Origin of the sequence: Fusibacter bizertensis (assembly GCF_029914245.1) — a bacterium.
GTDB lineage: Bacteria > Bacillota > Clostridia > Peptostreptococcales > Acidaminobacteraceae > Fusibacter_C > Fusibacter_C bizertensis.
The window spans coordinates 1-115,343 of record NZ_JARYZI010000011.1; the positions used below are offsets into that span (position 1 = coordinate 1).

108 protein-coding genes, 1 pseudogene and 1 other annotated feature (1 of these 110 running past the window's edge) are annotated in these 115,343 nt (G+C 34.2%); of the genes and pseudogenes, 15 read left to right on the top strand and 94 right to left on the bottom strand.

The genetic code is table 11. From position 1 onward, the window contains the following. The 15 genes from QE109_RS14055 to QE109_RS14125 form a co-directional block, all read right to left on the bottom strand. Window positions 1–221 (bottom strand): hypothetical protein (locus QE109_RS14055; protein ID WP_281095176.1); only part of this gene is annotated, 221 nt, incomplete at its 3' end. A gap of 560 nt (window positions 222–781) precedes the next feature. Continuing rightward, the gene (locus QE109_RS14060) at window positions 782–1,297 is read right to left on the bottom strand and encodes a GNAT family N-acetyltransferase (protein ID WP_281095177.1); all 516 of its coding nucleotides are present in this window, start codon (window positions 1,295–1,297) and stop codon (window positions 782–784) included. Between the two features lie 246 nt (window positions 1,298–1,543). Continuing rightward, window positions 1,544–1,729 carry a CHAP domain-containing protein gene (locus QE109_RS14065; RefSeq protein WP_281095178.1) on the bottom strand — a complete coding sequence of 62 codons (186 nt, stop codon included), beginning with the start codon at window positions 1,727–1,729 and terminating at the stop codon, window positions 1,544–1,546. A 42-nt stretch (window positions 1,730–1,771) separates the two neighbouring features. Next, window positions 1,772–1,936: a hypothetical protein gene (locus QE109_RS14070; RefSeq protein WP_281095179.1), complete on the bottom strand. Its 165-nt coding sequence runs from the start codon at window positions 1,934–1,936 to the stop codon at window positions 1,772–1,774. 129 nt (window positions 1,937–2,065) lie between these two features. Continuing rightward, window positions 2,066–2,320 (bottom strand): hypothetical protein, encoded by a 255-nt coding sequence (locus QE109_RS14075; RefSeq protein WP_281095180.1) that lies wholly within the window; start codon window positions 2,318–2,320, stop codon window positions 2,066–2,068. Window positions 2,321–3,475: 1,155 nt separating this feature from the next. After that, window positions 3,476–4,111: a hypothetical protein gene (locus tag QE109_RS14080; protein WP_281095181.1), complete on the bottom strand. Its 636-nt coding sequence runs from the start codon at window positions 4,109–4,111 to the stop codon at window positions 3,476–3,478. A 440-nt stretch (window positions 4,112–4,551) separates the two neighbouring features. Beyond that, window positions 4,552–5,124, bottom strand: coding sequence for a hypothetical protein (locus QE109_RS14085; RefSeq protein ID WP_281095182.1), 573 nt, complete (start codon window positions 5,122–5,124; stop codon window positions 4,552–4,554). Between the two features lie 1,150 nt (window positions 5,125–6,274). Further along, window positions 6,275–7,087 (bottom strand): hypothetical protein, encoded by an 813-nt coding sequence (locus tag QE109_RS14090; protein WP_281095183.1) that lies wholly within the window; start codon window positions 7,085–7,087, stop codon window positions 6,275–6,277. Window positions 7,088–7,252: 165 nt separating this feature from the next. Next, complete coding sequence (locus QE109_RS14095; RefSeq protein WP_281095184.1) at window positions 7,253–8,314, bottom strand: DUF6414 family protein; 1,062 nt, start codon at window positions 8,312–8,314, stop codon at window positions 7,253–7,255. An 80-nt stretch (window positions 8,315–8,394) separates the two neighbouring features. Then, complete coding sequence (locus tag QE109_RS14100; protein WP_281095185.1) at window positions 8,395–9,162, bottom strand: hypothetical protein; 768 nt, start codon at window positions 9,160–9,162, stop codon at window positions 8,395–8,397. Then, entirely contained in the window at window positions 9,150–10,265 is a 1,116-nt protein-coding gene (locus tag QE109_RS14105) for an ATP-binding protein (RefSeq protein WP_281095186.1), read from the bottom strand. The genes QE109_RS14100 and QE109_RS14105 overlap by 13 nt, the downstream gene beginning before the upstream one ends. 673 nt (window positions 10,266–10,938) lie before the next feature. Further along, a complete protein-coding gene (locus QE109_RS14110) occupies window positions 10,939–11,454 on the bottom strand; it encodes a GNAT family N-acetyltransferase (RefSeq protein ID WP_281095187.1) in 516 nt (171 codons plus the stop codon). A 680-nt stretch (window positions 11,455–12,134) separates the two neighbouring features. Beyond that, on the bottom strand, window positions 12,135–12,701 hold the full coding sequence (locus tag QE109_RS14115) for a class I SAM-dependent methyltransferase (RefSeq protein ID WP_281095188.1): 567 nt from the start codon (window positions 12,699–12,701) through the stop codon (window positions 12,135–12,137). A gap of 378 nt (window positions 12,702–13,079) precedes the next feature. Then, a complete protein-coding gene (locus tag QE109_RS14120; RefSeq protein ID WP_281095189.1) occupies window positions 13,080–14,447 on the bottom strand; it encodes a M20/M25/M40 family metallo-hydrolase in 1,368 nt (455 codons plus the stop codon). Window positions 14,448–14,591: 144 nt separating this feature from the next. Further along, window positions 14,592–15,710 (bottom strand): GGDEF domain-containing protein, encoded by a 1,119-nt coding sequence (locus QE109_RS14125; protein WP_281095190.1) that lies wholly within the window; start codon window positions 15,708–15,710, stop codon window positions 14,592–14,594. Window positions 15,711–15,941: 231 nt separating this feature from the next. On the opposite strand from QE109_RS14125, the gene QE109_RS14130 reads away from it, so the two are divergent. Next, window positions 15,942–17,663, top strand: coding sequence for a PAS domain-containing sensor histidine kinase (locus QE109_RS14130; protein WP_281095191.1), 1,722 nt, complete (start codon window positions 15,942–15,944; stop codon window positions 17,661–17,663). Next, window positions 17,660–18,718, top strand: a complete 1,059-nt coding sequence (locus tag QE109_RS14135; RefSeq protein ID WP_281095192.1) for an HD-GYP domain-containing protein — start codon at window positions 17,660–17,662, stop codon at window positions 18,716–18,718. The genes QE109_RS14130 and QE109_RS14135 overlap by 4 nt, the downstream gene beginning before the upstream one ends. A gap of 105 nt (window positions 18,719–18,823) precedes the next feature. Here QE109_RS14135 and QE109_RS14140 read toward each other — a convergent pair whose 3' ends face one another. The 7 genes from QE109_RS14140 to QE109_RS14170 form a co-directional block, all read right to left on the bottom strand. After that, on the bottom strand, window positions 18,824–19,057 hold the full coding sequence (locus QE109_RS14140) for a hypothetical protein (RefSeq protein ID WP_281095193.1): 234 nt from the start codon (window positions 19,055–19,057) through the stop codon (window positions 18,824–18,826). 98 nt (window positions 19,058–19,155) lie between these two features. Further along, window positions 19,156–21,486: a bifunctional diguanylate cyclase/phosphodiesterase gene (locus tag QE109_RS14145; RefSeq protein ID WP_281095194.1), complete on the bottom strand. Its 2,331-nt coding sequence runs from the start codon at window positions 21,484–21,486 to the stop codon at window positions 19,156–19,158. A gap of 287 nt (window positions 21,487–21,773) precedes the next feature. Next, on the bottom strand, window positions 21,774–22,697 hold the full coding sequence (locus tag QE109_RS14150; RefSeq protein ID WP_281095195.1) for an ABC transporter ATP-binding protein: 924 nt from the start codon (window positions 22,695–22,697) through the stop codon (window positions 21,774–21,776). After that, the gene (locus tag QE109_RS14155; protein ID WP_281095196.1) at window positions 22,684–23,736 is read right to left on the bottom strand and encodes an ABC transporter ATP-binding protein; all 1,053 of its coding nucleotides are present in this window, start codon (window positions 23,734–23,736) and stop codon (window positions 22,684–22,686) included. Before QE109_RS14155 ends, QE109_RS14150 begins: the two co-directional genes overlap by 14 nt. 9 nt (window positions 23,737–23,745) lie before the next feature. Continuing rightward, window positions 23,746–24,741 (bottom strand): oligopeptide ABC transporter permease, encoded by a 996-nt coding sequence (gene opp3C / locus QE109_RS14160; protein ID WP_281095197.1) that lies wholly within the window; start codon window positions 24,739–24,741, stop codon window positions 23,746–23,748. After that, on the bottom strand, window positions 24,738–25,697 hold the full coding sequence (locus QE109_RS14165; protein WP_281095198.1) for an ABC transporter permease: 960 nt from the start codon (window positions 25,695–25,697) through the stop codon (window positions 24,738–24,740). Before QE109_RS14165 ends, opp3C begins: the two co-directional genes overlap by 4 nt. Window positions 25,698–25,805: 108 nt before the next feature. Continuing rightward, window positions 25,806–27,476 carry a peptide ABC transporter substrate-binding protein gene (locus tag QE109_RS14170; protein ID WP_281095199.1) on the bottom strand — a complete coding sequence of 557 codons (1,671 nt, stop codon included), beginning with the start codon at window positions 27,474–27,476 and terminating at the stop codon, window positions 25,806–25,808. Between the two features lie 382 nt (window positions 27,477–27,858). Here QE109_RS14170 and QE109_RS14175 point away from each other — a divergent pair, with 382 nt between their 5' ends. Further along, a complete protein-coding gene (locus QE109_RS14175) occupies window positions 27,859–28,095 on the top strand; it encodes a hypothetical protein (RefSeq protein WP_281095200.1) in 237 nt (78 codons plus the stop codon). A 91-nt stretch (window positions 28,096–28,186) separates the two neighbouring features. Here the strand turns inward: QE109_RS14175 and QE109_RS14180 are convergent, their stop codons facing one another. From QE109_RS14180 to QE109_RS14215, 9 genes are all read right to left on the bottom strand, one after another. After that, the gene (locus QE109_RS14180; protein ID WP_281095201.1) at window positions 28,187–28,894 is read right to left on the bottom strand and encodes a DNA alkylation repair protein; all 708 of its coding nucleotides are present in this window, start codon (window positions 28,892–28,894) and stop codon (window positions 28,187–28,189) included. Between the two features lie 25 nt (window positions 28,895–28,919). Further along, on the bottom strand, window positions 28,920–29,654 hold the full coding sequence (locus QE109_RS14185; RefSeq protein WP_281095202.1) for a YaaA family protein: 735 nt from the start codon (window positions 29,652–29,654) through the stop codon (window positions 28,920–28,922). Between the two features lie 8 nt (window positions 29,655–29,662). Further along, window positions 29,663–32,317 carry a translation factor GTPase family protein gene (locus QE109_RS14190; protein WP_281095203.1) on the bottom strand — a complete coding sequence of 885 codons (2,655 nt, stop codon included), beginning with the start codon at window positions 32,315–32,317 and terminating at the stop codon, window positions 29,663–29,665. 233 nt (window positions 32,318–32,550) lie between these two features. Next, on the bottom strand, window positions 32,551–33,750 hold the full coding sequence (locus QE109_RS14195; RefSeq protein ID WP_281095204.1) for a DUF2812 domain-containing protein: 1,200 nt from the start codon (window positions 33,748–33,750) through the stop codon (window positions 32,551–32,553). Next, window positions 33,747–34,061, bottom strand: coding sequence for a PadR family transcriptional regulator (locus QE109_RS14200; protein ID WP_281095205.1), 315 nt, complete (start codon window positions 34,059–34,061; stop codon window positions 33,747–33,749). Before QE109_RS14200 ends, QE109_RS14195 begins: the two co-directional genes overlap by 4 nt. A 196-nt stretch (window positions 34,062–34,257) precedes the next feature. Further along, window positions 34,258–34,407 (bottom strand): DUF1304 family protein, encoded by a 150-nt coding sequence (locus QE109_RS17765; protein ID WP_425365122.1) that lies wholly within the window; start codon window positions 34,405–34,407, stop codon window positions 34,258–34,260. Beyond that, window positions 34,398–35,180, bottom strand: coding sequence for a hypothetical protein (locus QE109_RS14205; protein ID WP_281095206.1), 783 nt, complete (start codon window positions 35,178–35,180; stop codon window positions 34,398–34,400). The genes QE109_RS17765 and QE109_RS14205 overlap by 10 nt, the downstream gene beginning before the upstream one ends. A gap of 9 nt (window positions 35,181–35,189) precedes the next feature. Beyond that, entirely contained in the window at window positions 35,190–35,525 is a 336-nt protein-coding gene (locus QE109_RS14210; RefSeq protein ID WP_281095207.1) for a PadR family transcriptional regulator, read from the bottom strand. A 270-nt stretch (window positions 35,526–35,795) separates the two neighbouring features. Then, a complete protein-coding gene (locus tag QE109_RS14215) occupies window positions 35,796–36,890 on the bottom strand; it encodes a GNAT family N-acetyltransferase (RefSeq protein WP_281095208.1) in 1,095 nt (364 codons plus the stop codon). A gap of 164 nt (window positions 36,891–37,054) precedes the next feature. Here QE109_RS14215 and rsmH point away from each other — a divergent pair, with 164 nt between their 5' ends. Further along, window positions 37,055–38,095: a 16S rRNA (cytosine(1402)-N(4))-methyltransferase RsmH gene (gene rsmH / locus QE109_RS14220; RefSeq protein WP_281095209.1), complete on the top strand. Its 1,041-nt coding sequence runs from the start codon at window positions 37,055–37,057 to the stop codon at window positions 38,093–38,095. Between the two features lie 30 nt (window positions 38,096–38,125). Here rsmH and QE109_RS14225 read toward each other — a convergent pair whose 3' ends face one another. The 13 genes and pseudogenes from QE109_RS14225 to QE109_RS14285 form a co-directional block, all read right to left on the bottom strand. Continuing rightward, window positions 38,126–38,653: a methylated-DNA--[protein]-cysteine S-methyltransferase gene (locus QE109_RS14225; protein WP_281095210.1), complete on the bottom strand. Its 528-nt coding sequence runs from the start codon at window positions 38,651–38,653 to the stop codon at window positions 38,126–38,128. 45 nt (window positions 38,654–38,698) lie between these two features. Further along, on the bottom strand, window positions 38,699–40,165 hold the full coding sequence (locus QE109_RS14230; protein ID WP_281095211.1) for a DNA-3-methyladenine glycosylase 2 family protein: 1,467 nt from the start codon (window positions 40,163–40,165) through the stop codon (window positions 38,699–38,701). A gap of 108 nt (window positions 40,166–40,273) precedes the next feature. After that, entirely contained in the window at window positions 40,274–42,508 is a 2,235-nt protein-coding gene (gene helD, locus QE109_RS14235; RefSeq protein WP_281095212.1) for an RNA polymerase recycling motor HelD, read from the bottom strand. Between the two features lie 233 nt (window positions 42,509–42,741). Beyond that, window positions 42,742–43,353, bottom strand: coding sequence for a V-type ATP synthase subunit D (locus tag QE109_RS14240; RefSeq protein ID WP_281095213.1), 612 nt, complete (start codon window positions 43,351–43,353; stop codon window positions 42,742–42,744). A 4-nt stretch (window positions 43,354–43,357) separates the two neighbouring features. Then, on the bottom strand, window positions 43,358–44,728 hold the full coding sequence (locus tag QE109_RS14245) for a V-type ATP synthase subunit B (RefSeq protein ID WP_281095214.1): 1,371 nt from the start codon (window positions 44,726–44,728) through the stop codon (window positions 43,358–43,360). Between the two features lie 8 nt (window positions 44,729–44,736). Further along, window positions 44,737–46,506, bottom strand: a complete 1,770-nt coding sequence (locus QE109_RS14250; RefSeq protein ID WP_281095215.1) for a V-type ATP synthase subunit A — start codon at window positions 46,504–46,506, stop codon at window positions 44,737–44,739. After that, a complete protein-coding gene (locus QE109_RS14255) occupies window positions 46,496–47,056 on the bottom strand; it encodes a V-type ATP synthase subunit E (RefSeq protein WP_281095216.1) in 561 nt (186 codons plus the stop codon). Before QE109_RS14255 ends, QE109_RS14250 begins: the two co-directional genes overlap by 11 nt. Window positions 47,057–47,108: 52 nt before the next feature. After that, window positions 47,109–47,414, bottom strand: a complete 306-nt coding sequence (locus tag QE109_RS14260) for a V-type ATP synthase subunit F (RefSeq protein ID WP_281095217.1) — start codon at window positions 47,412–47,414, stop codon at window positions 47,109–47,111. Next, on the bottom strand, window positions 47,414–47,854 hold the full coding sequence (locus QE109_RS14265) for an ATP synthase subunit C (protein ID WP_281095218.1): 441 nt from the start codon (window positions 47,852–47,854) through the stop codon (window positions 47,414–47,416). The genes QE109_RS14260 and QE109_RS14265 overlap by 1 nt, the downstream gene beginning before the upstream one ends. Window positions 47,855–47,863: 9 nt before the next feature. Next, window positions 47,864–49,825 (bottom strand): V-type ATP synthase subunit I, encoded by a 1,962-nt coding sequence (locus QE109_RS14270; protein WP_281095219.1) that lies wholly within the window; start codon window positions 49,823–49,825, stop codon window positions 47,864–47,866. Then, a complete protein-coding gene (locus QE109_RS14275) occupies window positions 49,826–50,857 on the bottom strand; it encodes a V-type ATPase subunit (RefSeq protein WP_281095220.1) in 1,032 nt (343 codons plus the stop codon). Beyond that, on the bottom strand, window positions 50,857–51,195 hold the full coding sequence (locus QE109_RS14280) for a hypothetical protein (RefSeq protein ID WP_281095221.1): 339 nt from the start codon (window positions 51,193–51,195) through the stop codon (window positions 50,857–50,859). The genes QE109_RS14275 and QE109_RS14280 overlap by 1 nt, the downstream gene beginning before the upstream one ends. A 245-nt stretch (window positions 51,196–51,440) precedes the next feature. Next, window positions 51,441–52,795 (bottom strand): annotated as a pseudogene (locus QE109_RS14285) (short-chain fatty acid transporter). A 433-nt stretch (window positions 52,796–53,228) separates the two neighbouring features. Here QE109_RS14285 and QE109_RS14290 point away from each other — a divergent pair. Further along, on the top strand, window positions 53,229–54,287 hold the full coding sequence (locus tag QE109_RS14290; RefSeq protein WP_281095222.1) for a MupG family TIM beta-alpha barrel fold protein: 1,059 nt from the start codon (window positions 53,229–53,231) through the stop codon (window positions 54,285–54,287). Between the two features lie 51 nt (window positions 54,288–54,338). Here QE109_RS14290 and QE109_RS14295 read toward each other — a convergent pair whose 3' ends face one another. The 3 genes from QE109_RS14295 to QE109_RS14305 form a co-directional block, all read right to left on the bottom strand. Next, the gene (locus QE109_RS14295; RefSeq protein WP_281095223.1) at window positions 54,339–55,157 is read right to left on the bottom strand and encodes a nitroreductase family protein; all 819 of its coding nucleotides are present in this window, start codon (window positions 55,155–55,157) and stop codon (window positions 54,339–54,341) included. Between the two features lie 112 nt (window positions 55,158–55,269). Then, window positions 55,270–55,845 carry a class I SAM-dependent methyltransferase gene (locus QE109_RS14300; RefSeq protein WP_281095224.1) on the bottom strand — a complete coding sequence of 192 codons (576 nt, stop codon included), beginning with the start codon at window positions 55,843–55,845 and terminating at the stop codon, window positions 55,270–55,272. Between the two features lie 20 nt (window positions 55,846–55,865). Continuing rightward, window positions 55,866–56,441 carry a hypothetical protein gene (locus QE109_RS14305; protein ID WP_281095225.1) on the bottom strand — a complete coding sequence of 192 codons (576 nt, stop codon included), beginning with the start codon at window positions 56,439–56,441 and terminating at the stop codon, window positions 55,866–55,868. 166 nt (window positions 56,442–56,607) lie between these two features. On the opposite strand from QE109_RS14305, the gene QE109_RS14310 reads away from it, so the two are divergent. Next, window positions 56,608–57,288 (top strand): YkgJ family cysteine cluster protein, encoded by a 681-nt coding sequence (locus QE109_RS14310; RefSeq protein ID WP_281095226.1) that lies wholly within the window; start codon window positions 56,608–56,610, stop codon window positions 57,286–57,288. Between the two features lie 102 nt (window positions 57,289–57,390). Here the strand turns inward: QE109_RS14310 and QE109_RS14315 are convergent, their stop codons facing one another. From QE109_RS14315 to QE109_RS14335, 5 genes are all read right to left on the bottom strand, one after another. Continuing rightward, window positions 57,391–58,278 carry a fructose bisphosphate aldolase gene (locus QE109_RS14315; RefSeq protein WP_281095227.1) on the bottom strand — a complete coding sequence of 296 codons (888 nt, stop codon included), beginning with the start codon at window positions 58,276–58,278 and terminating at the stop codon, window positions 57,391–57,393. Window positions 58,279–58,383: 105 nt separating this feature from the next. Then, on the bottom strand, window positions 58,384–59,535 hold the full coding sequence (locus QE109_RS14320) for a M20 family metallopeptidase (protein ID WP_281095228.1): 1,152 nt from the start codon (window positions 59,533–59,535) through the stop codon (window positions 58,384–58,386). A gap of 95 nt (window positions 59,536–59,630) precedes the next feature. Continuing rightward, window positions 59,631–60,923 (bottom strand): sensor domain-containing diguanylate cyclase, encoded by a 1,293-nt coding sequence (locus tag QE109_RS14325; protein ID WP_342637160.1) that lies wholly within the window; start codon window positions 60,921–60,923, stop codon window positions 59,631–59,633. A 123-nt stretch (window positions 60,924–61,046) separates the two neighbouring features. Next, entirely contained in the window at window positions 61,047–62,294 is a 1,248-nt protein-coding gene (locus QE109_RS14330; protein ID WP_281095229.1) for an alpha/beta hydrolase family protein, read from the bottom strand. Window positions 62,295–62,376: 82 nt separating this feature from the next. Next, window positions 62,377–62,994: a TetR/AcrR family transcriptional regulator gene (locus QE109_RS14335; protein WP_281095230.1), complete on the bottom strand. Its 618-nt coding sequence runs from the start codon at window positions 62,992–62,994 to the stop codon at window positions 62,377–62,379. A gap of 185 nt (window positions 62,995–63,179) precedes the next feature. Between QE109_RS14335 and QE109_RS14340 the strand changes: the two genes are divergently transcribed. Next, window positions 63,180–64,520 (top strand): MATE family efflux transporter, encoded by a 1,341-nt coding sequence (locus tag QE109_RS14340; RefSeq protein ID WP_281095231.1) that lies wholly within the window; start codon window positions 63,180–63,182, stop codon window positions 64,518–64,520. Window positions 64,521–64,587: 67 nt separating this feature from the next. Here the strand turns inward: QE109_RS14340 and QE109_RS14345 are convergent, their stop codons facing one another. The 14 genes from QE109_RS14345 to QE109_RS14410 all read right to left on the bottom strand — a co-directional run bounded on the left by QE109_RS14345 (window position 64,588) and on the right by QE109_RS14410 (window position 76,935). Continuing rightward, the gene (locus tag QE109_RS14345; protein WP_281095232.1) at window positions 64,588–65,550 is read right to left on the bottom strand and encodes an aromatic ring-hydroxylating dioxygenase subunit alpha; all 963 of its coding nucleotides are present in this window, start codon (window positions 65,548–65,550) and stop codon (window positions 64,588–64,590) included. A 142-nt stretch (window positions 65,551–65,692) separates the two neighbouring features. After that, window positions 65,693–67,447 (bottom strand): arginine--tRNA ligase, encoded by a 1,755-nt coding sequence (argS, locus tag QE109_RS14350; protein WP_281095233.1) that lies wholly within the window; start codon window positions 67,445–67,447, stop codon window positions 65,693–65,695. Between the two features lie 37 nt (window positions 67,448–67,484). Next, window positions 67,485–67,686, bottom strand: a binding site (T-box leader). A gap of 166 nt (window positions 67,687–67,852) precedes the next feature. Beyond that, a complete protein-coding gene (locus QE109_RS14355; RefSeq protein ID WP_281095234.1) occupies window positions 67,853–69,112 on the bottom strand; it encodes an APC family permease in 1,260 nt (419 codons plus the stop codon). Next, entirely contained in the window at window positions 69,112–69,333 is a 222-nt protein-coding gene (locus QE109_RS14360) for a hypothetical protein (RefSeq protein WP_281095235.1), read from the bottom strand. Before QE109_RS14360 ends, QE109_RS14355 begins: the two co-directional genes overlap by 1 nt. 110 nt (window positions 69,334–69,443) lie before the next feature. Further along, the gene (locus tag QE109_RS14365) at window positions 69,444–69,893 is read right to left on the bottom strand and encodes a MarR family winged helix-turn-helix transcriptional regulator (RefSeq protein WP_281095236.1); all 450 of its coding nucleotides are present in this window, start codon (window positions 69,891–69,893) and stop codon (window positions 69,444–69,446) included. A gap of 152 nt (window positions 69,894–70,045) precedes the next feature. Further along, window positions 70,046–70,990: a 4Fe-4S dicluster domain-containing protein gene (locus QE109_RS14370; RefSeq protein WP_281095237.1), complete on the bottom strand. Its 945-nt coding sequence runs from the start codon at window positions 70,988–70,990 to the stop codon at window positions 70,046–70,048. Further along, a complete protein-coding gene (locus tag QE109_RS14375) occupies window positions 70,977–71,375 on the bottom strand; it encodes a 4Fe-4S binding protein (RefSeq protein ID WP_281095238.1) in 399 nt (132 codons plus the stop codon). The genes QE109_RS14370 and QE109_RS14375 overlap by 14 nt, the downstream gene beginning before the upstream one ends. 42 nt (window positions 71,376–71,417) lie before the next feature. Further along, complete coding sequence (locus tag QE109_RS14380; protein ID WP_281095239.1) at window positions 71,418–71,561, bottom strand: hypothetical protein; 144 nt, start codon at window positions 71,559–71,561, stop codon at window positions 71,418–71,420. 8 nt (window positions 71,562–71,569) lie between these two features. Further along, a complete protein-coding gene (locus QE109_RS14385; RefSeq protein ID WP_281095240.1) occupies window positions 71,570–71,776 on the bottom strand; it encodes a hypothetical protein in 207 nt (68 codons plus the stop codon). A 153-nt stretch (window positions 71,777–71,929) separates the two neighbouring features. Further along, window positions 71,930–73,285: an ABC transporter substrate-binding protein gene (locus QE109_RS14390; protein WP_281095241.1), complete on the bottom strand. Its 1,356-nt coding sequence runs from the start codon at window positions 73,283–73,285 to the stop codon at window positions 71,930–71,932. A gap of 124 nt (window positions 73,286–73,409) precedes the next feature. Next, window positions 73,410–74,234, bottom strand: coding sequence for a carbohydrate ABC transporter permease (locus QE109_RS14395; protein ID WP_281095242.1), 825 nt, complete (start codon window positions 74,232–74,234; stop codon window positions 73,410–73,412). Between the two features lie 10 nt (window positions 74,235–74,244). Continuing rightward, window positions 74,245–75,195 (bottom strand): carbohydrate ABC transporter permease, encoded by a 951-nt coding sequence (locus QE109_RS14400; protein ID WP_281095243.1) that lies wholly within the window; start codon window positions 75,193–75,195, stop codon window positions 74,245–74,247. Further along, on the bottom strand, window positions 75,146–76,186 hold the full coding sequence (locus QE109_RS14405; protein ID WP_281095244.1) for an ABC transporter ATP-binding protein: 1,041 nt from the start codon (window positions 76,184–76,186) through the stop codon (window positions 75,146–75,148). The genes QE109_RS14400 and QE109_RS14405 overlap by 50 nt, the downstream gene beginning before the upstream one ends. Beyond that, window positions 76,183–76,935 (bottom strand): tyrosine-protein phosphatase, encoded by a 753-nt coding sequence (locus tag QE109_RS14410; RefSeq protein WP_281095245.1) that lies wholly within the window; start codon window positions 76,933–76,935, stop codon window positions 76,183–76,185. The genes QE109_RS14405 and QE109_RS14410 overlap by 4 nt, the downstream gene beginning before the upstream one ends. A gap of 179 nt (window positions 76,936–77,114) precedes the next feature. Here QE109_RS14410 and QE109_RS14415 point away from each other — a divergent pair, with 179 nt between their 5' ends. Beyond that, complete coding sequence (locus QE109_RS14415; RefSeq protein WP_281095246.1) at window positions 77,115–77,759, top strand: TetR/AcrR family transcriptional regulator; 645 nt, start codon at window positions 77,115–77,117, stop codon at window positions 77,757–77,759. Window positions 77,760–77,773: 14 nt separating this feature from the next. Then, a complete protein-coding gene (locus QE109_RS14420; RefSeq protein ID WP_281095247.1) occupies window positions 77,774–79,081 on the top strand; it encodes an alkaline phosphatase family protein in 1,308 nt (435 codons plus the stop codon). A 293-nt stretch (window positions 79,082–79,374) separates the two neighbouring features. Here QE109_RS14420 and QE109_RS14425 read toward each other — a convergent pair whose 3' ends face one another. The 7 genes from QE109_RS14425 to QE109_RS14455 all read right to left on the bottom strand — a co-directional run bounded on the left by QE109_RS14425 (window position 79,375) and on the right by QE109_RS14455 (window position 87,517). Next, the gene (locus QE109_RS14425; RefSeq protein ID WP_281095248.1) at window positions 79,375–80,481 is read right to left on the bottom strand and encodes an anti-sigma factor domain-containing protein; all 1,107 of its coding nucleotides are present in this window, start codon (window positions 80,479–80,481) and stop codon (window positions 79,375–79,377) included. Window positions 80,482–80,486: 5 nt separating this feature from the next. After that, the gene (locus tag QE109_RS14430; protein WP_281095249.1) at window positions 80,487–81,179 is read right to left on the bottom strand and encodes a sigma factor; all 693 of its coding nucleotides are present in this window, start codon (window positions 81,177–81,179) and stop codon (window positions 80,487–80,489) included. A 34-nt stretch (window positions 81,180–81,213) separates the two neighbouring features. Further along, a complete protein-coding gene (locus QE109_RS14435; protein ID WP_281095250.1) occupies window positions 81,214–82,170 on the bottom strand; it encodes a hypothetical protein in 957 nt (318 codons plus the stop codon). Window positions 82,171–82,267: 97 nt separating this feature from the next. After that, window positions 82,268–84,277, bottom strand: coding sequence for a copper-translocating P-type ATPase (locus tag QE109_RS14440; RefSeq protein WP_281095251.1), 2,010 nt, complete (start codon window positions 84,275–84,277; stop codon window positions 82,268–82,270). Between the two features lie 266 nt (window positions 84,278–84,543). Continuing rightward, a complete protein-coding gene (locus QE109_RS14445) occupies window positions 84,544–85,140 on the bottom strand; it encodes a TetR/AcrR family transcriptional regulator (RefSeq protein WP_281095252.1) in 597 nt (198 codons plus the stop codon). Then, entirely contained in the window at window positions 85,137–86,204 is a 1,068-nt protein-coding gene (locus tag QE109_RS14450) for a DUF418 domain-containing protein (RefSeq protein WP_281095253.1), read from the bottom strand. The genes QE109_RS14445 and QE109_RS14450 overlap by 4 nt, the downstream gene beginning before the upstream one ends. A gap of 128 nt (window positions 86,205–86,332) precedes the next feature. Next, entirely contained in the window at window positions 86,333–87,517 is a 1,185-nt protein-coding gene (locus QE109_RS14455; RefSeq protein WP_281095254.1) for an L-lactate MFS transporter, read from the bottom strand. 312 nt (window positions 87,518–87,829) lie between these two features. Between QE109_RS14455 and QE109_RS14460 the strand changes: the two genes are divergently transcribed. Continuing rightward, window positions 87,830–88,816, top strand: coding sequence for a helix-turn-helix domain-containing protein (locus QE109_RS14460; protein WP_281095255.1), 987 nt, complete (start codon window positions 87,830–87,832; stop codon window positions 88,814–88,816). 103 nt (window positions 88,817–88,919) lie between these two features. Here the strand turns inward: QE109_RS14460 and QE109_RS14465 are convergent, their stop codons facing one another. After that, window positions 88,920–90,698 (bottom strand): HD domain-containing phosphohydrolase, encoded by a 1,779-nt coding sequence (locus QE109_RS14465; protein WP_281095256.1) that lies wholly within the window; start codon window positions 90,696–90,698, stop codon window positions 88,920–88,922. Between the two features lie 314 nt (window positions 90,699–91,012). Here QE109_RS14465 and QE109_RS14470 point away from each other — a divergent pair, with 314 nt between their 5' ends. Continuing rightward, complete coding sequence (locus QE109_RS14470; protein ID WP_281095257.1) at window positions 91,013–91,774, top strand: PRC-barrel domain-containing protein; 762 nt, start codon at window positions 91,013–91,015, stop codon at window positions 91,772–91,774. A 107-nt stretch (window positions 91,775–91,881) separates the two neighbouring features. Next, window positions 91,882–93,357: a peptidoglycan DD-metalloendopeptidase family protein gene (locus QE109_RS14475; protein ID WP_281095258.1), complete on the top strand. Its 1,476-nt coding sequence runs from the start codon at window positions 91,882–91,884 to the stop codon at window positions 93,355–93,357. 22 nt (window positions 93,358–93,379) lie between these two features. Here QE109_RS14475 and QE109_RS14480 read toward each other — a convergent pair whose 3' ends face one another. The 3 genes from QE109_RS14480 to QE109_RS14490 all read right to left on the bottom strand — a co-directional run bounded on the left by QE109_RS14480 (window position 93,380) and on the right by QE109_RS14490 (window position 96,471). Then, window positions 93,380–93,718, bottom strand: coding sequence for a YolD-like family protein (locus QE109_RS14480; RefSeq protein WP_281095259.1), 339 nt, complete (start codon window positions 93,716–93,718; stop codon window positions 93,380–93,382). Then, a complete protein-coding gene (locus QE109_RS14485) occupies window positions 93,708–94,991 on the bottom strand; it encodes a Y-family DNA polymerase (protein WP_281095260.1) in 1,284 nt (427 codons plus the stop codon). Before QE109_RS14485 ends, QE109_RS14480 begins: the two co-directional genes overlap by 11 nt. A gap of 178 nt (window positions 94,992–95,169) precedes the next feature. Beyond that, window positions 95,170–96,471 carry a hemolysin family protein gene (locus tag QE109_RS14490; RefSeq protein ID WP_281095261.1) on the bottom strand — a complete coding sequence of 434 codons (1,302 nt, stop codon included), beginning with the start codon at window positions 96,469–96,471 and terminating at the stop codon, window positions 95,170–95,172. 159 nt (window positions 96,472–96,630) lie between these two features. On the opposite strand from QE109_RS14490, the gene QE109_RS14495 reads away from it, so the two are divergent. Next, window positions 96,631–96,924: a hypothetical protein gene (locus QE109_RS14495; protein ID WP_281095262.1), complete on the top strand. Its 294-nt coding sequence runs from the start codon at window positions 96,631–96,633 to the stop codon at window positions 96,922–96,924. A gap of 83 nt (window positions 96,925–97,007) precedes the next feature. On the opposite strand, the gene QE109_RS14500 is transcribed toward QE109_RS14495, so the two are convergent. From QE109_RS14500 to QE109_RS14510, 3 genes are all read right to left on the bottom strand, one after another. Further along, complete coding sequence (locus tag QE109_RS14500) at window positions 97,008–98,306, bottom strand: carbohydrate-binding domain-containing protein (protein WP_281095263.1); 1,299 nt, start codon at window positions 98,304–98,306, stop codon at window positions 97,008–97,010. Between the two features lie 209 nt (window positions 98,307–98,515). Beyond that, window positions 98,516–99,223, bottom strand: a complete 708-nt coding sequence (locus QE109_RS14505; protein WP_281095264.1) for a B3/B4 domain-containing protein — start codon at window positions 99,221–99,223, stop codon at window positions 98,516–98,518. 49 nt (window positions 99,224–99,272) lie between these two features. Further along, window positions 99,273–99,602 (bottom strand): Rieske (2Fe-2S) protein, encoded by a 330-nt coding sequence (locus QE109_RS14510; RefSeq protein ID WP_281095265.1) that lies wholly within the window; start codon window positions 99,600–99,602, stop codon window positions 99,273–99,275. Window positions 99,603–99,754: 152 nt separating this feature from the next. Between QE109_RS14510 and QE109_RS14515 the strand changes: the two genes are divergently transcribed. Both QE109_RS14515 and QE109_RS14520 read left to right on the top strand, forming a co-directional pair. After that, entirely contained in the window at window positions 99,755–100,135 is a 381-nt protein-coding gene (locus QE109_RS14515; RefSeq protein WP_281095266.1) for an RrF2 family transcriptional regulator, read from the top strand. Window positions 100,136–100,232: 97 nt separating this feature from the next. Then, complete coding sequence (locus tag QE109_RS14520; RefSeq protein ID WP_281095267.1) at window positions 100,233–100,832, top strand: class I SAM-dependent methyltransferase; 600 nt, start codon at window positions 100,233–100,235, stop codon at window positions 100,830–100,832. A 124-nt stretch (window positions 100,833–100,956) separates the two neighbouring features. Here the strand turns inward: QE109_RS14520 and QE109_RS14525 are convergent, their stop codons facing one another. From QE109_RS14525 to QE109_RS14590, 14 genes are all read right to left on the bottom strand, one after another. Then, window positions 100,957–101,823, bottom strand: coding sequence for a DUF2268 domain-containing putative Zn-dependent protease (locus QE109_RS14525; RefSeq protein ID WP_281095268.1), 867 nt, complete (start codon window positions 101,821–101,823; stop codon window positions 100,957–100,959). A 105-nt stretch (window positions 101,824–101,928) separates the two neighbouring features. Further along, a complete protein-coding gene (locus QE109_RS14530) occupies window positions 101,929–102,918 on the bottom strand; it encodes an NAD(P)-dependent alcohol dehydrogenase (RefSeq protein WP_281095269.1) in 990 nt (329 codons plus the stop codon). A 165-nt stretch (window positions 102,919–103,083) separates the two neighbouring features. Next, a complete protein-coding gene (locus QE109_RS14535) occupies window positions 103,084–103,833 on the bottom strand; it encodes a formylglycine-generating enzyme family protein (protein WP_281095270.1) in 750 nt (249 codons plus the stop codon). 45 nt (window positions 103,834–103,878) lie between these two features. Beyond that, the gene (locus QE109_RS14540) at window positions 103,879–104,736 is read right to left on the bottom strand and encodes a DegV family protein (RefSeq protein WP_281095271.1); all 858 of its coding nucleotides are present in this window, start codon (window positions 104,734–104,736) and stop codon (window positions 103,879–103,881) included. A 209-nt stretch (window positions 104,737–104,945) separates the two neighbouring features. Beyond that, the gene (locus tag QE109_RS14545) at window positions 104,946–105,422 is read right to left on the bottom strand and encodes a ferritin family protein (protein WP_281095272.1); all 477 of its coding nucleotides are present in this window, start codon (window positions 105,420–105,422) and stop codon (window positions 104,946–104,948) included. Window positions 105,423–105,477: 55 nt separating this feature from the next. Next, complete coding sequence (locus QE109_RS14550; protein WP_281095273.1) at window positions 105,478–106,374, bottom strand: ArsA family ATPase; 897 nt, start codon at window positions 106,372–106,374, stop codon at window positions 105,478–105,480. Between the two features lie 10 nt (window positions 106,375–106,384). Then, window positions 106,385–106,660, bottom strand: a complete 276-nt coding sequence (locus tag QE109_RS14555; protein ID WP_281095274.1) for a hypothetical protein — start codon at window positions 106,658–106,660, stop codon at window positions 106,385–106,387. After that, window positions 106,660–108,270, bottom strand: coding sequence for a carbon starvation CstA family protein (locus QE109_RS14560; RefSeq protein ID WP_281095275.1), 1,611 nt, complete (start codon window positions 108,268–108,270; stop codon window positions 106,660–106,662). The genes QE109_RS14555 and QE109_RS14560 overlap by 1 nt, the downstream gene beginning before the upstream one ends. 10 nt (window positions 108,271–108,280) lie before the next feature. Next, window positions 108,281–108,769 (bottom strand): hypothetical protein, encoded by a 489-nt coding sequence (locus tag QE109_RS14565; RefSeq protein WP_281095276.1) that lies wholly within the window; start codon window positions 108,767–108,769, stop codon window positions 108,281–108,283. Between the two features lie 99 nt (window positions 108,770–108,868). Continuing rightward, on the bottom strand, window positions 108,869–109,576 hold the full coding sequence (locus tag QE109_RS14570) for a LytR/AlgR family response regulator transcription factor (RefSeq protein ID WP_281095277.1): 708 nt from the start codon (window positions 109,574–109,576) through the stop codon (window positions 108,869–108,871). Continuing rightward, entirely contained in the window at window positions 109,573–111,249 is a 1,677-nt protein-coding gene (locus QE109_RS14575; RefSeq protein WP_281095278.1) for a LytS/YhcK type 5TM receptor domain-containing protein, read from the bottom strand. The genes QE109_RS14570 and QE109_RS14575 overlap by 4 nt, the downstream gene beginning before the upstream one ends. Before the next feature lie 56 nt (window positions 111,250–111,305). Continuing rightward, entirely contained in the window at window positions 111,306–112,469 is a 1,164-nt protein-coding gene (locus tag QE109_RS14580; protein ID WP_281095279.1) for a metal-dependent hydrolase family protein, read from the bottom strand. Between the two features lie 60 nt (window positions 112,470–112,529). Further along, window positions 112,530–114,491 (bottom strand): alpha/beta hydrolase family protein, encoded by a 1,962-nt coding sequence (locus QE109_RS14585; RefSeq protein WP_281095280.1) that lies wholly within the window; start codon window positions 114,489–114,491, stop codon window positions 112,530–112,532. Window positions 114,492–114,742: 251 nt separating this feature from the next. Then, window positions 114,743–115,343, bottom strand: partial view of a sensor domain-containing diguanylate cyclase gene (locus QE109_RS14590; protein WP_281095281.1) — the 3' portion only. 257 nt of this gene lie beyond the right edge of the window; the window shows 601 of its 858 coding nt (coding positions 258–858); its start codon lies beyond the right edge, outside the window — the gene reads right to left on this strand; it ends in the stop codon at window positions 114,743–114,745.

Below are 115,343 nucleotides of genomic sequence, written 5' to 3' on the forward strand. Positions count from 1 at the left end.
TTCATTAGTTTTCCAGTCCTTAGATTTCCAAATTGTCTTCCTACCCAAAACCAAAAAACTACAGCAACATATTTCCATAATAACAAAAGTACTTCTGAAGTAGTTATAACTAATGAAGAGTTCATATAAAATCCATAGGCTAATACACGATTTATTACATCTGCCACTAAAAAAGGAATTAATATATAAAGAATTAGCTTATAGTCTATTTGATTTTTCATGTAATTTCCTCCTGTCAGATATTTTCACTAGATTGTGAATAATCTTTCATAATATGACGCCTGACGTTCTATTCACGAACTTACTTCCTGCTTCCTTACTTAGTGTCAGGTACAAAATAAGGAAGTAACTTTTCACATAGCAGTGCATCCACTCAATATACACGATTTTGTTATGGGTTTCAGCAGTTACTTCCCTTTTGCGCCCGGCACTGTCGCTAAAGTCAGTAACCCGCCGTCTAAACTGAGCAGTATCTAGGAAGTATTCCTCAATATAACCAGGCGTTTTTCCATCTAATAATCTACATATATTCTATTTCACTAAATACTTAATCTCTCCATTCTCAAAATCACTATCTGGTCGTAGATAAGGATTTGATTGGTGAATACTCATGTATATTTCCCTTTTTTTCATAATGCAGAAGAAATTGTCTTATGTTATAATCCTTAGGTTTCGATGTTTCTAGAAGAAAATACGTCTTTCTAATTGCGCCCATTTAAGTTTATAAAGCATTATAATGTCTGGGGTTTTAATATTATATTTAAAGTTTTGAAAATATTTGTTAAGCATGTCGGTTCTCACAAGACATTAAGAACTGATCTTTTGAGATTTGATAAATACTTTGTTCTTCATTAAACATTATTTCAGTCATCTTTATTCTCAGACCTAACTTTTCTAATAAATTTCTCGATCTTTTATTCTTAGATTGTGTTATGGCGATCAGCTCGTGTTTATTTTCTGTTTTAAATGCATACTCAAGAACTTCAGAGATTGTTTCTATAGCATAACCTTGTCCCCAGCAATTGGGTAAAAACTCATATGAAATCTCATCTTGTTGAAATTGTTCTGATTTATCTATCGCAATAAATCCAATTAATTCTTCAGATTTCTTTTCTTTCACAACCCAAATCATATTCACAGAATTGGTGATAAAGTTATTTATACTTTCTTCAATGTGTTTCTCACTTGGAACGCCACCCAAGTATTTTCTAACTTTTACATCCGTCACTAAATTATAGTAAAAATCAGCATGTTCCTTTTCAAATTTTGTTATTATGCATCTTTTTGTTATTATCATAACTTCTCCATTTCTTTATCTATAACGCACCGCAAGTTCACGACTTTTTCGCCTGCCCTCAGGGCAGTTGGCGCGAAGGTTGCAATCCCCTCCGCAATCCTTCGTGACAAAGAAATATGTCTGTGAACTTGGAGTTATATGACGTTTGGTGCGGTTAAATGATTGCTGCTTTTCACTATATAAATTTAGAACTTTTACTTTTTTTCAAATCTATTTATTCATACTATCTGGAATTCTTATAAACCCTCAAACATTAGTTTTTATAGGACTCTTAACAATAGCTGATATATTGCCAATATTGCCTTCGGCTACTCGAAAGTACTCATTTTGAATTTCTACAATTATTCCAATATGATCATGTTCCTGATTTATGAAGATATTATCATAAAGAATTATGTCTCCAACACTGGGTTCAAATTCTTCTTCGCCCATTTTAAAATAGAAATTATTTTCATTTAAGCTTGCCCATGCTTCCTAAGCTGAACAGCCTGCAAAATCGCATTTTACAGCTTCATTTGTATGTTTTACAGGAATTTTGTAACCCGCTTCAATACAGCAATAGAAAACAAATGCTGCAAACCATCTATTGTCCCAGTTTTCTAGGTTCCACTTTGGAAATAAATCTATTATTGGCTGCAAGTTGCTTGTAAGTCCCATTACATTGCCGTGAAATGGAAAATTCGCATTTCTACTGCTAATTCTGCCAATTGTTTTCTATATGTTGTTTTCTTCTCACTTATTAAATATAATTATACATTCATAGTAAGGTTACATATAATACCATGGAATCACAACAAATAAACTGAACATAGTAAAAAAAATACCTACTACAAACGTGAGAATCCTTAAAGATTTGTTATTTTTAGGCATTATAAATCCATTATATAACTGTTGACAGCCCATCAACAAAAATATAACTGGAAATGCAACTCGTGCTTCAATAATTTTAACTAAAAATAGTGCTGGAACTGTTATTCCTATAGCAGAAAATATAAAACCTATAAAGACTTTTCTTTTAATCATCTACAATGTCCCTTCATATCAACCCAATACTCTAATTGCGGTAACTCTTAATCCTGTTTATGTCTTAATTAACTATCTATGTAAATGTATATTCCCATGATCTGTTCCTAAAACATGTATGCCTGTAAAGTCAGAAACTAGTTAAGCACCATAAGTCACATTAACGGCGGGCGGCTTGCCGACGATTCCACGGTGCGCTTTAGCGCGCAAGTGGGATTGTTGGCAAGGAGTTGTTAAGTGATGTGGCGCTTCGCCACATTGTTTTACAACTCCGCAGGCGCCCGCCGTTAATGTGAAATGAAGCGAAGTGACGGGGATACATTGTTAGAAGATGCCCTTTCCGAGCGTCAGCGAGATTGTCTTTTCTGAGCGTAGCTCAGTTTGCTTTCGACTCAACTTGGCGAAGCCAAATATTATTATGTTTACTTTTTTCAGCTTAAAATTCTTTATCGAAATTTACGATAACAATTACCTTTGAAAATTTCTAAAATCTTTTTTTATAACCGTTTTTTAATTTTAACTTTGAAAAGCTTTATTTAATGATTTTTTTCCTCTTTGACTGAATCAAACTTGCAATGTTTACTATTATTGAAAAAACAGCTAGAACAAGTGAAATACAAGTAAATATGAATAATATATCTAGATAATCCATGTCGAAGTCATTACTATTAATAGTATTTATAAGTATAATCAAAGCTATTAGCAATAAGCCTTGCAAAATAAGTAAAACTTTTTTCATAATACTTAGCATAATTTTCCTCTTTACTGTAATATTGTTCACTTAGTAACTTCTGGCAATTGGTTCATTTTGTTACTTTAAGCGATATAATTCAAATATTAAATATGATTCTAAACAAATAATTCTGTAATATAAATACTATTACCTATTTTCTTTTAAAGGGGGTTTCTTCTAACGTCGGGCGGCTTGCCGACGATTCTACGGTGCGCTTTAGCGCGCAAGTGGGATTGTTGGCAAGGTGTTGTTAAGTGATGTGGCGCTTCGCCACATTGCTTTACAATGCCGTAGGCGCCCGACGTTAATGTGAAATGAAGTGAAGCGGAATTTCACATTAACGTTCTTGCAGTCCTCGCAGCCTTAGTTGCGAGGACTGTGTGTTATGCGCAGTATCTTTTTAAATGCATTAAAAAGAATATTTAAATACAAACATATATCCCATCTGGATTACGTTGAAAGCTATCATATTCTCCACCTAAAACATACATTCCATCTGGGTTGCGTTGAAAACTATCGTATGCGCCACCACAGACATATGTCCCATCTGGGTTACGTTGAAAACTATCGTATGCACCACCACAGACATATGTCCCATCTGGATTGCGTTGAAAACTATCGTATGCGCCACCGCAGACATATGTTCCATCTGGGTTGCGTTGATAACTATCGTATGCGCCACCGCAGACATATGTTCCGTTTGGATTTCGCTGAAAGCTATCATATTTTTGGCCGCATACATAAGTACCATCTGGATTTCGTTGATAACTATCATATGCACCTCCTAATACATAAGTACCATCTGGATTTCGTTGGTATCCATCATATGCTCCGCCGCATACATAAGTACCATCTGGATTTCGTTGGTATCCATCATATGCTCCACCGCATACATAAGTACCATCCGGATTTCGTTGATATCCATCATATGCTCCACCGCATACATATGTTCCATTTGGATTTCTTTGGTACCCATCATACGCGCCTCCACAGATGTATGTTCCGTCTGGATTTCTCTTGAAACTATCATATCCTTTAAATTTCATTCTTTTTTTCATTTTCTCTCCTCAATTTCAATTATTTATTTTGATTGAGTTTCGATATTACGCATAACGGCGGGCGGCTTGCCGACGATTCCACGGTGCGCTTTAGCGCGCAAGTGGGATTGTTGGCAAGGTGTTGTTAAGTGATGTGGCGCTTCGCCACATTGCTTTACAACGCTGTAGGCGCCCGCCGTTAATGTGAAATGAAGCAAAGCGTAATTTCACATTAACGTTCTTATCGTTCGAGCCGCCTTAGTGGCTCGAATGATGTGTTAGGCGATGTCCATATCGAGCGCTAGCGAGTTGTCACTTAACAGCCTTTACAACTCCACTTTGCCAAATATGTGCTCAATCAGAATGCAACACTGATTTCTAGGCATCCTCACTCTGGATCTAGTCTAATGTTCTTTAAGCTCTGATAGCGCTAGTAGCATTAACCAGTTTAATAATCATTTTCAATCTACAACTGGGAAAAGTTTAAAATAATATCCTGATGGATATAATTTATAATTAAATTGGTCTCTAATTAACACCCAGTCATACAAGTTTATCACATAAAAATCCTCAGTACCGATTGGGGAATAATTCAACGGTGATATAAATCCTTTATACCTTAAGCTAACATAAGCAGAAAAGTATAAAATCGAATCATTTTCATTCGGTTTATATTCAATGTAACCATAACCATCACTCATCTGGTAAAAAGAAATATGAAGATTATTATACTCTAAAATTTGAAAGCTGAAATCTTCATTCTCATCAAATAGGCTAACTAAAAAATCCTCTACCATCTTTTCTGCAACTTTATCGTAAGTTAACTTGCCTCCCTCATTAAAAAATGAATATTCTTCTTCCAAAAATGAGAAATCTGAAATTTTACCACTAAAGTCCATGGGACTATCCAAGTCTGTGGTTGTTTCTGTTGTGGATTCCAAATAATTTGTATTTGATTCAATTATCGAATCTTCGCACTCATCATAGTTATCATTTAATGATTCTTTTGTATTTCTAATATCAAGAGTGTCCATGTTAGATGCTTTTGAATTATTACAACCACTAACGAAAATTATACAAAGTAAAACAAACATAATTAATGTATTATTTGATCGAAGAAAATTAAAAAATGTCATTCTAATCACCTCTTTTGATAAAGTTAAAACTAACCTGTTTAGCTACTGATTATTACACGGTATTAACATCATCAATTCATATTAGCTCAATTGTCTTTTTCGAGCGTAGCGAAATACCTTTTAACAGTCTTTTAAAACTCAGTCTTGCCAAATATATGCTCAATCAGAATGCAACACTGATTTCTAAACATCCACACTCTGGATATCGCCTAACGGCGGGCGGCTTACCGACGATTCCACGGTGCGCTTTAGCGCGCAAGTGGGATTGTTGGCAAGGTGTTGTTAAGTGATGTGGCGCTTCGCCACATTGCTTTACAACGCTGTAGGCGCCCGCCGTTAATGTGAAATGAAGCAAAGCGTAATTTCACATTAACGTTCCTCGTGTCCCCGTCGCGAAGTGATGGGGATACGGTGTTATGTGATGCTAGCATTATTTCTTAATGATCTTGTTAAAGCTTTTCATTTGTCTTCAACGTTTTTTGATTTTAATTGGTTTTCTTTTCTTTGAAAATGAATTTGACCTCACATTTGAATTTAAGCTACAAGTTATTCAAATTCAATTAAAAATTCACCTTAAAGACACTCTGAAAATCGTCATCAATTTGTTTTATACGTTTCAGATTGTGCAATTCCTTTTCACAATTTGTTTTTTTGTAGCGTCCTTCAAAATTTGATTTAATTTAGTCATATCTTACATTCAATGATATGCTCAAGCGGTTCTAATCAAATTGGTTTTAATCGCTTTTAATTGGTTTTTAAATTTGCTTTTAATCAATAATTACACTTGATTACTCAGAACATTTGAGAATCAAGCTACCTCAGCATACCAGTACATAATAACCATTTAAGCAATTTTTCACTTTGTCTTTTTTCTTTATAAATGTGTTTTCAAACTTGTCCATTAATGAAAATAGTCACATAGAATTTACTAGGTTCTTATCAAGATTTATGTACAAGACAAACAATTAATCTTCCCTAGTTTCACATAACGTTCTAGCAGTCCTCGCAGCGTAAGTTGTGAGGACTGTGTGTTATGAGAAGTTCAATATTATTTACTATTTTTGTTAATAAATCTATTAAGCTTCTCATATGCAGTCAAATTAGCATCTAGAATTTTAAAAGTCTCACCATAATAAAATAATTCATCTTGATGTTCTTCATTATGCATATGGGTATCAACTAAATTAAAAAGATTATATTTAATACCTTTATAGTGAGCTATATCATTCCTTGATTTCATCAATTCTTCTAGGCTGGTAATTACATCAGAATAATCTTCTTCAATGTTCAATATTTCAGAAATGTTCTCTAATTTACTTTTATACGATTTAGATTTATGCTTTTTATCTAATTGATTTTTTGAAATAAAACATAATAATGTTTCGTTAATTAATGCTTCACATGCAAAGGCCTCAAAAGAAATCGCTGCAATTCCATGCTTTAAAGAATATACAAAAGATTCATTAAGAGCTGAAACTTCGAATTTTTCATTATTTTTAACTTTATCAAATTTGCTGATATAGCTAAAAAAATCCTTTGTCATATTAACAGTCTCATTAGGGTAATTTAAAAAAGCCTCAAATTCATTCATATCTTTTTCAAGATACTCAGTATACGGTAAAAATTGTTTCCTTAACTCTATGGGATCAAGTTCTAATAACACTGATGATAAAATAGTGTTTATATGGTTCATAAATTCATCAAATATGCTATGTAAGTCTGATCTATATTTTCTATATAGATTATAATTTTCTAACGCAAAATCATGATAAATTTCTGACATTGTCATTGAAATAGTTGTATCTTCAGCAAAATATTTTGAAAAATTACTTAGTTGTGTAATCATTGGTTCTCTATTCATATATTTTTCCTTTCACAAATTTATAAGTGAATTTCTCATAACGTTCCCGCAGTTCACGATCGTTCATCCTTTTCCGCCTTAGCGGAAAAGTGGCGCAAGGCTTGCCTCGAAGCTATGTGACATCAGATGAATGTCAGTGAACTGTCGTGTTAGCCGAAGTATAAATCAGCGATATACTGCAATTAAGTTAATTGATATATTGGGATATCTTACAACAGAATTCATCCCTAATGTAGAGTTCATTTCCATAAACATGTTCGTTATTGATTCAATCATAGCATCTAACTTAACATCTCCATCAACTTTAATATCAGAAATCTTATTACTAGCTTTATGTTCTTGCTTAGGGATTTCACAAATTTGTGCAAGTATTTTCCAATCTTGATTAGGCTCATAACCATACTTAAATATCAGTTCTTCTTTAGTGTCTATCAAAAACTCATTTCTGATAGGAGCGATAAATTTTAATCCTGTTTTAGGTGATTTTAATGGTCGAGCACTTAATTGCGTAGGTACAGATGCTAATCCGCCTTTCGAAATATTTTTCATTAAGTCCATCATTGCAACAAAGTCTAAAGGTGCAATAGAACTCCCCAAAACCTTTTGGTATATTTCATATCCATATGAAGTAGCATCATTATCTGCTCTTTCAATAATTTCTTTCATTTTATCAGGATTTTCTTCAACTTCTTTTGACAACATAAACTGTTGAAGCATGGTCATTAAGGATTCTAAACTTACCGCCATTCCTTCAAGATGAGTAACATCAAATATTTTTACTCTACAGGTCATCTCTACAAAATCGCCTGGTTCAAATTTTTTAATAGCTTTTCTATTTTCCCATTCGTGTGAATTTATATCATCAATTGAAATCAATAAAGAATTTTCAATTAGAGATTCTCTAAAAAGAGTAAATCTATGATGCTCTGCTATTTTATTCTCAATTATAGCTGATTTATCAATAGAATTTTTTGTATATTCTTTCTTTAAATCAATTCCTAAACCTGCACTACCATTTAGTGCATTATCTATAATATTAGAAATAAATGGAGAGATTAAACCTTCTGTAGAAATCTTAGCATTGGCGCCAGATTGAATTATTGTTGTAAAATCTTTTCTGTTATCACTTTCATTGGATACTGATATTTTCTCGACAATTCCTTCCAGTAATTGTGATCCGTATGAAGCTATTCTCATTTCATCATAATAAATAAAGTCTCTAACCATGTAACCCCCTGATTTATATTTTGGCTAACGTTCTTGCAGTCCTCGCAGCCTTAGTTGCGAGGACTGTGTGTTAGGCGAAGTTATTTCTTTTCCATCTTTTTAGAAGCTTTAATTAAATGTTTCAATTTTTCAATGTCGATGTTATCTTTGTTTTGAGAATTCAATAGCTCTTTTTCATTAATATTGTTCTTTATATTTTCCAGTGTTTCTGAATAAATGAAATCCTTCAATTTTTCAGTCTCTTTTTGCGTTTCTAAAACAACATTTTTCTGTAATCTTTTTGTTATATCCTTTACGAAAGACATTATTGAGAACAAAAATAAAGCTAAAACAATAAAATACTGTTCTTTATTACCATTACTATTTCCATTAGTATATTGAATAGTATCACTTTTATTATCATCAACTGCCAATCCACTAAACTTTTTTCCTTCATCTCTAAGCCAAACAACTAAACTTAACGTTGCATTCTTTGATAATCTCTCCATCTCAACACATATAGTTGCACCATCAGAAGTATTTTGGATGATTGTTTCAGCACTATTGATTGAATACTGAAAAACTTCACCTTCATTATTTAACTCGATTTTCAAATTTCTGGACGGTTCATTTCCATTATTTTTGATAGTAATGAATCTAATTGAATCTGGCAATTCAACCGTTGAATCATTAATTAAATTAACAATCTTATCCGGTATTGTAAACTCTTCAAAACTTGTCTCCATTTCAATTTTAGGACCACCAAAACGACCCAAAATATTATCACCAAATAAAAAAACTAAAAGTGCTAAAATCATAGATATTGTCGCAATTATTGTAGTCTTATTGATTTTTTTTAGAGTATCCACTTATTCGCACCTCCAGAATCGAGGTTATATACAATTTCATTTTTATTAATTGCTTTATTATTTCGGCTAAAAATTATAACTTGCAAACCATTTTTTTCAGCCAGTTCACCTAACAATTCATTTAAAAGTGATATTGCGTAATTGTCCAAATTGCTAAATATGTCATCTGCAATAAGCATTGACGAAGTATTAAACTCTGAATCCAATGTCATTGTAGTAAGGCGTTTTACAATTTCTATTATTGAAATTTCACCTCCTGATTTTCTGCTATTTTCTGTCATTTCAGATGAATCCAATAAGAAGTTAAACCGTTGAAGATTATAATTTGTTTTTTCTAAAACTTCTTCCATACGGATTTTTTCATAGTGATGCAATTCATATTGAATTTTTTTGAAAGCTTCTCTTGATTCTTTTAGAATTTCATTTTGATTAATCAAAGTATTGTATGTTCTAAAAAATTCTGCATCGACCATCCCTATTAGATTTGTGACAACATTTTTATCTATGCCACTCTTTTCAATTTGAGATATTAATCTATTCTTATATGTCTTAACGGCCTTATTTGATTCTTCCTCTTGTTTTAATTTTCTCTCAAGTTCTCTGATTTCAATATCATAATCATCTAATGCTCCAACATCTACTCCAAGAATTAGTTTGTATTGATTATTCATTCTGTTTCTAATACGAGAAAGCATTTCTCCACTATAGAAGTGATATTCCAGGATCATTTTTATAGACTCTTTCTTGTGCTCAAAAATAAATTTTGGTTCAAAGCTTTTATTTAAAAATTCAAGATATTCTTTTGAATTTATTGAATATTCCATTCTATTATTTTCACTTACTATTTCCACGATTGATGAATTTAAATTTCTTGAAAATCTATAATCGTCTTCTCCAATTGAAAGGCTTATACTAATATTTTTTGCATAAATATCGCTTCTACTGCTACTATAATTTTTATTTTGTAGTCCAAGGCCTAGTTCAATATAATTATATAAAGTTGTTTTTCCCGTACCATTGCTACCAATTATATAATTTATGCCGTTCTTAAATTCTATTAATTTTTTATCAAACTCTATACATTTAATTTTGAGTTTTTTCATATCTCCTCCAAAAAAATAATTTTGCCTAACGTCCTAAGCTTTAAGACGTTCCCGTAGGATTTGACCTTAAAAAGTACTTATCTGTTCATAATATCATTAATCCAACTGAAAATGACCACGTATAAATACGGGAATGTCTTGAAGCTTGTGTTATGCGCCGTATTTTCTTTTTTTTCTTGAGGTTTGAAACCAAGAGCCAAGTCTTTTCCCCTCGAAAGCTGAAACTTACTTTTTGCTTCAGTAATTATATGTAACTCCGAAGTTCAATCATTTCTTCGCTTTCTCAGAAGCGAATTCGTTGAGAGATTAACTCAATCTTAAGTATCATAAAATCGCGTGATTAATCAACATTAAAACTTACTAATCCCCCCCGATTCCTTAAGTTAAGGAAAAATGCGTTAAAGTTTTCGAGGGGAGGACTTAGAACTTAACCTAGAATAACTAGCGATCGCTCGACCCAAAATCCTATGCGACTAAGACCTGAATTCACTTAGCATCAGATACGGTTTTCACCTCGCATCAAGAAACACTTACTTTAACAAATTTTACTCCCATCCTATCTTAGTCCCCATATGGCGCATAACGTTCTTCATGTCCCCGTCGCGAAGTGATGGGGATATGGTGTTATACGATGCCATAATACTTTCTTTAAAATCATAATGACATTTCCTCATTAGACTAGTTTGTAGCTATAAATTAATTCATCAAAATAGATCTCGGTGCCACTTTTTTTGAATCGACCTTCTTTTTCGATTCTGAAACCAAGGTTATTCAAAACTCTGTTTGAGCCTATATTATTCTTAGCAACAGACGCAGTCATTTTCTCCCCGTCCTTTACAGAACAGTATTCAATTAACGATTTTATAATTTCTGTCGCATATCCTTGTTTCCAATGTTCCTTATGTACACAATAACCTATGTCCCACACAGTAAAATCTTCGTTAGGAACTAAACTACATGTCCCTATATATTTTCCTGTTTCTTTCGATATTGCTATTAAATAGTAACAACCATCATATATCTCAACACTTTCTTTCCAAGAAATATAAATATCACCAGCCTTCTCGCGTGGAGGATCAGATAAATATTGGCCCATTTCATCATCTAGCCAAATATTAATACAAAACTCAGCTTCTTCTTTTTTTGTACTTCGAATAATTAATCTGCTTGTTTCAAGTTGTATAGGCATTAATTTTCTCCTTAAATAGTTTATTTAATTCTACTTTTAAAATAGTCCAATGACTTAATTTGACATCAATTTTAGTTTGTTCTTGGAATTAACTTGTCATTTTTTTGTTTACTAATGTTTTATTATGTCTTTGTTTATTCTTTATTATGGTTTCGTATAACGTTCCTGCCGTTTCCGTCGCCTTAGTGACGGAAATGGTGTGTTATCTGATGCCAGCATACTCTTTTTACATGTTCTTAGTTAATCTTTTAACGCTTCTATTTGGTTTCAAAATTTCTTTTGAATTGTCTTTTAAATTTCTTTTATAAAACTCTTGAACAATTATTGATAATACTCAAATTTGGTTATAACTTAATTTCGGAAGAATGTAAAAGTAGTTCTAAACAATCGCCTTTAATTGGTTTTAATTGGTTTTATTAAAACTGCACTTGATCAAGGGGAACATTTGGATATCATATTAACTTAGCAAACCAATTCAACACTAATCGTCTAAGCAATTTATCTTTACAATTTTCTCATTTCAAATTTCTTTTATTGATTATCTTTTCAATTTTCCAATTAATGAATATAGTTTCTTAGGATTATATAAGTCTTATTAGAAATTCTACTCCAAGGCTTACCATTTAATCTTCCCTGGTTTCAGATAACTAACAAATCCCCGAAGTACTTCCTAAATCCCTCTACATCTTCCCAAACACCTCCGTCACAAAATACCCACGATCGTCCTTCACACGTTCTTCATGGATCATATCAAATGTCTCAAGCAATACCTCGATATCGGATTGATGGATAAGGTCTTCAGCTTTTATGCGCTCATCACACACATGTCCTTCACCAAAGCCAGTGATAAACAAGATGCCATTTTCGCTAAGATGATCACTGAGTGTCCTTAGGTTTTGTTTAGTGACGCGGTAGTGGCAGATCAAGATGTTGTTGAACTTTCCAAGTGTTTTGAGACAATTGTCTTCACTAAGATCTGTTTGCTGTAGGGTCAAACGTTCACCATAGATTGTGCCAAATTGTCTTAGTCTATCGAGTCCGCTTTGACTAAAATCTATTCCAGTGACATCAAAACCATTTTCAAGAAGATAAAGTGTATTTCTACCATCCCCACATGCAAGATCAAGAACAGACCCTTTTTGAAATAGGTCTATATGCTTTACCAAAGCAGCTTCAGGCTGAAGCTGTTTGTCTCCTCTTTTCTCAAATAGGGAATCCCAAAACTTTTCATCGCCCATATATGCCATCGTTATACCTCCAAGCTGTTGTCAAAAAAGTTAAATAGCCCTTATCCATATAGGAATAAAGGCTGCTAGGTGCTTGCTCAAAAATTACCATGAGTTGCTTTTCATTTTTTTGATATGTATGTAGACGAAGCATTCTCCCCCCTACAACTACGTTTATGATTTCTCTTACAAGTATACCATATTTTGTTGTATTTGATACATTATGTTCCTACTAAAACGCCATACAAAAACGCAAATTACATCACCAATACCACCCCGCACAAAAAAAGACGACAATTATCACTTTGTCGTCTTTTAACTATACCGTTATAAAGTTTATATGATTCACTTACCATCGTCTATTCAGGCTATTGCCATCTAATCATATTTGCTTGATAGCTAATTAAACTGTTTCGTCAACTCTTCAACTAATAGCTTTATGCCAAGTTCGCAAGAATTACTAAGTACTGTAGGTTCTATGCCCTCTACAGTATCTTTATCAGTATGATAATCTTTAAATGGACCAGCTTCTATAAGGATTGCTGGGATACCCACATATGAAAATGAAGAATGATCGCTGTTTTCCTTTTGAGATACATCTAATGATAAACCCATCTCTTTTAAAGCATTTCTAGCAAGTCCGATCAACTTGGAAGCATTTTCACCACCTGCCATAGAGATCTCAAACGTATCGCCAACACCCACCATATCAAAGTTAAGCATGGCAATTGTTGCATTTTTCTCATCGATGTCCATATGGTTTGCATAATAGTTTGAACCAACAAGTCCAATCTCTTCAGCACCAAAAGCAATGAACTTCACATCAAATGGTAATTCAACTTTTTGCTCTTTCAGAATTCTTGCAATTTCTAAAATCACTGATGTACCCGAAGCATTATCATTTGCTGCAGGTGTATCTACACCATCATAATGCGCACCAACAATCACGATTTTTCCATCTGGATTATTAATAGATGGATATACACTGATGATATTTTTAGACGTTGCATCCTTATGAATAATATCCAATTTCAAATTAACGGTTAAACCCTTATCTGAATTGATAGAATCGATTAAACTTTGCGCTGTTTTAGGAGCGATGCTCACCGCTGGAATCTTTGAAAGGCGTGTCAAAGTAGCTGATATTGCACCTTCACTAGTTGGATCATAGAAGATTGCACCTATTGCACCTTTTTGAGCTGCACGGTCTGTTTTGATATAAAAATATTCTCCACCTCTACTGATGAGTACCATTTTTCCAGTGACGTCTAGATCTTTATAGTCTTCATCTGCGCCTAAACCCACATTTACAACTTCTGCAGTAAGACCAGCCTCATCAGTACCTAGGCTGTAACTCAGCGCTTTGGCTTCTTCTATAACGCGATTTTCCTCTGAAACCACTTGAAGAGAGAGTGATAAAGGCGCATAGGCTTTAACTGGAAAGCTCTCTTCAGTAGCCTCTAATCCTAAATTTTTAAAATGCTCTGTAATATAATCTGCCGCAGCAGATTCTCCTTCAAATCCAGTTACTCTTGCATTGTCTTTTGAAGATAAGAAAGTGATGGTTTTAATCATGTTGTCACTTGAAATATTGGCTATATATTCACTGACTAATTCACCCTCGTTTGATTCTAATGAATTTTCTGAAGTTATTCCCAGAGTTGTTTCTGTTGTATCTTCTTGAGATGATAAAGTAGAACATGACACACCAACTAGTAAAACTAAGATCAATAAAACAATACCTAAAAATTGCTTTGATTTTCGCATCTTATTTCCCCCCAATTTTCTTATGATTCCCCCATGGTTCCCTCTTTTTAAATTATACCCCTATGGTTTAAATACAAATTTTATGATTTTGTAATAACTAAATTTCAAAAAAATCCTCATACACAAAGTATGAGGATCAAAAGTTTATACTAACATTTCTTTTTTGTAAGCCGTCTTATACATATACATCTTTTTATCAGCGAAATTATAAAGGTCATCTACTGTCATATCGTTTATATAACTTTGATAACCATAACTAAAACTCAAACTCTTTAGTAAAGGGTCAATGGATTTTATCAATAAATTGTGAATCTCATCTGCATACGCGTCTACTTCTAAATCTTTGTTTTCTAAAATTATCATAAACTCGTCTCCACCCAACCTCGATACAAGAGCCTTTGAATGAAAAACTTTATCTAAAATACGAGCAAACCCTACCAGGACTTGATCACCTCTATGATGACCGTGTACATCGTTAATCTCTTTAAAATAGTTAAGGTCAATTAACAAGATTCCAAAGGGCTTATTAAGCTCTATAAGATGATGCAAATAGATCTCATAACTTTGACGGTTATAGAGTTTCGTCAGATGATCTTGTTCATTGGTGGACGTTTCTAAGAAAATATAGGTTACCAAGATTGCTAGCACAATAGCAGTCCATGAAAAATAAAGCTTTGAATCAAATAATTGCATGAACATACCAAGTATTGGGAGTCCAAAAAAAACGAGAAAGATTTTCACGACATAAGCATGTGTCTTCTTACGATGCTTAAGTACAAAGTAAATCATATAAAAGTAAAAGCCTGATATAACAAGGTAATGAAACCATTTAAAGTCTCCACTACTAAAATGATTGGTCACAGTATCCACTGAAAAATAGATGGGCTTAAAAACATTAATGACTAAGATCACTAAAGTCAGTATACTTAAATCCATATAAAATCTCTTTTTAAATAATCTGCTTGGCTCTTTAAAGATATGGTAATCTACATATGATAACATCAAACCACATAATATAGGGCCTATAAGAAATAAGATAAAATTTGAAGCATATTCAATAAAAAATGCCCCTGGAAAAATAGCGCCATCAAAAATCCAAGTAGTGGGTTCCATTACTATGGCTATTGCAGTGGCAAGCATTACTGCTTTCAGCATCCTTTTACCAAAACTATCCAACTTTGATTTTACTCTAATTATCATATTTAAAACAATCAATATTATAATTGCAAATATATTGATCTGAAACTGTACCACGTAATTCATCATCATCTTCCAATCTTTTACTAATATAATTATTTAGCAATAGGTTTATTTTGTTAGTAAATTATACCCTACAAATAGTATTTGAAGCAATTAATAATTACAACATCTTGTTAATGATTAGACGAACTGGGTATGAAATAGTTAGCTGTAATTATTACAAAAAAGTAAATTTCATCATTAAATATGTTAGAATATAGACTAATACTTAAAAGTCTTGTGGAGGAAAATCATATGATGTCAGCATCAAATACTGATCTAAGTAATTTTATTATTTTTCAAAATCTTGTCTCTAATCTCCCTATGATATTTTATGCACTTGATGAGAACTGGATTTTTACTCTTTCGGACGGTAAAGGATTAGAGAATCTAGGACTTAAACCTGGTCAAGTTGTCGGTGCAAACGCAAAAGAAATGTACATTGATCATCCTGACATCATCACAGCAATTGAGAAAGCTTATCAAGGAAATTCTGTAAGGTACGAACATCAACTGGGCGACTTATACATTGAAAATTTTGTGATGCCTGTTTTTTCTTCTCAAGGTAAAGTTGAAGGGATTATCGGCGCAACCATAGACATCACCGAAAGAAAAAAAGCTGAACTTAATCTCCTTAAAACTCAAGAGTTACAACAGGCAATTTTTGATAGCGTTCCTGGTATGCTATATCTTTATGACGCCAAAGGTGAACTAAATCTTTGGAACAAAGCACACGAAGCCATAACCGGTTATACACACGAAGAACTTGATCACTTTAATTTGGCTAATTGGTATAAAGATGATCCCGAAAGTTTGCAAGCCGTAACAGTTGGCTTATCTGTTGCTGAAAAAAACGGTTATGGAGAAGCTGAAGCAAATTTACAAAGAAAAGATGGGACTAAAATTCCTTTTTACTTTACTGCTTGTCCTGTGGAGATTGATCATGAGCATTATTTTGTCGGTATCGGTATAGATATTTCCAAACAAAAAAAAGCAGAAGAGGAGCTCATTTCATTCAACAAAACACTTGAAGATAAAGTTGTGCTACGTACTAACGAACTTCATGTAGCAAATAAAGAATTGACACATGCCAACGAAGAGTTAACTGCTGTAAACGAAGAAATGTTTGCTATGAATGAGGAGCTTACTGCAACAAATGAAGAAATGACCGCTATGAATGAAGAACTCACCGAAAGCAATAACAAAATTATGCAAATGAAGAATTATCTAGTAGAATCTGAAAAAATGGCTGCTTTAGGCGGGCTTGTAGCTGGCGTTGCACATGAAGTTAACACACCACTTGGTGTAGGCATAACCGCTTCATCACATCTTGTAGATATCTCTAAAGAGTTGATGCTTAAAATTGCAGAACCAAGTTATGATAAAGATGAAATTTTAGATTATTTAGAAGATATTCAGAAAGCATCCTCAATTATCGAGAAGAATCTCACACGTGCTGGTAAACTTACGCAAAGTTTTAAACAGCTTTCTGTTGATCAAACCAGTGAACCCAAGCGCCTGTTCAATGTTGGCGATTATTTAGAAGAGATTTTGATAACTTTAAGTCCGACACTAAAAAAAACCAATATTCATATCAAAACAGAGTGTGAAGAAAAGCTTTTTATAAGTGGTTCTCCTGGTGCTTTTGCTCAAATTATTACGAATCTAGTAATGAATTCACTACACCATGCTTACGAATCTAAGGATCAAGGTTTAATCACAATAAAGCTTCAAAATATTGATTCACAGATAAAACTTGTTTTTTCAGATGATGGTTGTGGTATGAACACACATACACGCTCCAAAATCTATGAACCGTTTTTTACAACAAGACGCGACTTAGGCGGTACTGGTCTTGGACTCTCAGTTGTTTACTCTATCGTCACACAACAATTTTCAGGTACGATAGAATGCAGCAGCGAACTAGGTGTTGGCACTACATTTACAATATTACTTTCTCAGGGAGGAGACAGATGACAAACAAAAAACAATTAAAGCCTTGGAAAGTACTCGTAGTCGATGATGAAATAGACGTACATGATATCACAGAATTAACACTTAAACGCTTGGTTTTTGAAGAACGCAATCTTAAATTTATCCATGCCTACTCAGCGAGTGAAGCAAAGATCAAACTCCTAGACCATAGTGATATAGCAGTTGCTCTACTAGATGTTGTCATGGAAGAAGATACGTCAGGTTTGGACCTCGTCAAGTTTATCCGAGAAGATTTTAAAAACGAAAGTATCCGATTAATTTTAAGAACGGGTAATCCGGGACTTGCACCTGAAGAAAGTGTTACCCTCATGTATGATATTAATGATTACAGGGGTAAAACCGAACTAACAGCACAGAGCTTAAAAACTGCTATCATTACTGCACTCCGTGCTTATAAGTCAATTGTAACGATTCAAAACTTAAACTGTGAGATTGATCAAACGCAAAGAGAATTAATCTATACTTTAGGTGAAATTGCTGAATCTAGAGGTATTGGACTTGGTAGACACGTAGAACGTGTTGGTAGAATCACAGCTCTATTAGCAGAGAAGATGAACTTTCCCATCGAACACCTAGATCACATTAGGTTAGGTGCATCTATGCACGATATTGGTAAAATGGCGATTAACGATAACATACTTAACAAACCTGGTATCCTTACTGCTGAAGAGTTTGAACAGATGAAAAAGCACTGTGATTATGGTCATGAAATTCTTAAAAATTCAGAACGTGATTTATTAAAAACTGCTGCGATTATCGCCTATGAACATCATGAAAATTATGACAGTACAGGTTACCCACGCGGACTTAAAGGTGAAGAAATCCATTTGATCAGTAGGATTGTTGCACTAGTTGATGTCTTTGATGCACTAGCAACTAAAAGGGTTTATAAAGAAATTTGGCCACAAGATGAGATTCTATCGTATATTAGAAGTCAATCGGGTCTTAAATTTGATCCACACGTTGTAGAGGTGTTTTTTGAAAATATAGATGCAATCAATGCACTTATTGTTTCTATAGAGTCTGAAGATAAGTAGACCCTTGGTATAATGATTCACCATATGATTTATTAAAAAAAGGGCTGTTCCAACATGAGTCGCTCAGTTGAAACAGCCTTTAAATAATTTTATGCCTTCAATACTTTACATCCTTAGATCAAGTTCACTGGCATAAGTATCTAGCCAATGTTCTGTATCATGTTCCTTGTTCATTGTAGTTTGAATCAGAAAGCAAGGTTTACCTTTGTCTGTAATCTCAGTGATGTCCGAATTACCATTTCTTTCAAGCCATAGTTTAACAAATGCATCTGGATCCCCGCTAGCTAGGGCAACACATTCCGCTAAGGCTTCGAAACTGACAGTGCTTAAACCGTTCATAGCTTCGCCTCCATAGATAATTTGATTGACAATGATTTGTCAACTTATCTACAGTATATAACTTTTCAAAAACAAATCAATGTAGAAAGCAAATATTATCAAGATAATTTGCCTTCAATTTCCTCAAGTGTTACTGGTTTAGAAAAATAATACCCTTGCCCTATATCGCATTGATTATCTTCAAGATATTTTAGTTCACTTTCTAATTCGATGCCCTCTGCTATAACTTGAAGCTCAAGTGCTTTACAAAGGCTAATGATTGTAGAGACAATAACCTTAGCAGATTTACTATGATTCATCTGCTCAATAAATGAACGATCAATTTTAACACTATCTATAGGGAGTTTTACTAAGTAGCTAAGGGATGAATACCCTATTCCAAAATCATCTATGGAAACCTTAATGCCTCTAAGCTTAAGCTGTTGAAGTATAGAGATATTTTCTTCCATGTTCCTTATCACTACTCTCTCAGTAATCTCAAATTCTAAAAGCCCTGGTTTTATCTCATATCTTGAAAGTAATTCATCTACTTTTTTCAAAAAGTGTTTGCTCTCAAAGGTTTTTGAAGTCACGTTGACCGAGATTGGTTTAGCCATAATAGCTTGCTTTTCCCATTTGGTGAGGATACGACAGGCTTCCTCCATCACCCAAAAATCAATTTGTAAGATCACATCATACATCTCTGCAATTTCTATGAAATCCCCTGGATACATAAGACCCTTCTGTGGATGATTCCACCGAATCAAAGCTTCCATTTTAGCAACTTTTTTATCTTTCAGTTTGTAAAGAGGTTGATACATTAAGACAAATTCATCACTTCGTACTGCACGGTATAACTCATTGATCAAATTCTTCTGCTCATCCATAGTTTGATGTAACTTATTATCAAACCTGACGATTCTTTCACCGTCTAACTGTTTAGCATAATTTGTCGCTGCAAGCACTGAAAGGATAGGATCTTCATGGCTGTTCTCTAAACTACGCGTGTATATTCCCACATTAAAAAGCAAATTTAAAGTTTTGGTGTTTACTCTATAAGATTCTTCAAGTAAATCCAAGATTTGTTTGGCTCTTTTATATGATTGAATCATATTTTCATCAGAATCATGTTCCCAGCTAAGTTTCACTACTAGCGTATCTTCATCAAAACGATATACTCTATCCCCGTCAGTCAGCGTCGTTAAGATACGACTGTTAAATTCTTTCAAAATGGTATCTTCACATTCAAATCCATGTACTTCTTTTAAAAGTTGTAATCCTTCTACTTGAAACATGATTAGTGAAAACGATTCTATTGACTCGTTGTTTATAGATGCATTCATCTCTGCCTTCAATACATTTCTATTAAGTGCATGTGTAACTGGGTCAAAATAAGTTAAGGTTTTTATGGTTTCCATAAGTTTATTAAAGCTCAACCCTAGATGTGCAATTTCATCCTTAGTTGTCGGGATGAAATGTACATTGAAGTCACCTTCTGATCCCTTCTCTACTAATTGATTTAATTCCAAAATAGGACTTGTATACTTCTTAATCATGGACCACGTCAGTGTGAGTGCCATAATAGATATAATTACACCTACAGAGGTAAGAATGATCAATACATCTCTTAATTTATTTACAATCAGTTGCTTTTTAATTGCAATATAGATTTTCCATTTTGTTCCTACAATTGATTTGTAACAAACATAGTAATGAGTTCCTTCAAGTTCAAACTCACCACTTCCACTTTCAAAGGCTTCTCTCGCCTTTATAAACGCTGAAAAATTCTCATAGTCCAGATCTTCCGTTGCCAAACTAAAAAGGTTTTTTTCATTGATTTCTTTATGATTTCCTGATGCCATTACTACAGATCCTTCATTTGATATAATGAAAGTATCATTAGTAGTATTTAGGCTTCTAGTGGATATGTATTGCTGAAGTAAAGACATGTCAAGTCTGGCTATAAGTGCACCTACTACTCTATCTGCATCAATTATTGGTACAGCTGCAACGATTACATTTTCACCTGTTTTTCGACTAATTATTACTTCTGAAATGCTTCTATTTCCCGTCAGAGCTTTCTTTATATATGGCCGATCACTTAAATCTATCTTATCACCATCTATATAGTGTGCTATCCCAAGTAGATCAATCACAGCTACATTTTCATAATTGGGATTAATTTGCTTGGAGATGACATCAAGTTGTGCCTCCATATTCATGGTTTTAACCAAAGTATGATCTGCTAACTTTTCAAGTGGTGCAAGATAACCATCTATAAAGTTTTTAAGATACCATGCTGAATCGTCTGCAGAACTGTGCATTGACTCCATGATCGTATTTTCAAGTGAGCTTCTATAAACATTAAATGCACCAAAAAACATTATGGTAATTAAGCTTATCAACAACAAACTGGAAAACAATGTAACTTTTACTCTTAAACTTCTCACGTGCACCTCTTGGATTTAGAATTAGACTTCATTTTAACTGTTATCTGCTATGTATAGTAGAGCTGGATTATAAAATTTGACTATTTTAGCCTCATAAACGTAATTATACGGTAGATTATATAATTATTTTAGTTTTATTTCAACAACTAATTTGATAAATTAATTGATATCCCATCACTTTTTTGTAACATTTTTACAATTGAATTACAGTAAACAAAAAAATCCCCTTTTCATAAGTCACTTAGATTGATGAAAAGGAGAATAAAATTAACTATGAACTTTTGCGTTTATTGTGCAGTCCAGCTTTTATACTCATCGTCAGTCGCTAGTACCATATGTTGTCCGTTAATGGTATGATAACTTCCTAGATCATAATCTACATCTTTACCATCGTAGTATGTCCGCTGGCGATATCTCTCAACATGAGGATTTGGATGTGGAACCGCTGATAATAGCGCACGTGTATAAGGATGCACGGGATTGTTATAGATGTCATCAGATAGTCCAATCTCTACAATCTTTCCCCTATGCATTACCGCTATCCTGTTACTGATATAACGTACCATAGAAAGGTCATGTGCAATAAAGATATACGTTAGTCCCCTTTCATTTTGCAACTTTTTAAGTAAGTTCACAACCTGTGCCTGTATGGATACGTCAAGCGCACTGATTGCCTCATCACAGATCACAAATGATGGTGACATAATAAGTGCTCTTGCTATACCGATACGTTGTCTCTGACCACCAGAGAACTCATGGGGATATCTATGCGCATGCTCTCTACTTAGTCCAACAGTTTCAAGCATCTGATAAACCATCTCCTCTCGTTCCCCAGCACTATTATAAAGCTTATGGATATCGAGTCCTTGAGCGATGATATTCATCACCGTTTTTCTTGGATTTAAAGAAGCCATAGGATCTTGGAAAATCATCTGTAGTTTCGTTCTTAATAACCTTTTGGTTTCATCATTCATCTTCCCGGTAAGTTCTTTACCTTCAAATTTCACACTACCAGATGTTGGCTCATATAATTTGATCAGACTTCTACCTGTTGTAGATTTACCTGAACCACTTTCACCTACTATACCAAATGTCTCACCTCTAAAAACTTTAAAGGATACATCATCAACTGCTTTTACAGTAAATTTCCTATTCATTTTAAAATACTGTTTTAAGTTGCTTACTTCTAATATCACATCATTTTGATCCATATGCCAATGCCTCCTTTGCCATCGCCTGAGCTCTCTTCTTAAGACTTTCAGGCATCTCAACTTTTGGAGCACGTTCATCTAAAAGCCACGTTGCAGCATAATGCGTATCTGTAATTTTAAATAACGGTGGCTCTTCCTCAAAATCAATTTTTAGTGCATATTCACTTCTAAGTGCAAAGGCATCGCCTTTTGGCGGATACAGTAAATTAGGTGGTGCTCCTGGAATTGAATATAGGTCTATATCTTTGTTCGCCATATCAGGTACGGAAGCAAGTAGCCCCCAAGTATATGGCTGAGCTGGCGACATAAATATCTCCTCTACAGTACCGTATTCTATGATTTTTCCTGCATACATCACCGCAACCCGATCAGCCATATTAGCTACAACACCTAAATCGTGAGTGATAAAGATAATCGATAGTCCAATTTGCTTTTGAAGTGACTTAATAAGTTCCAGTATCTGAGATTGAATTGTCACATCAAGCGCTGTAGTCGGTTCATCTGCTATCAAAATTTTGGGTTCACATGCTAAAGCAATTGCGATTACAACTCTTTGTCTCATTCCACCACTTAATTGATGTGGGTACTGACGATATCGTTCTTCTGGGTTTGTAATACCCACCAGTTCTATAAGTTCTAGTGTGCGAAGCTTAGCATCATGCCTTTTAAGTTTAGTATGTTCTAGCACCGCTTCTTTGATCTGTTTACCTATTGTCATCGTTGGGTTAAGTGACGTCATAGGATCTTGGAAAATCATAGCAATCTCTTTCCCTCTAAAGGCAACAAATTGCTTTTTAGTCAGTTTGCATAGATCTACACCTTTATATAGAGCCTCTCCAGATGCGATTTCTCCATTTTTAGCTAGAATCCCCATTAGAACTTTTGTAGTTACAGACTTACCTGAACCACTTTCGCCGACGATGGCAAGTGTCTCACCTTTATATAGATCAAAACTTGCACCTCTAATCGCTTGTACATTGCCATTATGCGTTTTAAAATTGACACATAAATCCTTAACATCTAATATTTTTTCCTTCATCTGAGCCCCCTAGTGCTGTTTCATCTTAGGATCAAAGGAATCTCTCAATCCATCTGCCAATAAATTGAACGACAACATCAAAAGCGCAAGTACTATCACTGGCGGTAAAATAATATGTGGATATACCAGTATCGATTTATAGCCATCATTGATTAAAACACCCAAACTTGCTAGTGGTGGTTGTAAACCCAATCCAATAAAAGCCAAGAATGACTCATAAAATATAGCATTTGGGACAGAAAACATACTCATGATGATGACTTGTCCAAATATATTTGGCAGTAAATCTTGCATTAAAAGCATTCCTGTAGAAGCGCCCATGGTCTTTGATGCAAGTATAAAGTCCAGTTCTTTTAGTTTTAGCACTTGGGACCTAACCACTCGACTCATACCGATCCATCCTGTGATGACCAGCGCTAAAGATATTGATAAGATTCCAGGGTTAAGTACGATTACAAATAGAGTAACGATTACGAGATTGGGAATTCCACTGAGAATCTCTATAAATCGTTGCATGACGTTATCTACATTTCCCCCTACATATCCTGATATGAGACCATATCCCATGCCTATAAACATATCGATCACAACTGCAAGCATTGCTATATAGATCGATACTCTTGTACCTACCCAAGTTCTTGTCCATAGGTCTCTTCCTAAGTTATCTGTTCCAAACCAATAGTAGACATCATCAAGTCCTTTCTCCACATAGACATTCTTTCCACTTCGTTCACCATCAAATATACCTAGTTTTTCAATCACTGGAATACGTGGTGGTAAGTTGATATGATTATCTACTTTACTCTTATATGAATGTTCATTCATCATGGGACCAAAAAAAGCCATAAATGTAATGATGGCTATAAGTATCATCCCAATCACTGCACCTCTATTTTCGATAAACCTTAGATAGACATCTTTCCAAAAGCTTACCCCTTCATATACGACATCCTTTTGAAAATCTTCTGTGCTGAGTATACGTTCGAACTTATCAACTTGACTCATGATTGACCTCCTTTACTGACGCGAATTCTAGGATCGATAATGCCATAAAGGATATCAATGAAGAGTTGCATAAGAATATAAAATATACTGTAATAGAAAGAAACCGCAATGATGATGTTAAAATCATTTACACTAATGGCTGTAACCAATAAATCACCAATCCCTGGTATACCAAAGACGCGTTCAATAACAAGTGAGCCCGTCATCAAACTAACCGTTAACGGTCCAAGAACAGTTACAACTGGGATTAACGCATTTCTCATTGCATGTCTAAAAATTATCTTTTTTGAATTGAGTCCTTTAGCTTCTGCTAACAAGACATAGTCTGAGCCAAGAACTTCTACAAGTTCTGTTCTCATAAACCTTGCTACCGTTGCAATAACGAACATCGAAAGTGCAATTGTAGGTAATATACTTGATTTGAAAGGTTTATAAAGATCAAAAGTCATCGGAAAGTAAGAGACGCCTGTGGCTTTCGTCAATTTATACCCCAGAAAATAACTGAGTCCAAGAGCAAATACATAAGAAGGGATAGATATGCCTAGCACTGAGAATGCGGTGGTCATCGTATCCCAGATTGTATTTCTATTGAGTGCAGCAATTGAAGCAAGAATTACACCGACTACTGAACCCAGTATCAATGCTTGAAGTCCAAATCGAATAGAAAGTGGCAACCTTTTATCGATGATCTTAGAAACTTCTGCATTCTTCTCAATGGCATAAGAAACACCAAAGTCGCCTTTAGTGATCACATTGATCATAAAAGTCTTATACCTTACTGGTAACGGTTGATCTAGACCATACTTTTCATATAGAATTTCCTTTTGACTATCCGAGAGTTTTTCGTCGTTAAACGGTGAACCCGGCATAAACTCTAGGAGTACGAAAAGCAAAGTCAAAATGGTTAATAGTGTAACGATGGCAATTGCCAAACGTCGTCCAATATATTTAATCATGGTCGGCTCCCATTCTGATTGTCTTTATTAGTTTAAATACAAAATCTGAGGCGACACCTAAAGTGCGCCTCAGATAGGTATAGCTTATTCCTTTACGTTTTAAACTTATTAGTCTGCGATTTTTACATTTTTATAGATAAATGGCGTACCAATCGCATGTGGTTCAATTCCTGTAACCTTAGGATTGATCAAGTAAGAGTAACCCGCTTGATAAAGTGGTGCGATACCTGCAAACTGATCAAGTAGGATATCCTCAGCTTCTTTCATCGCTTCCCATCTTCCAGCAGCATCAGCTGCTAATGTTGTCGAACTTGCTTTAACTAACTCGTCATACTTTTCATTAGTAAAATTAGGCGTATTACTTGAACCACCTATTAAGAAAAGTTCGAGGTATGTTAGTGGATCTGCATAATCTGGACCCCATCTAGTAAGACCTACTTGGAAGTCGCCTTCACGCATGATTTCTAATCTGTTTTTCTTAGGTTGTGCTTTTAAACTTACTGTTAAACCTGGCAAATTTGCTTCAAGTTCTGCTTGAATAAACTCAGCCATCTTCTTAACTGTTTCTGAATCATCAAATAAAATCTCGATGTTGGTTTCAGTGATACCGAGTTCAGTTTTAGCGGTATCCCAATATTTTTGTGCAGCAGCTACATCAAAAAGACCATAATCGTTTTTACTTGTCTCTCTAAAGTCCTTGCCATCTGGACCAGTAGCAAGACCGGTTGGTACGATAAAGTTAGCAACACTTGAACCATCGTTTAAAATATTAGCAACGATGTTTTCTTTATTAATTGCATGTTGAAATGCCTTTCTTGCGTTGAGGTTTGAAAAGATTGGATCATCGTTGTTAAGTGAAGCATACCATACATATGAAGCATCGATTTGTGTGTATGCTGAGTTGTCTTTATAATTATCCACGAGTTCAGCAGTTAATTTAACAACGTCAAGCTCATTGCTATCAAATTGAAGTGCTGAGGTTTGCGGATCTTTGATTACTCTATAATCAATTGCTCCGATTTCAACTGCTGCAGCATCATAGTAAGTTTCGTTCTTTACCAATTTAAAGCCATATCCCTTATTCCATTCAGCCATCTTATAAGGTCCGTTTGCAATTAAACCTTCTGGTGATTGGGCATAGTCCGTTCCTTTTTCAGTTACAAAGGCTTCGTTTAAAGGAAAGAATGGTGCAAAAGCTGTTAGTGATAAGAAATATGGTACAGTTCTATCAAGCGTAACTACTAATGTTTTATCATCTTTAGCAACTACGCCTAGATCAGTTAGTGGTTTTTCTCCAGCAGTTACTGCTGCGGCATTTACGATGCCTGCTACTTCAGCAATAAAGCTATACTCACTTGCTGTTGTCGGATCAACTAAACGTCTCCAGCTATAAACAAAATCATTAGCAGTTACTGGTGTACCGTTAGTCCACTGTGCATCTCTTAAGTTAAAGGTATACGTTAAGCCATCATCGCTTACTGTATAATCTTTTGCAATAGCAGGAATTAAACTTCCAGCTTCATCCATAGAGTAAAGACCTTCAATCATTGCAGCAATTACTTCAAATGACAAACCATCTGTTGCAATGTTTTGATCCACTGAAGGTAAATCGACATCTACAGCGATACGAAGTGTTTTATCTGCTGTTGGAGTAGTTGCTTCTGTAGCCCCATTTGCATTTGTTGTCTCCATGGTTGTATCATCTTCTTTTTTAGCACAGCCAGAAAACATACCAACCGCTAGAACAAGGATGAGTAATAAAGAAATTAATTTTTTCATAATTTTCCCCCTCTTTTTTATCTTTATTTTGTGGATTATACCATCACTGAATATACTCGTCAATCAAAATCGTGTCTTTTTTGCAATAAAGTTGTTGCGAAAGCTTCAATTGTCTGGCAATTTTCGCGCGTTTACACTATTTTTGTACTCTATTATGCAATTTCAAACATAGTTATCTTGCAATTTTACAGTTTGAAATTTATTGACAAATATATAAATATTTTTTTATATATAATAGAAATAATTTTTTATAGCAACAATTGTTTTTAACTTTTTTATCATGTTCATAGTTTGTTTACGATTACTTTAACTTCTATCTATTCTCATATGTTATTTTTTAATAAGCGAAAACTTTAAGCATCTAATTTGGAGGATAAATATTATGTTTTTTGATGAAGTAAATGATGCAAAATATAAAGAAGTCTTTGAAAGCGTATACGCCCTACTTTCAAGTAGCATTGAAGAAAATCCTGAAAAATCAAAACTAAATCTTGAAAGACAGCTTGAAGATTTATATTTTCAAGAAGGAAATGATTGGCTTGGTCGTTCAGAACATCAGGCAATCACAATTTCTGCTACCATAGCTGCATGTGAAATTTTGTTACTTGAACTTAAATGAGAATATCAAAAAATCAAAAAGGTGTTTTGCTCCTCTAAAATTAGATTTGCAACAACACCTTTATATTTTTTATATGTTTTTTTATTTGATTTTAGCATCTTACATTTTTACGTTTAAATCCTATTCTACCTTTACTTGCAGCTTTCATAATAGCTTCATATGCATTTGAGAGTTGTTCTGAATTTTTCCCTGTACCAACAGTCACTTCTCCTATTGCTTTAGCTGTTTCCAAGGCTTCTTTATGAAGCGGTTTATATGAGACTCCTACTGCAGCTAAAAAACGATACATAGCATATTGCGTTCGAACTGGACTATCAACAATCTCTTCTTTTAATTTCATCAAGAGTGCATTGATTTTTTCACGGTCAAACGCTTCGTCTTTTCTTGAACCTATGAGCCAATCATAAGTACTCCATCCAGCCGACATCTTCAGATCATCTCCGCTTGCTATAAAGTCATCAGCTACTTCTTGAGCAAAATCTGTCTCTGCAAGAGTAACTGCAACGATAAAATCAGAAATCATATAAAAATAAGCGCCTTCCATCCATCTATGAAAATCAGCTGGCGTCATCTCTTTCACATTAGCAATCATACCTGCGAGATACATCGCATCATAATTGCAAGTTGCATAAAGCTTTTCAGCTATTTCCTGATCATTTTTAAGTTTTTTTGCAAGCGGTTTCATTGCACCTGTAGCAGCGCCAAAAAGTGGTTCTCTAGCCCCTTGACTCATATAGTATTTTTTCATTCGATCACTACCTAGTGACTCCAGTGCATACATTATTTCTTTAAATTCCATTAGTGCCTCCATTTGTAACAATCCATCATCTTATATATACAAAATTTTCATCAGTCGAATGGTGCGATGAAAACATATAATCCATTGCCACGATATTTTTTAAAGCTTCACGATCAACAGGCTTTACTTTTGCAACTGCTCTCATATACTTTCCTCTCGCCATTTTAGCATAAGTCGCTACTGTTACTAGTTTATCATCTCTTTGCTCTAAAAACTCAATATTGATAAAACATTTCTTTTTTCTAAGACGACTTATATCTATGAGTTTAGTGTATTCTTCTGATGCTAAATTGATCACACATTTTGCTTCATTATGAATTAGATAATCTGTAACTCTTTTACGCCATACCTCTGTTAAATTTTCAATCGCTCCTTCAAGTGAATTGTTCAGATCGAGGCGATAAGGTGTGATCAACTGTGCAGGCGAAACAACACCATACAATGCTGATAATATAAGCAAATGATCATCTATAAATGCTCTTTCCTTATCTAATAATGTTGCATACTCAATATTTTTAAACACAAGGCCTTCAAATAATGCCATGCTACTAGCAACACGTTTGTCGCGGTTAAGGCTTTGTGCTAATTCAACAACCTTATCACTTGTTTTATATAGGTTTTTAAGGGTCTCTTGATCAAGCTTTTGAAGCGCGTTTCTCAGCGATGACACAGTTCTCGCTGAGGTTAGCACCCTGCTAGGTTTTGTATGATCAAGTGCTTTTATATTCATCGTTTTACTTGGACTGATTAAAAAAATCATTGGTTCTCCTACTTATTTATCAATTTGTTCAAATTGTTTTTTTCTTCTGTAGTTAAGACATCTTCTAAAGAATTTGGCTTTTTAGCGCTAAGTTCTTTTGTCGTTTCTCTTAGTTTTTCTTCTGCTACCTCAACTGCTTCTTTCAATTCCCTTGCAGATAGAAGCCCCGCACCTGCACCTCTGATAATCATCTGTTGAAGACCATCAGAGGTTGCAACAATCACGCGATATTTCGACTGATTTTGATGTGCAAATTTTTCGATATATAAATCTGCAGTTTGAGATTCACTTGTAAAAACCACACTTATATTTTGATATTTAATCACTTCTTCACGTCTACCTTCTACGCGATATGCATCGAAAACAACGATGATTTCACATCTTCTAATGCTTTGATAATTACTGAGTATATCTAACAGTTTCGCTCTAGCGCTGTCTAAGCCTACATCTGAAAGTGCTTTTAACTCTGGCCATGCGAAGATGATATTATAACCATCCACTAAAAGATATTCTTCTTTAGTTTCCATCTGTTTTCCAACAAATCTCGTAGGCTCACTATAACTTTCTCTACTTGTTTTATTTCTCTTCCACATGGACTTTCTGCCTTGATTTGCAAAAGCCGTGTTGTTAATGATGGCATCTATTTCTTCAAGACTCATCCACTGCTTTTGATCATCTGTTAACTGATGATCGTCTGAAAAATCAGTATGCTCTTCTTTCATATTTTCATGAGTATCTTTAAGAAAATTTTCTACATGCATATAGTTTGAAACTTCATCCCAAGGTACAATAAATCCAGTACCATGAGCACAAAATACCGAGCTGGTTGGATTATCAAAATCACGCTCAAGGTCATAAGCAATCTGTGCTATAACTTCCTCACTATTATGACACGATCCATAGCCATCAAGCGTTGCAAATAATCGTCCTTCGCCTTTGGTATATGCAATAACTTCCTTTTGATAGTTCTTCATGGTTGCCACAGGTGCACGTCCCTTTACTAAAGACATCTCGCCATCGGTATGCACAATTTCACAAGTCCCCATCATTTTTTCCACATCAGTCATAACTCTTCCAACCATTTTTTCAGGAAGTTCAATATGAAAACTATAATAGGGCTCTAGTAATACGGATTCTGCCTGCATAAGTCCTTGTCTTACAGCTCGATAAGTTGCTTCTCTAAAGTCTCCGCCTTCAGTATGTTTGTTATGTGCCCGTCCATTTACAAGTGTCACTTTGATATCTGTAATATTCGATCCAGCAAGCACACCTCTATGAGGTTTTTCATGTAAATGAGTCAGCACGAGTCTTTGCCAATTACGGCTTAGCTCATCTTCACTACAATTGAGTTCAAATGTAAGGCCACTTCCACGTTCACCGGGTTCAAGTAGCAGATGGACTTCAGCATAATGTCTTAAAGGTTCAAAATGTCCTACACCTTCAACACTGTTTACAATGGTTTCTTTATATACAATATGTCCTGCATCAAAGTTTATATCTACACCGAATCTTGACTTAACTAAACTTTGTAAAATTTCCAGCTGAACCTCACCCATGATTTGTGTTTGAATCTCTTTGAGCTCTTCATGCCAATTAAACTTGAACTCTGGTGATTCCTCCTCAAGTTGACGTAGCTTTGGCAGAAGTAACCTTGGATCGTATCCCTCAGGTAATACGATCCGATATGATAAAACAGGTTCAAGTATCGGTGTTATCTGATCGTGATTTTCTCCTATCACTTCACCGGCAATTGTTTGAGTAGGTCCAACTACAGCACATACGGTTCCAGCTTCCACCTCATTTATAGCTTCATACTTCTCGCCTGAATAAATCCGTATCTGATTGATTTTTTCATCCCCTGCTTTCGAAGTTATGCTATCCTTAACTTTTAGATATCCCCCTGTAATTTTCATATGCGTCAAGCGATTGCCTTGATCATCACGTGAAATTTTATAGACCTTTGCACTAAAGTCTTCTGGATATGGTTCTCTAACAGTATGTTTAGATAAGGCTTTCATAAATGCTTCAATGCCTTGAAGCTTCAAAGCAGATCCAAAAAAGCACGGGAATACTTTACGTTTATTTATCGCAATTTTAAGCTCTAGATCATCAATCTTGCCATACTCTAAATATTGCTCCATTAAGCCCTCATCACAAAGTGCAATTTGCTCTTGGAATTCTATATGATCATCATCTGCAAAACTAACACAACTTTCACCTAACTGTTTCTTTAGTGCTCTCATTAACCCTTTTTGATCTGTTCCATTTTGATCCATCTTATTGATAAATATAAAAACTGGAATTTTATAACTTTCAAGTAGTCGCCATAGCGTTTTCGTATGTCCTTGCACGCCATCTGCCCCACTGATCACTAAAATTGCATAATCAAGAACCTGTAATGTTCGCTCCATCTCCGCAGAAAAATCCACATGACCTGGTGTATCTAAGATTGTGACTTCAGTATCGTCTATTTCAAGTAGGGCTTGTTTTGAAAATATAGTGATCCCTCTCGCTTTTTCTAGTTCATAGGTATCTAGATAGGCATCCTTGTTGTCGACGCGTCCTAGCTTTCTAATCTTACCACTAAGAAAAAGCATACTTTCTGATAATGTTGTCTTTCCAGCATCTACATGTGCCAGTATACCAATTACTAGTTTCTTCATAAAATATATAAATCCTCTTCTATTTAAAAGTCTTAGCTCAATTTATTTTACCATTTATTGATCCATACTTATATTATATCGCAATATAGAGATTTTACTTAGTTTTTTACGATAAAATACGTATAACGACTGCATAAGTTTAAAGCAGTAGTCAAAAAACGCCAAATAGAAATAAGTTCTAAGTGACGTTTTCTTTAACAAATCATTTGAAGTTATACCCAACATTTATAGCGTCAAAACTGCTGAATTGAATCGAAAATATCCGCCTGAAATAGGCTTAAGTCTTTATACCCATAATACCTAACATAGATTACCTTCCCACCAATTCTACCGAAAAACATCTGAGATTCTTCTGATTTAATAATTACAGCTTGGTCAAAATCCGTCTCTAAAATCTCATGGTACTCATAAGGTCTATAGCGATAAAATTCTAATTCATCATCAATTAAATCTTCCATTAGTCTACTTGATAAAAATTTGAATTTAATTTCATAAAACTCTGTTGATATGGATGGTGAATATATGCCAGAATCATCATTCCACTTCTTATCTTTTACACTACCTCGCTCTGACACCTCATAGATCTCAGTGCCAATACCAGACCAACTGTATGAAATAAAACCCCCAAAATCTTTTCCACTTCGCTCGGCGATACTGTGTTCGATTTCAAATTTATCACTGGTTTCTATACTTGTTAAACGAATGGCAGGTACTTGTCCAGAATAATCCATGAGATTTTGATCCCAATCCGCAGCCATCCCATAAATAGAGGAAAAAATTGTAACAAGTGAAAATAGCATAATTAAACCATTAAAGGCATAGGGGATATAATTTGTGTGATAATGCCTTTTATGCCTTAGTGAAACGCCTGATTGAAGTTGTTTTGTCAGTTTATTTATCTTATTTCTACTACTAATAATTTGACTGAGTGAATAAAACATAGCCAAGCATATCATGACCATAAACGAAGTCTGTCCATACTTTACTGCATATAATACAGGATTAGGCGTTAAAACGATAGAAAACAGTATCATTCCTATGATCCATATAGCTGCAATTATCGAAGCCAAGTAAGCAAATTTTAATTTTTTATTTAAAAGTTCAAAGGTATAACTTTGAGTTATGGGATCGGTATGAAGTTCTTTGGGATTTTCTATAATGCTTCTAAATACGCGAAATGCGTGAGATATCGTGCATACATAAATCCAACCTTCCTCTTCATAATACGCAATCATTTCATCACTTGGTGCACGCTGCGTTTTAGTGACTGGTTCAAGCCTATAAACAGTTTTTTGTGGACTGTCTTTTTGAAAATGTGCAAAAAAGCCAACTTTCTTAATAAAAAGTCCCTTCTCAGCCATCATGCTAAAATAACTTTCAACTTCAGCAATATCATAGATATTTACAGGCAATAGCTTTTTGATATATTTCATCTTGTAGCCTCACTTTCTCCATCTACAACACATGCTTTTAATCTGTCCAGCTCAGCATGGTACAGATCGATACCTTTGCTAGTAATTCTATAAGTTCTCTTTCTTCCTTCAACAGCAGTTTCTTCGATAAGACCTTCCTCTTCATACCTTGACAAAATTGTATATAGAGTCCCTGGCCCCAACTTTACTCTACCGCCTGTTATGCTTTCAACAAATGAATTAACATCTATGCCACACATCTCTTTTTTTAAGAAAGCCATCAATATGTAAAACATACTTTCTGTTAGACCATCAAAAGCTTTTTTGGCCATCTCTATCCCTCCACACAACTCAATATCGTTTATTGATATCATCTATAGATATCATAATATTATTTATCGATATTGTCAAATAAAATTGAGCCATTTACCCCTTACATTATGTCATAACCGAGTTTTGAATTTTCAAAAAAAAAGTCAGTTTATGTTACAACTGACTTTTACTCTAAATTTAATTACTCTAGATCCTTTATTTTAAAATTACGGTTACTACTAGTACAATAAGCGCAGGTAATGCCTGTTTAATTAAGATTGATTTTGATGTTGTTAATCCACCATATACGCCTGCTGTAACGACACATCCCAAGAAAAATACACTTATGTTACGAACTAATTTGATCTACTTGTCAGCATAATTGTGTCATATGAGAAATCAATAACCGACTTTAACCAGTTGGGTAAATTAGGATATAACTCAGCAACTTGTGCCTTAAAAAGTTCCAAAGATGTTGAAAAATATTCAATCCCTATATCACCTTTATAATCTTTCTTGAAGAGAGCAAGTTTACCATGTGCAATATCTCCCATAGCGATGTCAGTTGCACTAGCATAGCCTCCAATAGCTAGAGTATGTGCAAATGCTGCGCCTCCAACTGCTACGCTATATGCAACTGCTATACCACCAAAAGAGAAGAGACCTGAGACTGCAAGTCCACCCAATGAGCAGATCAAACTTATTGCAGCGCCTCCCAAAGCAACTACTCCTAGACCAAGTGCACCAATTGATATCAGACCCGCTGAGACTGCTCCAATTGCAACTAAACCAACTGCAAAATCGCCAATAGCGATTACACCTTTTGCCAACTTAAAACTTCCAAGTTGGATATCAATAATTGGCAACCCCATAAAAGTCTTGTCACTTTTATAGCTGTAATGTATGCTAGACCTTCTTCTCGTTGATTGCATAGGCTTAAGTTCTGAAGGATCAATATTTTCAATAAACTCTTTTGCTACATTTTCTGGCTCACCCAAAATTGAAATGGGATCTTCTACACCATGAAATTCTTCAAGTCTATTGATGATATCTTCTTTAATTCTGTTCTTGTACTTTTGATTAACTGGAATTAAAGAAACTACTTTTGAAGCGTATTTTATATTGGCTTTGTTATTCATCCTTTTCACCTATCCTTTCAACATCTGATTTGTAATCTTACTAAATTGTAGCCACTCTTCTTTCATCTCACTTAAGTGAAGTACACCTTCTTTTGTAATCCGATAGTATTTTCTAGGAACAGCACGTTCTGTCCCCTCTGTTTTTCGGTAACTTTCGATAAACCTTTTATCTTCTAACCTGTAAAGTACCGGGTATAGAGAGCCTTCTTTTAACAAATAGTAGCCACTTGAAAGTGCGTCTAACTGACTGATAATTTCATAACCATAGGCATCGTTTTGAGAGAGAAGGTTTAAAACGATTATATCTAGGATTCCTTTTTTAAATTGCTTTTGAAGATTGTCCAATTCACGCCTCCTTTCATATATGCTTTCTTCTATGGATTATACTGACGTGTGATCTTAAAAAAATATCAAGATCTATTAAGTAATAGCATATACTATGTACTGAATTGTATTTAGTACTACTAAGTACATAGTAATACTTGAAATTTATATTGTCAATGTATAATAGCCAAAAAATAATAAAAAATCTTAAATAGTAAGTGACAATTTCAGTCGCTTCTTTTTAAGATTTTAGTTGAATCACATAAATTATAATCGGTTAAAGTCTTAAATTTATTGTTTTAAGATTGCTATGCATCCGATTTGTTTAGCTAATTTTTCATCATATGGCAGTACGACTGATGCACTTTTCTCCGGAAAGTGAATAGCGATAGCTTTTACCACTTCAAGATAATCCATATTCTCCTTTGAATGAATCTCAGTAATATAGGCTTCTTTTGTTTCATCTAGAGTCAAATTGATCTGGGCTTTTCTACCTTTTTCGTCAATTACTATTTTAAAATCATCTCCTGTTTTGTTGACTTTAGGTACTTCAATGTCTGTTGTTAACCGATCTACTTCTCTAAGGTGTGCTGTAGTTGTAAAGATATAGGAACGGCCCTCAAGTGGCTCCCACGTTTCAAAAAAAGATGGCACGCCTTTGATAATTCCAAACCAAGGTGTAAATACATCCTTTTCAAACCCAGATTTTCTCGCTAATCCCTGTGATTTAAAATTAGCCTGATTGATCTCTACAAATGAAACTGCCGCACGTTTTCTCATCTGATCGAGTAGATCTAAAGTTACCCAGTATCCCAATCCCATGTGTCTATATTTCTCCAACGTGTACATAAAACCTATTGAGTTGTCTTCATGAACAAGTACATAGCTGGCAAGTTCACCCTCTATATAAATTGCCGATGAAGGTCTATGAGAAATTGCATCACATATACGTTCAAATGATCCTTCATCTTTATACTCGTATCGGTCATTTATCCCTTTGGCCTCTGTAAGCGGCACTGGCACAATCTCATATGGTGCACCTAAACGCCAATCACTATCTAGGATTTTATCAGTAACATGTACAAAACGATCGGTTGGTTCATACCAGTGTAAAAGATGCTTAGTATATACAGACTTAGCGAGGTGATCTTCTACCGCTGCAAATCCATAAAAACCATCTTCTAATGACTCAACATGTGAAGCAATCACTTCTGTACTTCCAGAAATATAGTTAAAATATTCATGCTCACACCATACTGAAATAGTTGCCTCATCATAGTAAACGTTACTTTCCATGTTCTCCATAATCCCAATTACGTTAAAAGGAACGAACTTTTGCTTTTTTAGGTTTTCAATTATCATTTTTCTGTCAATTGCTAGTTTCATCTGTCCCCTCTATGTACCTATGTACATATATCAAATTACTTGTGTTTATCTTCCTTATCACTTATTCTACATATAATGAAAATTTCCTTTAATAAATTTGCTTTAGATGCATGGTTTTGATATCATATCTTATAATTTAAAACTATCTAAACTAGGAGCCTATCATGGAACATGAGCATAAACGTCGCGTTCGTTATAAAGGAACACATCCAAAATCGTATAAAGAAAAGTACAAAGAGCTTCAGCCAGAAAAATATGCTGAAGATGTCAATAAAATTATCCAAAAAGGTAGTACACCAGCTGGGATGCACATCTCTATCTGTGTCAATGAAATTTTGGAAATTCTAAAGATTAAACCAGGTGAAATAGGGCTTGATGCAACGCTTGGTTACGGTGGACATTCACTTGAGATGCTAAAACGGCTTGATCATAAAGGCAAACTTTATGCAACGGATGTTGATCCTATCGAATTGCCTAAAACTAAAGAACGTCTTGAAAACTTAGGTTTTGGAAGCGATGATCTCATCACAAAACAATTTAACTTCTCAAATATCGATAAGGTTGTGGAAGAATCAGGACCTCTAGATTTTGTACTTGCGGATTTAGGCGTATCTTCTATGCAGATTGATAATCCTGATCGTGGTTTCTCTTTTAAGATTGAAGGTCCTCTTGATCTTAGGTTAAATCCAAGTGTAGGTATCTCAGCAGCAGAACGCTTAAAGTCGATTACTAAAGATGAATTAATAGGCATGCTCATCGAAAATGCAGATGAACCCCATGCAGATATAATCGCTAGGGCAATTGTTGCTCATATAAAAAGAGGCAAACCACTTACGACAACAACGCATCTGAGACATATCATAGAAGAAGCACTAAACTTCTTACCTGCTAAGACAAAAGATTTTGATATCAAAAAATCATGCCAAAGAAGTTTTCAAGCACTTAGAATCGATGTAAATGAAGAGTTTGAAGTATTATATGAATTTTTAGAAAAACTTCCAGACGCTTTAGCCAGTGGCGGACGTGTTGCAATCCTTACGTTTCATTCTGGAGAGGACCGCTTGGTTAAAAAATCATTTAAAAGGCTTTTACGCGAAGGCGCATACAGCAGTATCTCTGAAGAACCCATTAGACCTTCTGCTGAAGAATGTAGCCGCAACGGCCGTGCTAAATCAGCAAAATTAAGATGGGCAATAAAAGCATAGTGCAAACAAAAGACCCCAAAGGGTCTTTTTTTATAAATCCTTGATATTCTTACGCTCAAGGTCTAAAAGTGCTGTCTTTCGCTCAAGACCTCCAGCATACCCTGTTAAACTGCCATCTTTGCCAAGTACTCTATGGCATGGAATAATGATGCTAATCGGATTGCGACCTATTGCCTGTCCAACTGCTTGTGATGACATAGATTTGAGGTTACGTCTTTCAGCAAGCTTTTGACTGATTTCACCATAAGTTATCGTTGTACCATAGGGAATTTGCATTAAAATATGCCATACTTCCTTTTGAAATGGTGTCCCATCTGGCTCTAGAGCAATTGTAAACTGATCTGTAGTTCCATTTTCATATGCTTTTAATTCGGCTTCAAGTTTCCGAACTGAGTTAAAACATTTCACATCTGCGATCCATTCAATCTCCCTCGGAATAAATGTTGGAAAATGCTTTTGCCCCGTAAACCAAAGCCCTTTTAATGCACCACTTTCATTTATCTGAGCTAACATTTCACCCCATCTTGAATTATATCTAAAGTAACGCGAATCATTCATTTTACTCACCTCATTCTATTAGCAATATCTATACTAAAGCTATATTTATTTAAGTCCATTAATCTTGTCAAAATGATCCTGCCAAATGGAAAATGTCAAATAACTTCGCCACGGCTCATACGCCTTAGCATACTCGGTAGCCGCCCTTGCATATTTTAAATTAGGGTCTAGATGTGGCGTAAGTTTTTGCTTAATGATCAAGTCAGATTCCAAAAAAACATCTGGCCAACTTAAGCTTCTCATTGCAACATATTGTGCTGTCCATATCCCTATTCCTTTGATTTTCATCAAACTTTCAATCAATTCATCAGGTCCTTTTGACTTTTCGAAGGAAATCTCTTGGTTTAACATACAGTCGACGACACTTGCAATTGCACGACCTCTTAATGAAATGATACCAAGGCTACCAAGTGTATCAACTATATTTAGGCCGCTCTCACGAAATTCTTTTGGGCTAGGGAAAAATCGAGAGAGTTCATCCCAGGGTGTTTGAGTTTTCTCTCCAAGATACGCGACCATTCTCCCTGATAATGTCGTGGCAGCTTTTACTGTAATCTGTTGTCCTATAATTGCTCTAAGCACAACCTCAAACCCATCAAAGCAACCAGGGAGCCTTATCCCTTTGTTTATGCCTTCTGGTAAAGCTTCTGGAATAGCATCTAAATCAAACGCCTTTTTAACGCTTTTAATCACTTGTAGAAGGACTTTTTCAAGACCTCGGCTCACTTTTACACTGATATGGTTTTGCTCAGGAACTGGTTTTACTTCTATATAGCCTTGATACAACTCTTCATTTAAGGCAACTCGCAGTGTTCTTCTATACACGTCAAATGCATCGACCCATTCTACTTGAGGAATCGCTCTTAGCTTAAAATAGTCCATCATTTGGCCCCATCTATAAGGCGGTCTATAAGCTATTTTGATAGTAATCCATTCTGTATTTTGTCTCTTTTTTTCTTTTCCCCGAATTTCACTTGGCGACATCTTGTATTTAGATTTCAATGCTTGATAAAACCTATTTGGACTTCCAAAACCTACAATACCGCTAATTTCAGTTGCACTTAAGTTTGTGTCTTGTAAAAGCCGCTTTCCATTTAATAATCTCTTTGTCATGATATATTGCTGAGGACTTATGCCAAGTGCATTATGAAATAGTCGATTCACATGCCTTGCGGTGATTCCAAAATAGTCTGCACTCTTTTGTACCAAGCCTGCACAATAGTTTTCCTCATCAAAGAAAGTCAATAGTTGCTTGATCATATAGTCACTTTGTTCAAATTCCGAGTATTCAGGCGCCATCTCTGGACGACATCGAAGACACGGTCTATAACCAGCCTGTTCTGCTTGATAAGCAGTTTCATAAAAATCACAATTTTCCTGTTTTGGTGGTGGTACTTTGCAGATCGGTCTACAGTATATTCCCGTCGTCTTAACAACTGTAAAAAAGACGCCGTCAAATCTTGAATCTTTCGATTTAATAATCTCATAACAACTTTGTTGAGATAGTTTCATACGATTCACCACTTTTATAATAAAAAAAGAGTATTATAACCAACTTTACTAATAGTTAGATTATAACACTCTATGAAATGCAAGAATACTCACTTTCGGACATGATCTTTAGAAAAGATAAGTCTTCTCACCTTGATAATATAAATTCAGTACATGAAGTGCTCTTGTACAAGCTGTGTATAGCTGTAAACGATCTTCTTCACCACAGTAATTATCTGTGTTTACATCATAAATTATTACAACGTCAAATTCTAAACCTTTTGCAAGATAAATCGGGATAATCACAGTGTCACATATATACTCGTCATCCTCATGTATAATCGCATTTACATGTACTCTATCTTTTAACTGTGCGTAGACGTATTCAGTTTGCTTCACTGATTTTGTGATAATACCCACTGATTTATAGCCATTTTCTTTATAATGTTTTACATCTTTTATAATGCGTTCAAAAATTTCCTCTGAATCGTTAAAGCTAACAACTTGTGGTAACTCACCACTTCTTTCTACACATTCGTCTTCTATAGATTTTTTAAGAATATCTCTAGAAAATTTTATGATCTCAATGGTTGAACGATAACTTTTGTTCAGTGTAATTCTAAGTGTTTCCTGTCTTGGAAAGATCTTTTCAATCAGTGCATAATCGCCAACATTCATATAGGGGTTGATGGATTGGTTAAGATCGCCCAGAATCGTGATGTTAGCATGACTAAAAAAGTGATATAAAATATCATATTGTATAGCGGTGTAATCCTGAGCTTCATCAATAATTACAAATTTTATGTCAGTCGTCTTTGGTAACTCTCCAAGCATCACTTTTAATAGTAACAGTGGCGCTTGATCTTCATAGTAAAGGATGCCTGCGTTTAAATTCTCTATTGTATACTTCTTTATCTGCTTAATTTGTTCTACCGAAAAACTTTCAAAAGAAGATTTATTTAAGTATTCTTTTGACCTGTATAAGTTTCTATAAAGTTCAACAAAATTACAATTAGTCATTCTTTCAATTTCATCCAATATTGATTTAAGCTCTGCATTTACAAGTGCTTTACTTTTAATCGTAAGTTCTGTTTTATCGATTATAGATGATGATTTTACAAGGCGCTTAGCTTCATCTTTGATTCTTCTCTTCTTATAAGGTTCAATTAAAAAGAGCATACGTTCTTTGATCTTTTGGAGGCGTCTTTTTAATGGTAAGTTCGCATATTCTTCAAAGAACAAAACTTTAATTTCCTCAGATGAAATAATGACTTGATTGTTAAAAACGATATCTTTAAAATTCCTATCTTTACTGGAAATTGCTTCAACATATTGTTTTAAGATTTCATAGAATTCTGGTGATGACTTGAGTTTGATACTACCGACTCTGATTTGATAGTAATCATTCTTATCTGCACCAAATATATATTCCATCATATCACTGTATTTTTCTTTTCTAAATGCTGGGCCTAGTGCTGCGTGCATGTAGTCAGAAAAAGTTGTCTGTGACATGTTATCTTCACCAAGTTGTGGTAGTACATTTGAGATATAGTCATTAAAAATGCCGTTTGGTGAAAAAATCAGGATGTTTTTTGCAGTGATTGTTTCGCGGTGCTTATATAATAAATATGCGATACGATGTAGTGCTACGGAAGTCTTACCGCTTCCTGCTGCCCCTTGAACGATCAGGTGGTTATAAGCTTCATTACGAATCACCTGATTTTGTTCTCTTTGTATGGTTGTGACGATGGCTTTCATCTTCTGATCAGTATTTTTACTCAGCATATTTTGAAGAATCTCATCGTCGATTTTAAGGTTGCTGTCAAACATGTATTCCATATTGCCATCACTGATCTTATATTGTCTTTTGAGTATAATTTCGCCTTTTATGATGCCATCTGGACAATCATACTGCGCCTCACCAATCTCATAGTCATAAAACATGCTAGAGATTGGTGCTCTCCAGTCATAGATCATAAATTCACAATTTTCTCTAATGAGGTTTGAGATTCCAATATAACATTTTTCAGTTACTTTTGTATTTTTCTCATCAAAATCAAAGCGACCAAAATAAGGCGATAAAAGGATGCGCTCAAATTTTTCTTCAAGTTTAATGGCAAATTCATTGCTTCTTTTTTGGTTTTTCATGGTGTTAATGTAACTCATAAAATCTGCAATTTGTTCTAATCCGTTGGAGATAGAGACTGAGCCCAAATCTTGCCACATCTCCTTTTGTGTCTCTCTTGTATCTGTTTCTAATCTATCTTTCATAGAATTATTTTCATCTAATTGTTTTCTTGTTTCTCCGAGGACCTCCTCAAGCCATTCAATTTCACTAATCCATTCCTGATCGTTGAAATTCATGTAATTCCCCTTTCATCTTATAATTCGTGGCGCTTAAATAAAAAAACTGTTGACATTGCATTTTGTAAAGTGTATAATAATATTGGATATTAATATTTTGAGGTTTGTTCTTTACGAACCAAATTTATTTTATCCTTTTTTATTTGCTCTGTCAAGTATAAAAAGCCACCTCAGCATGATCTTCATCATTTGCCAAGGTGGCTTTATTAATTACAACGCCGTTATTTACTTTACTAAAATTTCTTTCCTTTAAGCCGCTTTAGTCTAAAAAAGTCTTCTCGTTCTTTCTCCTCTAACGACTCTTCAATCCATTTTGTCATTTCGACATACTTTGGTATCTGAATTTTATCAAGTGCATTGGCACGTTTACTTGTCTGTCTAATCTCGATTGCCAACCTAAAAACAGCATTTTCAACTTCAGCAAGTTTATACATCAGTTCATGTACTTCACGCATCTTTACAACAGTGATATCTATTGCTGAACTTGTTCTATAGAAACCATAATATGGTTTAAGGGGCTGTTCTTCAGCTTTTATCGTAGGAATTTCGACATTCATGATACTTTTATTGAGTATCTTTATATTTTCATCTTTTGGAATTGATAAAGCCGCTTCTGTAACTGCACTTGCTCCCATGGTTATATTGGCAATATTAAGCGCAGCATAAACATCAACGAAAATTTCGTCAATCTTGATCTGCAGCTCTTTTACCTCTTCAATCATGGTCATCATCTCTCGAACCAGCACACTTCGCTTTTTATCTAGAAGCTGATACCCTTGCTTTGAAAACGCAAGTAAAGACTTTGATTTCATTAAGTTGGCTTTGGTTGGTGTTAATTTCTCCATCCAATCATCTCCTATGATACTTACTTATCGTCTCGTCATCTAATCGATCTAAAGCCTCTAGTGGTAAAATCGATAATGTTTTCCATCCCAGATCCAAGCTCTGAACAATAGTTCTTCGATCAGAGAAACCTTGATTCAAGAAAGTATTCTCAAACATCTTTCCATATTCAATATAAAGTTTATCTAGATCTGAAAGATCAGATTCACCTATGATCTGAGCAAGAGACCGCACATCCAGCACTTTAGAAAATGATGAAAAAAGCTGATTGGCAAGATCAGGGTGATCTTCTCTTGTATACCCTTCACCAATACCATCTTTCATAAGTCTTGATAAAGATGGCATTACATTTATTGGAGGATTGATATCTTTGTTTGCTAAATCTCTTGAAAGTACGATTTGTCCTTCTGTGATATAACCTGTTAAATCTGGAATTGGATGCGTGATATCATCATTTGGCATGGTGAGTATCGGGATAAATGTAATTGAGCCTTTTTTATCCTTAAGCATACCAGCTCTTTCATAGATAAATGCCAAATCAGAATATAGATATCCAGGATAACCTTTTCTACTTGGAACTTCTTCTTTTGCAGATGCAATCTCACGAAGGGCTTCACAATAATTGGTCATATCGGTCATAACAACTAATATATGCATATCCTCCTCGAAAGCTAAATATTCAGCTGCTGTTAAAGCACATTTTGGAATACTAAGTCTTTCAGTTACAGGGTCATCCGCATAATTCATAAACATCACAACATTATCTAGAGTTCCACTTTCTTCAAATCGCTCAACAAAGTAAGCACCTTCATCTCTAGTCACTCCTATTGCCACAAAGCATACTGCAAATTTTTCTTCAAGTGCTGAGGCAATCTTAGCTTGGCTAACGATTTGAGCAGCCAGTTCCTTATGAGGCAATCCATTTCCAGAGAAAATCGGGAGTTTTTGTCCTCTAATTAGAGTACTAAGTACATCAATAGACGATATACCCGTCTCAATATAGTCTCTTGGATATTTTCTAGAGACTGGATTAATTGGCCTTGAATTAATGTTGTACGATTTACTTGAGTAAATCGGTCCACCACCATCAATTGGGTTTCCGAGTCCATTGAACATTCTACCCAATATATTCTTTGACAGATTAAGGGTCATGGACTCCCCAGTGAATCTAACACTTGCATTCACTGTACTCAGTCCTGAGGTGCCTTCAAATACTTGAGCAACTACCATGTTTTCATCTATGGTAATCACTTTACCTACCCTTTGCTCATTTTCAAGTTTTATCTCAATAATTTCACCATACTTAGCTTCTTTAATGCCTTTCAAGAAAATGAGTGGTCCTTCTATTTTGTCTATTTTTAAATATTCTTTAAACATCACATCACCTAATTGTATTGCGCTAATAAAGCGTCGTAGTAAGCATCAGTCTCTGCTATCAAGTCTTTAAGTCCTTCCAAATTATCGTTTGGAATGTTATATTTCATCTTTACAATTTTCTCAAATAATTCTACATCCCTAAGTCGCGACATAGGAATGTCTTTTTCAGCACATTCATTTGCTCTCACGTAGAGATGCCATACCACTTTAAGCATTTTGTATTGCTTTTCAAGTGGCACAAAAGAATCATCTTTATGAAATGCATTTTGTTGTAAGATTCCTGTTTTAACGATACGAGCAATTTCAAGAATTAATCGTTGCGAATCTGGTAAAACATCTTCTCCAACTAACTGAACTATATCAAGGAGCTTACTTTCTTCTTGGAGCAATCCCATAATCTTGTTGCGATGTTCAATCGCATCATCAGCAACATTATCCGAATACCATTCGCTTAACATCTTGATATAGCCACTATAACTCGTAAGCCAATTGATTGCGGGATAATGTCGTGCATATGCTAACTTACGATCTAATGCTAGAAAAGCATTGACGTAGCGTTTGGTATTTTCAGTAACAGGTTCTGAGAAATCACCACCCGCTGGTGAAACTGCACCAATAATAGTGATAGAACCTTCAGATCCGTTTAATGTCGTCACATAACCTGCACGTTCATAGAATTCCGCCAATCTATAAGATAAATACGCAGGGTAACCTTCTTCAGCAGGCATCTCTTCTAGACGACCGCTAATCTCACGTAGTGCTTCTGCCCATCTAGAGGTAGAATCCGCCATAATAGCGACGTGATATCCCATGTCCCTATAGTATTCAGCCATAGTGATGCCAGTGTAGATACTTGCTTCACGTGCTGCTACGGGCATATTTGACGTATTGGCAATCAGTACCGTTCTCTCCATAATCGCTTTGCCTGATTTTGGATCAATTAGTTTCGGAAATTCTTCCAGAACATCTGTCATTTCATTGCCACGTTCTCCACAACCTATATAGATGATGATATCTGCATCAGACCATTTGGCAAGCTGATGTTGTGTCATCGTTTTACCTGTACCAAATCCACCAGGAATCGCAGCAGTACCACCTTTAGCTATTGGGAAAAAAGTATCTATTACTCTTTGACCCGTAATCAAAGGTTTGGAAATCCTCATTCTTTCCCCAATAGGTCTAGCTTTTCTAACCGGCCATTCTTGATACATTTTAACATCGGTAATTATTTCATTTTTATCTTGAATTTTTAGTAATATATCTTTAAGTGTATAGTCACCTGTTGATTCAGCAAAAGTAACAACACCCTCAACGCCTGGTGGAATCATGACTTTATGCGTCACTAAACCAGTCTCTATAACTTCTGCAAAAATTTGACCACTAATTACAATATCGCCTACAGAAACTTTCATCACAACATGCCATTTTTTCTCAAAATCAAGTGATAATAAACCTATTCCAAGCGGCATAAAATCACCACTCATCTCTGCAATCTTATTGAGAGGACGACCAATACCATCAAAGATGTTACCAATAAGTCCAGGACCAAGATTAAGCGATAGCGGCGTCTCAAGTCCATAGATGGTTTCACCTAGACTTACGCCTTCTGTTTCTTCGTAAACCTGTATGGTACCTACATCACCGTTTAATCCAATCACTTCAGCAATCAATTTATCTTCACCGACTAGAACCATTTCTCTCATCTTAAAATGGCCCATGTTAGTGCCTTTGACAACAGGTCCGTTGATGTATATGATACTGCCTTCGTTATGCTTCATCACAAACCTCCTCAGATGAGTCAAATAGTGAATTTATTAAACATCCAAGGTAATCATCAATTTGATCAACTTCACTATTAAGTGTATAATCATATTTTTCACGGGCACCTTTTATCACGTAAAAACCACCTAAAAGTTGATCATCTATAATTGTATCATACTGTTTTGGTACAAGCTCAAGGTCTGAAGTATTAACACCAATTACCAGTGCATCATTTTCATCAAATTTAGAGAGTGCTTCTGTAAATTTGTGATTAAAATAGGTTTTATATTCTTCAGTTTCAGACTCTTTTTGCAATTTTTCCATGACTTCAGATTTAAACTGTTTCAAAATATCATGTTTTTTTACGAGTACTTGATTTTGAACTTCTGATTGCGTCTTTGAAATCATTCTTCGTTTTTTTTCTTTCGCTTTTTCCTCAATATTAGCCAAATATACATTACGTTTTTTTTGACATTTGGTTTCCATATCATCGAGTATTTGAGCGTGTTTACGATTGAGTTCGTCCAAAAACTTTCGATCATCAGATAGATTTTTTTCAGTTACCATTTTAGAAAATAATTCTATTTTCTTTTCAACTGTTATGATAGTATCACCTTCTTTACAACTTTATTCCAATAGAATTTTTAATGTACTTCATGATATATTCTTTATCTTGTAAACCTTCTGGTTCAGGCACTTGTATGATCAAAGTGTCTTTTCTAAGCAATTTTAGATCCATTATCATATCCTTGAGTCTGTTATGAATGTTTTCAGAAATCATGATCAGGCCAATTGATGGATCTTCTAAAAGCGCTTCGATCACATCTTTGGCTTCTTCATCAGATCCAATCAGTTTACTTTCAATACCGCCAAGTCTCATGGCAGTTTGAGTTTCTACTTTTTCACACAAACAATATGATTTCATTATAATTTACCTAATATCAGTATAGAAATAATCAATCCATAGATTGCAATACCTTCAGCTAGTCCAACAAATATCATCGTTTTACCTAATATTTTGGGATTTTCTGAAACTGCTCCAAGTGCTGATGAACCAACACTACCAACAGCATATCCAGTGCCGATTGTTGCAAGTCCAGTAGAAAGTGCTGCTGCAATATAGCCAAGACCTGCTGAACTATTAGTCGCTGTAGTTGTTGCAGCTGCTGCAGTTGCACCAAATGTTGCACCTGAGAAAACCGAGATAGTGCCACCCAACAATACCACTACAAAGCTGATTACATTTGCACTTAAAACAACTTTGATTTTTCTATTTGCTTCTTCCACTGATGGCTGAAAATAATAATAAACGCCAAGTCCAATGGTAGCTGCAATAATTATCACTAGCATAAACACAAAAATCATAACACCCTCCTATAATTTATCTGGGGTAAACAAAACCCCATCACCAGTATAATATTTACTAAATAACTCATAGTAAAACAATCTCAAACCTTGAATAAATACAACTAAGCCTTCAAGGCCTATAATGATAATATTACCAAGAAAGAACATCGCTATATTGCCTCCTGTACTGCCAATCATTGTTGCCAAAGTATGAAAGGCAATAAAAAGACCAACATGATTAAGTGCAAAAGCGCCTACTCTTATAAAAGAGATTGTATTGCTTATTATACTTAGAAATGTCTCAAATAAGTTGAAACCACTTTCTATATAGTATGAACTTGCATTTTCTTCATATAACCGTTCTTCTTTTTTGATCTTGTTACTGATTGGTTGTTTAAAAACCAATAATATAACGCTGATTAATATCAAAACATAAAGTAGTTGACTTGGAATAACACTTATGTTTGTCATTTGTTTTAGTACTAGTAGTAAGATGGAGGATAACAGCACCACTCCATTAATACCATTTCTACCAAAGACGCCTTCTTCAAGATCTCCAAGTCTAAGTTTGTTGACAATGCTATAACCATAGCTAATAAAGACTAAAATCACACCTAGTACGATGGAGGATATGAGCATTGTGTTAATGTTCTCCATTGGTCTAAGGTAAATAGGTAATGGTAAAATGCTAGAAATTACATTTTCGTATCCAAAAAACGAATCATAAATAATTCCAAAAAACATTGAACCAATCCCGATTCTAGTTAAAATACCACTAAAGTCCGCACTGACTTTTTTCCTTATGAGAAGTCCTGCCAAGACGATAACCATCCCTTGTCCCAAATCTCCGAACATCGCACCAAACAAAAGGATATATGCGAGTCCAAAAAAAAGTGTGGGATCTACTTCGTTGTATGAAGGTACGCCGTACATATTGACGAGCATCTCAAAAGGCTTAAAAAAGGCGTTGTTCTTTAAAAATGTTGGCACCGGAATGTTAGAGGAAACCTCATTCGATTTCTTGTAAGTCACCAATGTTTCCGGTGGTTTCTGTAGGGTTTGATCTATCTTATCCGTGAACCCTTCTGGTACCCATGAAGATAGATACGCAAAATTTTCAGTGACTGCTACTTTCGTCCTAACTTGATCAATTCGATTTTCCATGATCAGTTTTGAATAAAGTATGTCCATAAAATTACTTTTTTCTTTAATGTCTTTTTTTGTGAGTTCTTGAATTTCATCAAGTCTTTGATAATGTTTAGTCAACTCATTTTTGTTGTGCTCTATCATCCTTTTGGGAGTGCTTAGAAAAGCATCCTTTAAATCAATCTCCACAAAATTAGTTGATCTTAAAATCCTCCCCATTTCTACATCAAGACTCTTAGGTGATAAAATCAGGTTTACCTCTTTTTCTTCATAAGTCCCAACGTGTAAAACAATTGCTTTAATGTTATCGTAATTCTGTGAAATACGTTTTGCTTTCTCACGCGTTAGAAATCCAAATTTTAATGTGAAATATTTTAGTTCAATCAATTCCCGAAGATCAATATCAATATTTTTCATACACTCTATGACTTCGAGGTTTCTTAATGACTCAATTTCACTATTAATTTGAAGAACCTCATTGGTTTGGTTTTCAAAATTTGTACACAACTTTTCAACGTCATCTTTGATTTTCTCAAAGTCATGTTCACCATACATATGTTTTTTATGAACCGTAGGTTTATAGTTTAAACTCATCATCGTTGTTTCAAGCTTTTGAATAACTTGTTTTATTTCCTTATTTTCTTTCAGAGGAACAATATCCTCCATATCTAGAATTTCATCAGCGTTTTCTTCGGATATGCCAATGCTAAAATCACCTTCATTAATCTCTAGAAAGGTGTCTATAAATTCACATTTTTCTAGCAAAATCATATCTCTTATTGTTTCATCTAGTCTATCCCGAGGACAGACAATATTTGCCATCGCTAGTTTTTTTATAGCCAATTATCGCTCCCTCCTCAAGTCTCTAATCAAAAGTTCGCTAATATTATTTGCATGATACTTAATGCCTTCTAAAATTGTAAATAAATCTCTAATTTCATATTCAAATTTAAAAAGCAACACTACAGGCAATACTATAGACAAGCCAGGTTTCTTAGTAAAATTATCTAGCTCATAAAATAATTGCCTTTCCATAGCACGCTCCATCATGTAATCTTCATCAGCGAAAATATCCCTATAATCACCACTGGAAACCACTTTCTTAAAATCATCTAATGCCATGTAACAGAATTTTTTTAGTGCCTTATAATCATATCTTTTCCCACCATTAAGTGTAAAGTTAAATAACTCTTCAGATGAGATGTCAAAGTAATTACGCCCTCTAAAAATCCATTGAACATTTAGGATGTCAATATTAATCCCAAGTAATTCTAACATTAATTTTCTATCATTGCGGCTCAAATGAATGATTGAATCGTATAATATGTTAAAATAGCCTCGATCCAATACCATCTCCATATGGAAAACCATGCTAGTTGGTTCATCATCAATAAAAGCATCCAAGGTTGAATAATAAGGTGTATCTTTGATTGCTTCTAGAAACTCATGAGTATTTGTTGATTGGTTTAACACATCATAATCCAGATTAGAATATAAGTCAGATGTGATTAAATGACTCTGAATACTATCGAGTTTTTCATTTCTCGATAGTGCTCTAAGGTAGAGTTTTAAGTTCTCCACTTCGTACCTCATGAACAATGCTTTAAAAAAATCTCGATATTCATCAATATAAAAGTGATACAGCTTTTCATATGCACGAAAGAAATGTCGTTTCATCGTCACTTCGTTGGCTTCGGTATCGTCATTTAGTTCATTAAAAATCAAACTGTAATGCGTATGAAGTCTTAGATAATCCATCACTTCATTCACTGTTTCTAGTTTTAGAAGTTCATGATAATCTTTATCTTTTAAAAGCTTTCCGAGCATGGCATTCGCTTTGGCATTTGCTGCCGCATGCGTTCCTACCTTGTCCATTATGACCCCCACTTATCCACAGATAATTTACTTAAAGCTTTCTTAATCATTTCCGCTTTGTTCTCTTCAAAGCGCTTTTCCATTGAAGTTAAGTTAACCGAACTATCATTTTGAATTTTTTCAGTTTCTAACACTGCTTCATTTAAAATTCGTTCGTACATTTTTTTACCATGTTCAACTTGTCTAGTGTTAGAATTTTCTTCGATTTCAGAGATGATGTTCTTCAGTTGACTTTTACGCTCTTCTATTTCGCCGCGTAATTTTTGAACTTCTGCATCTGTTTTTTTGTCAATATCAATGATTTCATGCAGCACCATTTCTATTGATTTCGCATCCATTTAAACACCCTCTTTGTTTTCAAATTTGAACGTCTTAAAACTTAGTACATATTGTATGTACCCAATTTTAATTGTATCTAAATAGTTATTTCAAATAATTATTTTATGAAATAACATATTCTCTTCTTATATTATAAACCTACTTTTTAAAAAAAACTCCTATTTTTAATGAACAAGTAATTATTTATCACTAATTCATCAAAAATAGGAGTCTAAGATTGATACTACTTAAATTATTTTATCTACTAGAAAATCAAGAGACCAAGTGCGATGATCACACCAGCATAAAGCAAATCAATTAAACAGAATCCCATAATATCACGCGCCCCTAAGTTTGCTATTCCAAGAGCTGGTAATGCCCAAAATGGTTGAATCATGTTTGTCCATGCATCACCCCAAGCTATAGCCATAGCAGTTTTGGCTGAACTAACGCCTAACTCAAGTCCAGCTGGCATCATGATCGGACCTTGTACTGCCCATTGTCCGCCACCTGATGGTACAAAGAAGTTAACGATCCCTGCACTTAAAAATGAGAATAATGGGAATGTCGTTTCATTTGAAATGGAAACAAAAGCTTGAGATATCACACCCGCAAGTGAGTTGCCTGTTGCAACACTAACACCAGTCATCATTCCCATAATACCAGCATAAAATGGAAACTGAAGGATAATACCAGAAGTACCTTTTGCTGCAGCAGAGACTGCATCTAAGAACTTTCTTGGTGTTTTGTGTAGTAATATTCCTAGGAATAAAAATATAAAGTTTACAATGTTTAAATTTAATTCGAAACCAGCTGTAGCAAAATAGTAGATGATATATGCAAGTCCCATAGCACCAATTAACATTGATAGAATCATACTATTTTCCATCTTATCAGCAAAAGTATCACCATGTTTAATCGCTTCTCCAACGATAACTTCGTCCTCTAACAACTTAGGATCAATAGTTACAACATCTTTGGGACTTGGATGCATCGCCCTATTAACAAACGGTAATGTGAACAAGATTACAGCGACGATGATTAAGTTCCAATAAGAAAAAATAGTTTGAGATGTGCTAATTGGATCGACAAGTGCACCTTTAGTTGCTTTAACAAGTGCATCTCCACCCGTAGCAAGTTGTAGTGGAATTGAACCCGATATACCAGCATGCCAAACTAAAAATCCTGAATATGCTGATGCTATTAATAGTCGATAATCTACACCTTTTACAACCTTAGCAAGTTGTTTTGCATAGAGTGCACCAACTACTAAACCGAATCCCCAGTTAATCCAGCATGCAATTGTTGAGATAAAAGTTACAGCTACAATCGCTTGTAACGGGGTCTTACATGGTTTTGCTAAAGCTTCTAGTGCTTTTTTTACGATTGGTGTACTAGCTAGTGTATGTCCCGTTACTAAAACTAAAGCCATTTGCATTGAGAATGCCAATAAACTCCAGAAACCACCTGCCCAGTTTTTCACCATCTCTAGTGGACCTGCTGCAGTTGTGATCATTCCTGCTAAAAAAACAATTAGCGTTAAATAACTGCAAATAAAAATGGGTCTGGTAGGTAATTTTGGACGAGTTTGACACATCCACGTGTTAATTTCTTAAACATTTAATTCCTCCCCTAAAATATAATAATTGCTACATTTTTACTTAAGCAAGTATCATGCCTCGTATTTTATCGACTAAAATTGCCTATAAATGCTGTATAAACAGGTATTTATTAATATATTCATCCCGTTCAATAAAAAAAAATTTTGTTCATACAAGATTCATAACAATTTTAAGTAAATATTTGTTTAAACAATACTATAAAAAAGAACGATTTAACTGCTTTTGTATCCGTATAGCTACACTCGTTTCAACTAAAGTGTAACTTATTTTTTACATAAGAACATCTCATTTGAAATATGTACTGTTTAGTTTACTATATATATTATTCATTTTGATTATGACCCTATACGAAGTTATGTTCATGTGAAATAATGTATATGTACTAATAATGTATATGTACTAATAATTTATATGAAAGTATGGAGGTCATTATGAGTTTTAATATTGGTTACTCTATCTTCCCATCAACTTGGAAAGAAAATAAACATAATCTCGAAAAACTTTTTAGTGATGGAAGTGCAATCTTTACATCGCTGCACATTTCGGAAGAATTTAACGACACCTACGCTGAAAATGTGATGGAGATGCTTACTCATTTTAAACAAATTGGCTATCAAATCATTGCAGATATCTCACCTAGAACACTTCCGATTTTTGGCTGTAACTCAATCTCTGATTTACATCAAAAGCTACCAATAGATATCGCACGCGTTGATTATGGATTTTCACTTGAAGATGTATTAGATGCCTCTAAAAACGTCCCTATTTGTTTAAATGCGTCCACTTTAACCACTAAGTGGTTACAGAAAATTAAAGAGACTCATCGTAAATTCTATGCGATGCACAACTACTATCCAAGACCAGAGACAGGACTTGATGCTGCTCAATTCGATAAAAGGAATCAGATCCTTACTACTAATAATATAGAGATTATGGCTTTTATTCCAGGAAACTTGAAAAAAAGAGGACCTATATATGAAGGCTTACCTACACTTGAATCGCATCGTCACCTATCCCCATATGCTGCATTTGTTGAGATGGTCCTAAAACATAATATCTCATGGGTATTTGTGGGTGATGGGATGATCAGTGAAAATGAGATGAAATTAATTGAACGTATCACTAAATCAAATATTTATACAATTCCCACTGTATTTCAAAGACAATTTGCTCATGAATATTCAGCATTATTCTCTAAAGATTATTCGATTAGGCCAGATTCACCAGCAAATTTAATTCGATTTCAAGAATCTAGGGAGTATGCAACTCAAGGGACGCAGATAAAGCCATGTAACTGTGTCGCACGACAAAAAGGAACACTTACAATAGATAATGAATTATATGGGAGGTACTCAGGTGAAATACAATTAACACGTTATGATTTTAACGCTGATCAACGTGTTAATGTCATCGGTCATGTTCCTAACGACTATTTTTCAGTTTTAGAAGCTTTACCAAACGGGGCAAAATTTAGAATCACTTCTTTTTAATTTCAAATAAAAACCCCATTTTATCTCACGATGAGTAAAATGGGGTTTCATTTATTTCCAGTTAATTACAGCTGATTTTCTCGGTACTGTTCTTTGATATGATACAGCTGGATGTCCAATTACCATACAAGTAACAACTTTTTTGCCATCTTTAAGTCCTAAAAACTCAGAAATTTTTTCGTTTCCAACTGAAGCTCTTGTCATAAATCCACTAAAGAAAGTTCCAAGTCCAAGTGCATTGGTCATCAGTTCCATATTAGAAGCTGCTAGTGCACCATTTACATCTGAATTAGCAGTAATAACCACAACAAGAGGTGCATTAAAAAACAACTTATCTTTTGTTGAATCTACTTTATACTCTTCATGCATTCTAACCCACAATTTTGCGTAAGGCTTAAACATTTCAAACTGTGGATTTGGATCTGCAAGGATTTTCTCCCCTGACACTTTAAGTGATTCTAATGTCAATTCTTTTAGCTCGCTTAACCCTTCTCTAACAACAACATAAGAAACGTCTTGAAGATTACTACCTGTTTGTGTAAATCGACCAGCATCAATTATTTTCATAATTTGAGCTTCATCAACTTCTTGAGGTGTAAATTGTCTTACTGTTCTTCTGAATTTGATAAAGTTCATAAGTTGTTCTTCATCTATAGCAAAAGATTCTTCATTATATTCTTTAACTTCACTCATATCATAATCGTCCATTGAAACTGCATCTACTGGACAAATTGCGATACAATGACCACACTTTATGCAACGTTTGTTTTGCATTACTGCTTTACCCTCAACGACTTGAATATCCCTTGGAAAGCAATCTTTCACGCATTTTCCACAACCTATACATTTCGCATCATTAACATACATCATAAATTAATTTTCTCCCTTATTAAACTCAATCTCTATATAGTTTTGTATACTTAATACAAAGTGATTCATTAAGGGATTATATCATATATCTAAAGTTTCTGTCTAACCGTTTTTACTTAGTTGCTACAAGGCCATATAGTTCAGTACCAAATTCTAGGCTTTTTTCTATTCTAAATCCTAGCTCAATTAGCATTTTTTTTGTTTCTTCTACTGAAATACGATGCTTTAATGGTGGTCCCTCAGGCATCTCAATTTTTTTCCAGTCGATAATTGCCACTTTACCATGTTCTTTAAGTATTTGCTGAATATGTCTTATAAATATTGTCTTATCGTCAATTTCATGCAACACATTTACGAGCAGGACAAAGGTAGCAACACCCTTAGAAAGTTTGAAATCGTATTCATCCGTTAAAATAGTTTGTATATGATTCTTACCAGTAATCTCGATTTCACGTGCTTTTAAGTTTATAAGCATGTCACTTGACGTATCAAGTGCATAAGTAGGTACAAGTCCTTTTGTTATTTCTTGTGAAGCAATAGTAAAGTAACCTATTCCAGCACCAATATCTACTAGAATATCCTTGGCTTCAAACCCTAGTTTTTCTAGTGTTTCAACCGGTGGTAATTTATCTCTTCTTTCTGGGTTATCTAATTTATCCAAATGTTTAGGATTGAATTTATGTGCCACTTCGAACCTCTCTCTCTCTCTTATATTTGTGATTGTTCTTTAACAATTGTTGTAAGTGTTTGTACTGGACAAACTGCACACCATGATCTGGGTCTGTATAAAACACCTAGTATCATACCAACCACGGTTGATGTAAACATAATCGAAAATATCCTATAACTTATATGAGACAAGATTACAGGTATCTCTATCGGTATCAGCTGTGGTAATTCAAACGGAATTTGAAATACGATTAAAAACCTAACAAAATTCATAGGTGGAATGTTGTTTTTTGCCACCATATAAGTTGATAATACAATAAAAACGAGATTGATACAAAAAAAATTTAAAACCAATCTTTTAGTATCCTTGCTATATAGCCACTTTGGAGGCTTTAAATCAAATGAAATCTTTTTAAATAACCTAGTAAACAAGTTTGCTCTAGGACAGTATGTTGTACACCAAAGTTTTTTCCCAGTTTTAACTACCATATAAAAAGGTGTAATTACACAAATTATACCGAGAAAAGCAAATGCAATATTCACAAAACTAAGCGCAAAAAATAAAATGGTTCCGATAAATAATAAATTAGTCCAATTGATTTTACTAGTTGTCACGTAAACCTCCTATAAGATATTTGACAATTCTATCAAGAGGACTAACTAGGGTCAAGGGACTTGGTCACAGTGAAGCTTTTATTTTCACAATTGACAATATACCTATTTCTGTTAAACTTAATTCGATTCTTTGTATCATATTACTTAGAAAGTGAAAGGGAAACTCATGAATAGTAAAATTAATTTATACGAGATCACCGATGGAAATTTCTATGGTATCAATGATTTAGTAAAAGCCGATACAGGTGGCTGTGTTGATTGTAGTTCTTGCTGCTATGGTGTAGGAGAATTAGTAATTCTAACACCATATGATGTCTATGAAATGTCAAGCTATCTAGAATTATCATTCGATGAGTTGTTAATTGATAAGATTAAGTTGCAACATGAAAACAAAATCACTTTACCACATTTAAATGTAATATCAGATTCTGATAGGTGCTCTTTTTTAAGTGAAAGTGGCAGATGTCAAATCCACGCTCATAGACCTAGTATCTGTAGACTTTTTCCTCTAGGAAGAGTATATGAAGATGATGATTTCAAGTTTTTCTTACAAACAAATTCTTGTGTCAAAGAAAATCTTACATCTATAAAAGTTGAAAACTGGATTGGAATCTCAAACTATAATGAAAACAAAAAATTCTTATTGACTTGGCACAAGCTATTAAAAGCTCTGAATTTCAGAGTGAAATTTATTAGAGATGAACAAGAACTAAAAGCGATCAATACAGACTTACTCGATACATTTTTTAAAATCAGTCATGCAAGTTCCGCTCAAAAACATGATGATTTTTATTCAGAGTTTTATGCAATTTTACCAGAGGCAAAAAAAAGACTTGGTATACTATAACGACAAAGATTAATATATAACAAAATGAGGGCTATAAATACCATTAAAAAGTATTTAATAGCCCTCATCATTATATTGGCTTATTCACTATATAGTCTTTCTCTATTTAATTGATGCATCATAAATATTTTGAATAGATTTATTGAGCATTTCATTGAATGCATCATCACTTTGATTGTCATTTAGACCTTCTGATAATGCTCTTGAGAAACTAGCAATAAGTCCGTGATTTCTAGCAAGTTTTTCGTTTGCTTCTTCTCTTGAATAGCCACCTGACAATGCAACAACTCTTACAACATTTGGAAGTTTCATAATATCAGCATATAAATTATCTTCATCTGGAATAGTAAGTTTCAACATCACCTGACAATTCTCATCCAAAGCTTTCAAATGACTAATAAGTTCTTCTTTTAAAATAGCTTCAGCTTCTTTTTTATTAACTGTATGAATATCTACCTCAGGCTCGATAATAGGTACAAGACCTGCACCACAAATGATCTTACCAAACTCAAATTGTTGAGCTACTATTGCCTTAATACCTTCTTTATTGACTTCGTTGATTACTGAACGCATCTTAGTTCCAAAAATATGTCGCTCATTTGCACGCGTTAAAAGCGCTTCTAGATCAGGAATCGGCTTCATTAATTGAACGCCATTTTTTTGTGTATCTAATCCTTTATCTACTTTTAAAAATGATACAATGCCTTTCTTTTCCCAAAGATAGTCTGCACTATACAATCCTTCTACTTTTGAATCCATTGTCTTCTCAAACAAAATAGCTGCAAGGATTCTCTCTTTAGTAAAAGCTGGACTTTCCATAATTCTCGATCTCATCTGATGAACAAGTTGAAACATTTCAGTTTCATCTTTGTAAGCATCTTCTGATATACCATATGTTTCAAGGGCCTTGGGTGTACTCCCGCCACTTTGATCTAGCGCAGCAATAAAACCTTTATCATTCTTCATTCTATCAAATTGTAATTTTTTCATAAGAACCTCCATTCTTTTCGTCAATAGTCTTATACCCCAACTCTAAGTTTTTAACACTAATACTATTGTAATTATCTATACTAGGTATATTCTATGAATGAAATGTTACTTACAATCTTTAATCTGCTCTAAATTAACTTCGCTTTCAAGTATGTCATATCCCGTTTTCACCATTGTACATATCGTTCTCTCTAAATTTTCAAAAGCAAACTCTGTTTGAGTAGCAGATGCAAATTCTCTTGTATGAGATACAACTTCCGCTTCTGAAATCTTGAATATGCTATGAATTGTTGGAACAACATGACTAACGTTGCCAGCATCTAATGAACCAGCTCTTTCTCGCTCCAACTTGATATCATCAATTCCAAAACATTTTGCATTATTAAAATAAATGTTACTCAATTGCATATTTGAACGAAAATTGTCATAAGGTTTTTCATAATAGCAGATACTCATCTCAGTTCCAGCACCAAGTGATGCACCTTTAGCACAATTGATTAATCTAGTTTTTAGATATTCTACAGTTTCTTTTTCGTTGGCCCTGACATAAAATCTAGCTACGGCTCTCTCCGGCACAACGTTTGCAGCGACGCCCCCTTCAGTGATAATTCCATGCACTCTTGCATCTGAAGGCATATGCTCTCTAAAAGCATTGAGATTATTGAACGTGTTGATCACTGCATCAAGTGCGTTGATGCCTTTTTCAGGACATGCAGCTGCATGCGCTGTTTTACCAATAAAGGTGAACTCTATTGCAAGCATTGCAAGCGAGCCGACTGTAGCATAGTTTTGATCACCAGGATGTGTCATAATTGCAACGTCTATATCGTCAAAAGTACCCTTTTCAGCCATATCGACTTTTGCACCGTTGTTTTCTTCGGCAGGTGTTCCTAATAATACGACTTTACCACCCACTTTATCAATTAATTCCTTGGTAGCAAATGCCGATCCAAGACCTGCTACACATATTAGATTATGGCCACAACCATGTCCTATTGCAGGAAGAGCATCATATTCTGACATATAAGCAACTGTTCTTCCAGGTTTTCCACTATCGTATGTTGCACGAAAACAAGTGGGGATATCTAAATATTGTTCTTCAACATCAAAACCTTCTGCTATTAAACGATGTACCAATTTATCATAAATTTGATATTCTTCATCACCAAGCTCTGGGTGGTCATACATCCAATTAGAAATTTCCTTTAACTCAGGCATAAGTGTCTGTACTTTGTCTTTGATTAATTTATTGATCATGATGTCCTCCAAAATATTGATTGATTTATTATAACATATAGAAAAATACTACAAACAAAAAACAGTGCGTATCTTTCGCACTGTCTTTTTATCTTTTATAGGTAACCCATGGTTTTATCTCTACCACTTGCTTTTGCATTATATAAATTATTATCAGCAACATCTACCAGACGACTTGCCAAATTTGAAACCGTTAGACTCACGTCATCTATATAATTACCATCAAATTCAGCAATCCCTGCACTAATCGTAATCCTTGCGCCATTATTGATATGATCGACTTCCCTTATTTTACATCGTATTTTTTCAGAAATCGCATAGCAATCTTTAAGAACAGTGTTCGGTAAAATGACCATAAACTCTTCACCGCCATATCTTCCAACAGTATCTGTAACCCTTGTTAGTTCCTTTATATAACATGCAATTCCTTGTAAAGCTTCATCACCCTTCACATGTCCATATAGATCATTTATAATTTTAAAGTGGTCTACATCAAAAATAATAATTGAGAATGGCAATTTTTTTCGTAAAGAATGTCTAATTTCCTCGTCAAGTTTCTCATAGAGATATTTGTAATTGTATAATCCTGTTAGCCCATCTGTATTGACTTGACTTTGTAATTCCTTAAATATCGAATAGTTAGGCTCTTTGATCCCTTTTACAATTATTGCTTTATAGATAAAGTAGAACGAGATTATTTTGAAATAGTGACCCATCATATTTAAAAAATCATAGTTGCTTGTATAGAGTGTAAAAGAAAGTTCTGATAGAATCGTAAAAACGATTGAAGTAAAGATGAGTTTGTATATCAATTTATCAAAATGCTTACGATAATAATACGCTATTCCTAGAGATGCAAGTAATATCAAGGATATAATATATTCACTTACTATTTTAAACTGAGTAAGTCCAACACCATCAATATAGCAAATAGGAAAAACTTTCAAATAAAAAATACTACTTATGATGATCACTGTGGTTACAAGGTAAACAAAAAATATTAAATATGTATTAATTTGTTTTTTAAAATTTAAAAGCAAAAAAGAAACAAATATTGTAATACTTTCCAAAAATCTCGTAGCAATCCAGAGCTGATTTGCATAATAATCATAATCTCTAAATATATTCATGCCCTTATACGATAAGGTATGTAACAAATCTAAAAAACCAATAAATAGATAAGCAACTCCCATTATTATTAAGAAGTTATTTCTAAGAAATTGCTTTGAATTCCATGTTAGCAAATATATAGTAAATGCAATACAAATACTGAATATTTCAGCTATCGCATGAAACAATAAATAATTCTTTCCACTTGTAAAGTTTAAAAAAACAAGAACCATTATAACAAATATGAAATTTATAATTTTTTCTTTAGTCAATGTCATCTTTCACCCGCCTTAACGTTATGAATTATTTGTACCACAAATCATATTGAATTAAGCAAAATAAAATATAAAGAGTTGAATGATCTGCTACATAAAGTAACCACATCATTCAACTCTAGTTTACTAACGCAAACTGTCCAGTTCTTTTAAATCTTCAATTAAGGTCGCTTCATTACTCTCATTGATTAGAGTATTCACATCACTACTTTCCGATCCTTTTAAATAGTGATCAAAAAAGGTTTTAGTATACTGAATTGTAGTTGTAACGGATTGATTACTCCTTTGAAATAAGGGACTAATCAATGGAATGTCAGTAAAACTGTAGTGGTTATAACCCTCAAATAAAACAAAAACAAAGTTCTTAGTCGATTTATCCTGCATCGTTTTCAAGTTAGCAACAACTGAAGTCACAAAACTCCGTGTTTCTTCATTATCAATAGATGTATCGTCCATGTAATCTAAAGTTTGTGATGCACTCATATAAAGAAGTGGTTGAGAAATGCCATCTTCAACTGCCTTTCCCCATAAGCCCCCATCATAGCTTACACCGACTTTTATATAGGGTTCTCTTGCCATGGTTTCTACGATAGTTGCACCGCCATATGAGTGACCTAGCATGCCAACTTGATCAAAATCTACCTGCTTAACTATTTCTCTAGCATAAGTTAATAACTGATCACTCTTTAGATATTGAATTACAAATTGAAGGTCTTCCGTTCTTATATTAATTTCCCTTTCATAAAACTCATCCTTTGATGTTACCTCCAGCTGCCCATCACTTCTATACGCAATCGTACCATCAGTATACGCAACATCATTTGAAGTGTATGGATGATCTACACCTATAACAACATATCCTGAACTAACTAATTCTTCAATTACAGCAGTATTTTGAAATCTTGTCGAGTTGTTACCTGGTGAAAATATGATCAAAGGATACTTCGTATCTAAAGGTAAAACTTTTGCATCGATATACGTATGCGTATTAATATTTGAAAAATAACCAAACAACCAATCAGGTACATTTAAGACACTATTTAATGCCTCAGCAACTTGCTTTGGATACGTTTGCAGTTCCAGATTTAAATCTTTTTCAGCGGGATACCATACCTGAACCATTAATTTTCTATGGTCTCCGACTTCTTGCGTATAAAATTCTTCTCTGTTTGTATCTGTTACTTCAAATGACATGGTTCCAATAGCAAATGAACCGGTAGGTGTTGGTAAACTAAAATTGGGAAACAAATATAATGTGATCAAACTGACTACAAACCAAACGATGATGCCGCTTACTTTTATAGTCACAATTAGTTTAGATCTCTTCATTAATTTTGAATCTGTTTTCTTTACTACTTTAAATATTGAACTCATAAAAGATATAATAATTATGAGATAAGAAGGAATCAATATAGCCCTAAATCCCCACAACAACTAATATCACAGTATACATCAGTTACCTTAACCTTTCTAGTTCGATGCCTAGAGTTCTAATTACTATCATCTCTAAAGCTTCATCATACTTTTTCCGCTTGGTATTATCCTCTTGGTGGTCAGAAATAACAAAAAGATTAGGAATTGAAAGAATTGCACTTAACAATAATTCTGCTGTTTCATAAGGATGTTCAACTTGGAAAACCCCCTCTTCAATTCCTTCTTGAATAACACTTGCGAACGGAGAAACATATTCTTGACCGAGAATCTTTAGAAACTGATATTTCTGAATATCATTTGAACAAATCATTTGAAAATAATTCAAAATTTCACTTTTTTCTTTATATGCACTATTTCTAATGGGGATAAACTTTAATAACTTATCTATTGCGTTAAGTTGATCATCTTTAAGGATCTTCTCCGCTTCAATCAATAATTGATCAGAAAGCATGTGCATACTTTCAAGTATAACTTCTTCTTTAGATGCAAAATAATGATAAAATCGTCCTTTTGAAAGTTTTAAAGTATTTAAAATATCATCTAGACTAGTATTTTCATATCCCTTTTTCATAAAAAGCGCTTCAATCTCAGTCGTTATTTTCCTCTTTTGATTTACAAAATCTTTTTTAGTTCTAGGCATAATTTTACTCCTTTTCAAAATAAACAGACTAAAGTTTGTTTATTTATATAATATATCACTTTTATTCGTTTATGTAAACACACAATTTAAAATATGAAATGAGTAAGTCTTTTTCTGAAATCAGTTGCAATGTCATCCTATTTAAAGCAAAATAATAGATAATCCCCTCTTCGAAAGGAAGCCATATGAAACCAGCTAAATATGATTTAACCAAAGCACCCATTACAGGTTTATTGATTTCAATGACACTGCCTATGATTTTTGGTATGCTTGGTATTGTAGCCTTTAACATTGTTGATACGTACTATGTAAGTCGATTAGGACTTGTTCCAATGGCAGCTATGACACTTACTTTTCCAGTTGTCATGATTATCGGTGCTCTTGCTCAAGGAATCGGTATTGGTGCTGCTGCATTGATATCAAAGTCTGTTGGAGAGAAAAAACAGGACAAGATTGTTCGGTATACAACTGATAGTCTTATTCTCGGACTTATCTTAGTTTTTGTCTTTGTAGTTTTGGGTCTTATGACTATGAAACCGCTTTTTACAGCACTTGGTGCTGATAGTGAAACTTTACCATTCGTCATTGACTATATGAAAATATGGTATCCAGGAGTGATGTTCCTTATTATCCCTATGATTGGTAACTCTGGCATCAGAGCGATCGGCGATACAAAAACACCTGCCATAATCATGGCTGTCGCTGCACTATTTAATATGATCTTTGATCCTCTTTTGATTTTTGGGTATGGGCCATTTCCAGAAATGGGAATCCAAGGTGCCGCACTTGCTACTGTTATTTCTAGAGCAATAACAATGATTGTAGCACTTTATGTATTAATCTACCGTCAAAAAATAGTTTCTTTGAAGAATATCCATTTTAGAGCAATAGTTGCATCCTTTAAAGACTTACTATATATCGGAATTCCCAATGCACTCACAAGAATCATGACGCCACTTGCAATTGGTGTCATCACTTCACTTATCGCAACATACGGTAAAGAAGCCACAGCTGGTTTTGGAATAGCCACACGAATCGAGATGTTTGCAATGCTTGTAATCAATGCACTTACATCCATATATGTCCCATTACTTGGACAGAACTTAGGTGCAAAAAAACATGATAGAGTTCTTGAAATTATCAGAAAGTCAGAGATTTTCTCTATCTTATATGGTTTACTTACGGTCATTTTCTTCATATTTTTAGGCAGTCAACTTGGCAAACTATTTACTGACAATCTCAAAGTAATAGAAACTGTTAAAGTGTACTTATATGTAATTCCAATTGGTTATGGTATACAAGGCTTGTTTTTGATCTATACCAGTACATTAAATGTATTTAATAAACCTATGCACTCAGCAATACTCTCAATTGTAAGATTATTTGTAATCTATGTCCCACTTTCACTACTTTTATCAAACTATCTTGGTCTACTTGGTATTTGGATTTCACTAAATCTCTCTTTTTTCCTTGTAGCTATTGCTAGCAAATATTTGATAAAAAAACAGATGAAGCATCTGCTATAAATAAAGCTTCATCTCATAAGACAAAACGAGTTCCTATGATTAAGGAACTCGTTTTTTTGCTTCATATTTACTGCTTTAATTCAGCTCTTTTCTTTCTATACTCAAGGATTGGAAGATCACCCTGTATCAGTTTTTCTCCCATATCTAGTTCTGTTTTGATTGGCAGTTGTGTGAGTACAACGCTTCGATCTTGATGTAGTATAACTCTATTCATGATTTTACTTGATGCGTTTATCAGTTGTTTTAGCCCTGGTGCTTTCATAAAACTTTGATAAAAGCGTAGGTAGATATGTGTATTTTCCTCATCAATTGGAACAAAAGCTGCGAGGATTCTCACTTTGTCAGAAATTATGTTTTGCCATGTATTTGGCATTTGAAACTGTAAACTAAATAATTTCTCATAATCTAAAATCTCATTTGGTTTAAGTGGTGTTTGTCCTTTGTCCATTTCATTTTTAACATAAAAAGTCATGAGATTGTCATCCCATTTAACGACTGGACCATTGACTAGTTTACTATCCCCGCGTCCTATCGTCGTTTTATGTACAAATGGCAAATGAACTACATCTAGCTGATTTTCTATCGCTCTTGTATAATGGACATTCCACGTTTCGGAAAAACCACCATAAGAAAAGCCTTCTTTAAGATCTTCAAAGAATGGAATCTCTGGTATATCAGCATTTTCATCACTATACCATAACCATATAAAGCCATAAGCTTCCCTTACAATATAAGCATTCACTTTAAATTGTTCTGGCACTTTTGCTTGCTTGCCATTGGCTGGAATATAGTTTACTTTACCTTTTGAATCATACCTGAACCCATGAAATGGACATTCTACATGATCATCAACGAGTTTGCCTACACTCAGTGATGCGCCGCGGTGACAGCATTTATCAAATATACAGTGCACTTCTCCTTTGGCATCTCTCCAAAAAACTAATTTTTCAGATAACCTTGTAACACCAGTAAGCTTATCTTTTTTAACTTCTTTTGAATCCAGTACTGCATACCATTGATTTTTAATCACTGTCTCCAGCTCCCCTCGTGTCGTGAACCACAATTGTCAAATACGTTGTAAGTGCATGCTTGTAATTCAACTTTTAATAAAAGTATACCGCATAATTCCTTTTATCAACAGTAAAAATGCTCCTCATTTCTGAAACTTAACTCTACATTTTTTCCAACTCTTGAATACCTAAAAGCCATAAGCACTGTTTTATAACCTTCTGCGTTAATCCTAATAGTGAATAATAACTCATCTTTTTTATCATATCCTGTTCAGATATAATGTGAACCTCGTGATAAAAATGATTAAAAGTCTGGCTAAGCTCAAATACATAATCACAGATTTTCGAAGGTTGTCGTAGCGATGTCGCAAGATCTACCCATGCACTAAACATACAAAGTTTAAGCATAAGATTACGTTCAGAATCAGTAACAGGTGGCGTTATTGGAAATGTTTCGCTTTCTTCGACGTTGATTTTTTTCTTTATGGATGCAATACGTACTAACGCATATTGAATATAGGGACCTGTTTTCCCTTCAAAGCTTGTAAATTGCTCTAGATCAAATACATAATCTCTAACTGGAAGATTTGATAAATCTCCAAATTTAAGCGCACCAACTCCTATAGCTAATGCAATATCATCCTTATCCTTATCTTCAATGGTATCCACTAATCTACTTTTAGCCCCTTGAATAAGCGTGTTAATCAAATCTTTCAAAGACATGACACCACCATCTCTAGTTTTGAATGGTTTGCCATCATGACCGTTCATGGTTCCAAAACCAATAAAACTTATTTTGGTATGGCTTGGTACTATTTCAGATTTATAGGCAACTCGTGCTATTTGTTCAAAATGCAACTCTTGGCGCTTATCTACCACATAGATAATCTCATCTGGATGATGATGCTCAATTCTTTGATAAAGTGTTGCAAGGTCAGTTGCTCCATATAACACTGCCCCATTTGACTTTTGAAAGATGCAAGGTGGCATAGGTTTTTTGTCGGTTTCTTCATCAACAAATACAACTTTTGCACCTTCACTGACTACTAATAATTTTCTATCTTCAAGCCATTTAATTACAAAAGGAATAGCCGCCTGTGAGTCACTTTCTCCTAGCCAAAGATCAAAAGTCACCTGTAAGGCACCATAGTTCTTTTTAAGATCCGCTACAGACACGTTCATCATATGTTGCCATAAAGCAAGATAACCTGCATGACCTTCTTGCAAAGATGCAGTTGCCTGAGCAGCTAAGGCTCTAAATGCCTGATCTTCTTTACTTTTTATATTGGCATTTGTGTAAAGTTCTGTCAGTTTATCGATGTCAAATGGCGGTAGGTTTGGATACGCCTTTGCTTTTTCAAATTGAAAATAGGGTAAGTCTGGCTGTTCACTTTTGAGCATCTCAATGACAAGGCCCATTTGTAATCCCCAATCACCAAGGTGAATATCACCTATAACTTCATGTCCTTTGAAACGCAATAGACGAATGATACTCTCTCCTATGACTGCTGATCTTAGATGACCCACATGAAGTGCTTTTGCAACATTTGCACCTCCAAAATCAACGATGATTTTTTGTGGATTTATGGCTGGTTCACTTCCCAAATATGGGTCTTCAAGCACCGAATTCAAGTAATTTACTAACCATGCATCTGTTAAAGTGATATTGATAAATCCTGGCGTTTGAACGCTTACATCATAATGTAATTCATGCCGATCTTTCAATTTCTCAGCAACACTTTCTGCGATTTCTAGTGATGTTTTACCATACTGTCCTGTTAATTTGAGTGCAGTATTGCACTGAAAATCACATAATTCAGGCCTTCTAGATACACTCACTTCTGCTGAAACACGGTTATAAGATGCATCGTTAAAAGCATCAATTAGGTCTTTTCTAATTGCATTAAGTACACTCATTATTATCCTCCTTCAAAAAAATAAAAAACCGTCTCAAAAAAGAGACGGATTAATCCGCGGTACCACTCTCGTTGACATATATGTATGTCCACTCAAAACTTTAACGCAGTTAACGGATATCCATACTGAAACAGATACCATCTCTGAGGCCCTCTTCATCAATGACTCATTACGGACTCGCACCATCTTCCGCTCGCTTAAATGTAGGTCATGACTACTCTTCTCTTCATCGATTTTAGATATTTTTAGTATGATAACATACATATTATTGACTGTCAATTTAAACCAGACTGCTAGAAATGGAAAACATTAAATCGCATGAGATATTATATTTTCTCTTGTAGTTAACTTATCTAAAACCTCAATTCTTGAAACAAATAACCAAGTTGCTGTAAGTAATGGGTTTTAATCATCAATCCGCTTCATAAGAAAAGGTCTTCCAATCAATACTAAAATGATTATTAAAATTAAGATTATTAATGGTAATGGATTGTTCTTTAATTGTTCAAAAGCAGTAAGTAAAATTGCAATTAAGCAACCAATTGCACCGGATAAAGAAAGGAACTCATATTTGATTTTTTGTTGAAAGGCAATAAAATTCACAATACCAAAAGTAATTAGAAATATCAAACTCGCTGCATTAACGAGCATATCTAAAGAACCAATAGTCGCCAATATCGCTGCAAGTCCTGAGATACTCAAAATAGCATAAAAAGGAATATTAGCATTATTTTCTTTTAAAAACAAATGAGGTAAATCTTTCTTTTCTGCAACTGTCTCCATTAACCTACCTGTAGAGAATAAAGTCGCATTGATGGCAGAAGCAGTTGAAAACGCTGCTGCTATCGTCACTAAAACAAGACCAATCATCCCCAAAGCTTTTTTACCAGCTATAGCTAATGCAACTTCTTTTTCTTGAATTAACGTGTCAGCACCAACCAGCATTGTAGCGCCTAGTGTGACCAATATATATATTCCAATAACTGCAAGAATTGCAGTTATTGTTGCTTTTGGTAGTGTTATCTCAGGATCTTTAAGGTCGTCATAATCATATGATAAAAGTTGAAAACCTTCATATGCCATGAAAATCGTAGCGGCACCAACAATTGCTGTACTCCAGCCTTTCACTTCAATACCAGCAGTTAATTGTTCTGGATTCCAATAAAACAATCCAAATATTGATAATCCTAAAAGTATAAATAGTTTACCCCATACAGTTATAATCTCTACCTTTGAAGAATCACCAACACCTCTCAAATTAACCAAAGCAAGTACCGCTATAATTGAAAAAGCAAGCACTCTTGGAAGCCAAGTACCTATGTTCAGCACATATGCAACGTAATGTCCAAATGTAAATGCGTATACAGAAATTGTTAAGATATAACCCATAATTAAGATCCATGACAAACTACCTGCAATACCTTTGTGATTAATTTCATTAAGAAATGTAAATGCCCCACCACTCTTTTTATATTTAATGGATAGCTGGCTGTAACTATGTGCAGAAACAAGTGCAATAACACCTGCAAGAATAAAGCTTAACCAAGCCCATTGTCCAGCTATATTAATAATAACACCTAATACTGAAAATATTCCTCCGCCTACCATTCCACCTACAGCCATAGACCAAGTTGCGTTGAAACTCATTTTTTTCTTACTAGTCATTATTCCCTGCCTTTCTGTCTCATTTTCTTCATATACTCATTTTTAAGTGCATTCTCAGATTCTAGCCTCGCGATTTTCTTTTTTAAATCAGATATATAATCTGTAGCGAGCCTTACCCCCCCTCTTACAGCGACGTCCTCATGAGCACTCATGTCCTCAAGCCATTTTTTTACTGAATGATCTCTTAGCTCATTATAAGTATTATCTTCTTTACCAAACATATGATTCAACCTCAACTTCTTATTTATTTACTACTGCTATCTAAAGCAAAAAAGTATATTCATTTTAGAATATACTTTATTATACTACATATTTATATATTGATTTTTCATTATTTATCAGTTGACACTGCGTTTATCGTCAATTTCTGGGAATTATAAAATAGTTTAGATAAGTACTCAAATAAAAGTTCTTTATCATGCTGAGAAAAGTTATCAAACAAATCTTTTTCAGTATTCATCTTAATGTGAATCAATTCGTCTGCTATCATATCGCCTTTTTCTGTAATATAACACAAAATATTTCTTCTGTCATTTTCATCTGTAACACGCTTGATAAATCCGTCTTCTTCAAGTATTTTCAAAGCTTTTGTCACACTTGCTTTCCCAACATTTTTCATCTTTCCAAGTTCAAGTTGATTGATCCCCGGCGTGCTATAAATCAGTAAAAAGTATTCAAATTGACCTTGTTTAATCCCATATTTTTCTATATTAGAACTTATATAATAGTTCACATTTGAAGTGATTCCTCTAATCATTTTCCCAAAATCCTTTGCTTCCATTTTTTCATCCCTTCATATCTGTTTACATTTATTTTATCTCATTATAGCGCTTATCATAAAATTAATCATTATTTAAATATTCCAAGTACAAATATTCTGCATCTATTAACTTTCAAAATCAATTAATTAAGGGAATAAAAATATACAAAATTCTAGACATGGTTTCTTTTTTCATAAACTTCCTTGATTTTATGATAATTTCCTCCAGTAAAGACACAATGACTTATACAATTAGAGCATCCCTCTGAAAAAGGGGGTGCACATTTATGAAGATCAATGTATACATGCGTCCCATCATGAAGTTGCTTTGGCTCTTCATAAATCGCACCTGCTGGACATGACTTCACACATCTGTTACAAGTTTTACAAAACGCTTCAATCCACTTGTGTTCATTCTCCTTTGCTAAAGGCAAATTATCTACATCTATAAAAACTGCGGCAAGTCTAACACATGGTCCAAACTCTGGCGTAATCAAGATGCCATTCTTGCCTACATATCCTAGATTCGCATCTTGCGCTGTTGGTACAGTGTTGATATCACCACCTATAGCTGGACTTGGGTGACAATCATAGCCACGATCTCTTAAAAAGTCAGCAATTTTATTAACCGCAATGCCCAATGCCTCATAAGTTCTAAATATTTCCTTACTAGCTTCAAGACTAGAACTTGATGCGATAGGCTCTTTTTTCATCTCCATTGTGATAATTATTGCATTATCATACAAGATTTCAAAATCATTAAAAATATAATTAGGATTTACTTTAGTATAACCTATCCCGGAAATACCGAGTTCATGGACATAGTTTTCCATATCCTTTAAGGTTTGTGCATCTATTTCTTTTTTCCCCAAATGAGGATTATTTTTTAGACTCTTCGCACTTACTATCATTTCCTTAAGTGATGAGATAAAATATTTTCTAAGTTTAGTCATTGTTTTGGCCTTAGCACGGATGCTACCATATTGGATCAGCAATAAAGGAATAATTACGGCTTGTCTTGAATTAGGACCACTTTTTATAGGATGATCTTCTTTAGTCATCCAGTGGGAAGCACTTAAAAAAAAGGGTGGTTTTTTCATAATTTTATAAAGTTTCATATATAACTCCTCTAATATAAATCAAGTTTAATTTGAAAATATCACTAAAAATTCTAAGATTACTATGAGTAAATTTGCGATTAAACCAAGATGATATTGTAAAGCATAATTGCCCACTAATTTTTATTAGAGTTTGATATGCTTCTTTTTTTTCATAGTTCCCTAAAGAAAAAGGACATTCTTTTATGCAGATGCCACATCCATACTTTGTAAACCCTTCAGCACAACTTTCGTAATTTATCCTTGTTGGATTATGACCATCAATCATTACTGGTTCTTGTAATATGGCATTAGTCGGGCACTTCCGGATACATTTACCACACTTTTGACAAAATGATTTTACCCACTGCATATCTTCAATTGGGTTTGATATGAAATCATTCAAATTATCAATACTTGTATAGACGACTGAAACCCTGTGACAAGGTCAATTTTTAGGTGTAATAGCCATACTATGTCTACCTGTTATACCAAAACCTGCCCATTCTACTGCCATTGAATAATCAAGCTGTCCACCCATCGAATGATTAGGACTCGCTCCAAATCCTTTGCTCTGTAGAAACTCCGCCATTTTATTAGCTATAGCGCCAGTATCATAGCAAAAGGCAATTTATATATTTTTCCAATATTTTTAAGTAGATATAAAATATCAGCTTTACTAAAATCAGGTTTTTCGCCTTCTACATGAGGCCTTTTAGTTGGATAGGTGTCTTTTGCGAATATCAATACATTCATATTTAATTCTTTCGTTTGCGGCTTAACTGCATTATTTAAACTAAATCCCATATAAAACTCACTTTCTTTTTAGTATACCGGCGAACTATCTATAGTAATTGTACTACTTTTTAGTTCGCTGGTCAACTAATTAGAAAAATGGCGTATTCTTATTTAAAGAATACGCCATAACTTTACTATCACGTTTGTTTGCATCTAATGATATTAATTTTCTTCATTTAATATTATATTGATTTTTGTTTCTGCCTCTTGCAAGGTTGTGTCTAAATCAGTATTGCTGATCCATATATTTTCAATAACTGTTGAGATTGCTCTATTTTCTTCGTTTCCCGTATTTGAAGGATTTTTTGCATTTTCAAGCTGATTAATTGCAACTTGCATTTGAGGTACTTTTTCTAAAAAGGCTTTCAATGTCGCATCTGATTTCACGCTTTTTCTAGTTGGCAGATACCCTGTAGCGACTGAAGCTGCAACCGAATTGTCTGCATTTGTCATAAATTTTACAAACTGCCATGCCGCTTCTTTTTCTGCATCACTGATTTTGGTTGTGATGGCTAAGTTTCCGCCGCCAGTTATCGTTGCGTCAATATCACCTTTAGGCATAAACGCCACACCAACTTCCATACCATATTTTGCGCCCAATCCTGCTAGAGAAATTATGGCACCGGTTGACATTGGAATCATTGCAGTTTTTCCACTTGCAAATTCACTATATATGTTGTTGTATTCTGCTTGAGGAATTAAGTGTGCTACCCCACTTTGTTTTAAACTTAAAAACATTTTAGCAAAGTCTTTAGTCAAATCACTATTTATAGTGGTGGTATTATCGCTATTACGAAGGCTTGAATTATAAGAGAATAGGTAACTTTCTAAAATCCATGGCCATGAGTACGTTGTTGTACCATATACACCTAATTTTTCATGAAGTGTCGCCGCATAGGTTGCAAAATCATCCCATGTGATCATCTTTGTCGCATCGAGATTTGCTTTATCAAACATGGTTTTATTATAGATAATTACAGCGGTACTCTTTAAAAATGGCATAGAGTAGAGCTTATTGTTATAATATGACTGTTCTAAAAAGCCATCATAAAAATCTGATGGTTCTATACCATCTCTTTGAATATAAGCATCAAGTGAAAGTAAAACATCATCCTTTACAAATGGCGTTTGATCAACCCCCATAAGGACTACAGCAGGTGTACTTCCCGCTACAGCAGACGCCTGTAATTTCTGTGCAACAGTTGTATAATCTTGTTGATTGACTGCATTGACAGTTATGCCAAGGTCTTTCCCCACTGTATTATTAAATTCGTCTACTTTGTCGAGATTATATTTTTCAACGGTGTCTGTAAAGCAATACCAGTATTCAATGGCCACAGGTGAGGTTAAAATATCTTCAGTTTTAGCGACAGATGCTGTTGTAGTTTCAGTTGTTGTTTCAATTGTTGCTTCGCTTTTCTCCGTTTGTGATGTTGCTTCTTCTGCTTTACTTGTATTACAAGCGGTTAATGTACTCAACATCATTAGGATGAGTAAAAAAGATAATAATTTTTTCATAGTAATCTCCATTCTTGCTTCATATTTTCGATCTTAACAAGTTAATAATGTCTAGGTAGATATAATATTGAGGGTATCTATGCAATTTTCTCAGTTAACATCTATTTGAAAGCAGAAACACGCTTTATTTTTCGCCAGTATAAGTAAAGGCCCTGATAATCTGTTTTTGTGCGATGAGAAACACGATAATAATCGGAATAATTAGCAATACATTTCCCGCCATAACGATATGATACGTGACACCACTTTCCACCATCCTAAGACTGCTGATGCCAATAGGTAAAGTTCGTACTGCATCATTTGTCGTAATAACTAAAGGCCAGAAATAATCATTCCAGGTAGAAATCCAACTAAATAATCCCAGCATAACCAAAGTAGGCTTCGCTGCTGGTAGCATAATGCGTGTCAGCGTTTTAAATTCTGACGCTTTGTCCAGTTTCGCCGCTTCCAATATCTCTTCTGGTACCTGCATAAAACTTTGCCTCAACATAAAAATGCCAAATGCACTTGTAGCAAACGGAAGAATAAGGCTCAGATAATTATTAATAAGTCCCCACTTGCTGAACATCAGATATATAGGTAGAAATACAAGCTGACTAGGAACCATCATCGTCGATAAAACTGTGCCAAATAACAGTGACTTTCCTTTAAACTTAAGCCTTGCAAATGCATATGCTGCCGGAATCACAGTTAAAAATTGTAACAACATGACACTGATTGAAACAACAACACTGTTGATCGTAAATTTCATAAATGGTATCGCCTTTAATGCAACTAAAAAATTCTCCCATTGAGGATGACTTACCCAAAACGATGGTGGAAATTGTACCGTTTCCTCTAGTGTTTTAAAAGCAGTAAGAATCATCCAGTAAAAAGGAACAAAGAAGATGACAATGATCAGCATGTTGATTAATAGTTTTATAGTTTTCTTCATTATTGGTTTAATCATGTAATCCTCCTTAATGATAATAGACTTTTTTGCTTAACACTTTGAAGTAGATCACTGTAAGTACACCAATTAACACCATAAGAACGACGCCCACCGCTGAGGCATAGCCAATTTTATAAAAACTAAATCCATATTCATATAAATAGTACACCAACGTCTTTGTTGAATTAGCAGGACCACCTAAAGTCATTAACTGTATCGTTTCAAAAGTTTTAAGTGAAGTAATCAGATTGACAAGTACCAAGAAAAACATGGTCGGTGAAATCATCGGAATCGTAATTTTGAAAAAAGTCTTCGCTTTATTTGAACGATCAAGTTCAGCTGCTTCAAATAAATATGACGGTATTTTTTGTATAGCAGAAATAATAATGAGCGTATTATAGCCAACGCCTTTCCAAACGGATACCATAACCAGCGAAATCATAGCTGTATTGGTATTCTGTAGCCATCTAACTGACGAAATTCCAATCCGCTCTAAAAAATAGTTAAAGAGTCCATAATCAGGTTCAAACATCCATAGAAAAATAAACGAAATAGATACAAATGATATAATATATGGCGCAAAAATGACACTTTGCAGCAGATTATTTATTTTTGTGTTTTTATGCAGATAGACTGCCATCAGCATAGAGAACAGAATAACCAGACCCACTGACAAAATCATAAAAAAGAATGTATTCTTCATGACGACCCAGAATTCTGAATTTGCAAACATACTTGTATAATTGTTCAATCCAATAAACTTCATGTCTCCAATCATGTTCCATTTGAAAAAGCTCAAATAGACCATATATACAATTGGATATATAAAAAACAAAATAAAGATAATCATTGCTGGCGTGATTAATGCGTATGGTTTTAGCCGTGAACCTACTTTTCTTTTCGTTATGTTCGCCATATAAGGTCCTTTCTTAACTAAAAATCCTATTTTCATGCGTATCAAAATAATATAATTTTTCATGCGGTACCATAACGCTAATCTGGCTATAATCCGTCATTTTTGAGCTATATATTTTTGCATTAATGCTTTCATTTTCAAGCTGAATTCGGTATAGTATTTCACTGCCAAGCATCTCATGCGTGACGATTTCGCCTTTAAAAGTAATTCCCTCTCTATTTTCTGGTAAAGACTCTGCAATCACTACATTTTCAGGACGAAACCCGATGTACGCTGTTTTTTCAGGTACAATCAACGCTTCAGATGAAAAATCACTTAGCTTCAAAATATTCATCGGTGGGTTGCCAATGAATTTTGCAGTAAAAATATTTTGAGGATTATGGTAAATTTCAATTGGTGAACCCTCCTGCATAATTTTCCCTTCATTTAACAGAATAATATCAGTTGCCATAGACATCGCTTCTGTTTGATCATGGGTAACAAATACAAAAGTTGTTTTGAGCCTTTTATGAAGTTCAATCAGCTCACCCCTAATCTGGTTTCTTAACTTGGCATCCAAATTTGAAAGTGGTTCATCCATTAGGAAAACCGCTGGCTTCTTCACCATTGCCCTTGCTAAGGCGACACGCTGTCTCTGCCCACCAGATAATTTTGCGGGCTTTCTACTTAAGTACTCTGATAATCCCAGTATTTCGCTCACTTGTTTTATACGTTCAAAGCGTTCATTTTTTTCTACTTTCATATTTTTGAGACCAAATTCTATATTTTCACGAATGGTCATCGTTGGATATAGCGCATAATTTTGGAATACCATGGCAATGTTACGTTCACCTGGTTCTACATGTTTCATATCCTTTCCATCAATAAAAATAGTACCACCCGTTTCTTGTTCAAGTCCTGCAATCATCCGCAAGGTGGTTGACTTTCCGCAACCTGATGGCCCAAGCAATACAGTAAAACTTTCAGGCATGATTTTCATAGATAAGTTCTCTATCACTGGGGGGTTGCCATCATAACTTTTCTTGATCCCTTTGAGTTCAATTTTAGGTGTCATACACTGTCCTTTCTATCGAAAAGTAAAAAGTGGCTTTTCATACTTTCTAGTTCGTTTTCACTTAATGCTCTCCTCAAAAGTGAGTTTTCTATATTTTCTGTGAGAAAATATAAGATTAGCGCCTCAATACTATCAGGATCAGACCTCAAAAGGCTTCCGTATAGCTGAACCACCTCTTGGATAATGGGATTTTTCAGATTGTAAGTATAGGTGATTTGATAGTCCGCAGAAATATCAGCAAGTTCAACTTTACATAAATAAAGGATTAAAGCTGCGATAATGCCTGTTCGATCTTTTCCTGCAGTACAGTGAAATAGCACACTGCCGTTTTCCACTGCACTAGCAATCGTTTTCATGATCTGTATTATATTGTGGATATTATTCTTAAATAAGGAGATATATGTTTCACTCATGCTTTTTGAAAATCCTTCTTCGTAAGCGTATCTATGAATAGCATTTTCTATAACAGCACTGCTCTTTTTTTCATCTTGCAAGGGCATATGAAAATACTGAATACTTTGTAGTGGCACATAAGACTGACTCTTTTTTTCTTTGGTTGACCTTAAATCAATGATGGTCTTTACCTTCATCTGCTCAAGCATGAGCCACTCATCATGCGTAAGATTCGCCAGTGAATCCGCTCTGTAAAATATCCCGAATTTGGTAATTCCTCCGTCACTTGTAGGATATCCACCCAGGTCTCTAATGTTGTAGGCATTTATAAATGGATAACGTCTAAAATATTTCATTTGTTTTCCTCATTTCTAATTCATTTTCATTTTCGTGTTCATTGTAGCAAATACCGACCAAACGCTTCTATCAAGTTTACGTTAGCTTCATGTAAATTGTACGTTATGTTTAATTTTATCCATTGTGTTTAATTTTGGGCTAGTATAAAATAAATTTAAATCAACGAAAGAGGTGTTTTATGGAACAATCTAATAAATATTACAAACATGGTGAAAAACAATATAACTTGATTCTCTCTACAGCAGAAAAAATATTTGTTGAATTAGGGATTGATCAAGTGAAATTATCAGACATTGTGGAAGAATGCGGTATTATGAGAGCAACGTTTTACAGATATTTCAAGAACAAGGATGAACTGTTATGGCATATCATGAGAAAACACACTTCAGAGTTTTTTCAAAAACTAGAAGCGCGAATTGGCAGTAGCCACCGGTCAACATATGATAAATTCGAAAGTTTTATCAACTTATTGTGTGAAGGCTTTGAAACGAATCCAAATGCCTATCTGTTTATTGATTTATTTAAAGATACCTATCTCAATGCCACTAGCAATCAAAACAGTGCACTGGAAATGCCAATGTATGAAGAATACGACTATCATCCTGGTGATACGGTAAAAATCTTCCTTGATAATTTTTATGATGGTTCTGTAAAGGATACTCTTGATTCAAAAATTACGGCTGTTTCTCTTCAATATAGTGCCATTACTATTGTTTGCGCCATGGCAAAACACACTGCGACCATGCCTGCTAAATATCAGATTGAGACACGTGATTTAGTTCGATTTAGTTTAAATGCGCTTTTAGAAAGTATAAAACCTTAAAGGGAGGAACAATCATGAATAACAAGCTAGTGATCATATCTATTGACGCACTACAGACACAAGATTTAGAAGTGCTTAGAGAATTACCTACTTTTAGTAAAATTCTAGAAAAAGCTTCGATTGTGAAAAATATCAAAGAAGTTTATCCAACGCTTACGAATGTAAATCATGTTAGCATCATCACAGGTGTCACCCCTGCTGTACATGGTGTTTATCACAACCAGTATCCTTATGTCCCTGAAAAAGATAACAACTGGAATGTCATCGGTTATAACTGGATATGGGAAAACAGCGCGATTAAAGTGCCAACTTTAATTGATGCTGCCAATGAAGCAGGGCTTGTTACCGCAGTCGCTCACTGGCCAACCCTTGGTGGTACAAAACCACATTATAATTTTTCGGAAATATGGCCTTACCTATTTGGTTCTCCAAAAGAAAGCTATAGCGCGTGCAGCTCACCAGAAGTTATAGATAAGTATTTCGACAAATATGTTGCTGACTTTGATTTTGCAAAATCCTTTGATGTTGATCAGTTCGTTGTACCAATTGCATCAGATATGATCAATGACTATCATCCTGATTTGTTGCTTACACACCTGATTTTGTTAGATGGCTATCGTCACAAAACCGGCAATAACAGCGAGTATGTAAAAAAAGCGCTCACTAATATGGATCGACACCTACAAAAGCTTATAACTGCAACGATTGAAGCCGGTACCTATGAAAATACAAATTTTATCATCGTCGGCGATCACGGTCAGATCGATATAGAACAAGAATTCCAGTTGAATATCCCTTTTGTTGAAGCGGGTTTAATTTCCATAGATTCAGATACCACAGACACGATCGTAACGGATTATAAAGCTTATAGTTTTTCAGCAGGTTTTTCTAGCCATATTATCGTCAAAGACCCAACAGATGAAGTCATCTTATCAAAAGTACAAAACCTTCTAACGTCACTCCAAAAAAAATATCCAGAGTACATCGAAAAAGTATACACAGTAAAGGAAGCTGCTGCGGAAGGTCTTACAGGACCATTTGGTTTCGTGGTAGAAGGAACAAAGGGCACTTGTTTCGGTCTTAAATATACGGGTGAACTCATTATAAAAGCTAGCGCCCCTGACTATCATCAATATAAATCAAATCACGGTTATCACCCTTCCAAAGGACCAAAACCTTTAATGATTGCATTTGGACCTGATATCAAAGAAGGCGCCATCATAGAGAATGCATCCGTGCTAAATGAATGTGCTACTTTTTGTAAACTTTTAGGCATAAAGATGCCGACAGCACATCAAGAATTTTTGGATATTATCAAATAGAGAAAAGAACAATAATAAATCAAATAAAAGGTGTTGTTGCAAATCTAAGAATTAGATGAGCAATAACACCTTCTATTTTCAAATAAGTCAATATTCCTCATTTCGATAGGTAAACTCAGCAAATATTTTTGACAATTTAATTAACTGAATGTAATATATCAATACGAATTTTCGGGCATCAAGTTCTCGGATTCTTTCACAAGGTAGTTGTGACTTCAAAAAAATATGGCTCCCCAAATAGGAAGCCATGCGTTACTAGAAATACTAGTTTTTAATAAATAGAGTAAAGGAAATCAATCATCATTGGATTCATTTTCATGATCTTTTTCACTTTCAGTTTCGTGATGATCCCCATCATCGCTATGATGTGATTCTTCGACAGTTGTATTTTCTTGATGCGTTGTTATTGTAGTAGTGTCTACTTTATCTTTGTCATGCTCTGTTTCACTATAATCTTCTGAACCTTCATGATCATCAGAATCTTTACTTTGATCATCGTTTTGAACATCTTTTTTTTCAACTTCATGTTTATCTTCTTCATGTTTATCTTCTTCATTTATTTTATCTATTTCACTGCTATTATCGTCTTCATGTTCTAATTCTTTTCCATCCTCAGAATCAAGGTGTTCTTTTGTTTCTTCTTCATTTTTTTGGTGCTGATCCTTTTCAATATATTCAAAAATATCTCTAATTTTCATATTTTTCATATCATTTTCATCAATATTTGGATTTTCATTAGATAATAAATTTCTACCCAAACTAATGTCATGGTTTTTCTCATTTGTGTAGCTATTTTGATCACCAATTTTTACTTCAGCACCTAATTGTTCTGTGTAGATCACCAAATGATTCTCGATATCACTTATAAGACCTTCAATTTGTGCTTTTATTGGTGCAACCGCAATTAAGACACTATGCTGGTCAATGGTATAACCTAATAACATCGCTTGATTTAAAATTGCGTCAATCGCTTTTTCATATGAGAAGCCTTTAAGTTGTAAGTTTGATAATAGTTCAATTGCTTCAGTGTTAAAACCTTTCGCATGAATTACTTCACCTGATTTATTGAGTTCAAGTTCAATACTTGGATTGATATCTAAACTAATTACAGCATAAGTTATATTAGACATTGTAAAATTAATAAAAAATACGATTAGTAAAATAGCAGCAATTGCGCTAAGAGGTTTGATAAAATCAATAATTTTTATAGCTTTATTTTCATTTGAATCAACAGTATCTCTAATTATATCCTCATCTAAAACATATATTTTATCTCCTATATGGTGATTCGCTAGGTTTTTGATTCGCAGATGTTCCCCTTGGTCGGTTAGCACATGTAAATACTGATCATGGCATTCTAATATAATACATCTATATAAATGGTCATTTATATTATTCATATGAATCAATCTCTCAGAATCCATCTTCTAATCGCCCCTAACTCTTTCACAAAAATGATTACAACTGAAATGATAAATACTCTACTTCCTTCAAGTACTTTGACACTAAAATGTAAGTTACGATGTATCATTTGTATTGGTAATCTGAATTTTTCAAACATTAAATTTACAATTGATTGATTTTGACTTACTGACTTTGAAATCTCTATTGCTTTATATCGTGTGTCTTTATGTTTTGGCTTTTTCTCAAGTAAATCGTGGAAAGTTATATTAAATTTAATCAATTCTTTTTTCCACTGTTCAATCTCTTCTTCAAGATTACTATGTTCATGATGATCATTTACCAATTTTTCTGATTTTATCTGATCTATATCTTCTATTGTGATGGACATATCTCTATCATTATTTCTCTCAAAATAGCGCTTTAATCTACTGGCAATCACTAATTTTGCGTATGACAAAAAAGGGCCTCTCTCAGCATCATATCGGTCGATGGCTTCATTAAAAGCCATCAAACCAATACTAAGCTCATCTGAATCGCCAATTCTAACATATTTTCCAGTGATCTCCCGAATACTTTTAACGATAAATGGGATATACTTTTGAATCAAGTTATTCCTAGCTACTTCAGACTTTCTGGCATCAAATACTTCAACAATTAACTCTTCAGTTGTTGTAAGTTTTGAATCTTTTGTCATGTTGTGCCATCCTATTTATGTGTAAAACTTCTACTTAATCGTCATGTTCTTCATCATGTTCTTCTGATGACTTATGCTTTTCTGATTCATGGTCGTCATCATCTTTATCGTCATGATGATCTTCATCTTCATCATCGTCGTCATCATCGTCATCATCTGAATGTTTGTTATTATTTATTGTCATTATTGCATTTTCATCAAAGACAGTTTTATTAGCTGGTTTGTATGTGAATTCCTCACTTACGTTGCCTACAGCAGACATGATTTTTTCATTTTGAGTAATAAACTGATATTGATCGTCTGTTGAAGGTTTTATCCCTATAAAATCTTCAAGTGCAGCTTTATTTAATGCATTTAAGTAATTAACTCCCATATCCACAACTTGTTTTGTTTGTGTATCAGTTAGTCCCATTACTAATACTGGTGAAGATTTAAATGCTGAGGCAATATAGTTTTTAACCAAATCAACTTGTTTATCAGTGATTATATCTGAACCAAAACCAATAATCAATGGTGCCACTTTAACAGTTTGCGCCTGATCTGAAATTAAAGTCGACTTCAAGCTCGTAATTACTTCTGAAAAAGTCTTTCCTTTTAAATTATCAAAATTTAAACTAGGTTGATTTACTTGTTTGATATCTATTAGTATCAATTGATAATCAAAAACAAGTTTGTAATCATTTACTGCGTCTATCACAAGAGTAAATGTTGCTTTTGGATCTACTCCAACTATTGTAGGTGTAGTTACTGGTGCTGGTGCTGGTGTTGGTGTTGGTGCTGGCGCTGGTGCTGGTGCTGGCGCTGGTGTTGGTGCTGGTGCTGGCGCTGGTGTTGGTGCTGGCGCTGGAGCTGGTGCTGGTGCTGGTGTTGTTGCCGAGGTAACTGCATCAACGGTTGCTGCATAAGTAGATGTGTACCCACCTAGATTCGATACCAATAGCAGTAACACTAGTCCTAACATTGATGTTTTTTTAGCTAAACTATTTTTCATTTTATAGCCTCCTCATTTTTTGTTTTTCGTTATAGAATACACCTAAGCTTTTGACTTTAGGTAGGAAAACTAAAAAAATGAAAATATTTATTTGACACTATCGCTTTAATTTAAGGAGCTTTGCATTTATCGCTACTATAACAGTACTTAATGACATAAATACCGCACCTACAGCTGGTGAGATTACGATGCCTACATTATAGAGTACACCTGCGGCTAGTGGAATGGCAATTACATTGTAACCAGTTGCCCAGGCTAGGTTCTGAATCATCTTTTTATACGTTGCACGACCAAAATCTATGAGTACTACAACGTCCTCAGGGTCTGAATTCACGAGTATAATATCTGCAGTTTCGGCAGCAATATCTGAACCAGAGCCAATTGCAATCCCTACGTCTGCTTGAGCTAATGCAGGGGCATCATTTACACCATCACCTGTCATTGCTACAAAGTTTCCTTTAGCCTGTAATTCTTTAATCTTATCTTGTTTTTGATCGGGCAAAACTTCAGCAAAATAGCCATCTAGTTCCAGTTCTGCAGATACTTGTTTTGCAGTTTCTTCATTATCTCCTGTGAGCATCCAAGTTTTAATGCCTTCTTTTTTAAGCCTTTTTATAGCACGATAGGATTCTTCTCTAATTTTATCAGAGAGCCCTATTGCAGCGATTAACTTGTCCTCTAAGAGCAAGAAGACATCAGTTGATACACCATGTACTGGTAAATCCGTAGGCACTTCAATGTTTTTTTCTTTCAAAAATCCTGGGCTTACAACCATAACCTTTTGCTCTTTAATTATACCTTCGACGCCTTTTCCTTTAATGGCTTTAAAATCACTTGTAGTGATAGTTTCCAAGTTCATTTCTTTTAATTTTTCTATTATACCTGTTGCTATTGGATGTTCAGAATTATTTTCAAGTGAAGCTGCAAGTTGAATGACTTGTTCTTTGTTATAGTGATCATCAAACAACTCTATAAAATTTACTTTAAATTCTCCATGTGTAAGTGTTCCAGTTTTATCAAATACCACTGTATCGATTTTTCTTGCGTTCTCAAATTGCGTTCTGTTCCTAATAAGTAAACCATTTTTAGCAGCTTGTGCTGTGGAAGTAGCTACAACGAGTGGCATTGCAAGTCCTAACGCATGAGGACATGTAATCACCATAACAGTTGCCATTCTCGCAATTGCATAGGTGAAATCTCCTGTAATTAGATACCAGACAACAAGCGTAGAAAAACCTACAGCAAGTGCAATAATTGTTAGCCAAAAAGCCGCTTTATCAGCCAAATTTTGAGTTTTTGATTTTGATGACTGTGCTTTTTCAACCATCTCTATAACTTTTGATAAATAAGAATCTTTTCCTATATTTTTAACCTTTACTTCAAGTGAGCCGTCCCCATTTAGAGACCCTCCAATGAGTTTATCTCCTTTGTCCTTTTCAACAGGCTTTGATTCTCCTGTTAGCATAGACTCGTTTATATAACTAGTTCCTTTTATAATCACGCCATCTGCAGGGATTTTCTCTCCTGGTTTAATCAATATTTTATCATCAGACTTAAGTTTGCTTAGATCAACCTCTACTACATCTTCACCTTTAAACAAATGCGCAGTGTTGGGCAATAATTTAGCTAACTTATCCATAGCTTTTGATGCACTTAAAACAGATTTCATCTCTATCCAATGTCCTAAAAGCATGATATCTATAAGTGTTGCAAGTTCCCAGAAAAAATCACTTCCCTTAAAGCCAAAAGTCGTTGCTGAACTATAAATATATGCAACTGAAATAGCCATAGCAATAAGTGTCATCATACCTGGATTTTTTTTACTTAATTCATCTTTTAATCCTTTTAAAAAAGGCCATCCTCCATAAAAATATATAAAAGTAGCTAGTGCGAATAACAAATATTGACTTCCCATAAATTTAATCTCAATATTGGTCCACGATTGAATCATCGGTGACAAAATGAGTATAGGAACAGTAACAACTAGTGATATGAAAAATCTTCTCTTAAAATCTTCAATCATCATCTTGTGGTGATCATGATGATTTTGATGTTGACTTTGACCCTGTTTTTCTGAATGCATATTGTGAGCTTCATTTTTATTCATAAAAAAGACTCCTTTCTAAATTTTAAAAATAGAAAAGAGCCGATAGATGACTAATAAAATATTAATTTTCAATTGAATGTATTTAAATTCAGTTTGGAAAACTATCAAAATCCTCTCTCTATTTTTTACAATACTTTTTTTATTTTGCTAATTTAAGTTAATTTCATTTAATATTAACTTTTATGCCTTTATTTAATTATAACACATTCTGTACATTTTCTTAAATTGTCGAAGTTAAAGCTAACGAAGTAATAAGTTCTACTTTTTTAAGGAAACAATTTATTTATAAATAATGTCCATATCTGATTTAATGCGTGTGCGTCTAGTCGTTCTGCCTTATCTAAAATCCCATGATCCAGCAATAGAAGAAGTTCTATATATGCTTCAATTTCGTTTTGATTGATTATTTCTAAGTTCATTGCTTGTGACATTAAACTTGCATAATAATTATAGATACTTTCTTCAAGCCTTTTGGTTAATCTTTCTATCTTTTTATTCCTCATACCTAGTAAAAGATATTGTTTTAAAATGGAGGTAAAAGCTGGCTTTTCTTTTATATACTGAATATCTGAAAGACCTTTATCTATAATTACTTTTACTAATGCATCTTTGTTTTCAACCTGACCATGAACTACATATTCACTGACCATTTCTTCCACTATAAACCCATATAAGGTTTCGAAAAGTGCTTCCTTAGATTCAAAATGATAGTATAGAGCAGGTTTGCTAATGCCAATGTTTTTTGCAATCATTGATAATGAAGTTTGCTCATATCCCAATGTAGCAAAGCAATCATAAGCTGTTTCTAGTATTTTCTCATAAGTTGTTTTTGCACTCTTGTTTTGATTCAATTTGTCACTCATTTTGTCACCTTTCTCATTAAATACTCGACCGGTCCTCTTTTGAATTTACTTAGCCATATATGTGATGATAATAACATAAATAAAAAAACAATAAAAGAAATTGCAATTACAAAGACTTCATCATGATAAGCAAGCTGATCAACAAAGATCATAACGATTAGCACAAGAACATGAATCAAATAATGTGTTAAAGCCATTTGTCCACCATTTACAACGACTTCAAATGTCTTATCCTTACTTTTTCTATGGCTTAAAATAACGCACATCCCAATAAAAAATATTGCCCACGCAGTAGCTGAAATTATATATAGTGCTGTAGGATTCATGGGTTTTGTATCAAACAAATAAATCGCAAGCTCAGTATAGCCAAAGTTATTTTGTAACCCTATGGATATCATTTCAATAAAAATGGCGATTCCCAGAGCACCTATTGTAAGTTCTTTTACTTTTTTTTCATCTTTGAAGTCTAGTCGTGACAAAGCCAATCCAAACAGTATAAATGCAAACCACGGAAAAAATGGATGATAACCATTAAAAAACGTATTACGTATAAAACCACTTAAAGTAAATAAACCTTCATAGTTGTTAAATGCTAAATCCCATCCCTGTGAATAATCAAATGTAAGCTGCATGATGGTACCAATCACAATTGTGAGAAAGCCAAAAGTTACTATTGTTTTTGTTTTAAGATAGATAAAGAGAACTAGAACTGCTATATAAACACCGTAGAAATGTAAAATATCAGCGGTCCAGCCAAATACACTATATAAAATAATTCCTAAAACGAATAAAAATATCGCCCTTTTTAATAAAGTTATTTTCATTTTTTTTCGTTCAATCCTATCTTGACTTACATAGCTTTTTTTTGTCATTAAGCCAATTCCAACACCTGCTAATATCACGAAAACAGCTGCTGCTCTTCCCTCAAATAAACTAATAAACTGGTTTAATATATTGTATTTAACAATACTTTGATTAAACACTATTTTATAATTTACTAACATCATTCCCAAAATAGCAAATGCCCTAGCAAAATCAAATCCTATAATACGATTATTTTTCATGCGTTTCTCCTTACTTACCGGTCGTTAAGTAAATTTTAACACATTTTATTACCTTGTCAATCATTATTAATTCTTAGAAAATTCTACACATAAAAAAAACCCCATAAACAGGGGGAATATAATCAAAGTTAGTGATTGTCACAATATTTTGATGTTATCACTGAACCAAACAAACTCAGTGCTATTATCAAATAAAAAATAAAATGATAGTTACCATGAATATCGATCAATACACCTGAAGTTAAAACGCCAATTATGGCCCCAATACCATAGGCAGTAAATACAACACCATAGTTTTGACTATAATGCTCAATCCCATAATTTCTAATCGTCGTCGTTGGGGCAATTGAAAGCCAACCCCCAAGGTTTAGCCAGAAAATAGAAAAAGCTATGACAAACATAGCTGTACTTCCCTCCCCCGAAAATAGCATCAAAATAGAAGCACATATGATTAGAACATAGGAAATATACATTGCATATTTAGGCGAAGTTTTATCTGTAATCCATCCAAATAATGGCCTGCCTACACCATTAAACAACGCAAAAAAGGTCATAAGCCATGTTGTTGTTGACCGTGGTAAACCAATTAGCTCAACGCTTATATTACTGGTCATACCTACGAGCATTAATCCAATCATTGTGCCTATTGTAAAATTCAAGTATAAACCTATAAAACTTTTAGATCTAACCATATTTGCTGTGTTGAGGTTACTAAAACTAGCACTAAGCTTCTCAGCTTTATAGAAACTTACATCGTTAATACTTGGATTCTTAATTAAAAATGAAGTAATTGAAGTTACACATCCAAATATAATTCCAAGTAAAAAGAAAGTATGCATTATACCGTAGTTTTCTATCAACAGTCTTGCAAGTGGCGCTGTGATTAGTGGTGATACTCCAAAACCAACTAAAACCAAGCCTACCGCTAATCCTTTCTTTTCAGGAAACCATTTAGTCACTACTGATATTGGAGCACCATATGCAATTCCTACACCTGCTCCACCCACTATGCCATAAGTGAACGTCAACATGTAAATGTTAGTTGCAAAAGATGATGCGATCCACCCCACAGATACAACCAATCCTCCAACAAATATAAATAAACGCGGATGATAACGATCTAAAAAGCTTCCAGTAATAAACATAAAAAGTGCATAAAAAGCTAAAGCAGCCATATATGGTAATCCACTATGTGTTGTGCCAACATCATAATATTTTTCTACCGATATCCGAAATACACTCCAAGAATAAACTGTGCCAAGACAAATCATAATTATTATTCCAGAAAGTACATAAATCCACCTAAACTTCATTGACTATTTGCCCTCCTAAATGTATTATAAAATTTTATTAATTTTAACTTAATACTATAATTTTAGCAACTTTGTTTTATCGTTAAAGTGTATCTTTTAATTCGAGTAAAGAGTCAATTCTAAATTTAAATATAGAAAAACGACTTTTGATCATAAGAAACATTATTTATTAATTTTATTAATAATCGCTTTTGTAATTGGGTATATTGCTAATATGCAACTGATGGTTGACAAATTTCCATGTCTGATTGGTAGCTGTAAACTATCAAAATTGATACAATCTAGTTAACAAATTTAGAAAGGAAAACTATTATGACATTAGCTGAAAAAATAATAAAACTTCGTAAAGAAAATGGATGGTCGCAAGAAGAATTAGCTGACAGATTAGATATAACAAGACAGTCCGTTTCAAAATGGGAAAGTGCAACAAGTGTTCCTGAGTTAAATAAAATTATACTGTTAGCTGATCTATTTAACGTGACAGTGGATTCTTTGGTCAAAGAGGATACTGAAGGATATGAGAAAAATGATCTGGTTAAAAAAAATGAATTTAGAAAAATCAGTATTGATGAAGCAAAAGAATTTGAGCAGTTTAATATAAGGAAAACTCAAATTATTGCACAAAATGTTATGTTATGTATTTATGCATTTATACCACTATTTCTACTTTTAGCATTGCGTCAAGGAGATATATTCAAATTGTCTTCAGAAGTTTCAGTTGGCATCGGATTAGCTTCTAGCTTTATCATCGTTTCTATTGCTATTAGAGGATTTATTACTGCTGGGATTAATAGCACTGACTACAGATTTATGGAAAAACAGGAATTTACTTTGGAATATGGCATAAAAGAGATTTATCGTGATAAGTTAAGAAGTTATCGCTTAACATATAGCAGAAAACTTTCATTTAGCATTATACTGCTTCTCGTTAGTGTATTACCACTTATATTATCTGGAATCTTTCACTTTTCTTCAATGATTGCATTATTCATGCTTACGCTTATGTTATTACTTATCGGCGGAAGTGTTTCACAGATCATAAGAACTGTTTCCAAATACAAAACATATCAGTGTATACTTCAAGAAGGTGATTACTCTGCCAAGGTAAGACTCGAAATGATGCGTTACCAAAAGTATGCGTTCATTTACTGGCCAATTGTTTTAGCAATCTATCTCCTTTGGAGTTTCTGGACCATGAATTGGGGTGTTACGTGGCTGGTCTGGCCCGTTGCTTCTGTATTATTTGTTGCTTTATTAGGTATTGTCAATTTGTTTACTAAAAATGCCACTGAAAAATAATCTTATCACAATGAAGTTTTAATGTTCTTCATATTAAAAAAAAAGTTCTCCAGCCTTGCACTGGAGAACTTTTTTTAAATGCGCTTTTTCTCTAATAAACGCATCAATCCGATAGTTCATCAAAAACCATCATAAACTGTTGCTCTAACTCTAAAAACACATCGACAATTTCTGGATCAAAATGTTTACCTCTGTTTTCTGTAATGTATCTTTTGGCATCCTCATGTGACCAAGGTTTTTTGTAAGGTCTTTTGCTTCTTAATGCGTCATAAACATCTGTAATTGCAACAATTCTTGCTGCAATTGGAATCTCATGGCCCTTTAGTCCATACGGATAACCACTGCCATCATATTTTTCATGATGACCGATTGCGATATCAGATACTATTTTCATATCTTTGTTGTTTTTTACGATGTTAAAGCCAAAGAGAGTGTGCTGCTTCATAATCTCAAATTCTTCTTTTGTCAATTGTCTTGGTGCTAAAAGAATCGCATCTGGTATTCCCACTTTTCCCAAATCATGCATTGGCGCAAACATTTCTAAATCACTACAAAATTTTTCTGGATAATTCATCTTTTTCGCAACCAATCTCGAACAAATTCCTACTCGTCTCATATGATAACCTGTTTCATTGTCCCTTAATTCTGCTAGCTCAGATATCGCTTTGTACAACTCTCTCTTGGAAGAATTTGTATCATATATAGTGTTTGTCATATCGATCGATAAAGTTACAAAATTGGTAAGCTCATTTTCAGAATTGTAGATTGCAGTTGTTGATAATCTAATCCACAAAACTTTCCCACTTTTACTACGGTTTATGACGTCCCCTTCCCATGCGCTTTTACTAGGATCTAAAATAGTTTGCCACATATCCTTAAATAGTTCGTTATAATATTGCTCAGTATATCCAAGGCTTTTATAGGTTTCCTTACCCACTGTTAAAATTCTAGGATTTTCACCTATCAACTCCTCTTCTCTAAACCCATACAATTTTTCAAATTCTTTATTAACTCTGACGATACGACCGTTTGCATCCGATATGAAAATAGGTTGTTGAATTGCGCGAAGAGCTTCGTAATAGAGTGTTTTTTCTTTCTCAATTTTCACAATTTCGGATATATCAGAAATTGTTACCATACACCTATCTTCACCTATAAAAGGTTTTATTTTTATGATATAAGACTTATCAAAAATTTGATAGTTGAAAATGGTACCACTATTATGTTCATATGCTTTATGTAACTCAACTATAAAGTTAGGTGGTAATATTTCATCAATATTTTTTTTAATAATTTTTTGAGCAGCAGGATTAATATAGATCGGATTTGCACTTAAGTCTAAAACCAATACCGCATCTGGATTTGCGTAAGGGAGTTTTGCAAGTAAGTTATTTCTTTCTTCCAATTTTTTCTTCTTTGTAATATCAAATACAATTCCAGCAATCAAAGCTGGCTTTCCATCATCGTCATATTGCACGACAGTTCCACGATCATAAAACCAAATATAGTTACCCTCTTTTGTCTGGATTCTATATTCGACTTCATAAGCAGGAGATTCACCTAGAAGATGGCGTTTCATGTTATCCATCACATTTTCTACATCATCAGGATGGAGCTTGTCCGTAAAAAATTCAAACCCAATTTCTTCTGGGATTTCAGAAAGCGAATACCCAATGGCATTTATTTTTTTTCTATTACAAATCACTTTATTCGTTTTATAATTCCATTGCCATTCACCTAGGCTTCCCGACCAAGGTGTCTCTATAAGTTTCATTTGAGCATCTTCGTTGGTGTTTCCATATAGAATGGCAGAAAACTCATTGACTTTATTTAATAGTTCTTCTTTAGTAAGTTTACTATAATCAATCACATTTCTGTACATAAAGACCTCCATTTTTTTACGACTAAATCCTATATCATATTGTATCATATTTCTTGAACTTGTTTCATAAAGGTAATTATAATCATTGAAAAGTTCGGCCAATTTGGGAAAAGAAGGATAAAGTGATATAATATATATATGAGGTGCTTTTAAACCCATACGCTAGAAAGATAATTTATTTGGATTTAAGAGCAGAACAATTATAACTTGTTCTGCTTTTTATATTTCTACTAACTGGTACCAATTTTTTAATGCACTAAAAATAAATGAAAGCTTTTCATTTATTTTAACTTAAATACAAAAAGGAGTTATATATGTTAAATAAGGCTAAAAAACTAAACAATTATACACTTAAATGTATTGATGGAGAAATCGGTAAAGTAAAAGAGTTTTATTTTGATGATCAGACTTGGGAAATTAGATATATACTTGTCAATACTGGAAACTGGTTATTTAATAGAAAAGTCATGATTTCCCCACTTTCGATATTATCTGTTAATCATGAAGAAGAATACATTACTACTAAATTATCGAAAGATCAGATTGAAAATAGTCCAAATTTAGAAAGTGAAAAACCAGTTTCTAAACAGTTCCTAAAAGCTTATCATCATTATTACGCATTTCCAATGTATACAGGAAATCTTGCATACACAGGCGTTGGAAGTGCGATTCCTACTAAGCCATTAGAAACAAATCAGAAAAATCCTATCTTTGAAACAGAAGAAGAAACTGAATGGGATCCACATTTACGTAGTACCACCAAAGTAAGTGGTTATAGACTCCATTCTACAGAGGATGATTTTGGTCATGTTGTTGACTTCATCATTGACGTTGAATCCTGGAAAATTCACTATTTAGAAATAGACACCAATAACTGGCTTCCTGGGAAAAAAGTTATACTCTCAACAAGTTGGATTGATCATATTAGTTGGGGCGAGTCAAAAGTCTTTGTAAGTCTTGGAACTGACATAATAAAACAAGCTCCAGAATACACATCTGAAACCGCTTTGGATCGAAATTTTGAAACAAAATTACATGATCACTATCAACAAAAAGGCTATTGGATTGATTTGTAGTTTATTAGACGCGACTTTGTCATAGTATTGCAAGACTAATAAGATATAATATCATTAGTAGATAAATAAAACACTAATTATTAACTGATTTGAAAGGAGTCTTGCCAATGTCGTATAAGTTTAAACAAAAAATACTACTCATGTTTTTTGGAATATTGGTTATGAGTATCTTCTCTTTTTCACCAACTTTTGCAACAACTTTTAGAGATGTTCAGAATCATTGGGCAAAATCTTATATTGATATAGCTTCAACTTACAATGCTGTATCAGGTTATACAGATGGTTCTTTCAAACCCAATGACAATATTCAAAGAATTGAGTTTATTGCAATTATCATCAATTCACAAGGGACAAATGTCAGAGCTTTATCAAAAGACGAATATTGGGGACAACCGTTTATCGATGCCGCGGTTAAGAGCGGTATTATCTCATCAGACGAATATGGTGCTATGGATGAATCAACATTCGCTGAAAATATCACGAGAGAAGAAATGGCAAGCATTGTAGTCAATGCGTATATTAGCTCAGAAGGTATTATTGATCCAGTGTCAACTGAAGAAGCAACCTCTAAGTTGAGTGATCTTGAGACTGTATCACCTCGTTATTATAGTAGTGCTATTGACGCAGTTGCTCTTGATTTTATAACTGGATATTCAAATGGAACTTTTTCTCCTAAACATTATGCTACAAGAGCTCAAGCTACTGTTCTTTCATTTAAATTACTTGTAAAACTGGGCGTATTATCCGATGCAGATCTGCCTGAAAACATCGTGCTTTCAAAACTAAAACTCAATCAAGGCGATTTATTAAAGATTACTTTATATCATACAAATAATACTTCTGTACTGACATTAACTCAAGATTTATACCCCAGTTTCAAATGGTATGAGACTGGTACAGAAGGCGTTTTAGAAGGATATATACCTACCAACTACAGTACAGCGCCTGGTGTATATGACCTTACACTCATCAATAATAAAACAGGTAAATCATCATCACAGTCGCTCGAAATTGTTCAAAGGGATTTCCGTGTTCAAAATCTAACGATTGATCCCAATATTGAATCCAGTACAAAAACAGATGATGCTTATGCCCAGTACAGAAAATATTTCAATCCTTCAAGGGATATCTCATCACCAACAAAGTATTATACGGAATCTTTTCTATTACCAACAAGTGGTAAACTTACCACTGAGTTCGGTGAGTCTCGTATTGTTAACAATGCACTAACCACTTATAGACATGCGGGAATTGACATCGCTGCCCCTCGAAATAGCGATGTAATTGCTACCAACGCAGGTAAAGTCATGCTGGCTATTCCACTTATCATAACAGGTAATAGTATCGTTATAGACCATGGAGAAGGCCTGTTTAGTGTATATTTTCACCTTGATCAACTATTCGTCAATGAAGGTGACATTGTAACCCGTGGTCAACTCATTGGGGCAGTTGGTTCTACTGGATTTTCTACAGGACCACACCTTCACTTCACCATGTCATATTATAGATTTGATATTGAACCAGGTTATATATTATACGGTGAAAGTATTACCAAGCAAAACTATATGAATCTCATGAAGTAAAGTTCAAAGTATTTAGATGATCCTATAGTTCTTCTAGTTCGAGTTCCAAAATATCATCAATTTTTATAATTGTATCCTCAATTTGTAAAGTCCTAAAAATCGTATCAAGCTGAGTAACAGTCCCACTCATTTTTATATAGGTATCTGTACAAAAATAGGTCACAGTTACATTTAACCCCTTCTGGATACGACACAAATTATGATTAAGTGTATTGGCTTGCGCTTCAGATATCTCAGTTCTTTGAACCGGTATCTTTTCTTTCTTTGCAAGTGCTTCTGATAGTCCTTTAACTGCTGCAAAGGGCAAAAACTGTTTTGCCCTTTCAGCTATGGGCATCGGTGTTTTCGGCCTACTCGCCACTTTTGTGCCCTCCTATCTGACGATTACGTTCCCTTGTGGTAGCAGCCTCGCTATAATTCATACCTTTTAATATCGCATTTTTGCCATACTTCTTTTTAATATCAATCACTGCTTTTTGAACACTATGGTTCCGCGCTACCGCTTCATCCTCTTTTGGATGATCAAACAAACTCAACTGGACCATATCATCTTGATTTTCCTCAGCAACATGGTTACAAGAGATGTTAATTCTACGAACAGGTTTTTTACGATCGACGATACGTTCATAAAGCTTTGTTACAGCAGGAAGTATGATCCGATCTGCACTCGTCGCCTTACTAAGTTTTGCCGTACCTTTCGCGGACTCAACTTTTAGTGCGTTAGAATAACCAATCTGAATTGAGACTGAGTCAGTAACGATCCCTTTATCAACTAGATCAAGGCAAAGCAAATCCATCATTTCACGAACAATTAATCGACCTTCTTCAAAACTATAATCCCTCATCAAAACCTGACCACTTGAGATACAGTTCGTTTTAGGTTTATATGCCTTAATATCTGCAATTGTAACTGGTTCACGTCCCCAAGCATGATCGATGAGAAGTTCTGCGTCGATACCAAATAATGTATAAAGGAAACCTTCATCCATTTCTGCAATTTGCCTCATTGTATTTATACCATAGCGACTAAGCGTCTTCGCAGTTCCTTTTCCAATACGCCAAAAATCTGTTAATGGCGTGTGATCCCACAGTATCTTACGAAAAGATTGCTCATCAAGTACACCTATAAAATCGACTGCATGTTTTGCAGTAATATCTAGGGCAATTTTTGCAAGATATAAGTTTGTGCCAATGCCACAAGTAGCACGTACTCCTACTTCGCGAAGAACTTCTCCCATCAGCATCATCGCCATTTCTTTCGCATTCATCTGATAGATCACTAGATATTCAGTTATATCAAGAAAAGCTTCATCAACTGAATAAATATGGATATCTTCTTTTGAGATATATCTCAGATAAATGGCATAAATCTCAGCAGCATAGTCTATATATTTTTGCATCCTTGGTGGTGCGATTATATAATCAACATTCTTTGGTATTTCAAAGATGCGACACCGATTATTTATGCCAAGTGCTTTCATAGAGGGTGTGATTGCAAGGCAGATAGTTTTTTCTGATCGATCAGGGTCAGCAACAACTAGATTTGTCGTCATTGGATCAAGCCCACGTTCGACACACTCTACTGAAGCATAAAATGACTTAAGATCAATACATATATATGTGCGGTTTTTCATGATCTAAATAACCTTTCTTCTCTATTCAATTCATAGTAGAATTTTAATCTTAACTCTATTATATCGCGAACGACTTTTAAGAACAAGTGTTCTATTTCGTTTTCCATGCTTTAACTTAGTCTATCAGCATTTTATGCATAAAAAGAGACTAACTCTTTTATATAAGTCAGTCTCCATCCTATACTGTTTTTTTAATGATAACTTTTTCTATGCGTTTATCAGTAACTTTTACAGTTCGTATGAATAAATTTTTATAGTTTATTTCGTTGATTTGATCCTTTGAAGGCATATGTCCAAACAAGTCAATTAAAAATCCATTGAGTGTTTCATAAGTTTCTACTGGAAATTCAACTTCAAAGTGCTTTTCAAGTTCATAAAGACTGATTGTACCCCTGACTTCATAAGTTGAAGTGTCTATTTGCTTAATTTCTATGTCTTCTTCTTTATCATGTTCATCAAATATATTTCCAACAATTTCTTCTATAAGATCTTCTATCGTTACAATGCCTGCAGTACCACCATAATCATCAATAACTATTCCTATATGTGTTTTCGTTTCTTGAAAATTTAGAAATAATTCATTAACCATTTTATGCATAGGAACATACAATGCTTTCCTAATATAAGGCTCTAAATTAAAATTATGATCTGAACTTACCGTTATCAATTTAATCATATCTTTTATATGCAATACACCTATCACATTGTCAATACTCTTATCATAAACAGGAATTCTTGAAAATTGTTCTCTTGCAATTAATGCCACTAGCGTATCCAAATCTATGTTTAATGGAATAGCAACGAGTTCCATCCTATGCGTCATAATATCTTCAGCTGTTTTGTTATTAAACTCAAAAACATTGTTAATCATTATTTTTTCATGTGTTGCAATAGTACCTTTTTCTTCTCCTACATCTATTAACATCCTAATTTCTTCTTCAGTGACATTGTCATCTTCTGTTTGTGGATCTATACCAAACATATTTACAAAAAAATTGGTAGAAGCTGTAAGAAACCTTACGAAAGGGCTTGTGACTTTAGATAAAAAAACTAGTACCGAAACAACAGTAAATGCTATTCCTTCAGGTTTTTTCATTGCTATTCGCTTAGGCACTAGTTCACCAAGTACTAAAGTAAAGTACGCCAAAATTATAGTAATTAAAACTACCATTCCTACTTTTAAAACAGAATCAGGTAGTGGTACATTTAAACCTTTTAAAGCAGTGACAAGCGGTTCTGAAAATGATTCTGCAGCAAATGCACTTGCTAAAAAACCTGCTAGAGTTATCCCAACCTGAATTGTAGCAAGAAATCTACTTGGCTCACTTAATAATTGTGTTAACTGCTTCGCTTTTTTATCACCTTTATCAGCCATCTGTTTAATTTTATTATCATTTAGTGATATTAATGCTATTTCAGACGCTGCAAAAAAGGCATTCACAGCAATCAAAGTGATCAAAAACAATATTTTAGTTATCAAAACTGATCTCCTTTTTCATACTTTAAGTATTTGACTTCTCTCTTACTTCATTATAACATTGAAATCAGATAAAATTCAAAAACTAAGGTATTAAGAAAATAAAAGACCATTAGTTAAATGACACTTTAGTAATCACCTAATATCATTGAGGAGAAAAAAATGTTTAGACTCTGGGGAAAAATAATTCAGAAAAATAATATAGTTCAAAATTATGTTTTTGAGATAAATAAAAATGACCAAAGCTTTGACGTGTTATTGGCAAAAGGTATGGAAGATTTGTGTAACCGTTTTGATATTTCAAATCCTATGTGGTTAAGTGATAACACAATTGATATGAACCGAATTAATAAGACAAAATTTAAAGCTCAACATTTTATTGAGGAGATCGAATTTGATTATTTTGAAATTGAATATCTTCCTGAACGCGAAAATAATTTTCACGATAAAATGTAAAAAAAGGTGCTGTTGCACATCTAATATATAAAATTAGATATGCAACAGCACCTTTTTTTACCCACTTGTAATTGTTATATTAATTAATGCCTTTTTCCACCGGGTCCACCCATCTGCTGAACAGTAATTTCAGTAACTTGTTGGCCATTTACAATGACAGTTCCACCGTTTAATACCCTTGCTCCATCTGCATCAAATGCTGAATTTGCTGTGACATTTATACTACCACCATTGATGTAAAGATCGCCATTTGAGTCAAATCCATCAGTATCGCCACTTGCCATCGTGACTGTGATTATGCCTCCATTAACTTCTATTCTCACATCATTGTCGCTTTTATTTGCTGCATTAATACCATCATCTGTTGCATAAAGTTTGATGTCACCACCGTTTATTTTTACAAAAGTCGCTTCAATTCCTTCTGAAGCATTTTCAATATTGATTGTACCACCGTCTATTTGAACGATTGTATTACTATGAATTGCATCGTCTGATGAAGTTATATTAATGGTTCCATTTTGAATATAAATATAACCGAAAGTTGCATCCTCCTCGTTTTCACCGTGTAGTGCATCTTTACCTGCATTAATTGTTAATAGACCATCATAAACTCGAATTGAATCTTTAGCCTCAAGACCATGGCCTACTGAAGTTAGATTGTAAGTCCCCCCTGTCACTTTTAAATCATCTTTTGAGGTTATTGCATTATCTTGTTTTGCGACTACATTTAATGAACTCGTACCATTTAACGTTAAGTCAGCTTTAGAGAAAATAACTGCATCTACATTTGTATCACCATCTGTTTCTATGGTGCCATTTACAGTAAGGGCAGATGCACTACCAGTCGTCGTCACAAAAACTTTGTCAGCCGATTTCACATAGATAGCTGCCTTTGAATCATTAGTTATCGTTACGCCGTCTAATACAAGTTGAACTTTGTCGGTATCGCCTGCATCAACTATAATTGAAGCGTTTGTGACATTACCTTTTATGATATATACGCCTTCAGTAGTAATTGTCGTATCGTTTCCACTTGTTAAATTCAAAGTGGTAGCCACTGATAAATCCGCAGTTTGTTCAAGATCACGACTTGAGAATTGATCTTCCGTAATAATCCCAGTATCAAGATTACTCACAAGTGAGTATTGGTTTGATACAGCTGTGCCCTCACTGGGCATCATGCCTTGACCTTGTCCATTTGCAGGAAGTTGTCCACTCGTACCATCTGTTGGAGCGTTAGCAACATCAGGTTCTGATATAGTGTTAATCTCAGCAGTTTGTGAATCAGTGTTGTTTTCTGTAGAGGTTGAATTAGTACAACCAGAAAGTGAAACGATGAGTATAATCGCTAAGATTAACACCATTATATTTTTTAATTTCATTCTTGTTCTCTCCTTAAAGTTATTTAATTTTAACAGCTGTTCTTTTATTCCTTGATTCAATAATAGAACACTAACCTTAAATGAACTTTAAATATAGAATATTAATTGTTGTATGTGTATCTCAAGTAAACTTAAAAGCAAAAAAGGCATGTTATAAAAAACATACCTTTTCCTCCGTAATCTTTTGAAATGAAATTATCATACTAATATTATGTTATTTCTATTACTTGATTGCTTTTGTCTAAAATAAATATCTCAAATAGACCACCTAGATGTTTTTGCGTCGTTTCCGAAAGTTCTCTAAGCGCATTAATGAGCACTTCTTCTCTCTTTTCATCAACAAGTTCGATGCACATAAATGCGTTCTTAGTTTTTTCAGTTAACATTGTTCTCACTGATTCACGCCAGTTCCAACACCTACAAATTGCACCTGCGTCATCTTTATATACGATTTCTCCTTCGAATGGCGGCGCATCTTCATCTGATCCCAGTGTTACAAAATATTCATCTCCTATCGCTTTTGTGAGTTTTACATCCCCAACAAAATTATCTATATCTTCTCCACCACATGGCAAGGCATATTTCAAAGAAATCGAATTATATATGTCAACTAATGGATTAATTGTACCAATGTGATTCCCGTTATTGACTCGTCTTAATAGGGCTTCAATGGATGACCTTGCACCTTTTTTAGTTTTAAACTTTTGGAAGGCGTCTCGCCACACTTTTATAACTGGATTGTTACTGAATTCTGGTTCAATGAAGAATATATTCGCTTCTTTTTCAGCTGATAATAGCATCTGCTCATAGGTTTCAATATCAACTATTTGATTATTAATTCCTTTGAATAAAACTATACCTATTTTTGCTTCCGGAAACACTTCCCAAAATGCATCTTCAATGATGAATTTTTTCACGATTATCCTCCTATAAATGATGTCTGCTAAAATACTCAACCATACATCCTTATGCTAAATCAACTAATATATTGTTATCTTCGATTTTCACAGGGTAACTGCGGTCATCTTTTACTTTCATTTTCAAAAACACAATTTTAGCATCTCCCACATTTTCACCTGTCTTTGCATCAAATTTAGCACCATGTTTTGGACAAGAAATGATTCCACCATTAAGGATTCCCTCACTTAGTGATCCACCCATATGTGGACATTTGTTGGAAATCGCATAATACTCTCCATCAATATTGGATATAAGGATTTCAATACCGTTGATTTCAATCATTTTCATTTCATTATTTCTTAAATCTGTTGTTTTGGCAACGTTTATATAAGTCATACTTTAGCCTCCTTTAAAATATTTTTTATTTGTCATTTAGTATGATTGATTCCCTTAAACATAGAATCATAACAAAAGTTTTATATTTTCTTGACAATACAATAGAGATAAGGTACAAATACAGTCTGTAATTTCAATACGGAGGTTCGAACATGAAATATACTAAAGCGACTGATTATGCATTGCATATTATGGCTTATTTCGTTAAACAAGATGGTAAGGAGAATTTTAGTCTTCAGCCTTTAGCCAGTCACATGAATATATCACCAACATACTTATCAAAGATATTAACCCAGTTAGTCAAGGCTGACCTAATCCAGTCTTCATCTGGCGTAAATGGAGGTTATAGTCTAAGAAAAGTTAAAACAGATATCAGTTTTTATGATGTTATTCAAGCAATAGAAGGTAGTGGTGCTCTTTTCACATGTGAAATGGACGAAAAGCGATCCTGCCCTATTGAAGACGTTATGAGAAGCGCTGAAAGATTAATGGTGAACGACCTAAAGAACAAATTTATTTTCAATATTATTTAAAAAAATATGTAATCGTATAAGTAGTTTTAACTGCTTATTTTTTCATCTTATTCAAAGACAATTTGAGTCTGCGATATATTTAAAAGGAGGTTCTATAATGGAACAAAATCATCATACCAAATCGGATCAAAATTTTCTAACTAAAATGGCTTTTCTAGACAGCAAACAAAGAGAAAACTTTATACCACCAGATATTCTATTAAATCAAATGCCTATTATGAAAAATGATACACTTTTAGATGTCGGTGCTGGCACGGGGTTCTTTACAATTCCAATGGCAGAAATGACTTCTGACAAAGTATATGCCCTGGACCCTGATAAAAGAATGCTTCGAGTAATTGAAGATAAAGCATTAACAAAAGGGATTTCAAATATTGAATATATCCCAGATTATATTGAAAACTTAAGTCTTAAATATAACTCTGTTGATTTTGCAATGGCTTCATTGATCCTACATGAAGTAAAATCCTTACCCTTAACACTTAGTATTATTCACAATGTCCTAAAAGAAGGTGGACATATATTATGTTTAGAATACGAAAAGGACAATACAATAATAGAAGGCCCACCCATGTCAATTCGTATACATTCAAATGATCTTGAAAAAAACTTGATTTCTCTTGGTTTTGAAATAGTAAGTAAAACTAAAATCAATGAAACCATATATACCTTTTTAGCAACAAAAAAAGAAAAGTGAATTAAGTTATAAAATGGATTATTCAACGTATAATCTTATACTTTAACCAAACAACACCAGAGGAAAAAATTAAACCGCTATCAAAACAATATCTTGATTGTTCAAATAGCGGTATGCATTAATTTTAAATGTTAAAATAACCAGACTGCTTCACAACGTCAACTCCATCAACGAAATCTTTGGTGGCTTCTACAATGGACTTATGTGTTTTTAATAGAAGTGCTTGCACTGCATGGTAACCGGTAGCATAGCCACCACAAAATGGGATACCAAGTACATCACTTTCTGGAATCATAGGATGATCTCCAAAAATATACTTTCGTACTTCCATAAATCCTGAAACATCAAGATTTTTTTCAATAATTTCCCTTGTCCTTTCCAAGTCAGCTCCAGAAACGCCTGTCACCCATGGTCCAATAAACACATCTCCATATAAAAAAGATGCAAAGCTTTCTGCAAGACCTTCAACAGCTAGATATTGACTCAATGTAACGTTCATAAAGTCCCACTTGACGTTATTAAACAGCACATTATGATGAAATTCGTGAGCAATACAGGCATTAATTTTTTGTAGATTTTGTGAATTTGGTGCAATTATTATCTGAATATATCCTGGTACAGAACCAACACCAGTATAACCCTCACTTTGCGAAAGTTTATCTGGATCACCCAAAAATATGCCAAGTGTGATTTCCTCAGGCAATTTGATGCCCGTATCCTTTAGAGTGTATACAGCAAGTTCAATTGCCTTATGAGCTTCATGCCATACATTTTTATCAACTAATTGAACTAGCATGTTTTCCGCTATTTTGTCTTTTCCAGTTAAAGATAAACATGATAATGCTTCTGGGTTGCGAGGCATCCTTGTTCGTTCAAAAACTGGAGCAAATGGTTTTAAAAAATTTTCATCAAAATAATCATATCGCCGATTTTCAGATAACTTCATCATTTCCATGTATAATTTATGAGTGTCTAAAATATTAATCTTCATTTTTTTATCCTCCAAAAGTATATTCAATCACTTATGGCCAGTAAATGATTTCATATACAATTTAAACTATGCCGTTGCGTGAAGGTCAATACTTTTTTCGATATTTCAACTATTATTATTTGAAACCTGAATCACCAAGTTACCTTTTTTAAGCCCTTTCTCTATATACTCATGTGCCTTTGGTACCTCTTCAAGTGGCATCACTCGATCAATGTAGATCTTTATAGGTACTACTTTGACGAGCTCTATGACTTCTTCAAGTTGTGTATTGGATTGCTTTGAAAGTGTAAACAAAACTTGTTTAGATCCAAGATTTGATAATCTGCTTTTGAGTTTGTATTTTGATTTAGGTGTTGCAAAAATATAGCGTCCATTTTCTTTTAAACATGCTAAGCTTTCTTTGAATTTACTGATACTCACTATATCAAAGATAATATCGTAAGTGTTCTTATTTTTATAGTAGGATTCTGTTTGATAATCTATCAAATGGTCTGCGCCCGCTTGTTTTAATACATCAAATTTCTGTGCTGCATCAACAGCTGTCACTTCAGCACCATAATGTTTGGCAAGTTGAATTGCAAACATCCCAAAACTTCCTGCAGCACCGTTGATTAAAACATGCTCACCCTTTTTGATATCCCCCAGTTTCAGATAATGCAATGCTTCCATCCCTGCTACAGGTAAAGCAGCTGCTTCAAAGTCCGTTAAAAAATCGGGTTTCAAAACCATAGTGCCCATGCTAGACTTTGGATTTAAGCAAATATATTCTGCATAACCTCCAAATTTAAAGCCTGTTGTAGCTATCACCCTATCCCCCACTTTAAATTCCTTCACATTTATACCGATCGCTACAATTGTCCCAACTAATTCTTGACCCAATATTTTATTTTTGGGTTTAAAAAAGCCCATATATAGACGGATCATTAGTCGTAAAAATAACGAAAATTTCAAACCTCTCATCTCTGTATCACCAGCTGTTACAGTAGTTGCATCGATTCTGATCAGCACTTCATCATCAGCCTGAACTGGTTTATCTATTTCTTCATATTTTAAGCCTGATGGTTTACCATATTTCTTCCAAACAATTGCTCTCATTCACTCACCATTCCTTCTAAATATATTCCTTTTACACAGATTATTATTGAGTTTATTATATATCAATATAAAAAAAGATTCATTGATATAAGTCAACGAATCTCTAATTAATTATCTTTATCATATGAAATTTATATAATTTTAAGTACAAATTGTCTTCAACTCTTAAGCTGTAATTGATCGTACTAAGCGAAATCCTAAATCATCTATACAAAAGGTTGGATGCCCACTTCGACGACATGTTGCACCACATCCTCTAGCAGATTCTCCCCAACTTCCACCTCGAAAGACACGATATACCCCATATGTTTTTTCATCATACAAGTCCCAACACCATTCCCATGAATTGCCTAGCATATCGTATAATCCCCATCCATTAGGTTGCTTTTTACCTACTTCATGCAATTTACCCTCTGAATTCTCATTATACCATGCAATTACATCAATATCTCCATATCTATAACCAGCCACTCCTGCTTTACATGCATACTGCCACTCTGCATCAGTTGGTAATCTATATCCATTTGCATCTTGATCATATGTTGCGGTTTCTTCTACTTCATCAAAAACATAACAAGGCTTAAGTCCGCATTCTAATGAAAGTAAATTACAAAACTTTAGTGCATCATACCATGTGACATTTACTACTGGTGTACAGTCTATAAAAAGATCATCTGATAACAGTTTGGTTATGCGTAAGTATAGATTTTTTGTAACAGGATACTTTGCTATCAAGAAAGATTGTATTTCAACAGTTTTACTCAATTCAGTGAGCTTGCCTTTTTTACCAGGTATACTCATCTGTGAATTTGAACTGATCCATTTATTTTCATCTCGAAAATACTTTAAGTTCTCTTTTCCACTTGGTATTCTTATCATTAGATCATCTAGATAAGCCTTAACATTATTGTCCATATATTTTGATCCTTTCTAAGAATTGCAACTCTGTTTTCAACTGACCTAGCTAAAAGGCTTTTGTAGATCATATGCGATTCCAATTGCGCCTGGTCCAACATGAGTCCCTATAACTGGACCGATATCAACTACTAAAACGCTGACACCCAGTTCTTCCTCTAGCTGACGCGCCAAAGCTACCCCTTCTTCATACGCTTCTATATGATGCACGACAACATTTTTAAGTCCATATTTTATGATATCATCAAGTGCAATTTGAAGTAATGTTTTCACTGCCTTTTTCTTAGTACGTACTTTTTGAAGCACCTCTGTCCGCCCATCTTTTACCGTAAGAATCGGTAGCAGTTGCATAATATTACCAAGTATGGCACTAGCACCACCGATTCGTCCGCCCATTTTTAAGTAGTCCAACGTTTCAGGCAAAAATATAAATCTACTTTGATGTACATAATCACGCATATGCTGAGCAATATATTCAATGCCCTTACCTTGCTCAGCCAATGCTGCACCATAAAGCACACAAAATCCTAACTGCATGCAATTGGTGCGTGAATCCACAAGTTCAATCTTGGCATTTGGATATTGCTCTAATAATTGAGTTTTAATCATACATGCAGTTTGATAAGTGCCGCTCATTTCTGATGACAAAAAAGTTCCAACAATTTCGTCACCTACAGATATTGCATCCTCGAAAGTCTTCATCATTTCATCTAAACTAGGTTGGGCTGATTTAGGAAAACTTCCACCTTGTGCTAAGCGCGCATAAAAGGATTTGTTGTCTGTTTCTGTTTCAACAAATATATCCTCATCTATCAAAGCGCTTAATGAAACGATTTGTATAGGATACTCTCCAATCAATGTTTGAGGTAAGTAAGAAGTACTGTCAGTAATGAATTTTATCATGTCTATTGCTCCATTCTTTCAAAAGTTCTATTTTTATCTAAAATCAAATCACATTATTAACTAAGTAAAATATTCTCAAATTTTAAATTTTACACTTTATATTAGTATACTTTTATTTTATAAATAAATAAAGCAATGAGTTTAATTTTTCACTTGCAATCAAAAAAAGTCGCCTCCACTAAGTGGAAAGCGACTTTTAAAAACAGTTCTTATAATCCCAAAGTAGGATACATTTGATTTTCAAGTGTTCTTAAAACAAAATTAAGATGTTTCTTTTCTTCTTTCATAACGATGTTAATTTCTTTTGAAGCAATATTGGGGTAAAGCGTATGCAGTTCTTGTACGAGAATTAATGTATCTCTCTCAATCTTCTCTGCAATCACAAGTGCATCTTCTTTTACAAATCTCTTTTTCACTGCATCATTTCTAAAATAACTGAATTTAACCAGCGATTCAAGGAACTCGTGTGCTTCATCATCCACTTCAACTATAAGATCACCTTCAAATTGATGCATCAATGAAGTATACATTTCTTCATGACGTTCCTCATCCTTAGCGAGTTTATCAAATACAGCTTTTGCTTTTGGATGAGATACTTGATTCGAGAGTTCATGATATAGAATAGCAACTTTCTTTTCAGATTCAACAAGTAACATTAACAAGTCTTTTCCATTATAAGTTTTCATTGGTACCCTCCTTTGTATAAATCCAGGCAATATATATCTTACTTTTTTCATATCTCTAAAGTAGCTCGACAATTTTAAACAGCGAATCAGCATCCATATCCTGATCAAGGAGATAAATTTCTGTAATCTTAAGGTATGAGTAAATCGCCTTAACTTCTGCTATCACTTCTTGTTCTTTTTTTATCTTATTTTTGAAAAAAGGCTCAACTATATCCGGTGGTAAAATTTTATTAATGATAATCTCAGCAACAGGTTGATGAGCGTCATTTAAATACTTCATAGCCTTTTTAGTTTCTTCTAGTGGCATTTTTTCAGGATTCATCACTAGATGAATAGAAGTGTTATCAGAGCGAATCATGTCTTTTGCTTTCAAAAACGTATCCCGTCTGATCTTTAGTCGCGCAAGAATCGGATCATCTTCTTTTAGACCGAGCATCGCTTTAAGTTTTACTATTTTTTCTCTTTTCTTAATTAACCCTTCAAACCATTCAATTAATAGTTCTGGTAGTGTCAATAACCTCAAAGTATGACCAGTAGGTGCGGTGTCAAAAATCATCACATCATAGACATCTTTATGCAAATCCATAAGTTCTATCATTTTATCAAATAAACTTGCCTCATGTGTACCTGGCATTACTCTAGCTGCTCTTAACTGTTTATTAACATCCTCAAGGACAACTGGACTAAGAATCGAATTTAAATCTCTTCTAATTTGGTCAATGTATAAATTTGCTTCTTCTTCAGGATCAATTTCAATGGCATCCAGTAATGGTGTGATACTCTTTAGTTTTGATCCTACCTGGATACCCAATACGTCAGAAATTGAGTGGGCAGGATCAGTGGAAACTAGCAATGTTTTTTTGCCAAGTTTTGTATAGTAATGCGCTCTTGCTGAAGAAAGGGTGGTTTTACCCACCCCACCTTTTCCTCCGTAGAATTCTACCTTTAACATCAGAATCTCCTTAAGGATCTATGTCGAGGTCTGAAAATCGTTCTTCCCAGATACTCTTTCTCTTAACCATTCTCTTTATCCATGCTTCTTCTTCCTCCACCATATACGGAATTAGTTCCAACATATAATACATGGTCGGAAAATTTAGTCCTAATAAGTCAGCTCTAGCAGCCAATAGAAAATTATCCTCTTCTTGTCTTAGATCTTTTTCAATCAATGTATAAGCTTTTTTATTAAAACCAAGTGCACCAGTGAAAAACAGCGCAATATTCTCTAGAAATTTCATTATTCTTTTTTTACATCTGCAATTTTATCCACTTTCAAAGCTTTTGAAGCTTCCAATATCAGAATAATTGCAAGAACAAATAAAATCACAGAGAAAATCAAGAGAATCGGTTGAGATAAACTTTGCATGATAAGAATCACTAACGCAACAAGTGTCACAGAAAACATGAAGATCATTGGAAGTACAACAAATTTATTGGTCTTATTATTCTTTTTAAGCCAAACAGCAAGTGCAAGAAGTGAAAGTGCTGCTAGTAATTGATTTGCTGAACCGAACAAAGGCCAAACAGTTCCCCAACCATAGAAAGACAAAGAACCTGCTATAATAACGGTTATTGCTGTTGCACCATATCTATTTGTAAATACAGTCTCTTTAGTTTGGTTTTCTTTTGTAAACATTTCCTGGAAAATAAATCTTGCAAGACGTGTCGCAGTATCTAAAGTAGTCATTGCAAAAGCAGAAATTGCAAGTGCAGTAAAACTTTTACCTATTGTAAATGACAATCCGAAACTAGTCATAAAGGATCCAAGACCATCACTAAATACGTTAACTGGGCCACCATTTCCTAAAAGTTCAGTTAGTTTTCCACCAGTTACATATGCAGCTGTTATGATGGCAAGTGTTGCAAGTACACCTTCTATTAACATTGAACCATAACCGATGACTTTGATGTCTTTTTCATTATCAAGTTGTTTTGATGTTGTACCTGATCCCACAAGTGAGTGGAATCCAGAAATAGCACCACAAGCAACTGTGACGAAAAGCATTGGAAATAAATAAGTTCCATTTACATTAAAAGCCGTAACACCCGACAATTGAAGTGTAGGACGCATAATAACGATTCCTACTACACCGCCAATTAACATTGCATATAAAAGGAATGAGTTCAAATAATCCCTTGGCTGTAATAGAATCCAAACAGGTGTAACAGATGCAACAAAGATATAACCAAGTAAAATTACCATCCATGTGTTTTTTGAAAGTGATAGAGGAAAATTAGTACCTAGGAATATAGCGCCAATTAAAAGCGCAACCCCAATTACTGTTCCTAAAGCTAAGTTTACTCCTTTTCTATACACAGCATATCCAAAGAATATCGCAAGTAAAATGAAGAGCATTGAACTGGAAGCTGCTTCTGGAACTGAAACAAAAGTGTTAGCAACAATATTGGCAAAAGCAGCAATAACAAGAATTAAAGTTAGCCATGCAAATATGGAAAAAAGTTGTCTCCCTTTTTTGCCCATTGTTGTACCTATTACTTCACCAATTGATTGTCCCTTATGTCTAACCGACGCGAACATAGACCCCATATCATGTACGCCACCGAAAAATATGGACCCTATAATAATCCATAAAAACACTGGAATCCACCCAAAAATTGCTGCCCCAATTGGCCCAACTATAGGTCCAGCCCCGGCAATAGATGAAAAGTGATGTCCTAGAAGTACTGGTGCTTTAGCAGGTACATAGTCGACACCATCATTCATAGTGTGTGCTGGCGTTTTTCTACTTGGATCTACTCCAAACTTTTTTGCCAACCATGAGCCATAGGTTGTGTAAGCCACTAAAAATAAAACGATAACCACAATTACTAATGTTAATCCGTTCATGTTTTTCCCCCTAAGCTAATAATTTTGCGAGTTTTTTTTGATCATTTTGACCAAACTTGTTGGTGATAATGTTGTTTTGAGAATCAATTAGGATCAATTTGACTTTAATCCAACCTTTCAGTCCCCATAAAATACTTTTAGATGGATTAAATCTCCCCACCATTTTTTTATAATCACTTGAAAGCTGATCTCCTGTACTCACAATAACAGTTAATAAAGTCTCCATATGATTTTCATCTGATGGTGTGAATTGGTTCAAATAATTGTTAATAAATATGTTGATTTCGGAAAAGATTTGATCATTAAAGGTTTCATAGTGTTTGTAATATACTTCTTCATAATTTGAAAAAGCATAGTACTCCATCTTTTTGACTGCCATATACTTTGAATTTCTTTGGTAATATTTTGCCATGAAATCAAAATCAAAGCCTAGACACTGATATGATTCATATGTGTCATAATAACGGTCATAACCTTTCATCAATTGCTCTTTAAACATAATTCACCTCCTCACTAATATATTACAAAAAAAAAATATAACAACTCACTATTTTTTGTGAGTTGTCATAAATTAAGCGTAAACTGTACGTTTTTGAGTTTAGATGTCCATGATTCTTTTGAATGTTTGCACATTTGATCGACTAATGGGGATCAATTCACCAAAGTCTTCCATTTTCACGAGATACGTTCTTTCAACAGGCTCAATAAGATTGATGTGTTTAAGATTGATGATGTAACTTCGGTGGCATCTAAAGAAAACTGAATCCCGAAGTGACTCTTCTAATTTTCCAATTGTGTTTTCATAAACAAAAATCTGATTTTTTGTAAAGATTTCAACATGTTTATCATTTGCACGACAGTATCGGATTTCATCATATTTAATCGGTCTGAGGACCTCCTTCTCATATATGAACAGAAAATCCTTATCCATTTTTTGAGAACAAGACCTAGTTCGAAACTGCCTCACTTTATCTAGCGATTTATTAAGTCTAGCATTATTGATGGGCTTAAGTAAGTAATCCACTGCATCTATTTCATATGAAGAAACAGCATATTCTGTATAAGCAGTCACAAAAATAACATGAATATTCTTGTGAGCTAATATCCTCTTTGCACATTTCAAACCATTAGTCCCAGGCATCTGTATATCTAGAAAAACGATATCAACATCATGAGAAATGATATAATCATATGCCTTTTCGGGATCCATAAAAGTACTTTTAATTTGAACGTCTTCACATAAAGATAATTGAAATGCTAACTCTTCAATAGCCAGATACTCATCGTCGACAATCACAACATTCATACTTTTTCTCCTCTAGATATTGAAAATGAAACCAAAGTTCCACTTCCGGGTTTAGTCTCAAAATATAGTCCTTTGTTGTTTTTATAAGTAGCCAAAAGTCTCTTATGTGTGGTCATTAGACCAATACAGTTGGTTTTCTCATCCAATTTATATATACTATCTACAATTTTCTGATCAATACCAACGCCGTCATCTTCTATTGTAAACTCATAAACCCCTTCAAAAGCCGAAATAATAATTCTTACTTTTCCACTACTTTTGTATTCGAAAATACCATGTTTAATCGCATTTTCAATAAGAGGTTGAATAATTAAAGGGGGGACCTCAATATCAAGTTGTTCTGGAACATCAAACTCAACTGACAGACGATTCCCAAAACGAGCCTTTTCAAGTTCAAGGTATGCCATTACTTGATCCAGTTCTTTTTCAAGGGTTATAAAGCAACCATTATGGATGATGTTATTTCTAAAATAATCTGAAAATTTTACAAGTAGTTCTCGTGCATGTGTGGGTTCTATTCTTATGAGCGCATGGATAGTGTTTAATGCATTAAACAAAAAATGTGGATTAATTTTTGCTTGCAATACGGATAGCTCCGCTTTATTTAATAGGTGTTTTTGCTCGTCAAGATGACTAAGTTCAAGTTGAGTTGAAAACAGCATTGCAAGTCCACTCGCTAGTTTTTCATCTACCATTGAAGTTTTAGTCTTCCCAAATGTATATAGTTTTATTGTACCTATTGCTTCGCCATTTACGATCAGAGGTGCTATGACGACACTTAAATTTCTATTCTTTTTAGCATTCACATCCAGTAATGATGAAATTACAACATGTTGTTCCATCGCTTGCTTGGTAATACTAGAATGTATTAAATCACCCACACTAAAACCAAGAGTCTCAATCCCCTCATAAGCAAGAACTCTCTCATGATCTGTAATTGCCACAGCATCTACGCTCGCTATATCTCTAATAATTCGAACAACATTTTGACTTGCATCAGTAGTTAATCCCAACCTTAGATATTTCATAGTTTCACGTGCAATTCTCAGTGCTTGTTCAGAACGAAACGCGCCTTGCATATCATTGTTCTTAAGCCTATTCTCATAAATGATAATCATTAGTGCTATGCCTATGGAATTGGTTAAGACCATTGGAAATGAAATTATTCTAACTAAAGACAGGGCTTCTTCAAATGGTTTTGCTATCAATAAGATAATCATCATTTGTACGGTTTCGGTAAGTATACCAGCCATAAATCCAAATAAAACTTTATTTTTGCTTCTAAAAAAATACTGCGAGATTAATCCTGCAATTAAGCCTTCAAGTGCCGTAGAGATGCCACAAGACAATGCGGTAAACCCACCAACGTCAATCAAAAATCTATGCCCACCAGCTATCAAGCCTGATAACACACCAACAAAAGGACCTCCTATTAGACCTCCAAATACTACGCCAATCATTCGATTATTTACAATTGCGCCCATATAGGGAATCCCTGAATAAGTACCTAATATGCCCATGAAACCAAAAACCATTGCAAGAATAATTTTATCTCTAAAACTGAATTTTCGATTATGAATGATTTTTATAAACATCTTGGTGCTAGAAAAAATATAGATCACCAAGAAAATCAACGATACTTTCGTGGTGAGTCCCCAAAGCAAATCTGCCATGTGTTCGCCTTCTTTCGAAAAGATATCAATAATTGATTCATATAATTAACATTATTCTACAATATATGTCTACCTCTTTTAATAACCTGAAGTGGTGTTAGTAATGTCTCGGGTTGCTGCTCTGGATTAGTTTTAAATATGACAAGATCTGCATTCTTTCCTATAGAGATGCTACCAGCTTTATCATCTATACCAACTAACTTTGCACCATTTATTGTAGATGTTTTAATCGCTTCAAGTACACCCATTCCATTTTCAACCATTAGTAGAATTTCTCTTGGTGAGTCGCCGTGGTAATTAAGCGGTGTACCAGCATCTGTGCCCATTGCTATAGGAATATTATATTCAAGCGCTAACCTAAAGCTATTTAGATGTTTTCGATACACGTCGATTCCTTTTTTCAATGCAAATTCAGGTATACCTCCATCTTTTCCTTTTTTAACGATATTATCAACTGCAGATAATGTTGGTACCATATAGGTTTGAGCTTCTGCCATCATTTGAGCGCCTTCGCGATCTAATAAAGTAGCATGTTCAATAGAATCAATACCAGCTAAGACAGAATTCTTAATTCCCTGAGTGCTGTGACAATGTGTACAAATCTTTCTGCCTGCTTTATGCGCTTCTTCTGTTGCAGCTTTTAATTCATCAATGTTAAACTGATAAGCGTTGACGTCAACACCTGGTGTAAGCACACCACCTGATGAAATTACTTTTATTAAATCAGCGCCCGCTTTCAATTGTTCTCTTACAGCTTTTCTGACTTCAGTCTCGCCATCGGCTTCTCGTCCGATAAAATACCCGTGCCCACCTGTCATGGTTACAATTTTACCAGCAGCATACAAATCTGGTGATAGTAATTCACCATTTTTAATATGTTTTTTAAGCTCAATATCATAATGGTTAATGCCACCAACATCTCTAATCGTAGTAACCCCGCTTTTTATATGCCTTTCCAAGTTTTTAATCGCTAATAAGACATAATCAGTTGTATTCATACTTTGAACGCTGCCAATAGTGTCTGCATCACCAGCCATAAAAATATGGGTATGACAATCAATTAGTCCTGGAATCATATAGCAGTTTTCATAAGAAAAATCCTCATACACACCTGATAATTTCCCCATATTAAGAATACTTCCATCCTTAATTTCTATATCTGTATGCTCTAGCCACTTTTCATTTATAACATCTAATACATTTAAATTTTTATAAATCATACTATCCCCCATGTCAATGAACTCAACTTTTTAGAGTGGCCTATTTAATTAAAATATCAATTATTTTAGATATTTATCAAACCATTCTGTTATCTCTTTAAGTCTTCTAATCCTATGCTTTGGTTTACCCGATCTACTAAGCTCATGATTTTCACCTCTAAATAGGCAAAATCTTGATTCAACGCCATGGTATTTTAACGCAGTGTACATCTGCAAACCTTCTGCCATCCAGCATCTATAATCTTCTTCTGAGTGTATAAATAGTGTTGGCGTTTTTACTTTATCAGCAAATTTCAAAGGTGATTGATCCCATAGTTTTTGCATGTCATTCCAAGGTGTAGCTGCTTGTTGATCCTCAACAAAATAGTAGCCTATATCAGTGGTATTAAATTTAGAAATCCAGTTGGAAATACTTCTTTGTGATGCAGCCGCTTTAAATCTATCAGTTTGCCCTATGATCCAGTTGGTCATAAAGCCACCATAAGAGCCACCAGTTACACCTAATTTATTTTCATCAATAAATGGATATTTAGCCAGTACTAGATCTGTAAATTTCATAATGTCTTTGTAATCTATATCACCAAATTTTCCTCTTATGTCAGAAAAAGCATTGCCTCTTCCATCGCTGCCTCTTGGATTGCAGAAAAATACTGCGTACCCTTCATTTGTCCAGTATTGCATCTCGTGGAAATACACTGCACCATATACAGTTTTAGGTCCACCATGAATGTTCAATATACCAGGATATTTTTTATTTTCATCAAAGTCTACTGGCTTCATTACCCAGCCTTCTATGATGATGCCACCATCTGTCTCAAAGCTTAATTTTTCAGGTTTAGATAATGTTTTGGTTTCAAGTACCCATTGATTAAATGTAGTTATCTGGGACTCTTTATCGTTCTCAAGTTTATAAAGTTCTTGTAGTTTATTGTCTCTAAGACCTATAAATACTATATTTCCATCAAAAACATCAAAACCATCAACTGCCCCTTTTTCTTTAGTAACTCTTTCATAATTTCCAGTACCGTCTATTCTATTAATATATGAACTATCGTATTCTGTAGTCATATAATACAGATATTTGCCCTCTACTTTTATACTATTATAGCTACCATATCGCGTGTCTGATCCTACAGAATTCCTAAGATTATAGTCCAAATTTAGATCTGATAAAGTCATCACTTCACCAGCTTTATCCATCTTATAAATCAGGGCATTTTTATTCATCCCAAATTCAAGCATATCAGAACCAGCAAATACAATTTCATCTTGAAGAAAATCAGCAAAGCTATAGTTGAAAGGTGCTTTCATTGATAAATCTTCAAGTAGATTCTCATTTATATTGTATTTATATAAATTTGAGCCGAGTTCCATCTTGTCTTTAAATTTATTTCCTATTATTAGCACCATAGATTGATCATCATTTATTTTGAAATTTTCGACATTTGTATATTCGTCAGTTATTGGTTTAATCGTATTTGTTGTTTTATTAAAAGTATAAAGTCTATTTCTTTTTTTATTAGAATAACCTTTTCCATTTTGCCAAAATGGGATTTCATCTAATACTTCATAGTCTTTTTCATCTGCAAGATCCTCAAGTTTAGGCGCGTTCAAGTCGTACAGTGCTTTTATGATAAAGGTATCTTCATCTACCAGCTCTATCCCAGAAACATCTAAAAGTACTTCAAATACTTTATTTGCTTCTCCACCATCTATGGCTATTTCATAGTAACAGGTGAGTTTTTCTCCTCTGTCTTTTCTTGCTTGATCCTTTTGATCTCTAATGGTAGAAAACAGCAACGTTTTTTCGTCTTTAAAAACGAAATTGGTTTCTTTATTCCCTGAAGTTAACTGAAAAGATTTATCTTTTTCTAAATTATAAATATAGATATTAGATAGGTATGTGTTATTTTTTTCATCCATTTCGTGAAGTATAAACCCTATGTTTTTGCCATCAGGTGCATACTTGATTCCCGATAATGATCTGTACTTTGTCATGTCATTTAATTTGAGTTTTTCCATATCAACCTCGCTTTTTCATATATTTTATGTAATTTTGTTCATGTAATATTACTTTTTATAAGTTTATATTATTTCTATAATTAATACAATTATGCGCCTCGATTTATTTATATACTATCATATCTTATCCTTATTACAAGGTCAGCACGAGGTTGTGGTTCATATTTTCAAAGTGTATTTTATAAGCTAGACAAAAAAATCCCTTGGGATTAAGAAGTGTAAACCGCTCATAAACACCAAGGAATTATTTATTACTCATATTTACTTTTTTTATTTTCATACATGAATTTGTCGGCTTTATTGATCATTTCTTCAGGGTTGTTTTCATCTGTTAGTTCGCAAATCCCTACACTTATAGATAATGCAATCTTAGTATTAGATACGTTAAGAAACACCGTTTTTAGCGAGTTTGTAATTCTATCAATAATTTTTTGAGCCATATCAACTGTTGAATTCGGAAAGATAATTACAAACTCATCTCCACCATATCTACCAAATAGATCATCTTGACGAATCACGTCTTTGACAACAGCTGCAAACATTTTAAGTGCGTTGTCACCCTCAAGGTGACCATATATATCATTTATTTGTTTAAATTTATCAATATCCATCATAGCTACTGATATTTTGTTTTGAAAATGTAAAGCAGATTCAAACTCAGTGTTAAAGCGGCTCATCAAATACTGACGACTTAAAACACCTGTCAAACCATCTTTTTGCGCCATTTCTTTCAAAATATATCCCTCAACTTTTTCAGTTACATCTAGACAACTACCGATAAAACCTGAAAATACACCTTCATCATCAACTGCTGGTACACCAATATCGTTAATCCATCGCCATTCACCATCA

Excerpts from the sequence above, each read along its gene's own strand:
- QE109_RS14445 (WP_281095252.1), bottom strand. The coding sequence starts at position 85,140 with ATGAGTGACAAATTGAATCAAAACAAGAGTGCAAAAACAACTTATGAG.
- QE109_RS14565 (WP_281095276.1), bottom strand. The coding sequence starts at position 108,769 with ATGTTTAAAGAGCAATTGATGAAAGGTTATGACCGTTATTATGACACA.
- QE109_RS14180 (WP_281095201.1), bottom strand. The coding sequence starts at position 28,894 with ATGGAATTTAAAGAAATAATGTATGCACTGGAGTCACTAGGTAGTGAT.
- QE109_RS14260 (WP_281095217.1), bottom strand. The coding sequence starts at position 47,414 with ATGAAATCATATTGTTTGTGTGAAAAAGTAGAAACTCAAACTGCCATG.
- QE109_RS14185 (WP_281095202.1), bottom strand. The coding sequence starts at position 29,654 with ATGATTTTTTTAATCAGTCCAAGTAAAACGATGAATATAAAAGCACTT.
- QE109_RS14250 (WP_281095215.1), bottom strand. The coding sequence starts at position 46,506 with ATGAAGCATAACGAAGGCAGTATCATATACATCAACGGACCTGTTGTC.
- QE109_RS14355 (WP_281095234.1), bottom strand. The coding sequence starts at position 69,112 with ATGACTAGTAAGAAAAAAATGAGTTTCAACGCAACTTGGTCTATGGCT.
- QE109_RS14380 (WP_281095239.1), bottom strand. The coding sequence starts at position 71,561 with ATGGCGGAGTTTCTACAGAGCAAAGGATTTGGAGCGAGTCCTAATCAT.
- QE109_RS14460 (WP_281095255.1), top strand. The coding sequence starts at position 87,830 with ATGACATTAGCTGAAAAAATAATAAAACTTCGTAAAGAAAATGGATGG.
- QE109_RS14540 (WP_281095271.1), bottom strand. The coding sequence starts at position 104,736 with ATGATAAAATTCATTACTGACAGTACTTCTTACTTACCTCAAACATTG.
- QE109_RS14385 (WP_281095240.1), bottom strand. The coding sequence starts at position 71,776 with ATGGGATTTAGTTTAAATAATGCAGTTAAGCCGCAAACGAAAGAATTA.
- QE109_RS14465 (WP_281095256.1), bottom strand. The coding sequence starts at position 90,698 with ATGTACAGAAATGTGATTGATTATAGTAAACTTACTAAAGAAGAACTA.
- QE109_RS14265 (WP_281095218.1), bottom strand. The coding sequence starts at position 47,854 with ATGATTTTTGTGTTTATGCTAGTGATAATTATTGCAGCTACCATTGGA.
- QE109_RS14170 (WP_281095199.1), bottom strand. The coding sequence starts at position 27,476 with ATGAAAAAATTAATTTCTTTATTACTCATCCTTGTTCTAGCGGTTGGT.
- QE109_RS14435 (WP_281095250.1), bottom strand. The coding sequence starts at position 82,170 with ATGAAAAATAGTTTAGCTAAAAAAACATCAATGTTAGGACTAGTGTTA.
- QE109_RS14120 (WP_281095189.1), bottom strand. The coding sequence starts at position 14,447 with ATGCGAAAATCAAAGCAATTTTTAGGTATTGTTTTATTGATCTTAGTT.
- QE109_RS14110 (WP_281095187.1), bottom strand. The coding sequence starts at position 11,454 with ATGCCTATACAACTTGAAACAAGCAGATTAATTATTCGAAGTACAAAA.
- QE109_RS14410 (WP_281095245.1), bottom strand. The coding sequence starts at position 76,935 with ATGAAATATTTTAGACGTTATCCATTTATAAATGCCTACAACATTAGA.
- QE109_RS14360 (WP_281095235.1), bottom strand. The coding sequence starts at position 69,333 with ATGTTTGGTAAAGAAGATAATACTTATAATGAGCTAAGAGATCATTCA.
- QE109_RS14060 (WP_281095177.1), bottom strand. The coding sequence starts at position 1,297 with ATGATAATAACAAAAAGATGCATAATAACAAAATTTGAAAAGGAACAT.
- QE109_RS14295 (WP_281095223.1), bottom strand. The coding sequence starts at position 55,157 with ATGATGTATGTTAATGATGCGAAATGTATAGGTTGTGGAAAATGCGTG.
- QE109_RS14310 (WP_281095226.1), top strand. The coding sequence starts at position 56,608 with ATGAATAGTAAAATTAATTTATACGAGATCACCGATGGAAATTTCTAT.
- QE109_RS14190 (WP_281095203.1), bottom strand. The coding sequence starts at position 32,317 with ATGAAGAAACTAGTAATTGGTATACTGGCACATGTAGATGCTGGAAAG.
- QE109_RS14230 (WP_281095211.1), bottom strand. The coding sequence starts at position 40,165 with ATGAAACTATCTCAACAAAGTTGTTATGAGATTATTAAATCGAAAGAT.
- QE109_RS14400 (WP_281095243.1), bottom strand. The coding sequence starts at position 75,195 with ATGAAAAATTATATTATTTTGATACGCATGAAAATAGGATTTTTAGTT.
- QE109_RS14405 (WP_281095244.1), bottom strand. The coding sequence starts at position 76,186 with ATGACACCTAAAATTGAACTCAAAGGGATCAAGAAAAGTTATGATGGC.
- QE109_RS14125 (WP_281095190.1), bottom strand. The coding sequence starts at position 15,710 with ATGAATTACGTGGTACAGTTTCAGATCAATATATTTGCAATTATAATA.
- QE109_RS14115 (WP_281095188.1), bottom strand. The coding sequence starts at position 12,701 with ATGGCATATATGGGCGATGAAAAGTTTTGGGATTCCCTATTTGAGAAA.
- QE109_RS14425 (WP_281095248.1), bottom strand. The coding sequence starts at position 80,481 with ATGAATAATATAAATGACCATTTATATAGATGTATTATATTAGAATGC.
- opp3C (WP_281095197.1), bottom strand. The coding sequence starts at position 24,741 with ATGAGTCAAGTTGATAAGTTCGAACGTATACTCAGCACAGAAGATTTT.
- QE109_RS14535 (WP_281095270.1), bottom strand. The coding sequence starts at position 103,833 with ATGGACAATAATGTTAAGGCTTATCTAGATGATCTAATGATAAGAATA.
- QE109_RS14325 (WP_342637160.1), bottom strand. The coding sequence starts at position 60,923 with ATGACATTGACTAAAGAAAAAATTATAAATTTCATATTTGTTATAATG.
- QE109_RS14195 (WP_281095204.1), bottom strand. The coding sequence starts at position 33,750 with ATGAAATATATCAAAAAGCTATTGCCTGTAAATATCTATGATATTGCT.
- QE109_RS14560 (WP_281095275.1), bottom strand. The coding sequence starts at position 108,270 with ATGAACGGATTAACATTAGTAATTGTGGTTATCGTTTTATTTTTAGTG.
- QE109_RS14085 (WP_281095182.1), bottom strand. The coding sequence starts at position 5,124 with ATGGACACTCTTGATATTAGAAATACAAAAGAATCATTAAATGATAAC.
- QE109_RS14500 (WP_281095263.1), bottom strand. The coding sequence starts at position 98,306 with ATGAAATTAAAAAATATAATGGTGTTAATCTTAGCGATTATACTCATC.
- QE109_RS14585 (WP_281095280.1), bottom strand. The coding sequence starts at position 114,491 with ATGGAAAAACTCAAATTAAATGACATGACAAAGTACAGATCATTATCG.
- QE109_RS14225 (WP_281095210.1), bottom strand. The coding sequence starts at position 38,653 with ATGAATGATTCGCGTTACTTTAGATATAATTCAAGATGGGGTGAAATG.
- QE109_RS14530 (WP_281095269.1), bottom strand. The coding sequence starts at position 102,918 with ATGAGAGCAATTGTTTGGAAGAAATATGGTAAACCATCAGGCTTAAAA.
- QE109_RS14090 (WP_281095183.1), bottom strand. The coding sequence starts at position 7,087 with ATGAATAGAGAACCAATGATTACACAACTAAGTAATTTTTCAAAATAT.
- QE109_RS14290 (WP_281095222.1), top strand. The coding sequence starts at position 53,229 with ATGAGTTTTAATATTGGTTACTCTATCTTCCCATCAACTTGGAAAGAA.
- QE109_RS14330 (WP_281095229.1), bottom strand. The coding sequence starts at position 62,294 with ATGAGTTCAATATTTAAAGTAGTAAAGAAAACAGATTCAAAATTAATG.
- QE109_RS14315 (WP_281095227.1), bottom strand. The coding sequence starts at position 58,278 with ATGAAAAAATTACAATTTGATAGAATGAAGAATGATAAAGGTTTTATT.
- QE109_RS14515 (WP_281095266.1), top strand. The coding sequence starts at position 99,755 with ATGAAATATACTAAAGCGACTGATTATGCATTGCATATTATGGCTTAT.
- helD (WP_281095212.1), bottom strand. The coding sequence starts at position 42,508 with ATGAATTTCAACGATCAGGAATGGATTAGTGAAATTGAATGGCTTGAG.
- QE109_RS14475 (WP_281095258.1), top strand. The coding sequence starts at position 91,882 with ATGTCGTATAAGTTTAAACAAAAAATACTACTCATGTTTTTTGGAATA.
- QE109_RS14205 (WP_281095206.1), bottom strand. The coding sequence starts at position 35,180 with ATGAATAACAAAGCCAATATAAAATACGCTTCAAAAGTAGTTTCTTTA.
- rsmH (WP_281095209.1), top strand. The coding sequence starts at position 37,055 with ATGGAACATGAGCATAAACGTCGCGTTCGTTATAAAGGAACACATCCA.
- QE109_RS14390 (WP_281095241.1), bottom strand. The coding sequence starts at position 73,285 with ATGAAAAAATTATTATCTTTTTTACTCATCCTAATGATGTTGAGTACA.
- QE109_RS14470 (WP_281095257.1), top strand. The coding sequence starts at position 91,013 with ATGTTAAATAAGGCTAAAAAACTAAACAATTATACACTTAAATGTATT.
- QE109_RS14510 (WP_281095265.1), bottom strand. The coding sequence starts at position 99,602 with ATGACTTATATAAACGTTGCCAAAACAACAGATTTAAGAAATAATGAA.
- QE109_RS14365 (WP_281095236.1), bottom strand. The coding sequence starts at position 69,893 with ATGGAAGCAAAGGATTTTGGGAAAATGATTAGAGGAATCACTTCAAAT.
- QE109_RS14550 (WP_281095273.1), bottom strand. The coding sequence starts at position 106,374 with ATGTTAAAGGTAGAATTCTACGGAGGAAAAGGTGGGGTGGGTAAAACC.
- QE109_RS14420 (WP_281095247.1), top strand. The coding sequence starts at position 77,774 with ATGAATAACAAGCTAGTGATCATATCTATTGACGCACTACAGACACAA.
- QE109_RS14440 (WP_281095251.1), bottom strand. The coding sequence starts at position 84,277 with ATGAATAAAAATGAAGCTCACAATATGCATTCAGAAAAACAGGGTCAA.
- QE109_RS14520 (WP_281095267.1), top strand. The coding sequence starts at position 100,233 with ATGGAACAAAATCATCATACCAAATCGGATCAAAATTTTCTAACTAAA.
- QE109_RS14075 (WP_281095180.1), bottom strand. The coding sequence starts at position 2,320 with ATGATTAAAAGAAAAGTCTTTATAGGTTTTATATTTTCTGCTATAGGA.
- QE109_RS14105 (WP_281095186.1), bottom strand. The coding sequence starts at position 10,265 with ATGAAAAAACTCAAAATTAAATGTATAGAGTTTGATAAAAAATTAATA.
- QE109_RS14555 (WP_281095274.1), bottom strand. The coding sequence starts at position 106,660 with ATGAAATTTCTAGAGAATATTGCGCTGTTTTTCACTGGTGCACTTGGT.
- QE109_RS14175 (WP_281095200.1), top strand. The coding sequence starts at position 27,859 with ATGTTTTTTGATGAAGTAAATGATGCAAAATATAAAGAAGTCTTTGAA.
- QE109_RS14130 (WP_281095191.1), top strand. The coding sequence starts at position 15,942 with ATGATGTCAGCATCAAATACTGATCTAAGTAATTTTATTATTTTTCAA.
- QE109_RS14570 (WP_281095277.1), bottom strand. The coding sequence starts at position 109,576 with ATGAATGTTGTGATTGTCGACGATGAGTATCTGGCTATTGAAGAGTTA.
- QE109_RS14095 (WP_281095184.1), bottom strand. The coding sequence starts at position 8,314 with ATGGTTAGAGACTTTATTTATTATGATGAAATGAGAATAGCTTCATAC.
- QE109_RS14245 (WP_281095214.1), bottom strand. The coding sequence starts at position 44,728 with ATGTTTAAAGAATATTTAAAAATAGACAAAATAGAAGGACCACTCATT.
- QE109_RS14395 (WP_281095242.1), bottom strand. The coding sequence starts at position 74,234 with ATGATTAAACCAATAATGAAGAAAACTATAAAACTATTAATCAACATG.
- QE109_RS14340 (WP_281095231.1), top strand. The coding sequence starts at position 63,180 with ATGAAACCAGCTAAATATGATTTAACCAAAGCACCCATTACAGGTTTA.
- QE109_RS14430 (WP_281095249.1), bottom strand. The coding sequence starts at position 81,179 with ATGACAAAAGATTCAAAACTTACAACAACTGAAGAGTTAATTGTTGAA.
- QE109_RS14135 (WP_281095192.1), top strand. The coding sequence starts at position 17,660 with ATGACAAACAAAAAACAATTAAAGCCTTGGAAAGTACTCGTAGTCGAT.
- QE109_RS14200 (WP_281095205.1), bottom strand. The coding sequence starts at position 34,061 with ATGGCCAAAAAAGCTTTTGATGGTCTAACAGAAAGTATGTTTTACATA.
- QE109_RS14275 (WP_281095220.1), bottom strand. The coding sequence starts at position 50,857 with ATGGACAAGGTAGGAACGCATGCGGCAGCAAATGCCAAAGCGAATGCC.
- QE109_RS14240 (WP_281095213.1), bottom strand. The coding sequence starts at position 43,353 with ATGGAGAAATTAACACCAACCAAAGCCAACTTAATGAAATCAAAGTCT.
- QE109_RS14545 (WP_281095272.1), bottom strand. The coding sequence starts at position 105,422 with ATGAAAACTTATAATGGAAAAGACTTGTTAATGTTACTTGTTGAATCT.
- QE109_RS14455 (WP_281095254.1), bottom strand. The coding sequence starts at position 87,517 with ATGAAGTTTAGGTGGATTTATGTACTTTCTGGAATAATAATTATGATT.
- QE109_RS14450 (WP_281095253.1), bottom strand. The coding sequence starts at position 86,204 with ATGAAAAATAATCGTATTATAGGATTTGATTTTGCTAGGGCATTTGCT.
- QE109_RS14335 (WP_281095230.1), bottom strand. The coding sequence starts at position 62,994 with ATGCCTAGAACTAAAAAAGATTTTGTAAATCAAAAGAGGAAAATAACG.
- QE109_RS14580 (WP_281095279.1), bottom strand. The coding sequence starts at position 112,469 with ATGATTTATAAAAATTTAAATGTATTAGATGTTATAAATGAAAAGTGG.
- QE109_RS14065 (WP_281095178.1), bottom strand. The coding sequence starts at position 1,729 with ATGGGCGAAGAAGAATTTGAACCCAGTGTTGGAGACATAATTCTTTAT.
- QE109_RS14320 (WP_281095228.1), bottom strand. The coding sequence starts at position 59,535 with ATGATCAATAAATTAATCAAAGACAAAGTACAGACACTTATGCCTGAG.
- QE109_RS14485 (WP_281095260.1), bottom strand. The coding sequence starts at position 94,991 with ATGAAAAACCGCACATATATATGTATTGATCTTAAGTCATTTTATGCT.
- argS (WP_281095233.1), bottom strand. The coding sequence starts at position 67,447 with ATGAGTGTACTTAATGCAATTAGAAAAGACCTAATTGATGCTTTTAAC.
- QE109_RS14150 (WP_281095195.1), bottom strand. The coding sequence starts at position 22,697 with ATGGATCAAAATGATGTGATATTAGAAGTAAGCAACTTAAAACAGTAT.
- QE109_RS14525 (WP_281095268.1), bottom strand. The coding sequence starts at position 101,823 with ATGAAGATTAATATTTTAGACACTCATAAATTATACATGGAAATGATG.
- QE109_RS14370 (WP_281095237.1), bottom strand. The coding sequence starts at position 70,990 with ATGAAACTTTATAAAATTATGAAAAAACCACCCTTTTTTTTAAGTGCT.
- QE109_RS14575 (WP_281095278.1), bottom strand. The coding sequence starts at position 111,249 with ATGGCAGATTTGCTTTGGGGACTCACCACGAAAGTATCGTTGATTTTC.
- QE109_RS14140 (WP_281095193.1), bottom strand. The coding sequence starts at position 19,057 with ATGAACGGTTTAAGCACTGTCAGTTTCGAAGCCTTAGCGGAATGTGTT.
- QE109_RS14495 (WP_281095262.1), top strand. The coding sequence starts at position 96,631 with ATGTTTAGACTCTGGGGAAAAATAATTCAGAAAAATAATATAGTTCAA.
- QE109_RS14155 (WP_281095196.1), bottom strand. The coding sequence starts at position 23,736 with ATGAAGGAAAAAATATTAGATGTTAAGGATTTATGTGTCAATTTTAAA.
- QE109_RS14415 (WP_281095246.1), top strand. The coding sequence starts at position 77,115 with ATGGAACAATCTAATAAATATTACAAACATGGTGAAAAACAATATAAC.
- QE109_RS14255 (WP_281095216.1), bottom strand. The coding sequence starts at position 47,056 with ATGGTAACTGAAAAAAATCTATCTGATGATCGAAAGTTTTTGGACGAA.
- QE109_RS14280 (WP_281095221.1), bottom strand. The coding sequence starts at position 51,195 with ATGGATGCGAAATCAATAGAAATGGTGCTGCATGAAATCATTGATATT.
- QE109_RS14080 (WP_281095181.1), bottom strand. The coding sequence starts at position 4,111 with ATGAAAAAAAGAATGAAATTTAAAGGATATGATAGTTTCAAGAGAAAT.
- QE109_RS14215 (WP_281095208.1), bottom strand. The coding sequence starts at position 36,890 with ATGAAACTAGCAATTGACAGAAAAATGATAATTGAAAACCTAAAAAAG.
- QE109_RS14165 (WP_281095198.1), bottom strand. The coding sequence starts at position 25,697 with ATGATTAAATATATTGGACGACGTTTGGCAATTGCCATCGTTACACTA.